The sequence below is a fragment of the Microbacterium festucae genome (assembly GCF_025421715.1).
Classification (GTDB): Bacteria; Actinomycetota; Actinomycetes; order Actinomycetales; family Microbacteriaceae; genus Microbacterium; species Microbacterium festucae.
Window position 1 is genome coordinate 55,943 of the sequence record NZ_JAOEFC010000005.1, and the last position, 110,024, is coordinate 165,966.

General features: G+C 72.1%; 102 protein-coding genes (1 of these 102 cut by a window edge). 35 read left to right on the plus strand and 67 right to left on the minus strand.

All coding sequences use genetic code 11. The features are described from left to right. The 8 genes from N3K63_RS14550 to N3K63_RS14585 form a co-directional block, all read right to left on the minus strand. Nucleotides 1–348, minus strand: the 5' end (the start) of a protein-coding gene (locus N3K63_RS14550) for an FtsK/SpoIIIE family DNA translocase (RefSeq protein ID WP_261580927.1). It extends 2,319 nt beyond the left edge of the window; 348 of the gene's 2,667 nt are visible here — the first part of the coding sequence; the start codon lies at nucleotides 346–348; its stop codon lies beyond the left edge, outside the window. A 68-nt stretch (nucleotides 349–416) separates the two neighbouring features. Further along, entirely contained in the window at nucleotides 417–911 is a 495-nt protein-coding gene (locus tag N3K63_RS14555; RefSeq protein WP_261580928.1) for a GNAT family N-acetyltransferase, read from the minus strand. A 22-nt stretch (nucleotides 912–933) separates the two neighbouring features. Next, nucleotides 934–2,610, minus strand: coding sequence for a ribonuclease J (locus N3K63_RS14560; protein WP_261580929.1), 1,677 nt, complete (start codon nucleotides 2,608–2,610; stop codon nucleotides 934–936). Nucleotides 2,611–2,684: 74 nt separating this feature from the next. Next, complete coding sequence (dapA, locus tag N3K63_RS14565; RefSeq protein WP_261580930.1) at nucleotides 2,685–3,662, minus strand: 4-hydroxy-tetrahydrodipicolinate synthase; 978 nt, start codon at nucleotides 3,660–3,662, stop codon at nucleotides 2,685–2,687. Between the two features lie 80 nt (nucleotides 3,663–3,742). After that, nucleotides 3,743–4,624, minus strand: a complete 882-nt coding sequence (locus N3K63_RS14570) for a type IV toxin-antitoxin system AbiEi family antitoxin domain-containing protein (RefSeq protein ID WP_261580931.1) — start codon at nucleotides 4,622–4,624, stop codon at nucleotides 3,743–3,745. Nucleotides 4,625–5,037: 413 nt separating this feature from the next. Beyond that, the gene (locus N3K63_RS14575) at nucleotides 5,038–5,802 is read right to left on the minus strand and encodes an SDR family NAD(P)-dependent oxidoreductase (protein ID WP_261580932.1); all 765 of its coding nucleotides are present in this window, start codon (nucleotides 5,800–5,802) and stop codon (nucleotides 5,038–5,040) included. A 24-nt stretch (nucleotides 5,803–5,826) separates the two neighbouring features. Continuing rightward, nucleotides 5,827–6,318 (minus strand): dihydrofolate reductase, encoded by a 492-nt coding sequence (locus N3K63_RS14580; RefSeq protein WP_261580933.1) that lies wholly within the window; start codon nucleotides 6,316–6,318, stop codon nucleotides 5,827–5,829. Further along, nucleotides 6,315–7,142 (minus strand): thymidylate synthase, encoded by an 828-nt coding sequence (locus N3K63_RS14585; RefSeq protein WP_390895289.1) that lies wholly within the window; start codon nucleotides 7,140–7,142, stop codon nucleotides 6,315–6,317. Before N3K63_RS14585 ends, N3K63_RS14580 begins: the two co-directional genes overlap by 4 nt. 124 nt (nucleotides 7,143–7,266) lie before the next feature. Here N3K63_RS14585 and N3K63_RS14590 point away from each other — a divergent pair, with 124 nt between their 5' ends. The 4 genes from N3K63_RS14590 (at nucleotide 7,267) to N3K63_RS14605 (ending at nucleotide 9,684) form a co-directional block, all read left to right on the plus strand. Then, nucleotides 7,267–7,695 carry a TlpA family protein disulfide reductase gene (locus N3K63_RS14590; RefSeq protein ID WP_261581027.1) on the plus strand — a complete coding sequence of 143 codons (429 nt, stop codon included), beginning with the start codon at nucleotides 7,267–7,269 and terminating at the stop codon, nucleotides 7,693–7,695. Beyond that, a complete protein-coding gene (locus N3K63_RS14595) occupies nucleotides 7,688–8,269 on the plus strand; it encodes a DUF4395 domain-containing protein (protein WP_261580935.1) in 582 nt (193 codons plus the stop codon). The genes N3K63_RS14590 and N3K63_RS14595 overlap by 8 nt, the downstream gene beginning before the upstream one ends. 79 nt (nucleotides 8,270–8,348) lie before the next feature. Next, nucleotides 8,349–8,774, plus strand: a complete 426-nt coding sequence (locus N3K63_RS14600; RefSeq protein ID WP_261580936.1) for an OsmC family peroxiredoxin — start codon at nucleotides 8,349–8,351, stop codon at nucleotides 8,772–8,774. Further along, nucleotides 8,767–9,684 (plus strand): TIGR01777 family oxidoreductase, encoded by a 918-nt coding sequence (locus N3K63_RS14605; protein WP_261580937.1) that lies wholly within the window; start codon nucleotides 8,767–8,769, stop codon nucleotides 9,682–9,684. The genes N3K63_RS14600 and N3K63_RS14605 overlap by 8 nt, the downstream gene beginning before the upstream one ends. 6 nt (nucleotides 9,685–9,690) lie before the next feature. On the opposite strand, the gene N3K63_RS14610 is transcribed toward N3K63_RS14605, so the two are convergent. Both N3K63_RS14610 and N3K63_RS14615 read right to left on the minus strand, forming a co-directional pair. Continuing rightward, nucleotides 9,691–10,143 carry a tetratricopeptide repeat protein gene (locus N3K63_RS14610; protein ID WP_261580938.1) on the minus strand — a complete coding sequence of 151 codons (453 nt, stop codon included), beginning with the start codon at nucleotides 10,141–10,143 and terminating at the stop codon, nucleotides 9,691–9,693. Next, nucleotides 10,140–10,967, minus strand: coding sequence for a 4-hydroxy-tetrahydrodipicolinate reductase (locus N3K63_RS14615; protein WP_261580939.1), 828 nt, complete (start codon nucleotides 10,965–10,967; stop codon nucleotides 10,140–10,142). The genes N3K63_RS14610 and N3K63_RS14615 overlap by 4 nt, the downstream gene beginning before the upstream one ends. Before the next feature lie 32 nt (nucleotides 10,968–10,999). Between N3K63_RS14615 and N3K63_RS14620 the strand changes: the two genes are divergently transcribed. Both N3K63_RS14620 and N3K63_RS14625 read left to right on the plus strand, forming a co-directional pair. Then, nucleotides 11,000–11,479 carry a GNAT family N-acetyltransferase gene (locus tag N3K63_RS14620; RefSeq protein WP_261580940.1) on the plus strand — a complete coding sequence of 160 codons (480 nt, stop codon included), beginning with the start codon at nucleotides 11,000–11,002 and terminating at the stop codon, nucleotides 11,477–11,479. Further along, nucleotides 11,476–12,123 carry a class I SAM-dependent DNA methyltransferase gene (locus N3K63_RS14625; RefSeq protein WP_261580941.1) on the plus strand — a complete coding sequence of 216 codons (648 nt, stop codon included), beginning with the start codon at nucleotides 11,476–11,478 and terminating at the stop codon, nucleotides 12,121–12,123. Before N3K63_RS14620 ends, N3K63_RS14625 begins: the two co-directional genes overlap by 4 nt. Before the next feature lie 16 nt (nucleotides 12,124–12,139). Here N3K63_RS14625 and N3K63_RS14630 read toward each other — a convergent pair whose 3' ends face one another. From N3K63_RS14630 to N3K63_RS14645, 4 genes are all read right to left on the minus strand, one after another. Continuing rightward, nucleotides 12,140–12,994, minus strand: coding sequence for an aminoglycoside phosphotransferase family protein (locus tag N3K63_RS14630; RefSeq protein ID WP_261580942.1), 855 nt, complete (start codon nucleotides 12,992–12,994; stop codon nucleotides 12,140–12,142). 4 nt (nucleotides 12,995–12,998) lie between these two features. Continuing rightward, nucleotides 12,999–13,595, minus strand: a complete 597-nt coding sequence (locus tag N3K63_RS14635) for a histidine phosphatase family protein (protein ID WP_261580943.1) — start codon at nucleotides 13,593–13,595, stop codon at nucleotides 12,999–13,001. A gap of 88 nt (nucleotides 13,596–13,683) precedes the next feature. Next, nucleotides 13,684–14,799: an aldo/keto reductase gene (locus N3K63_RS14640; RefSeq protein ID WP_261580944.1), complete on the minus strand. Its 1,116-nt coding sequence runs from the start codon at nucleotides 14,797–14,799 to the stop codon at nucleotides 13,684–13,686. A 282-nt stretch (nucleotides 14,800–15,081) separates the two neighbouring features. Beyond that, a complete protein-coding gene (locus tag N3K63_RS14645; protein ID WP_261580945.1) occupies nucleotides 15,082–17,361 on the minus strand; it encodes a polyribonucleotide nucleotidyltransferase in 2,280 nt (759 codons plus the stop codon). 320 nt (nucleotides 17,362–17,681) lie between these two features. On the opposite strand from N3K63_RS14645, the gene N3K63_RS14650 reads away from it, so the two are divergent. After that, entirely contained in the window at nucleotides 17,682–17,858 is a 177-nt protein-coding gene (locus N3K63_RS14650; RefSeq protein WP_261580946.1) for a DUF5302 domain-containing protein, read from the plus strand. A gap of 32 nt (nucleotides 17,859–17,890) precedes the next feature. Here the strand turns inward: N3K63_RS14650 and N3K63_RS14655 are convergent, their stop codons facing one another. Beyond that, complete coding sequence (locus N3K63_RS14655; protein WP_261580947.1) at nucleotides 17,891–19,855, minus strand: GDSL-type esterase/lipase family protein; 1,965 nt, start codon at nucleotides 19,853–19,855, stop codon at nucleotides 17,891–17,893. 150 nt (nucleotides 19,856–20,005) lie between these two features. Between N3K63_RS14655 and N3K63_RS14660 the strand changes: the two genes are divergently transcribed. Both N3K63_RS14660 and N3K63_RS14665 read left to right on the plus strand, forming a co-directional pair. Then, nucleotides 20,006–20,605, plus strand: a complete 600-nt coding sequence (locus tag N3K63_RS14660; RefSeq protein ID WP_261580948.1) for a DedA family protein — start codon at nucleotides 20,006–20,008, stop codon at nucleotides 20,603–20,605. Nucleotides 20,606–20,610: 5 nt separating this feature from the next. Beyond that, nucleotides 20,611–21,339 carry a gamma-glutamyl-gamma-aminobutyrate hydrolase family protein gene (locus N3K63_RS14665; RefSeq protein WP_261580949.1) on the plus strand — a complete coding sequence of 243 codons (729 nt, stop codon included), beginning with the start codon at nucleotides 20,611–20,613 and terminating at the stop codon, nucleotides 21,337–21,339. 351 nt (nucleotides 21,340–21,690) lie between these two features. On the opposite strand, the gene N3K63_RS14670 is transcribed toward N3K63_RS14665, so the two are convergent. Further along, on the minus strand, nucleotides 21,691–23,076 hold the full coding sequence (locus N3K63_RS14670; RefSeq protein WP_261580950.1) for a glucose-6-phosphate dehydrogenase: 1,386 nt from the start codon (nucleotides 23,074–23,076) through the stop codon (nucleotides 21,691–21,693). A gap of 50 nt (nucleotides 23,077–23,126) precedes the next feature. Between N3K63_RS14670 and N3K63_RS14675 the strand changes: the two genes are divergently transcribed. Then, nucleotides 23,127–24,965, plus strand: a complete 1,839-nt coding sequence (locus tag N3K63_RS14675) for a glycoside hydrolase family 15 protein (protein WP_261580951.1) — start codon at nucleotides 23,127–23,129, stop codon at nucleotides 24,963–24,965. Between the two features lie 42 nt (nucleotides 24,966–25,007). Here N3K63_RS14675 and N3K63_RS14680 read toward each other — a convergent pair whose 3' ends face one another. Together N3K63_RS14680 and N3K63_RS14685 are read right to left on the minus strand one after the other, a co-directional pair. Then, nucleotides 25,008–25,652: an FMN reductase gene (locus N3K63_RS14680; protein WP_261580952.1), complete on the minus strand. Its 645-nt coding sequence runs from the start codon at nucleotides 25,650–25,652 to the stop codon at nucleotides 25,008–25,010. Then, entirely contained in the window at nucleotides 25,649–26,845 is a 1,197-nt protein-coding gene (locus N3K63_RS14685; RefSeq protein ID WP_261581028.1) for an LLM class flavin-dependent oxidoreductase, read from the minus strand. Before N3K63_RS14685 ends, N3K63_RS14680 begins: the two co-directional genes overlap by 4 nt. A gap of 319 nt (nucleotides 26,846–27,164) precedes the next feature. Here N3K63_RS14685 and N3K63_RS14690 point away from each other — a divergent pair, with 319 nt between their 5' ends. The 3 genes from N3K63_RS14690 (at nucleotide 27,165) to N3K63_RS14700 (ending at nucleotide 30,731) form a co-directional block, all read left to right on the plus strand. Next, nucleotides 27,165–28,394, plus strand: a complete 1,230-nt coding sequence (locus tag N3K63_RS14690) for an oxygenase MpaB family protein (RefSeq protein ID WP_261580953.1) — start codon at nucleotides 27,165–27,167, stop codon at nucleotides 28,392–28,394. Between the two features lie 99 nt (nucleotides 28,395–28,493). After that, entirely contained in the window at nucleotides 28,494–29,663 is a 1,170-nt protein-coding gene (locus N3K63_RS14695) for an acyltransferase family protein (RefSeq protein ID WP_261580954.1), read from the plus strand. 51 nt (nucleotides 29,664–29,714) lie between these two features. Further along, on the plus strand, nucleotides 29,715–30,731 hold the full coding sequence (locus tag N3K63_RS14700) for an isopenicillin N synthase family dioxygenase (RefSeq protein WP_261580955.1): 1,017 nt from the start codon (nucleotides 29,715–29,717) through the stop codon (nucleotides 30,729–30,731). A 247-nt stretch (nucleotides 30,732–30,978) separates the two neighbouring features. Here N3K63_RS14700 and rpsO read toward each other — a convergent pair whose 3' ends face one another. Further along, nucleotides 30,979–31,248, minus strand: a complete 270-nt coding sequence (gene rpsO, locus N3K63_RS14705) for a 30S ribosomal protein S15 (protein ID WP_005048780.1) — start codon at nucleotides 31,246–31,248, stop codon at nucleotides 30,979–30,981. Between the two features lie 196 nt (nucleotides 31,249–31,444). On the opposite strand from rpsO, the gene N3K63_RS14710 reads away from it, so the two are divergent. Next, nucleotides 31,445–32,752 carry an MFS transporter gene (locus N3K63_RS14710; protein WP_261581029.1) on the plus strand — a complete coding sequence of 436 codons (1,308 nt, stop codon included), beginning with the start codon at nucleotides 31,445–31,447 and terminating at the stop codon, nucleotides 32,750–32,752. Nucleotides 32,753–32,853: 101 nt separating this feature from the next. Here N3K63_RS14710 and N3K63_RS14715 read toward each other — a convergent pair whose 3' ends face one another. The 3 genes from N3K63_RS14715 to N3K63_RS14725 all read right to left on the minus strand — a co-directional run bounded on the left by N3K63_RS14715 (nucleotide 32,854) and on the right by N3K63_RS14725 (nucleotide 35,245). After that, on the minus strand, nucleotides 32,854–33,414 hold the full coding sequence (locus N3K63_RS14715) for a YceI family protein (RefSeq protein ID WP_261580956.1): 561 nt from the start codon (nucleotides 33,412–33,414) through the stop codon (nucleotides 32,854–32,856). A 156-nt stretch (nucleotides 33,415–33,570) separates the two neighbouring features. After that, nucleotides 33,571–33,939 carry an FKBP-type peptidyl-prolyl cis-trans isomerase gene (locus N3K63_RS14720; RefSeq protein WP_261580957.1) on the minus strand — a complete coding sequence of 123 codons (369 nt, stop codon included), beginning with the start codon at nucleotides 33,937–33,939 and terminating at the stop codon, nucleotides 33,571–33,573. A 160-nt stretch (nucleotides 33,940–34,099) separates the two neighbouring features. Then, complete coding sequence (locus tag N3K63_RS14725; RefSeq protein WP_261580958.1) at nucleotides 34,100–35,245, minus strand: PrsW family intramembrane metalloprotease; 1,146 nt, start codon at nucleotides 35,243–35,245, stop codon at nucleotides 34,100–34,102. A gap of 39 nt (nucleotides 35,246–35,284) precedes the next feature. Between N3K63_RS14725 and N3K63_RS14730 the strand changes: the two genes are divergently transcribed. Continuing rightward, a complete protein-coding gene (locus tag N3K63_RS14730) occupies nucleotides 35,285–36,151 on the plus strand; it encodes a fumarylacetoacetate hydrolase family protein (RefSeq protein ID WP_261580959.1) in 867 nt (288 codons plus the stop codon). Nucleotides 36,152–36,256: 105 nt separating this feature from the next. Here the strand turns inward: N3K63_RS14730 and N3K63_RS14735 are convergent, their stop codons facing one another. The 7 genes from N3K63_RS14735 to N3K63_RS14765 all read right to left on the minus strand — a co-directional run bounded on the left by N3K63_RS14735 (nucleotide 36,257) and on the right by N3K63_RS14765 (nucleotide 42,582). Further along, a complete protein-coding gene (locus N3K63_RS14735; RefSeq protein ID WP_261580960.1) occupies nucleotides 36,257–36,844 on the minus strand; it encodes a DUF4190 domain-containing protein in 588 nt (195 codons plus the stop codon). Between the two features lie 91 nt (nucleotides 36,845–36,935). Beyond that, the gene (locus N3K63_RS14740; protein WP_261580961.1) at nucleotides 36,936–38,393 is read right to left on the minus strand and encodes an aspartate ammonia-lyase; all 1,458 of its coding nucleotides are present in this window, start codon (nucleotides 38,391–38,393) and stop codon (nucleotides 36,936–36,938) included. Nucleotides 38,394–38,554: 161 nt separating this feature from the next. Next, entirely contained in the window at nucleotides 38,555–39,550 is a 996-nt protein-coding gene (locus N3K63_RS14745) for an aldo/keto reductase (protein ID WP_261580962.1), read from the minus strand. Then, nucleotides 39,547–39,930 (minus strand): MerR family transcriptional regulator, encoded by a 384-nt coding sequence (locus N3K63_RS14750; protein WP_261580963.1) that lies wholly within the window; start codon nucleotides 39,928–39,930, stop codon nucleotides 39,547–39,549. The genes N3K63_RS14745 and N3K63_RS14750 overlap by 4 nt, the downstream gene beginning before the upstream one ends. 44 nt (nucleotides 39,931–39,974) lie before the next feature. Continuing rightward, nucleotides 39,975–40,958, minus strand: coding sequence for a phosphodiesterase (locus tag N3K63_RS14755; protein ID WP_261580964.1), 984 nt, complete (start codon nucleotides 40,956–40,958; stop codon nucleotides 39,975–39,977). Between the two features lie 50 nt (nucleotides 40,959–41,008). Then, entirely contained in the window at nucleotides 41,009–41,344 is a 336-nt protein-coding gene (locus N3K63_RS14760) for a peptidase (protein WP_261580965.1), read from the minus strand. Further along, the gene (locus N3K63_RS14765; protein ID WP_261580966.1) at nucleotides 41,341–42,582 is read right to left on the minus strand and encodes an inorganic phosphate transporter; all 1,242 of its coding nucleotides are present in this window, start codon (nucleotides 42,580–42,582) and stop codon (nucleotides 41,341–41,343) included. Before N3K63_RS14765 ends, N3K63_RS14760 begins: the two co-directional genes overlap by 4 nt. Nucleotides 42,583–42,788: 206 nt before the next feature. Here N3K63_RS14765 and N3K63_RS14770 point away from each other — a divergent pair, with 206 nt between their 5' ends. Both N3K63_RS14770 and N3K63_RS14775 read left to right on the plus strand, forming a co-directional pair. Then, a complete protein-coding gene (locus tag N3K63_RS14770) occupies nucleotides 42,789–44,900 on the plus strand; it encodes a S9 family peptidase (protein ID WP_261580967.1) in 2,112 nt (703 codons plus the stop codon). A gap of 837 nt (nucleotides 44,901–45,737) precedes the next feature. Beyond that, complete coding sequence (locus tag N3K63_RS14775; RefSeq protein WP_261580968.1) at nucleotides 45,738–46,709, plus strand: endonuclease domain-containing protein; 972 nt, start codon at nucleotides 45,738–45,740, stop codon at nucleotides 46,707–46,709. A 683-nt stretch (nucleotides 46,710–47,392) separates the two neighbouring features. On the opposite strand, the gene N3K63_RS14780 is transcribed toward N3K63_RS14775, so the two are convergent. The 5 genes from N3K63_RS14780 to N3K63_RS14800 all read right to left on the minus strand — a co-directional run bounded on the left by N3K63_RS14780 (nucleotide 47,393) and on the right by N3K63_RS14800 (nucleotide 54,591). Further along, nucleotides 47,393–48,421: a 6-phosphofructokinase gene (locus N3K63_RS14780; protein ID WP_261580969.1), complete on the minus strand. Its 1,029-nt coding sequence runs from the start codon at nucleotides 48,419–48,421 to the stop codon at nucleotides 47,393–47,395. A gap of 135 nt (nucleotides 48,422–48,556) precedes the next feature. After that, nucleotides 48,557–50,713, minus strand: coding sequence for a DEAD/DEAH box helicase (locus N3K63_RS14785; protein WP_261580970.1), 2,157 nt, complete (start codon nucleotides 50,711–50,713; stop codon nucleotides 48,557–48,559). A 169-nt stretch (nucleotides 50,714–50,882) separates the two neighbouring features. Further along, nucleotides 50,883–53,261, minus strand: a complete 2,379-nt coding sequence (locus tag N3K63_RS14790) for a heavy metal translocating P-type ATPase (RefSeq protein WP_261580971.1) — start codon at nucleotides 53,259–53,261, stop codon at nucleotides 50,883–50,885. Next, complete coding sequence (locus N3K63_RS14795) at nucleotides 53,258–53,476, minus strand: heavy-metal-associated domain-containing protein (protein ID WP_261580972.1); 219 nt, start codon at nucleotides 53,474–53,476, stop codon at nucleotides 53,258–53,260. Before N3K63_RS14795 ends, N3K63_RS14790 begins: the two co-directional genes overlap by 4 nt. A gap of 230 nt (nucleotides 53,477–53,706) precedes the next feature. After that, nucleotides 53,707–54,591, minus strand: a complete 885-nt coding sequence (locus tag N3K63_RS14800) for a glycerophosphodiester phosphodiesterase (protein WP_261580973.1) — start codon at nucleotides 54,589–54,591, stop codon at nucleotides 53,707–53,709. Between the two features lie 118 nt (nucleotides 54,592–54,709). Here N3K63_RS14800 and deoC point away from each other — a divergent pair, with 118 nt between their 5' ends. After that, a complete protein-coding gene (deoC, locus tag N3K63_RS14805) occupies nucleotides 54,710–55,426 on the plus strand; it encodes a deoxyribose-phosphate aldolase (RefSeq protein ID WP_261580974.1) in 717 nt (238 codons plus the stop codon). An 85-nt stretch (nucleotides 55,427–55,511) separates the two neighbouring features. On the opposite strand, the gene N3K63_RS14810 is transcribed toward deoC, so the two are convergent. From N3K63_RS14810 to truB, 4 genes are read right to left on the minus strand one after another with little or no spacing between them, the layout of a single operon-like run. Continuing rightward, nucleotides 55,512–56,468 carry a bifunctional riboflavin kinase/FAD synthetase gene (locus tag N3K63_RS14810; RefSeq protein ID WP_261580975.1) on the minus strand — a complete coding sequence of 319 codons (957 nt, stop codon included), beginning with the start codon at nucleotides 56,466–56,468 and terminating at the stop codon, nucleotides 55,512–55,514. Beyond that, the gene (locus N3K63_RS14815) at nucleotides 56,465–56,914 is read right to left on the minus strand and encodes a hypothetical protein (RefSeq protein ID WP_261580976.1); all 450 of its coding nucleotides are present in this window, start codon (nucleotides 56,912–56,914) and stop codon (nucleotides 56,465–56,467) included. The genes N3K63_RS14810 and N3K63_RS14815 overlap by 4 nt, the downstream gene beginning before the upstream one ends. A gap of 33 nt (nucleotides 56,915–56,947) precedes the next feature. After that, nucleotides 56,948–57,316, minus strand: coding sequence for a hypothetical protein (locus tag N3K63_RS14820; protein WP_261580977.1), 369 nt, complete (start codon nucleotides 57,314–57,316; stop codon nucleotides 56,948–56,950). Next, nucleotides 57,313–58,194: a tRNA pseudouridine(55) synthase TruB gene (gene truB / locus N3K63_RS14825; RefSeq protein ID WP_261580978.1), complete on the minus strand. Its 882-nt coding sequence runs from the start codon at nucleotides 58,192–58,194 to the stop codon at nucleotides 57,313–57,315. Before truB ends, N3K63_RS14820 begins: the two co-directional genes overlap by 4 nt. A 67-nt stretch (nucleotides 58,195–58,261) precedes the next feature. On the opposite strand from truB, the gene N3K63_RS14830 reads away from it, so the two are divergent. Continuing rightward, nucleotides 58,262–59,128: an A/G-specific adenine glycosylase gene (locus tag N3K63_RS14830; protein WP_261580979.1), complete on the plus strand. Its 867-nt coding sequence runs from the start codon at nucleotides 58,262–58,264 to the stop codon at nucleotides 59,126–59,128. Nucleotides 59,129–59,227: 99 nt separating this feature from the next. Here N3K63_RS14830 and rbfA read toward each other — a convergent pair whose 3' ends face one another. The 4 genes from rbfA to nusA all read right to left on the minus strand — a co-directional run bounded on the left by rbfA (nucleotide 59,228) and on the right by nusA (nucleotide 63,965). Next, nucleotides 59,228–59,668, minus strand: a complete 441-nt coding sequence (gene rbfA / locus N3K63_RS14835; protein ID WP_261580980.1) for a 30S ribosome-binding factor RbfA — start codon at nucleotides 59,666–59,668, stop codon at nucleotides 59,228–59,230. Between the two features lie 128 nt (nucleotides 59,669–59,796). Beyond that, nucleotides 59,797–62,574 (minus strand): translation initiation factor IF-2, encoded by a 2,778-nt coding sequence (infB, locus tag N3K63_RS14840; protein WP_261580981.1) that lies wholly within the window; start codon nucleotides 62,572–62,574, stop codon nucleotides 59,797–59,799. Nucleotides 62,575–62,667: 93 nt separating this feature from the next. Next, a complete protein-coding gene (locus tag N3K63_RS14845) occupies nucleotides 62,668–62,919 on the minus strand; it encodes a YlxR family protein (RefSeq protein ID WP_261581030.1) in 252 nt (83 codons plus the stop codon). Between the two features lie 59 nt (nucleotides 62,920–62,978). After that, nucleotides 62,979–63,965, minus strand: coding sequence for a transcription termination factor NusA (nusA, locus tag N3K63_RS14850; RefSeq protein ID WP_261580982.1), 987 nt, complete (start codon nucleotides 63,963–63,965; stop codon nucleotides 62,979–62,981). Nucleotides 63,966–64,144: 179 nt separating this feature from the next. On the opposite strand from nusA, the gene N3K63_RS14855 reads away from it, so the two are divergent. Together N3K63_RS14855 and N3K63_RS14860 are read left to right on the plus strand one after the other, a co-directional pair. Then, nucleotides 64,145–64,750 carry an acetate uptake transporter family protein gene (locus tag N3K63_RS14855; protein ID WP_261580983.1) on the plus strand — a complete coding sequence of 202 codons (606 nt, stop codon included), beginning with the start codon at nucleotides 64,145–64,147 and terminating at the stop codon, nucleotides 64,748–64,750. 9 nt (nucleotides 64,751–64,759) lie between these two features. Continuing rightward, entirely contained in the window at nucleotides 64,760–65,560 is an 801-nt protein-coding gene (locus N3K63_RS14860; protein ID WP_261580984.1) for a DUF1206 domain-containing protein, read from the plus strand. A 33-nt stretch (nucleotides 65,561–65,593) separates the two neighbouring features. Here the strand turns inward: N3K63_RS14860 and N3K63_RS14865 are convergent, their stop codons facing one another. Beyond that, entirely contained in the window at nucleotides 65,594–66,637 is a 1,044-nt protein-coding gene (locus tag N3K63_RS14865; RefSeq protein WP_261580985.1) for an LOG family protein, read from the minus strand. Between the two features lie 135 nt (nucleotides 66,638–66,772). Between N3K63_RS14865 and N3K63_RS14870 the strand changes: the two genes are divergently transcribed. Next, nucleotides 66,773–67,282: a pyridoxamine 5'-phosphate oxidase family protein gene (locus tag N3K63_RS14870; protein ID WP_261580986.1), complete on the plus strand. Its 510-nt coding sequence runs from the start codon at nucleotides 66,773–66,775 to the stop codon at nucleotides 67,280–67,282. A 12-nt stretch (nucleotides 67,283–67,294) separates the two neighbouring features. Here the strand turns inward: N3K63_RS14870 and N3K63_RS14875 are convergent, their stop codons facing one another. Continuing rightward, a complete protein-coding gene (locus N3K63_RS14875) occupies nucleotides 67,295–69,052 on the minus strand; it encodes a proline--tRNA ligase (RefSeq protein WP_261580987.1) in 1,758 nt (585 codons plus the stop codon). Between the two features lie 68 nt (nucleotides 69,053–69,120). Continuing rightward, entirely contained in the window at nucleotides 69,121–69,963 is an 843-nt protein-coding gene (locus N3K63_RS14880; RefSeq protein ID WP_261580988.1) for a hypothetical protein, read from the minus strand. Between the two features lie 223 nt (nucleotides 69,964–70,186). Between N3K63_RS14880 and N3K63_RS14885 the strand changes: the two genes are divergently transcribed. The 4 genes from N3K63_RS14885 (at nucleotide 70,187) to N3K63_RS14900 (ending at nucleotide 74,372) form a co-directional block, all read left to right on the plus strand. Beyond that, nucleotides 70,187–71,611: an RNB domain-containing ribonuclease gene (locus tag N3K63_RS14885; protein ID WP_261580989.1), complete on the plus strand. Its 1,425-nt coding sequence runs from the start codon at nucleotides 70,187–70,189 to the stop codon at nucleotides 71,609–71,611. Nucleotides 71,612–71,630: 19 nt separating this feature from the next. Beyond that, complete coding sequence (gene pcp, locus N3K63_RS14890) at nucleotides 71,631–72,263, plus strand: pyroglutamyl-peptidase I (RefSeq protein WP_261580990.1); 633 nt, start codon at nucleotides 71,631–71,633, stop codon at nucleotides 72,261–72,263. A 424-nt stretch (nucleotides 72,264–72,687) separates the two neighbouring features. Next, nucleotides 72,688–73,356 (plus strand): GntR family transcriptional regulator, encoded by a 669-nt coding sequence (locus N3K63_RS14895; protein WP_261580991.1) that lies wholly within the window; start codon nucleotides 72,688–72,690, stop codon nucleotides 73,354–73,356. Continuing rightward, complete coding sequence (locus N3K63_RS14900) at nucleotides 73,353–74,372, plus strand: 1-aminocyclopropane-1-carboxylate deaminase (protein WP_261580992.1); 1,020 nt, start codon at nucleotides 73,353–73,355, stop codon at nucleotides 74,370–74,372. Before N3K63_RS14895 ends, N3K63_RS14900 begins: the two co-directional genes overlap by 4 nt. Before the next feature lie 25 nt (nucleotides 74,373–74,397). Here N3K63_RS14900 and N3K63_RS14905 read toward each other — a convergent pair whose 3' ends face one another. Both N3K63_RS14905 and ispG read right to left on the minus strand, forming a co-directional pair. Then, nucleotides 74,398–75,450 carry a hypothetical protein gene (locus N3K63_RS14905; RefSeq protein WP_261580993.1) on the minus strand — a complete coding sequence of 351 codons (1,053 nt, stop codon included), beginning with the start codon at nucleotides 75,448–75,450 and terminating at the stop codon, nucleotides 74,398–74,400. 219 nt (nucleotides 75,451–75,669) lie between these two features. After that, entirely contained in the window at nucleotides 75,670–76,821 is a 1,152-nt protein-coding gene (gene ispG, locus N3K63_RS14910) for a flavodoxin-dependent (E)-4-hydroxy-3-methylbut-2-enyl-diphosphate synthase (protein WP_261580994.1), read from the minus strand. 202 nt (nucleotides 76,822–77,023) lie between these two features. Here ispG and N3K63_RS14915 point away from each other — a divergent pair, with 202 nt between their 5' ends. After that, entirely contained in the window at nucleotides 77,024–78,964 is a 1,941-nt protein-coding gene (locus tag N3K63_RS14915) for an anthranilate synthase family protein (RefSeq protein ID WP_261580995.1), read from the plus strand. Between the two features lie 51 nt (nucleotides 78,965–79,015). Here the strand turns inward: N3K63_RS14915 and N3K63_RS14920 are convergent, their stop codons facing one another. Next, a complete protein-coding gene (locus N3K63_RS14920; protein ID WP_261580996.1) occupies nucleotides 79,016–80,350 on the minus strand; it encodes a M50 family metallopeptidase in 1,335 nt (444 codons plus the stop codon). Between the two features lie 112 nt (nucleotides 80,351–80,462). On the opposite strand from N3K63_RS14920, the gene N3K63_RS14925 reads away from it, so the two are divergent. The 5 genes from N3K63_RS14925 to pflA all read left to right on the plus strand — a co-directional run bounded on the left by N3K63_RS14925 (nucleotide 80,463) and on the right by pflA (nucleotide 86,841). Further along, nucleotides 80,463–81,047, plus strand: coding sequence for a hypothetical protein (locus N3K63_RS14925; protein WP_261580997.1), 585 nt, complete (start codon nucleotides 80,463–80,465; stop codon nucleotides 81,045–81,047). An 82-nt stretch (nucleotides 81,048–81,129) separates the two neighbouring features. After that, nucleotides 81,130–81,828, plus strand: a complete 699-nt coding sequence (locus tag N3K63_RS14930) for a YcnI family protein (protein ID WP_261580998.1) — start codon at nucleotides 81,130–81,132, stop codon at nucleotides 81,826–81,828. Nucleotides 81,829–81,916: 88 nt separating this feature from the next. Next, nucleotides 81,917–83,500, plus strand: coding sequence for a Mur ligase family protein (locus tag N3K63_RS14935; protein ID WP_261580999.1), 1,584 nt, complete (start codon nucleotides 81,917–81,919; stop codon nucleotides 83,498–83,500). Between the two features lie 122 nt (nucleotides 83,501–83,622). Further along, nucleotides 83,623–85,884, plus strand: a complete 2,262-nt coding sequence (gene pflB / locus N3K63_RS14940; RefSeq protein WP_261581000.1) for a formate C-acetyltransferase — start codon at nucleotides 83,623–83,625, stop codon at nucleotides 85,882–85,884. Nucleotides 85,885–85,914: 30 nt separating this feature from the next. Further along, nucleotides 85,915–86,841 (plus strand): pyruvate formate-lyase-activating protein, encoded by a 927-nt coding sequence (gene pflA, locus N3K63_RS14945; protein ID WP_261581001.1) that lies wholly within the window; start codon nucleotides 85,915–85,917, stop codon nucleotides 86,839–86,841. 111 nt (nucleotides 86,842–86,952) lie between these two features. Here the strand turns inward: pflA and N3K63_RS14950 are convergent, their stop codons facing one another. Together N3K63_RS14950 and N3K63_RS14955 are read right to left on the minus strand one after the other, a co-directional pair. Next, a complete protein-coding gene (locus tag N3K63_RS14950; protein ID WP_261581002.1) occupies nucleotides 86,953–88,032 on the minus strand; it encodes a 1-deoxy-D-xylulose-5-phosphate reductoisomerase in 1,080 nt (359 codons plus the stop codon). Between the two features lie 119 nt (nucleotides 88,033–88,151). Next, the gene (locus N3K63_RS14955) at nucleotides 88,152–89,123 is read right to left on the minus strand and encodes an FKBP-type peptidyl-prolyl cis-trans isomerase (RefSeq protein ID WP_261581003.1); all 972 of its coding nucleotides are present in this window, start codon (nucleotides 89,121–89,123) and stop codon (nucleotides 88,152–88,154) included. 78 nt (nucleotides 89,124–89,201) lie between these two features. Here N3K63_RS14955 and N3K63_RS14960 point away from each other — a divergent pair, with 78 nt between their 5' ends. Beyond that, nucleotides 89,202–90,020 (plus strand): lysophospholipid acyltransferase family protein, encoded by an 819-nt coding sequence (locus N3K63_RS14960; protein ID WP_261581004.1) that lies wholly within the window; start codon nucleotides 89,202–89,204, stop codon nucleotides 90,018–90,020. A gap of 21 nt (nucleotides 90,021–90,041) precedes the next feature. Here N3K63_RS14960 and N3K63_RS14965 read toward each other — a convergent pair whose 3' ends face one another. Continuing rightward, on the minus strand, nucleotides 90,042–90,512 hold the full coding sequence (locus N3K63_RS14965; protein WP_261581005.1) for an OsmC family protein: 471 nt from the start codon (nucleotides 90,510–90,512) through the stop codon (nucleotides 90,042–90,044). A 53-nt stretch (nucleotides 90,513–90,565) separates the two neighbouring features. On the opposite strand from N3K63_RS14965, the gene N3K63_RS14970 reads away from it, so the two are divergent. Further along, the gene (locus N3K63_RS14970; protein ID WP_261581006.1) at nucleotides 90,566–91,555 is read left to right on the plus strand and encodes an asparaginase; all 990 of its coding nucleotides are present in this window, start codon (nucleotides 90,566–90,568) and stop codon (nucleotides 91,553–91,555) included. Between the two features lie 55 nt (nucleotides 91,556–91,610). Here the strand turns inward: N3K63_RS14970 and N3K63_RS14975 are convergent, their stop codons facing one another. The 4 genes from N3K63_RS14975 to N3K63_RS14990 form a co-directional block, all read right to left on the minus strand. After that, complete coding sequence (locus N3K63_RS14975; RefSeq protein ID WP_261581007.1) at nucleotides 91,611–94,418, minus strand: FtsK/SpoIIIE domain-containing protein; 2,808 nt, start codon at nucleotides 94,416–94,418, stop codon at nucleotides 91,611–91,613. 66 nt (nucleotides 94,419–94,484) lie between these two features. Then, complete coding sequence (locus N3K63_RS14980) at nucleotides 94,485–95,273, minus strand: PP2C family protein-serine/threonine phosphatase (protein WP_261581008.1); 789 nt, start codon at nucleotides 95,271–95,273, stop codon at nucleotides 94,485–94,487. 48 nt (nucleotides 95,274–95,321) lie between these two features. After that, nucleotides 95,322–97,295, minus strand: a complete 1,974-nt coding sequence (locus N3K63_RS14985; protein WP_390895290.1) for an ABC transporter ATP-binding protein — start codon at nucleotides 97,293–97,295, stop codon at nucleotides 95,322–95,324. Further along, nucleotides 97,292–99,025 (minus strand): ABC transporter ATP-binding protein, encoded by a 1,734-nt coding sequence (locus N3K63_RS14990; protein WP_261581009.1) that lies wholly within the window; start codon nucleotides 99,023–99,025, stop codon nucleotides 97,292–97,294. The genes N3K63_RS14985 and N3K63_RS14990 overlap by 4 nt, the downstream gene beginning before the upstream one ends. A 166-nt stretch (nucleotides 99,026–99,191) precedes the next feature. Here N3K63_RS14990 and N3K63_RS14995 point away from each other — a divergent pair, with 166 nt between their 5' ends. Then, complete coding sequence (locus tag N3K63_RS14995) at nucleotides 99,192–99,668, plus strand: DUF4282 domain-containing protein (RefSeq protein ID WP_261581010.1); 477 nt, start codon at nucleotides 99,192–99,194, stop codon at nucleotides 99,666–99,668. Between the two features lie 13 nt (nucleotides 99,669–99,681). Here the strand turns inward: N3K63_RS14995 and N3K63_RS15000 are convergent, their stop codons facing one another. The 12 genes from N3K63_RS15000 to N3K63_RS15055 all read right to left on the minus strand — a co-directional run bounded on the left by N3K63_RS15000 (nucleotide 99,682) and on the right by N3K63_RS15055 (nucleotide 109,916). Then, a complete protein-coding gene (locus tag N3K63_RS15000) occupies nucleotides 99,682–100,437 on the minus strand; it encodes a YaaA family protein (RefSeq protein WP_261581011.1) in 756 nt (251 codons plus the stop codon). Between the two features lie 88 nt (nucleotides 100,438–100,525). After that, the gene (locus N3K63_RS15005; protein ID WP_261581012.1) at nucleotides 100,526–100,786 is read right to left on the minus strand and encodes a F0F1 ATP synthase subunit epsilon; all 261 of its coding nucleotides are present in this window, start codon (nucleotides 100,784–100,786) and stop codon (nucleotides 100,526–100,528) included. Nucleotide 100,787: 1 nt separating this feature from the next. After that, entirely contained in the window at nucleotides 100,788–102,233 is a 1,446-nt protein-coding gene (atpD, locus tag N3K63_RS15010) for a F0F1 ATP synthase subunit beta (RefSeq protein WP_261581013.1), read from the minus strand. Nucleotides 102,234–102,257: 24 nt separating this feature from the next. After that, complete coding sequence (locus tag N3K63_RS15015; RefSeq protein ID WP_261581014.1) at nucleotides 102,258–103,163, minus strand: F0F1 ATP synthase subunit gamma; 906 nt, start codon at nucleotides 103,161–103,163, stop codon at nucleotides 102,258–102,260. Between the two features lie 20 nt (nucleotides 103,164–103,183). Further along, entirely contained in the window at nucleotides 103,184–104,824 is a 1,641-nt protein-coding gene (gene atpA, locus N3K63_RS15020; protein ID WP_261581015.1) for a F0F1 ATP synthase subunit alpha, read from the minus strand. 74 nt (nucleotides 104,825–104,898) lie between these two features. After that, nucleotides 104,899–105,690 carry a F0F1 ATP synthase subunit delta gene (locus N3K63_RS15025; RefSeq protein ID WP_261581016.1) on the minus strand — a complete coding sequence of 264 codons (792 nt, stop codon included), beginning with the start codon at nucleotides 105,688–105,690 and terminating at the stop codon, nucleotides 104,899–104,901. Beyond that, on the minus strand, nucleotides 105,690–106,235 hold the full coding sequence (locus N3K63_RS15030; protein WP_261581017.1) for a F0F1 ATP synthase subunit B: 546 nt from the start codon (nucleotides 106,233–106,235) through the stop codon (nucleotides 105,690–105,692). Before N3K63_RS15030 ends, N3K63_RS15025 begins: the two co-directional genes overlap by 1 nt. A 28-nt stretch (nucleotides 106,236–106,263) precedes the next feature. Then, on the minus strand, nucleotides 106,264–106,500 hold the full coding sequence (gene atpE, locus N3K63_RS15035; RefSeq protein WP_261581018.1) for an ATP synthase F0 subunit C: 237 nt from the start codon (nucleotides 106,498–106,500) through the stop codon (nucleotides 106,264–106,266). Between the two features lie 43 nt (nucleotides 106,501–106,543). Beyond that, nucleotides 106,544–107,368 carry a F0F1 ATP synthase subunit A gene (atpB, locus tag N3K63_RS15040; protein WP_261581019.1) on the minus strand — a complete coding sequence of 275 codons (825 nt, stop codon included), beginning with the start codon at nucleotides 107,366–107,368 and terminating at the stop codon, nucleotides 106,544–106,546. 93 nt (nucleotides 107,369–107,461) lie between these two features. After that, nucleotides 107,462–107,971 (minus strand): hypothetical protein, encoded by a 510-nt coding sequence (locus N3K63_RS15045; RefSeq protein ID WP_261581020.1) that lies wholly within the window; start codon nucleotides 107,969–107,971, stop codon nucleotides 107,462–107,464. Then, on the minus strand, nucleotides 107,968–109,125 hold the full coding sequence (locus N3K63_RS15050) for an MraY family glycosyltransferase (protein ID WP_261581021.1): 1,158 nt from the start codon (nucleotides 109,123–109,125) through the stop codon (nucleotides 107,968–107,970). The genes N3K63_RS15045 and N3K63_RS15050 overlap by 4 nt, the downstream gene beginning before the upstream one ends. Continuing rightward, complete coding sequence (locus tag N3K63_RS15055) at nucleotides 109,122–109,916, minus strand: L-threonylcarbamoyladenylate synthase (RefSeq protein ID WP_261581022.1); 795 nt, start codon at nucleotides 109,914–109,916, stop codon at nucleotides 109,122–109,124. Before N3K63_RS15055 ends, N3K63_RS15050 begins: the two co-directional genes overlap by 4 nt. Nucleotides 109,917–110,024: the final 108 nt, after the last annotated feature.

A 110,024-nucleotide genomic window follows, 5' to 3' on the forward strand; every position in this document is an offset into this window, starting at 1 on the left:
CGGCAGGATGAACGCCTCGCGGCCGATGAGCGCGCCCACCGTGTAGGAGCTGATCGTCGTGCCGATGTCGGTGCCGATGAGGAACCACTCGATCACGGCGCCGGCGATCGCCAGCAGCACCAGCAGGAACGGGAAGCCGTCGCGGCGCTGGTCTTTCTCGAGCGTCTCGGGGCCGAACGCGCGGAACATGCCGCCCGTCGCGTGGGCCAGACCCAGCCACATCCGCACGATCACCGGGGGCTTGTCGACGTCGTCGACGTAGCGCTTGGGTGCCGGCTCGGGCTTCTTCGCGCGCGCCGAAGACGACTTCGCGGGCGTGCGAGATCCTGAGGTCGTGCTCCTGGCCATTCCCCCACGGTAGGCGGAAGGGCCGACATTTCCGCGGATTGACGCGGGCCGGGCGGCAGAACCCCCGGTCAGCGCAGCCGCTTCACCATCGTGTCGCGGCCGCTGCCGGGCTGGGTCACCGCGAAACCCTCGCTGCGGTAGAGCGTCTGGGCGAAGTTGCCGCGCTCGACCGACAGGCTGATCCGGGCGAAGCCCTGCGCCCGGGCGTGGTCGCACAGCTCCTGCAGCAGCCGGCGCCCCACCCCGTGGGCGCGCCAGATCGGCCGCACCCCGATGATGAGCTCGGGCACCCCGGTGCCGACGTACCCGAAACCGGGGTCGGTGCGCGGCAGCATCCGGTACCAGGCCGCGCCGATGGGCTCGCCCTGCCCGTCGACGGCCACGAACCCGGCATCCCCCGGACGCAGCCACCCCGAAAGGTAGCGCGCGTGCTCGGGATGGGCGATCACCTCGTGCCGCGGACGCGCCCCGCCCTGCCGCCAGTTGGCGGCCTCGACCACCATGTCGGCCAGGAACGCGCCGTCGGCCTGCGTGGCGGGGCGCAGGGTGAAGGTGGCGGGCATGGCCCGATCGTAGTGGCGGCGCTCAGCCCTCGATGACCAACGGGACGATCATCGGCCGGCGACGCAGCGACTGGTTCACCCAGCGGCCGATCGTGCGGCGCACCACCTGCGACAGCGCGTGGTTGTCGCGCACGCCCTGCTGGGCGGCCTCGGCCAGCGCTGCGGCGATCTTCGGCTTGACCGCGTCGAAGACGTCATCGGACTCGGCGAAGCCGCGGGCGTGGATCTCCGGCCCCGTGATGATGCGGCCTGTCGAGGAGTCGACGACCACGATCACCGAGATGAAGCCCTCCTCGCCGAGGATGCGACGGTCCTTGAGGTCGGCATCCGTGATCTCGCCCACCGTCGACCCGTCGACGTACACGAAGCCGAGGTCGAGCTGGCCGGTGACGCGGGCGACGCCGTCCTTCAGGTCGACGACCGTGCCGTTCTCGGCGATGATCGTGTTCTCGGCGGGGATGCCGGTGTCCTGCGCGAGCTTCGCGTTGGCGATCAGGTGACGGTACTCGCCGTGCACGGGCATCACGTTGCGGGGCTTGAGGATGTTGTAGCAGTACAGCAGCTCCCCCGCCGCGGCGTGGCCCGACACATGCACCTTGGCGTTGCCCTTGTGCACGACGTTGGCGCCCAGCTTGGTGAGCCCGTCGATCACTCGGTAGACCGCGTTCTCGTTGCCGGGGATGAGGCTCGAGGCGAGGATGACGGTGTCACCGGGGCCGGGCTCGATCGCGTGGTCGAGGTTGGCCATGCGCGAGAGCACCGCCATCGGCTCCCCCTGCGAGCCGGTCGACATGTAGACGATCCGGTCTTCGGGGAGGTCCTTGGCCTTCTTGTAGTCGATGAGCACGCCGTCGGGCACCCGCAGGTAGCCGAGGTCCTCGGCGATCGTCATGTTGCGCACCATCGAGCGGCCGAGGAAGGCCAGCCGGCGCCCGTGGGCGTGGGCGGCGTCGATGACCTGCTGCACGCGGTGCACGTGGCTCGAGAAGCTCGCGACGATCACGCGGCGCGGGGCCTTGGCGATGACCTGCTCGAGCACCGGGCCGATGGCCCGCTCCAGCGGCGTGAACCCGGGGACGTCGGCGTTGGTCGAGTCGACGAGGAACAGGTCGACGCCCTCCTCACCCAGCCGGGCGAAGGCGCGCAGGTCGGTGATGCGACCGTCCAGCGGCAGCTGGTCCATCTTGAAGTCGCCGGTGGCCAGCACGCGCCCGGCGGGGGTCGTGATCGACACCGCCAGCGCATCCGGGATCGAGTGGTTCACCGCGATGAACTCGAGGTCGAACGGCCCGACGCGCTCCTGCTGCCCCTCGGTGACCGTCAGGCTGTAGGGGCGGATGCGGTGCTCCTTGAGCTTCGCCTCGACCAGGGCCAGGGTCAGCTGCGAGCCGATGAGCGGGATGTCACCCTTCAGCTTGAGGAGGTAGGGCACTGCGCCGATGTGGTCTTCGTGGCCGTGCGTGAGCATGACCCCGACGATGTCGTCCAGGCGCGACTTCAGCGGCTCGAAGTCGGGGAGGATGAGGTCGACGCCGGGCTGGTGCTCCTCGGGGAACAGCACGCCGCAGTCGACGATCAGGAGCTTCCCGTCGTACTCGAACACGGTCATGTTGCGGCCGATCTCGCCGATCCCGCCGAGCGGGGTGACCCGGAGGGTTCCGGGGGCGAGCTGGGGCGGGTCGTAGACGGTCGTGGGCATGGTCTGCCTCCTGCCGGACGCCGTGGCATCCGTTCGTTGTTCAGCTGTATGCGGATGCCGGCATCCGCGAGGTCTCAGCGGGTCGTGCCGTGCACCTTGGGCAGGGCACCGCCCGCGGCGGCGTTGCGGTCGGGTCGGAAGTTGGAGAAGTCGGCGCCGTCGACGTCGTGGACGAGGGCGAGCTCGTCTTCGATGAGGGCGGCCTCCCACTCCTCCGGGCCGACGAGCGGCAGCCGCACGCGCGGGCTGCCGATGCGGCCGAGGCCGTGGAGGATGTACTTCGCGGCCACCGTGCCGGGCACGTGGGTCATCACGGCGCGCACGAGCGGCTCGAGTCGGCGGTGCGCGGCCGTGGCGGTGGCCAGATCGCCCGCGTTCACGGCATCCACCATCGTGCGGTAGGGCGCTGCGGCGATGTTCGCCGTCACGCCGATGAGGCCCGTCGCGCCGATCGCCAGGTGCGGGAGCACGTTGCTGTCGTCGCCCGAGAAATACATGAGGTCGGTCTGGTTGAGCACGCGGCTCACCTCGCTGAAGTCGCCCTTGGCGTCTTTCACGGCGAGGATGTTGGGGTGCTTCGCGAGGCGCAGGATCGTCTCGTACTTGATCGGCACGCCCGCGCGGCCGGGGATGTCGTAGAGGATCACCGGCAGGTCGGTCGCGTCGGCGACGAGGCGGAAGTGCGTGAGGATGCCGGCCTGCGTGGGCTTGTTGTAGTACGGCGTGACGATCATGATGCCGTCGGCGCCGGCCTTCTCGCTGGCCTTGTAGAGCTCGATGGCGTGCGCGGTCTCGTTGGATCCGCCGCCGGTGATGATCTTGGCGCGGCCGGCCGAGACCGACTTGCCGACCTCGACGAGCTTGAGCTTCTCGGGGTCGGTGAGGGTGCTGGTCTCGCCGGTGGTGCCGGTGACGACGATGCCGTCGGCGCCCGCGGTGATGACGTCGTCGATGTGCTTCTCGACGGCGGGCCAGTCGACCTCGCCGTCGGCCGTCATCGGAGTGACGAGCGCGACGAGAACCTGTCCGAAGGGGTTGCTCGTGTGCGTCATGGTCTCAGGTTATCGGTTCGCGGGGCTCGGATCGGCGGCAGAGCACGACCATCCGTCGGAGCCGTGGTGCGGAAGTCGTCTCACGAGACGTGCAGGGCGACACCTGCCCCGGCTCTCCGACCGATGGTGCGGTGGTGGTCGCGCAGCCGCGCGAGGATCGCCTGCAGCACCGTCGGCCAGTCGTGGATGATGAGCGCGTAGTCGAACCGCAGGGTCTCATACCCGGCCGCCGCGGCCCGGGCATCGCGGACGAGGTCCTTGTGGCGCTCGGCCTCGCGGGCGTGGCCGTCGCGGCCGTCGGCCTCGAGGATCAGCACGCCGTCGATCATGAAGTCGACCCGGCCGACCCCGTCCACGCGCACCTGGCTCACCAGCCGGATGCCGTGCCGGATGAGGCGCAGTCGGAGGATCGACTCCAGTCCGCTGTCGGCGTCGGGGCGGGCGATGTCGACCAGCCACCGCTGCCCGGCCCGCAGGCCCGCGCGCACCTCGGCCCGCGCGGCGCGGTCGAGCAGCCCCAGCCGCCAGGCCGATTCGAACGCGGCGAAGAACGCCTCGTCTCCCCGGCACCCCGCCAGTTGCACGAGCGCCCGCACCACCCCCACGAGACCGAAGGCCGATCGGCCGTCATCGTGGTGGGTGACGCACCGGCATCCGGCGTGCGGGAACCGCCGGCCCCGCGAGCCGATCCAGACGTGCAGATGACGGTCGTCGCCGAGCACCCACACGCCCCGTGCCCGCAGCGCCGACGCGCAGCCGAGCTCGCCGCCGTGGGCGGCCGCCGCGATGATCGGCGCCGGCGTTCCCGGCACGGCGTACACGCCGTCGCGCACCCGCAGCACGGCCCCGGCCCGCACCGCCCGCCGCAGGTCGGCGCGCGAGGCACCCGCCGCCAGCAGCGCGCGCCCGCGCACGATCCCGTCGGCGTGGGAGATGCGGTCGGCCATCGCTGCAGGATCCATGCCGGACAGGGTGCCCCGGCGGCAGCGGGCGCCGGCGGGAGCTCGGGCCGATCTGGGGAGAACGGGCGCGGGAGGCCGCCTGGGGAGGAGGCGACGGTCGAGGGTGGCGGATGCGGGTGCGGCCCCATCCGTCGGATCGGCGGGGCCGGTGTCGACCTGTGGGGCACGCGAGGCGACACCCGCCCCACCGGTCCGACGGGTGGTATCGGGGCCGCGGCGCGGCGGCGGGGGCGCCGGGCGCTCGGCGTCGCCGGGGTGGACCGCCTGCCGGCGCCCATCCGTCGGATCGGTGGGGCTGGTGTCTACCTATGGGGCACGGGAGGCGACACCCGCCCCACCGGTCCGACGGATGGTGACGGATACCCCGGGGGCTCGCGCCCGACCCGGGGCCTCGGCCCGTGCCGAACCGGGGCTCAGCGGCCGGTGGCGGCCAGGCGGGCGACGAGGGAGGCGGGGAGGATGCGGGCCAGGCCGATGAGCACCTTGTAGCGCAGCGACGGGATCGACACCGCGCGGCCGCGGGCGGCGTCGCGCAGGCCCTCGCCCACGACGTCCTGGGCGTCGAGCCACAGCGCTCCGGGGATGCCCTCCCGGCCGGGGGCCAGGCCCATGCGGGCGTGGAAGTCGGTGTGGGTGAACCCCGGGCACACCGCGGTGACGGTGACCCCGCGGGGCGCGTAGGCCGCGTTGGCCCAGCGGCTGAACGAGACGACCCACGCCTTCACGGCGCCGTAGGTGCCTCGCGGGAGGAACGCGGCGACCGAGGCGACGTTGACGATGCGGCCGTGGCCGCGGGCGAGCATGACGCCCAGGGCGGCGTGGGTCAGCCGCATGGTGGCGCCCACGTGCAGCGCGAGGTGGCGCTCCTCGTCGGCGAGCGCGTTCTCGTCGAACGCGAGCGGCAGCCCGAAGCCGGCGTTGTTGACGAGCACGCCCACCGGCCGGGCGGGATCGGCCAGGCGCGCGGCGACGGCGTCGAGGCCGGCCGGGTCGACGAGGTCGGCAACGAGCACCTCCACCTGCGCGCGGTGCTCGGAGCGCAGCCGCGCCGCGATGTCGTGAAGGGCCGCGGCGTCGCGCGCGGTGAGCACCAGGTCGGCACCCCGCGCGGCCAGCTGCCGGGCGAACTCGGCGCCGAGGCCGGAGCTGGCCCCCGTGATCAGTGCGGTCTTCGGCATCTGCTCCCCCTGTCGGGCGCCCGGTCAGGGCCGGTGGTGTGTCGTGAAGCGGTAGCGGATGCCGGTGCGCGAGGTGTGCCAGGGAGTCTCGGAACCGAGGGCCCAGCCCTCCCGTGCGGGCGCCCGGGTGTCGCCGTCGACGTCGAGGTCGAGCTCGGTGACCTCGAGCACGTCGGCCCGGTCGATCGCCTCGGCGTAGAGCGTGCCGCCGCCGATGATCCAGGCCTCGGGGGCGTCCTCGACGCGGGCGAGGGCGTCTTCCAGCGACGACGCGTGCTCGGCGCCGGCTTCGGCCCAGTCGGCGCGGCGGCTGACGACGATGTTGCGCCGCCCGGGAAGCGGGCGGAAGCGGTCGGGGAACGACTCCCAGGTGCGGCGCCCCATGATCACCGGGGCACCCATCGTGATGTCGCGGAAGTGCTGCAGGTCTTCGGGCACGTGCCAGGGCATGGTGCCGTCGGCGCCGATGACGCGATCGCGCGCCTCGGCCCAGATGAGGCCGAGCCGGACGGTCATACCGCGACGGCCCCGCGGATGGCCGGGTGGTGCTGGTACCCCTCGACGACGATGTCGTCGAAGCGGTAGTCGAAGATCGAGTCGGGCGTGCGGGCGAAGCGGAGGGTCGGCGGCGCGTACGCCTCGCGGCTCAGCTGCTCGCGCACCTGCTCGAGGTGGTTGTCGTAGATGTGGCAGTCGCCGCCCGTCCAGACGAACTCGCCGGGCTCGAGGCCGGTCTGCTGCGCGATCATCAGGGTGAGCAGGGCGTAGCTGGCGATGTTGAAGGGCACGCCGAGGAACATGTCGGCGCTGCGCTGGTAGAGCTGGCACGAGAGCTTGCCGTCGGCGACGTAGAACTGGAACAGCGCGTGGCACGGCGCGAGGGCCATGTCGGGGATGTCGGCGGGGTTCCACGCCGAGACGATGAGGCGCCGCGAGTCGGGGGTGGTGCGGATCTGCTCGATCACCTGCGCGATCTGGTCGATCTGGCCGCCGTCGGGAGTGGGCCACGAGCGCCACTGCACGCCGTAGACCGGGCCCAGCTCGCCGTCGGCGTCGGCCCATTCGTCCCAGATCGTCACGCCGTTGCTCTGCAGCCAGCCGACGTTGGACTCGCCGCGCAGGAACCACAGCAGTTCGTACACGATCGACTTCAGGTGGACGCGCTTGGTGGTCACCAGGGGGAAGCCCTCGGCGAGGTCGAAGCGGATCTGGCGGCCGAAGACGCTGGTGGTGCCGGTGCCGGTGCGGTCGTCCTTGTGCACGCCGTCGCGCAGGACCTCGCGCAGCAGATCCTCGTACGGGGTGGGGACGGATGCGGCGGCCTGGGTCACGGGAGACACCCTACCTTCGCTCCCGCCGGCCGGGGCGGTGACGGGCGGGATCGCCGACGTCACGCGGGTTCACACGGCCCGTATCGGGGCCCGCACCGAGGTGGGGTGGTTATGCTCATGGGTTGTGAATCTCATGGAGGCCGTGCTGATCCTCACCGCGCTGCTCGCGGTGACCGTCGGCATCGGGGTGTACGCGCGCTGGCAGCAGCAGCGACCGCGGCGCCACGACCCGGCCGAGATCGTCGAACCGCAGCGTCTGGGCGCCGAGGCGCTGGGCGAGCGGGCGACGCTGCTGCAGTTCTCCACCGAGCTGTGCGCCCGCTGCCCGGGCGTGCACCGCACGCTGAGCGACATCGCCGCCGACAAGGAGGGGGTGCTGCACCTGGACGTGGACCTCACCCACCGCCCCGACATCGCCCGCCACTTCAACGTGCTCTCCACCCCGACCACCCTCATCCTCGACCGTCACGGCGTCGTGCAGACCCGCTTCGGCGGGGCGCCCGGGCGCGGCGTGCTGGAGCTGGAGCTGGACCGGGTGACCGCGGAGCCGGTGCGTGGCTGACCGCGCGCCGCGCGGCATCGATCCGCGCGGGCCCCGGTTCGCCGCGGCGATCACCGCGCTGCTGCTGGCCGTCGACGTCGTGCTGGGCCTCACGGGCCTGTCGACGGCGAAGGCGTCGCCCGAGTGGTTCGCCGCCAACCCGCTCCCGGGGACGGGCGACTTCGCCTTCATCGCGGGTGCGTGGGCGGTGGCGGTCGTGCCGCTGAGCGCGCGGCTGCTCGACCCCGGGTTCCTCCTGCTGCTGGTGATCGCCCTGCTGTTCGTCTGGGGTGTCGTCTCGCCCCGTACCGCGGTGTGGGGCGCGCTGTTCCGCCGCGTCGTGCAGCCGCGCCTGGCGCCTCCCGCAACGCTCGAAGACCCCCGTCCCCCGCGGTTCGCCCAGGGCGTGGGGCTGTTCGTGACCGGCGCGGGCGTCGTGCTGCATCTGCTCGGCGTGCCGTACGCGGTGCCGGTCGCGGCCGGGATCGCCTTCGTCGCCGCGTTCCTCAACGCGGTGTTCGGCCTGTGCCTCGGATGCCAGATGTACATGCTGCTGCAGCGGGTCGGGGTCGTCGGCCGCACCCGCCCCGCCTGACCGGTTCCCCCCGTCGGGGGTCGCGTCTAGGCTGGCCAGCGAGCGCATCCCGCGCCCCGCCAGCCGAAGGAGCATCCCCATGAGCGTGACCAGCGAAGCCACCACCACCTGGAAGGGGAGCCTCGTCGAGGGCTCCGGCGAGGTCGCCCTGGAGAGCTCCAACCAGGGACCGCTGCCGGTGAACTGGAAGGCGCGCAGCGAGGGGTCGACGTCGGTCACGACGCCCGAAGAACTCATCGCGGCCGCCCATTCGTCGTGCTTCAGCATGGCCCTCTCGCACGCGCTGGCCGGCAACGGCACTCCCCCGGAGTCGGTGGAGACGACGGCGTCGGTCACCTTCATCCCGGGCACCGGCATCACCGGCTCCCACCTGAACGTCAACGCGGTGGTCTCGGGCCTGTCGGCCGAGGACTTCGCGCGCATCGCCGACGAGGCCAAGACCGGCTGCCCCGTCTCGGCCGCACTGGCGGGCATCGAGATCACCCTCGAGGCGACGCTTGGCTGACACTGCCGGCCACGCCCCGGGACGCGTCGTCGTCGCCGGGGCGAGCGGACTCATCGGCGGCGCGCTCATCGCGTCGCTCGAGGCCGACGGCGTCCCCGTCACCCGGCTGGTGCGCCGCCCGGCCGAGTCGCCCGACGAGGTCGAGTGGGATCCGACGCGGTCGCGGCTCGATCCCGCCGTGCTCGACGGCGCGCGCGCCGTGGTGGGCCTCAACGGCGCGAGCATCGGCCGCTTCCCCTGGTCGCGGCGGTACAAGCACGCCCTCGTGTGGTCACGCATCGCGCCCACGCAGGCCCTCGCCGCGGCGGTGCGGGCGCTCGGCGCCGACGCGCCCGCGTTCGTCTCGGCATCCGCCGTCGGCTACTACCCCACCCATCCCGGCGAGGCGCTCACCGAGTCGGGCCCGCAGGGCGACGGGTTCCTCGCCGAGCTCACCGGTGAGTGGGAGCACGCCGCCCGCACGGCGGGCGAGAACGTCGCGGTGCTGCGCACGGCGCCGATCGTGCACCCCGAGGGGGTGCTGAAGCCCCTGATGCTGCTGACCCGGGCCGGGCTGTCGGGGCCGATCGGCCGCGGCACGCAGGTGTGGCCGTGGATCTCGCTGCCCGACGAGGTGCGGGCGATCCGGCACGTCATCGACACCGGCATCACCGGGCCGGTGAATCTCTCCGGCCCGACGCGGGCCACCGCCAACGACCTCGGGTTCGCCCTGGCGATGCGCATGAACCGCCCCTACCTGCTGCGCGCACCGGTGTGGGGCATGGAGCTCGTGCTCGGCCGCGAGCCGGTGCAGGCGCTGCTGGCGTGCGACCTCGAGGTGGTGCCGCAGGTGCTCACCTCATCCGGCTTCCGTTTCACCCACCCGACCGTGAAGGATGCCGTCGCCGACGCCGTCCCGGCCGCCGCTTAGGCGCCGTCAGCCGGCGCGGCGTTCGGCCCGCTCGAGTCCGATGGCCGTGCGCACGGCCTGACGAGCGCGCCGACGGTCACCGGCGCCGTCGTAGACGAGGCCCAGGCGGTACCAGGCGCGCCAGTCGTCGGGGTGCTGCTCGACGACCTCGCGGTAAGCGGGGAACAGCGCCGCCGCCTCGTCGCGGATCGGGCGGCCGCTGGCCTTGACGTCGAGCTGCTCGGGCGGGAGGGCGTCCTCCTGCTCGAGGCGTCGCCCCAGCGCCTCGGCGCGCACACCGAACGCGATCTCGCGCCACAGCGCCCATATCGCGATGAGCGGCAGCACGATCAGGGCGACGCCCATGGCGATGCCCACCCCGTCGCCCGAGGTGAGCAGCAGCCACGATCGCTGCCCCACCAGCACGATGTACAGCAGCAGCACCGCCGCGATGACCGCGACGCCGATGCGGGTGCTCATGCGCCGGTCGCGCGGGCGACCTGGCCGGGCACGTCGCCCTCGGCCTCGGCCGGACCTGCGGCGCGGGGGGCTGTCTGCCCGGGCACGCGCACCCCGATGTCGATGAGGCTGTCGAGCCCCACGGTGACGCCGCGGGCGTCGCGGGCGGCGACGAGGGCGACGCGGATGCCGGGGGCGTAGGCCAGGGCCGGGTCGATCGTGTCGTGCACCAGGGTCAGCGACTCCCCCGGGCCGGAGAGGATCGTCTCCTGCCGCGCGACGACTCCGGGCCGGCGCAGCGAGTGGATCGGGATGCTCGCGACCTGCTGGCCGCGGGCGCGCTGGTCGGCGTGGGGCGATTCGACGGGGCCGACCTCGGCGCGGGCGGCGGCGATGAGCTCGGCGGTGCGCACGGCGGTGCCGCTGGGCGAATCGACCTTCGTCTCGCGGTGGGTCTCCACGATCTCGATCGAGGGGAAGAACGACGCCGATGCGGCGGCCAGGGCGCTGCCGATGACCGAGCCGAGCGAGAAGTTCGGGATGAACACGGCGCCCGTGCCGGCGGCATCCACCAGCGGGCGCACCAGCGCGATGCGCTGCGACGACCAGCCCGAGGTGCCCACGAGCACGTTGATCCCGCGTTCGACGGCGGCGCGCACCACGTCGATCGACACGGCGGGGGTCGAGGCGTCGACGACGAGGTCGGCGCTGTCGAGCTCGTCGAGGCTGCTCGACGAGCCGAGCACGCTGACGACCTCGAAGTCGTTGGAGTCGTCGATGACGGCACGGATGATGCCGCCGAGCTTGCCGGTGCCCCCGACGAGGGCCACTCGCGTCGTCGTCATGCGCTCCAGCCTACGGGGCTACGCTCGAAGCCATGGTCGACCCCTCGCTGACCCTGCAGGCGCTGCGCGCCGACGACCCCCGCTCCCGCGCCCTGCTCGAGGAGTACTTCGAGATGCGCGGCACCTCGTTCCCGAAAGGTCAGGCCTACCGCCCGGTGTTCCCCGACGCGGCGGTGTTCGAGCCGCCCGCGGGCGTGTTCCTCGTCGCGGTCGCCGACGGCCGCGACCTCGGCTGCGGCGGCATCCGGCGCATCGACGACGGCCCCGCCGGGCCGCGCTACGAAGTGAAGCACCTGTACCTGCGTCCCGAGACCCGGGGCCGCGGGTGGGGCCGGGCCCTGCTGTCGGCCCTCGAGGAGCGCGCGCGGGCGTGGGGCGCGGCCGACCTCGTGCTCGACACCCACCACACCCTCACCGCCGCGGGCGGCCTGTACGCGTCGGCCGGCTTCACCCCCGTCGCCGCCTACAACGACAACCCGAACGCGACCGTCTGGCTGGCCAAGGCGCTGTGAGCGCCGTCTCGGGCCGCGTCGAGGCGACGCGCGGCTTCTACGACACCGTCGCCGGCGCGTACGCCCGGCTGCTGCCCGACACCCGCGCCGAGGCGCCGCTGGATCTGGGCGTGATCGACCACTTCGTCGCCTGCCTGCCGGCATCCGATCTGCCGGTGCTCGACGCCGGCTGCGGCACGGGGCGGATGCTGAGCGCCCTGGCCGCCCGGGGCGTGTCACGGCGGCACGGGGTCGACCTCTCGCCCGCGATGATCGCCGAAGCGCGCGCACGGCACGCCGAGGTGCCGCTCACTGTCGCCGACCTCGCCGACCTCCCCTTCGCCGACCGCTCGTTCGCCGGGGTGCTGTGCTGGTACGCGATCATCCACAGCACGCCCGCCGAGGTCGCCGCGATCGCGGCCGAGCTGCACCGCGTGCTGATCCCCGGCGGAGTGATCGCGCTCGGATTCCAGGCGGGGACGGGCGAGCGCGTGATCGAGCGCGCCTACGGGCACGACATCACCCTGCACGGCGTGCGGCACGAGACCGACACGGTGGCCGCGCTCCTCTCGGCCGCGGGGTTCGACATCCTCGTCCGCGTCGATCGTGCGCCGCACGGCGGGGAGCACAGTGCGCAGGGTTTCGTGATCGCGGCGCGGCGCTGACCCGGACGCCGCGCGCTCAGCGGGGGTCGCCGAGGAGCTCGCCGACGGCGTGACGGCTCATGGCGCGCAGACCCGGCTCGTCCGCGTCGTGCAGCAGCGTCGCCAGCCCGACCGCCCAGCCGCGGGCCCGTCGCCAGGTGGCCGCATCCGCGCCGACGGCGCCCCGGAAGGCCGCGCGTCCGGCGGCGGTGAACCCGAGCCACCCGATGGCGAGGTCGCTCGCGGGGTCGCCGGCGCAGAGGTCGCCGAAGTCGATCAGGGCGGCGACCGCGCCGTCGGCGCCCAGGAGGATGTTCCCGGGATGCGGGTCGCCGTGCAGCCACACCGCCGGGCCGTCGTGTTCCGGCGCGCCGAGGGCCGCCTCCCACACCGGGCGCAGCGCCGGCACCGCCTGCAGCCGCTCGCGCACGACGGCGTCGCGCCGCTGCAGCGGCACACCGCGCACCGGGTTGCGGGGCGCGTCGGCGGGGGCGGGCACGTGCAGGGAGCGCAGGATGCCGCCCAGCTGCGCCGCGAACCGGTCGCGGTCGCGGGGGGCGAGGCCGAGGGCCGGGGCGCCCGCGAACCAGGGCACCACGCTCCACGCCCAGGGGTATCCCTCCCCCGGCACACCGACGGCGACCGGAACCGGGATCGGCACCGGCACCAGCGGCGCGAGATGCGGCAGCCAGCGCTGCTCGTGGCGCATGAGGGGCGCGGCGGCCTCCCGACGCGGCAGGCGCACCGCCAGGTCGTCGCCGAGACGGAACAGGTCGTTGTCCCACCCGTGCGCCACGTGCCTGACCGGACCGGCCAGGTGCGGATGCTGCGCGGCGAGCAGCCGTCCGACGTCGGCGGCCGTCAGCGCGATCTCGGCCGGAGGCTGCGGCATCCGCTCAGACCGGCGGGAGCTCGGGAAGACCCGTGCGCAGTTCGACGGGCAGGTGCGCCATGTCGTTGTGGGTGACGAGGGTCCACGGCCGGCCGGGACGCTGCGCGAGCAGCGTGAGCCCGCAGTTGGCCTGGTTGACCGTCATCCAGCGCCAGGTGGGCGCGTCGAGCACTTCGCGCACGAACCAGGCGATGACGAAGTTGTGGGTGATCAGCAGCTCGTGGCCCGACTTGCGGGCGAGGAACTCGTCGACGGCGTCGGCCATCTGGGCCGAGCCCGCGTCGAGCTCGGCGTCGGTGTAGCTGCCGAAGAAGGCCTCGTATCCGGGCGGGGTGTCGGGAGTGGGGCCGCTGGGCACGCAGTCGAACAGCAGGGCGCTGGGCACGGGCGTGATCGCGGGCATCCGCTCGGCGACGGCGCGTGCCGTCTCGGCGGCACGCTCGAGCGGAGAGTGCCAGACGGCGTCGAGGGGGACGCCCGACAGGCGGTCGGCGATCGCGGCGGCCTGGCGGCGACCCCGCGCCGACAGCGGACCGTCGGCCATGCCGTGTTCGGCGTCGACGTGCTCACCGTGACGGACCAGATACAGATAGTGGGTCACGACGACTCGCTTCACGATCGGTGTGGAGGGACCTTTCCACCCTACGTCAGCGCACCACAGGCCCCGGCAGCGACCGACTCCGCGTCGTTCAGTCGGCGGCGCGGGCGATCTCGGCCAGCTGCGTGCGGCTGAGCCGCACCCCGACGCCCTGCACGAGCTCTTCGATGTGCGACACCGCGAACGCGTTGACGATCGGGGCGACGATGCCGCGCTGGGCGCGCAGCCATGCGATCGCGACGGCCGCCGGCGGCACCGACAGCTCGGCGCCCACGGCGTCGAGGGCACGCAGGGTGCGGGTGCCGCGACGGTTCATGGCGGCGGCCAGCTGCACGCCGCGCACCGACGTGCCCATCATCGACCGCGAGCGGTGAGCGCCGGCGAGGAAGCCGTGCTCGAGGGCCTGCGACGGTGTGACGGCGATGCCCTGGGCGCCGGCGACGAGGCGCAGGTCGCCGTCGAAGTCTTTGCGGCGCAGCACGTTGTAGGGCACGTCGAGCACGGTGAGCCGCGGGTAGCCGGCCGACGCGAGGATGCGCGACTCGACCAGCTGCGCGGCGGTGTGGCCGAACGCGCCGAGCGCGCGCACCTTGCCCGCGCCCACCAGCCAGTCGGCGGTGGCGAGGGTGTCTTCCAGGGCGGTCTGGGTGTCGGCGGTCGCGTCGAGGTAGAGCACGTCGATGCGGTCGGTGTCGAGCCGGGTCAGCGACGCCTCCACGGCGCGCACGAGGTTGACCGAGCCGAGCCCGGGGTGTTCGGCGCCGCCGCCGACCCGCACGCCGAGGACGATCTCGTCGCGCAGCCCGCGGGCGCGCATCCACTGGCCGATGATGTGCTCGCTGCGCCCCGACGCGTAGGCGTCGCAGGTGTGCAGGGCGTTGCCGCCCCAGCCCGCGTAGGCGTCGAGGATGGCGTGGGCGACCTTGGGGTCGACGTGCCAGCCGAACTCGGCACCGCCGAGCACCAGCGGGAAGACCTCGAGCCCGGTCTCACCGAGCGGGGAGCGCACCGAGGCGCCCAGCGCGGGGCCCTGCACCGGGATGGGTGCGGACGGGTGCGCGGGCGGGACGGTGGCGGTGGCGGCCACGGCATCCGTGACGACGGCAGCATCCGTGCGCACCGCGGCATCCGTGTCGCCGGTGGTCTCGGGACGGCCGGAACCGGGGCGCTCCGATGGGGCCGACGTGCCGACGCCGAAGAAGCCCATGTGGCACCCCCCTCACGGATCTCGAGGAGGTCCGTGTGCTCACGCACCCCCCGGTGCGTACTTCCGAGGGTAGGGCAGACCTCCCCCACTGCCGCGCATTGACGGGAACACGCGGTAAACATTGGATAACGCTTTGGACCAGGGAAGTTCTGCACCCGGTCCGGTGTCCCCCATCCGGAGGACACGGCGGCACGCGCACAGCCGACATCGCGACAGGAGCCGGGAACGGGCACGCCCGCCCCTCCGAGTCGGGAGGGACGGGCGTGCGTGATCCGGTCGGGGTCAGCCTTCGGCCGGGGCCTCCGGGCCGGGGTTGGCCGCGGCGCGACCTTCCTGGTCGGCCGGCTCTTCGAGCACGGGCTCCAGCGAGAGCTTGCCGCGGTCATCGATCTTCGTGATGCGCACGAGCAGCTTCTGGCCCACCGAGAGCACGTCGTCGACGTTCTCCACGCGCTTGCCGCCGGCGAGCTTGCGGACCTCGCTGACGTGCAGCAGGCCGTCCTTGCCGGGCAGGAGCGAGATGAACGCGCCGAACGTCGCGATCTTCACCACGGTGCCGAGGAACTGCTCGCCGACCTCCGGGTTGGTGGGGTTGGCGATCGCGTTCACCTGGGCGCGAGCGGCCTCGGCCGACGGGCCGTCGACGGCACCGATGTAGACGGTGCCGTCCTCCTCGATGGAGATGTCGGCGCCGGTCTCGTCCTGGATCGCGTTGATCGTCTTGCCCTTGGGGCCGATGAGCTCACCGATCTTGTCGACGGGGATCTGCACGCTGATCACGCGCGGCGCGGTGGGCGCCATCTCGTCGGGACCGTCGATGGCGGCGTTCAGCACACCGAGGATGGTGGTGCGCGCCTCCTTCGCCTGCGTCAGCGCGGCCGACAGCACCGACGACGGGATGCCGTCGAGCTTCGTGTCGAGCTGGATCGCGGTGATGAACTCGCTCGTGCCGGCGACCTTGAAGTCCATGTCGCCCAGCGCGTCCTCGGCACCCAGGATGTCGGTGAGCGCCGCGTAGCGGGTCTGACCGTCGATCTCGTCCGAGACCAGGCCCATCGCGATGCCGGCGACAGGGGCGCGCAGCGGCACACCCGCGTTCAGCAGCGAGAGGGTCGACGCGCAGACCGAGCCCATCGAGGTGGAGCCGTTGGAGCTCAGCGCCTCGGAGACCTGGCGGATCGCGTAGGGGAACTCGTCGCGCGCGGGCAGCACCGGCACGAGGGCGCGCTCGGCGAGGAAGCCGTGCCCGATCTCGCGACGCTTGGGGCTGCCGACACGGCCGGTCTCACCGGTCGAGTAGGGCGGGAAGTTGTAGTGGTGCAGGTAGCGCTTGCTCGTCGTGGGCGAGAGCGAGTCGATCTGCTGCTCCATCTTCAGCATGTTCAGCGTGGTGACACCCAGGATCTGGGTCTCGCCGCGCTGGAAGATCGCCGAGCCGTGAACGCGCGGGATGACCTGCACCTCGGCGTCGAGCGGACGGATGTCGGCGAGCCCGCGACCGTCGATGCGCACACCCTCGGTGAGGATGCGACCGCGCACGATCTTCTTGGTGACCGACTTGTAGGCCGCGGAGAACTCGATCGTCGCCACGGCGGGCAGCTCGCCCGCCTCGACGGCGGCGACCAGCTCGGCCTTGACGCGGTCCTTGACGGCGTCGTCGGCGTTCTGACGCTCGACCTTGTCGGCGACCTGGTACACGCCGACGAGGTCGTCGTAGGCGCGGCCGGCGACGAAGTCGTAGGTCTCCTGGCTGTACGGCGCGAACACCGGGTACACGCCCGGCTCCTTCGACGCGGTGGCGGCCATCTGGGCCTGCGCCTCGACGAGCTGCTTGAGGAAGGGCTTGGCGGCCTCGAGACCGCCGGCGACGATCTCCTCGGACGGCTTGACGGCGCCGCCCTTGATGAGGTTCCAGCTGCCTTCGGTGGCCTCGGCCTCGACCATCATGATCGCGACGTCGCCGTCGGGCAGAACGCGACCGGCGACCATCAGGTCGAACACGGCCTCCTCCACGACCTTCTGGTTCGGGAAGGCGACCCACTGGTCGGCGTGCTCGCCGTGTCCGGGGACGAGCGCCAGGCGCACGCCGGCGATCGGGCCCGAGAACGGCAGACCCGAGATCTGCGTCGACGCCGAGGCGGCGTTGATGGCGAGGGCGTCGTAGTACTCGCCGGGCGCGATCGAGAGCACCGTGACGACGATCTGCACCTCGTTGCGCAGGCCGTCGACGAACGACGGGCGCAGCGGGCGGTCGATGAGACGGCAGACGAGGATCGCCTCGGTGGAGGGGCGGCCCTCGCGACGGAAGAACGAGCCGGGGATCTTGCCGGCGGCGTAGGAGCGCTCCTCGACGTCGACGGTAAGCGGGAAGAAGTCGAACCCTTCGCGCGGGTGCTTGCCGGCGCTGGTGGCCGACAGGAGCATGGTGTCCTCGTCGAGGTAGGCGGCGACAGCGCCCTGCGCCTGCTGGGCGAGGCGACCGGTCTCGAACCGGACGGTGCGGGTGCCGAATCGGCCGTTGTCGAGAACGGCTTCGGCGGCGGTGATTTCAGGACCTTCCAAGAGGTCTCTCCTTCTTTGTTTAGACTCGCGCGCGCGTTTCGCGCACGAGATCGTGCGAAGGAGCGGAACAGACAGATATGAGCGGGGGACGGCATCCGAAGACGACGTCGCGGGACCGCTTGCGCTGGCCACCAGTCGAAGATCACCATCCGGCCGCGTGCCGCGGGGATGCGGCTCGTCGATGTTCGGGATGGGAACCCACCACAGGGGACCAGCTTCCTGCCGGTTCGCTCCGTGAGCTCAGTGTTGACATGAGCGGATGCCAGACGGCAACCTTCCCAACCCTATCAGCCGCGCCCCCGCCCGCGTAGGGTGAAGGTATGAGCTCAGACGAGAACACCACGGCATCCGACGAGATGAAGCGCAAGTTCCGCGAGGCGCTCGACAAGAAGAACGCGCAGCACCGCGAGGGCGAGCAGCACCTCGACGGCGACTCGGCCGTCCACGGCACGCACGGCGCGATCACCAAGCGCGAGTTCCGTCGCAAGAGCGGCTGAGTCCGCGACATCCGGAAACGCACCGCGGGCCGTCACCGGCGCGCGGACTGCGGGCGCCCCGCGGGACCGTCGATCGTGACGTACGCGGGGTGCTTCGCCGCGCGCCCGTCGCCCGCGGTGCGGCCGCGCAGCCGCCGCCACGCCCACGGCAGGGCGTGCACGCGCAGCCAGGTGCCGGACTCGACCGGGTCGTCGTCGAGGTGGAACGCCTCGTCGAGCCCGCCAAGCGCCTCGGCGTCGGGCACGCCCAGCGCCTCGGCGGCGCGGTAGGCGATCAGCCGGTGACCGGCCGCCCGCAGATGCACCTTGTCTCCGGCCCACAGGTCGAGGCGGCGCAGGTCGGGCTCGGCCTCGAGGTCGAGCAGGATGGCGCCGGTGGACGCGGCCGTCTGCCGCAGCCGCGCGTTGAAGCGGGCGAAGCGGCCCTCCAGCACGCGGGCGAGTCGGCGCTCGGGCAGGAACGTCGTCGCCAGCAGCACGTCGCAGCCGGCGGCCCGCAGCCGGCGCACGGCCTCGTCGACGTCGTCGGCGAGCGCCGACACGCGCGCCTTCGGCCCCACGAGGTCGTTGGCCCCGATGAGCACCGACACCAGATCGGGGCGGAGGGCCAGGCACTGCGGCAGCTGGTCGCGCACGACGTGGTGCACCTTGCGGCTGCGCACCGCGAGGTTGGCGTAGCGGAAGGCGCCCGGTCCGGGGGCCGACAGCGCCAGCAGCTGCGCCAGCCGGTCCGCCCAGCCGCGGTGACTGCCCGCGGGCATGCGGGATGTGTCGCACAGCCCCTCGGTGATCGAGTCGCCCAGCGCGACGTAACGCGTCCACCGCCGGGCGGGGGCGGTCTGCGGCGGCGCCGGGTCGGGCCGCGGGTGGGCCTTCGCCCGGCGTGACGCGTCGCCGGCCTGCAGTGCGACGGCACGGTCGTAGTGCGCCAGGAGGCCGTCGACCAGGCTCGACCAGGTGCGCGGCGCGACCGCCACCCGGGCGGCGGCACCGAACGCGCGCCGCTTGGCGGCATCCCCCGCCAGATCGGCCACGCGGGCACGCAGCTCGTCGAGGTCGCCGGGCCGGTAGAGCCACCCGTCGATGCTGCTGCGGACGAGATCGACGGGGCCGCCGCGACCGGTGGCGACCACGGGCACGCCCGAGGCCTGCGCCTCTTGGATCGTCTGGCCGAACGTCTCGCTCTCCCCCGGGTGCACGAACACGTCGAGCGAGGCCACCGCCACCGCCAGCGCGTCGCCGGCGAGGTGCCCGAGGAAGACGGCATCCGGCAGCAGCCGCTGGAGCGCGGGCCGGTCGGGACCGTCGCCGATGACGACCAGGCGGGTGCCGGGGATCGCGGCGAGCGCGGCGAGGTCGGCGACCTGCTTCTCGGGGGCCAGCCGCCCGACGTAGCCGATGAGGGTGCGCCCGGGCGCGATCTGCTCGCGCCACGATGCGCTTCGCCGCTCGGGGTGGAAGCGCACGCCGTCGACGCCCCGACCCCACAGCGACACCCGGTCGACCCCGAGGGCGGCCAGCTGGTCGCACGCGGCGCGTGAGGGGGCGAGGGTGAGGGTGGCGCGCCGGTGCAGGCGTGCGAGGTGACGGGCGGCGAGCGCGGCGGCCTGCGGCACCCCGTAGCGCTCGGTGTAGGCCACGACGTCGGTCTGGTAGACGGCGATGGTGGGGATGCCGAGTCGTTCGGCCGCCAGGAGCCCCTGCCAGCCCAGCACGAACGGCGAGGCCAGGTGCACGACGTCGGGCCGGAAGGCCCGCAGCGCCCGGGCGATCGACGCCGCCGGCGGCGCCGCGACCCGCACCGCCGGATACCCCGGCAGCGGCAGCGACGGCATCGACCGGCCCGGCATGTCGAGGTGATCGCCGCGGCCGGCCGACGGGGCGACGACGAACCTCTCGTGGCCGCGCCGGTCGAGCTGATCGAGCACCTGCAGCACCGAGCCGGCCACACCGTTCATGTGCGGCAGGAAGGATTCCGTGACGACCCCGACTCTCACCCCTCCAGGGTGGCGGCGCGCGCCCGGCGCGGAGGGCGCGCGGGGCCCCTGTCGCCGAGTGTTCACGCGATCCTCCCCCGCGCATCACCGGGCGGTCGCCTGTCGGTCGCCGTTCCTCGCCCGTTCACCGTCGGCTGGTACCGATGCGGTGTGACCGCAGAGCTGATCGACGCCGTGGCCGGCGGTGGGTGGACCCTCGCGGTGATGTTCGCCCTGGTGCTGCTGGATGCCGTGATCGTCGTGGTCCCGGGAGAGATCGCCGTCAGCGCGCTGGGGTCGCTGGCGGTGACCACCGGGTCGCCGCCGCTGCCGGCCGTCATCGCCGTCGCCGCCGTCGCCGCCTTCACCGGCGATGCGCTCTGCTACACGATCGGTCGGCGCATCGGACTCGACCGCTGGCGATGGATGCGGGCGCGACGGGTGCGGGCCGCGCTGGCCTGGGCGGCCGGGCGCCTCGACCGCGGCACCGCGACCGTCGTCTTCACCGCCCGGTTCGTGCCGTTCGCGCGCCTGGCCGTGAACCTCACCGCCGGCGCCACGCGGGTGCCGGCGCCGCGCTACCTCACCGTGTGCGCGATCGCCGCCGGCGCCTGGGCGGCCTATCAGGCGGTCGTCGGCGCGGCGGTGGGGGCGCTGCTGCCGGAGGCGCCGCTCGCGGCCGTGGTGGTCTCGGTCGCCGTGGCACTCCTGCTGGGAGTGGGGATCGACCTCGCCGTCGGGCAGTGGGCGCGGCGGCGGACCCCAGAATAGAGACCATGCCCGCACTCCCCCGCATCGCCATGCCCGCCCGCCTGTCCGAGGCCGAGGGCGCCGATGCCCGCGTGGGACTGGCCAACGCGATCTTCGACGACGTCGCCGCGCTGGTGCGCACCGAAGACCTCGACGTCGTCGTGGTGCGCGGCGTCGACCTCACCGGCTTCGACGGCGTCGTGCTCCCCGGCGGCGGCGACATCGACCCCGCCCGCTACGGCGGCGACGCGGCCGCCCCCTGCTACGACGTCAACCCCGCCCAGGACGACCTCGACCTCGGCATCGCCGTGGCCGCGCTCGCCGCCGGCATCCCGGTGCTCGGCGTCTGCCGCGGACTGCAGGTGCTCAACGTCGCCTGCGGCGGCACCCTCGTCGAAGACCTGCCCGCCTCGGCCGTGCGCCACACCCCCGGCTCCGACGGCTGCGGGGGCCTGGAGTGGACCTGGCATCCGGTCGACGTCACCCCCGACTCGCGACTGGCCGCCGAGACCGGCATCCGCCCCGACGTCGCCTCCGGCCACCACCAGGCCATCGGGCGCCTCGGCACGGGGCTGGTGGCCGTGGCCGTCGCCGCCGACGGCGTGATCGAGGCCGTCGAGCACGAGACGCTCCCCGTCGTCGCGGTGCAGTGGCACCCCGAGGCCGAGGGCACCCCCGCCACCCTGGCCGCCGCCCCGTTCGCCGTGTTCGCCGACCTCGTGCACGCCCACCGCCTGGCCCCCGCGCGGGGCTGAGCCCGGGGGGTGGGTGCGGGCGCTCGCTCGCGCGCGCTGTTCGCCGAGTGCACGCCTTGCCGCCGAGCGCACGGCCTCTGCCGGCGACGGATGCCGTGTTCTCGGCGCTACGTCGTGCACTCGGCGCAGGGTGAGGGGTCACAGGCGGCGGGGTGCGGCATCCGCAGCGCCCGTTCTGCGCTGTCGGCTGCCGCTCGCTCGCGCTCGTCGCCGAGTGCACGGTTTGCCGCCGAGCGCACGGGCTCTGACGGCGACGGATGCCGTGTTCTCGGCGCTACGTCGTGCACTCGGCGCAGGGGCCAGCGGCACAGGGGCACCCAGCGCAGGGGCCCACGGGACCCGGGGGGCGGGTCAGCGGGGCGCGGGGCCCCAGCCGTCGGGGCCGGCGGAGCCGGCGGGGTACTCCTCGAGCGGCACGTCGCCACGGGCCCAGGCGTCGCGCACCGGCTGGATGATGCGCCAGCACAGCTCGGCCGCGTCGCCGCGCACCGACAGCGTCGCATCCCCGTCGAGCATCGCCGCCAGCACCTCGACGTACGAGCGCTGCGCGCCCAGTCCGAGGTCGGCGCCGAGGGTCGCACGGTGCAGCGCGAACGGGTCGTCGCCGCCGTTGACGTCGATCTCGACGTCGAGCCGGTCGGGGCCGAGCGAGAAGCGCAGCACCGCACCGGCATCCGCGCCCGCCGTCGCCGCGGTGAAGCCGACCGGCAGATGCCGCACCGGGCGCAGACGCACCTCGATGGCCGTCACCGGGTCGCCGAGGGCCTTGCCCGAGCGCAGCGTGAAGGGCACGCCCGCCCAGCGCGCGGTGCGCACCTCGCAGGTGATCTGCGCGAGGGTCTCGGTCTGCCGCGACGGATCCACCCCGGGCTCGTCGACGTAGGAGGGCAGGTCTTGGCCGCCCGCGGTGCCGGCGGTGTAGCGGGCGCGATGCGAGGAGCGCACCGGGTTGTCGTCCCAGATGCGGGTGGCGCGCAGCACCGCGGCGGTGGCGTCGCGCACGTCGGCGTCGCCGAGGGTGGCGGGCGGCTCCATCGCCACGACGGCCAGCACCTGCAGCAGGTGGCTCTGGATCATGTCGATCATCGCGCCGGCGTGGTCGTAGTAGTCGGCGCGGCCCTCGAGCCCGAGCGTCTCGTCGAAGCGGATGTCGACGGATGCGACGTGCTCGGCCGACCACACCGGCTCGAACAGCCGGTTGGCGAAGCGCACCCCGAGCACGTTCAGCACCGTCGACCGGCCGAGGAAGTGGTCGACGCGGAACACCTGCGACTCGGGCAGCAGAGCGCGCACGACCGCGTTGAGCTCGCGTGCGCTGTCCTCGTCGTCGCCGAACGGCTTCTCGAGGGCGAGGATCGTGCCGTCGGGGAGGTCGGCGGGCCGCAGCGCCGCGCAGGCGGATGCCGCGACGGCGGGCGGCACCGCGAAGTACAGCACGAGGCGCCCCTCGGGCACCTGGTCGATGATGGCCCGCAGGCCCTTCGCGGTGCCCGCATCGCCGACGATGAACGGCGTCGACACGACCGCGCCGAGCGCCTCGTCGGCGTCCGCGGCCCGGAAGGCGGTGCGCACCCGGCCCCGCCACTGCGTGTCGCTGAGCGCGGTGCGCCCCGCCCCCACCACGTGCACGCGGCGATCGGGCTGCCCGCGCAGCAGCTCGCCGAGGGCGGGCAGGAGCAGGCGGGAGGTGAGGTCTCCGCTGGCTCCGATGATGAGCAGCGTCGTGGGTTCGGCCATGGCGGCCACGATAGCCGCCCTCCCCGGCCGCAGCCTGCGACAATCGCCTCGTGGCCCCTGTCGACGATGCCCCCGCCCCCACCGCTGTCGGTGCCGGCGGTCCCGCCGACATCCAGGACTACGCGCTGCTGAGCGACTGCCGCACGGCCGCGCTGGTGTCGCGCAGCGGGTCGATCGACTGGCTGTGCGTGCCGCGCTTCGACTCCCCCTCGGTGTTCGGCGCACTGCTGGGCACCGAGGAGCAGGGCTCGTGGCAGCTGCGACCGACCGACGCCGCCGCCACCGCGACGCGCGCCTACGACCGCGACACCTTCACCCTCGTGACCCGGTGGACCACCGCGACCGGCGTGGCCGAGGTGCACGACCTGCTGCCGGTCACCGAACGGCATCCGGCCGCCGAAGCGCGCGTCGATCTCGTGCGCCGGGTGGTCGGCGTCTCGGGCACCGTGACCTTCACCCACCGGCTGCGGATGCGGTTCGACTACGCCCGTGCCGTGCCGTGGGTGCGCCAGCACCGCGGCGGCGCCGCGCGCGAGCTCATCGCCATCGCCGGCCCTGACGCGCTGGTGCTGCGCGGCGTCGCCCTCGACCCCGTCGACCACGCGCACGCCGGCGAGGTGACCGTGGCCGCGGGCGAGACCTCGGATGCCGTGCTCACCTGGTACCCGTCGCACCACGAGCCGCCGGCGCCGCTCGATGTCGACCACGCCGCCGGGCACACCGCACGGTGGTGGCAGCGGTGGGCCGACCGCATCCAGACCCGCGAGGTGCACCGCGCGGAGGTGGTGCGCTCGCTGCTGGTGCTGCGGGCGCTCACCCACCGCGACACCGGCGGGATCGTCGCGGCGGCGACCACGTCGCTGCCGGAGCAGTTCGGCGGCTCCCGCAACTGGGACTACCGGTTCGTCTGGCTGCGCGACGCCGCCCTCACCCTGCAGGCGCTCGTCGCGCACGGGTTCCTGCACGTGGCCGACCACTGGCGCAGCTGGCTGCTGCGCGCGATCGCCGGCGACCCGTCGCAGATGCAGATCGTCTACGGCGTGGGCGGCGAGCGCGACCTGTTCGAGCGCGAGCTGACGAGCCTGCCCGGCTACCGCGGCGCCGCACCCGTGCGGGTGGGCAACGGCGCGGCCGGGCAGTACCAGGCCGACGTCATCGGCGAGGTGCTGGTGGCCCTGCACGCGGCGCGGGATGCCGGGCTGAAGGAGTCGGACTTCTCGTGGCCGCTCGAGCGCGCGCTGCTGACCCATGCGCTGGAGCGCATCGACGAACCCGACCAGGGCATCTGGGAGATCCGCGGCGAACCGCGCCTGTTCACGCACTCGCGCGTGATGATGTGGGCCGCGTTCGACCGCGGTGTGCGTGCGGTGCGCGAGAGCGGGCTCGGGGGCCCGGTGGAGCTGTGGGAGCAGGTGCGCGAACGCCTGCGCGCCGAGATCGACGCGCAGGGCGTGGGGGCCGGCGGGCATTTCACCCAGTCCTACGGCTCTGACGAGGTGGATGCCGCGCTGCTGCTCATCCCCCGTGTGGGCTTCTGCGCGCCCGACGACCCGCGCATGCTCGCCACGGTGGCCGCCGTCGAGCGCACCCTGATCCGCGACGGTCTCGTGCACCGCTACCGCACGGCATCCGGGGTGGACGGGCTGGAGGGGACGGAGAACCCGTTCCTGGCGTGCTCGCTGTGGCTCGTGGAGCAGTACGCCGCCTCAGGCCGCACCGGCGACGCCCGCGAGCTGCTCGACCGCGTGTGCGCCCTGGCCAACGACGTGGGACTGCTCAGCGAGGAGTACGACACCCAGCACCGACGTCACGCCGGCAACACCCCGCAGGCGCTGTCGCACCTGGCCCTCGTCGGCGCCGCCGACGCCCTGCAGCGCGCCCTCGCCTGACCGCCCCCTGCGGGGGCGCCGAGCGGGGGCGCGCCGCGGGGGTCACTCGCCGGCGAGACCGCCGAGCAGGTGGCCGAACGAGCGGCCCTCGCCGAGATAGTTGGCGGGGTCGAACGGGTCGGTGCTGCCGGCGGGCTCCCGGCGGGCGACCGCCTCGGCGAGCTCGCGCGCGCCGCGCTCGACGCGCGAAGAGAGCGGTGCGACCTCGTCGGCGTGGGCGCCCCAGTCCGCGGATGCCGCGAAGACGCCGGTCGAGACGGCCTCGGCGTGCAGGTAGGCGAACAGCGGGCGGATCGCGTAGTCGATCGCCAGCGAATGCCGGGCGGTGCCGGCGTTCGCGCCGATCAGCACCGGCATCCCGGTGAGCGCGTCGGGGTCGAGCACGTCGATGAACGACTTGAACAGGCCCGAGTAGCTCGTCGAGAAGATCGGCGTCACCGCGATGAGCGCGTCGGCCGAGACCACCGTGTTGATCGCGGTCTCGAGCGCGGGCGGCGCGAACCCGGTCAGCAGGTTGTTGGTGATGTCGTGCGCGAGGTCGCGCAGCTCGATCGTGTCGACGGATGCCGTGATGCCCTGCTCGGCCAGGTGCGCCACCGTCGCCGCGGCGAGGCGGTCGGCCAGCATCCGGGTCGACGACGGGTTGGACAGGCCCGCCGAGATGACGGCGATGCGACGGGCGGTCATCGCGCACCGCCCAGACCGAACGCGGCGCCGGCGGCGACCGGGGCGTCCTGGTAGGGCGAGGGGCCCGACAGGTTGTCGCCGCGGTTGGCGCGCGGAGTGGCTTGGCGGGCGGGTCCGTCGCCGTAAGCGGCGCGCACGAGTCCGGCGTGGGTGGGCGCGTCGGGCACGGTGGCGGGGCGATCCTTCGCGAATTCCTTCCGCAGCACCGGCACCACCTCGCCGCCCAGGAAGTCGAGCTGCTCGAGCACCGTCTTCAGCGGCAGGCCGGCGTGGTCCATGAGGAACAGCTGGCGCTGGTAGTCGCCGAAGAGCTCGCGCATGCCGGCGTAGCGGTCGATGACCTGCTGCGGCGAGCCGACGGTCAGCGGCGTCATCTCGCTGAAGTCCTCGAGCGCGGGGCCGTGACCGTAGACGGGGGCGTTGTCGAAGTAGGGGCGGAACTGCGCGACGGCATCCTGCGAGTTCTTCGCCATGAACGCCTGTCCGCCGAGGCCGACGATCGCCGTCTCGGGCGCGCCGTGGCCGTAGTGCTCCCACCGCTGGCGGTACAGCGCGATGAGGCGCTGGTAGTGCTCGGCGGGCCAGAAGATGTTGTTGGCGAAGAAGCCGTCACCGTAGTAGGCGGCCTGCTCGGCGATCTCGGGGGTGCGGATCGACCCGTGCCACACGAACGGCGCGACGCCGTCGAGGGGACGCGGGGTGGAGGTGAAGCCCTGCAGGGGCGTGCGGAACTTGCCCTCCCAGTCCACGACGTCTTCGCGCCACAGCTTGTGCAGCAGGGCGTAGTTCTCGATCGCCAGCGGCAGCCCCTGGCGGATGTCCTTGCCGAACCACGGGTAGACCGGACCGGTGTTGCCGCGGCCGAGCATGATGTCGGTGCGGCCCTCCGAGACGTGCTGCAGCATCGCGAAGTCCTCGGCGATCTTCACCGGGTCGTTCGTGGTGATGAGGGTCGTCGCCGTCGACAGCACCAGGCGCTCGGTGCGCGCGGCGATGTAGGCGAGGGTGGTCGTCGGCGAGCTCGACCAGAACGGCGGGTTGTGGTGCTCTCCGAGGGCGAAGACGTCGAGTCCGACCTCTTCGGCGTGCACGGCGATCTCCACCGAGGCGCGGATGCGCTCGGCCTCGCTGGGCGTGTGACCCGTCGTGGGGTCCTGCGTGATGTCGCTGACGGTGAAGATGCCGAACTGCATCCCCGGCCAGGTGGTGTTCTCGCTCACGGTCTCTTCCGCTCTCCCGAATCCGTTGTCTATTCAAATGAATGTACTCGATGGAACGTCGGCGCGCTCAGGATATTCCCGCCGCATCCGGATGCCGTGACGCCCAGCCTGCGCCCACGACCGCCCCCGGTGAATCAACGTTAACTACGCAGTTCGACGACAGCCCTTGTGCACGCCTGAAGGTCGCTCTATGTTAACGGGCAATCACACACATCACCGGGCGGACTCCCCCGGACGCGCCTCGAGGATGAGCGCCGCGTCCGTCCGCCCCGCACAGGAAGCAGGTGGCAACGTGGCCGAACTCACCAGACGCGGAGTGCTCACTCTGGGCGCCGCCCTCGGGCTCGCCGGAGCGACGCAGACCAGCACGGCGTGGTCGTGGTCCGGATCCCAGTCCGTGCTCGGGCCGGCTGCCGCCGCCCTCGGCGGCGGCTCGACCGTGGACCCGCAGTGGGTCTGGGACGACCAGATCGACGCGATCATGGCATCCGTGATCCAGAACGGGCAGGTGCCCGCGGTCAACGCCGCCATCCTCCCCTGGGTCGACAACAGCGACCCACTGCCGACGGGACTGCCGCCCGAGCTGGCGAGCTTCCTGCAGGGGGCGGTCGCGCTGCCCGCGTGGGCCGACCGGGCGAAGCTGCGCCGCGCCGCCGACTTCAACCGCCGCAAAGACACCTACCTCTTCATGATCTACGGCATCGGCGGCGGCATCATGAGCACCGTCATCCCCCGCGAGGCGAAGTCGGTGTACTGGTCGAAGGGCGGCGCCGACATGCAGGACCGCGCCGCGAAGACGTTCTCGTTCGGCTACGACCTCAGCGACATCAACGCGTTCGAGCCGAACGGCCAGTTCCTCGTCACCTCGAACAAGACGCGCATGGTGCACTCGGCCGTGCGGCACTTCCTGCCGCAGTCGCCGTACTGGAAGGCGGTGGCCGACGAGACGATCCCGATCTCCAACCACGACATCCTGGTGACCTTCCACTCCACCGGCACCTTCGCGCACAAGAAGCTCAAGGAGTGGGGCGTGCCGATGTCGGCCGCCGACCAGGATGCGTTCCTGCACTCGTGGCAGGTCGCCCTGCACATGCTGGGGGTGCGCGACGAGTACATCCCCGCCACGTGGGACGCCGCCCACGCGCAGTCGGCGCAGATCCTCACCCCGAAGCTCACCTGGACCCCCGAGGGGCAGGAGCTGGCCGAAGTGCTGCTCGGGCTCACCGCGCAGGTCGACCTCGGGGTCACCCGCGGCTTCCTCAACGAGTTCGTGCGCTACCAGCTGGGCGATCAGATCGGCGACTGGCTGGGCCTGCGCCGCGACCCGGTGTCGAAGGCGACCATCCGCAACGGCTGGCCGCTCTACATCAAGTTCCGCGAGGGACTGCTGCCGATCGCACCGGTCAGCTTCTACATCTTCGACCAGCTGCTGCGGGCGATCGCGATGGCCTTCCTCAACCGCGGCCAGTCGGGGCTGACGACGCCCATCACGATCCCCGACATGAACCGTCCGGGCGTCTGACCGGCACACCCACGGGGGCGGATGCCGTCGGCGCGCGCGGCCGTCGGCATCCGCCCCATGGCGTCGCGGTGCGCGCCCGCCGGTAGGGTGGCCTGCAGCATGAGCACGCCCACCCCGCCCCGCACCGGTCCGGTCTCCACGGCCCCCAAGCGGCGTCGGGTGCCGCTGTGGGACAACGCCCGCTTCGCCTGCATCGCGCTGGTGGTGCTCGGGCACGCCGTCCAGCGGCTGACCTACGACTCCGACTTCGCGCTGGGCCTGTACATCCTGGTCTACGCGTTCCACATGCCCGCCTTCGCGCTCATCTCGGGCTACTTCTCGAAGTCGGACTCCCCCACCCGCACCCGGATGGCGCGTGTGATCACCGACATCGTGCTGCCGTACCTCATCTTCGAGGGACTGTGGACGCTGACGAAGTGGCTCGTCGAGGGGCAGGCGACCCCCAACTTCACCCAGCCGTCGTGGACGCTGTGGTTCCTGCTCGCGCTGGCCATCTTCCGGCTGGTGCTGCCCTACCTCGCCCTGCTGCGGTGGCCGGTGGCGTGGACGGTGCTCATCTCGGTGCTCGTGGGGTACTGGGAGAACATCGACTCGACGCTGTCGCTGTCGCGCACCCTGGGACTGCTCCCCTTCTTCACCCTCGGCTGGTGGCTGGCCCACCACAAGGTGCTCGAGCGGCTCGACCTGCTGCGGCGGCGGCGCCTGTCGGTGCGGTTGGGCGCGGTGGCGCTGTTCGCCGTCGCCGGCTGGGCGGCGTGGTTCTTCGTCGACATCTGGCGCGACGTGAACCTGCGGGAGTGGCTGTTCTACGACGCCAGCTACAGCGACCTGGGCGGCCCGTGGTGGTCGGGGGCGGTGCGGCTGGCGCTGATGGCGGTGGCCCTGCTGCTGTCGGCCGCGTTCTTCGCCCTCGTGCCGCGCGGGTCGTACTGGTGGACCCACTTCGGGCAGTACACGATGTACGTCTACCTGCTGCACTCGTTCGTGCTGTACCCGTTCCGGGAGAACGGTCTGCTGCGGCACGCCGAGCCGACCTGGCTGTGGCTGCCGTCGGTGATCGCGGTGTCGGTGCTGATCGCCCTCGCACTGGCCACCTCGCCGGTGCGGCGGGTGTTCCGTCCGCTCGTCGAGCCGAGGCCCCGCTGGCTGTTCGCCGATGCCGGCCTCGCCGGGCGTGAGGGGCGCCGCAGCGACCCCACCGGCTCGAGGCGCAGCACCGAGCCGCCGCGCGCACCGCGGGACCGCGGCCCGGGCCCGGCATCCGAGTAACGCTCGGCAACAATCGCCCACGGCCCGCGCACCGCGCCTACCGTCGGGAGCATGAGCGACCTCACCCTTCCCGTGCTCGACCTGTCTCAGCTCGACCAGGGGCCGGCCGCGGCCGAACGCTTCCGCGCCGACCTGCGGCGGGCCACCCATGAGGTCGGGTTCTTCTACCTGACCGGCACCGGGATCACCCCCGAGCTCGAGGCCCGGCTGCACCGTGCGGCACGCGACTTCTTCGCCCTCCCCGAAGCCGACAAGCTCGCCATCGAGAACGTCAACAGCCCGCAGTTCCGCGGCTACACGCGCGTGGGCGGCGAGCGCACGCAGGGAGAGGTCGACTGGCGCGAGCAGATCGACATCGGCCCCGAGCGACCGGTGGTCACCGACAGCGACGCCCCCGACTATGCGCGCCTCATCGGACCGAACCTGTGGCCGGCCGCCCAGCCCGAGCTGCGCGAGGTCGCCGACGAATGGCAGGACCGCCTCATCGGCGTGGCCCGCCGGCTGCTGCGCGCCTGGGCGCTGGCCCTCGGCGCCGCCGAGTCGTACTTCGACGAGCACTTCGGTGAGCCGTCGACGCTGCTGAAGATCGTGCGCTACCCCGGCACCGACCAGCCCACGCCCCAGCAGGGCGTCGGCGCGCACAAGGACTCGGGCGTGCTGACGCTGCTGTGGGTGGAGCCGGGCAAGGGCGGGCTGCAGGTCGAGCGCGCCGACGGCTGGGTCGACGCCGCGCCCGTGCCGGGCGCCTTCGTCGTGAACATCGGCGAGATGCTCGAGTACGCCACCGGCGGCTACCTGATCGCCACCAACCACCGCGTCGTGTCGCCGCGCCTGCCCGAAGACCGCATCTCGGTGCCCTTCTTCTTCAACCCCGCGCTGGACACGAGCCTGCCGCTGATCGACCTGCCCGCCGAGCTCGCCGCGCAGGCGCGCGGGGTGACCCAGGACCCGGGCAACCCCATCCACGCCCGCTACGGCGAGAACGCGCTGAAGTCACGGCTGCGCGCCCACCCCGACGTCGCCGAGCGCTGGCACGCCGACCTCGTCGCCGCCCGCGCCCCGCGCTGACGGCATCCGCCTGCCCGCCTGGTCGGCCCGTGGGCCCGGACGCGCCGCGCCGGCGCGTCGCCCTCGCGGCGAGAGAACAACGGACGGCCGAGGGAACGGTCGGCGCCCGTTCTCTCGGCGGTGAGGTGTTCTCTCGCGGACGCGGGCGGCGCCGGGGCGCCCGGACCGAAAGCGAGAGCCGCCCCACACCGTGGGGCGGCTCTCCAAGAATGTTCCGCGCGATTGAACGCTGGGAAGCGAGGCTGCGTTATCGACGCAGACCGAGACGCTCGATGAGCGAGCGGTAACGGTTGATGTCGATGTCCTGCAGGTAACCCAGCAGGCGGCGGCGCTGACCGACGAGCAGGAACAGACCACGACGCGAGTGGTGGTCGTGCTTGTGCTCCTTGAGGTGCTCGGTGAGGTCCTTGATGCGCTGCGTCAGCATCGCGACCTGCACCTCGGGGGATCCGGTGTCACCGGGGTGCGTCGCGTACTCTTCGATGATCGCCTTCTTGACGTCTGCTTCCAGTGCCATAGGTGATCCCCTTCCTCTTTGTTGCGCGGCGCCCGACGCCTGATACGTGGGCTCTCTTTATCCGCGGCCGATCCAACGGCAACCTGAAGAGTCTACCAGTCGCGGGATGCCCCGCGCGACGCCGCGGAGTCCGCCCGCCGCTACCCTGGGACGGGTGTCCGCACCCGTCGATCCTCCCCCGTCCGGACGACTGCGGATGCCGCGGCTGCGGCGCGACCATCTGATCGACCTGCGACCGCTCACGGCCAGCCCCGCGTTCGCGCGCATGTGGATCGGATCGACCCTCGCGGGCCTCGGCGGCCAGCTGACGATCGTGGCGATCATGCTCCACATGTTCGAGCTGACCGGCGACACGTTCGCCGTGTCGATGATCGCCGTCGCCGGGCTCGTGCCGATGGTGATCGCGGGGCTGTGGGGCGGCATGCTCGCCGACGCGTTCGACCGGCGCCGTGTGGCCCTGGTCGCGGCGACCGTCACGTTCTGCTCCACCCTGCTGCTGGCCGTGCTCGCCTGGAACGCGTGGGAGACGGTCTGGTGGCTGTACGTGCTCAGCGTGGTGAACTCGTCGGCCAACTCGATCGTCATGGCCGCGCGGCAGTCGATCGTGCCGCGCCTCATCCCCCGCGACCTGCTGCCGGCCGCCTCGGCGCTCAACGGCATCACGGTGGGGATCATGGTGATGGCCGGGCCCGCCCTGGCCGGTGTGCTGGTGGCCTTCACGGGCTACGCCTGGACCTACACGATCGACGTCGCGCTCATGTCGGCGATGTTCCTCGGCCTGCTGACCCTTCCCGCCATCCGCCCGGAGGGTGCGGTGGTGCGGCCGGGACTGGAGTCGCTGCGCGACGGGATGCGGTTCCTGCGGCGCGCGAAGAACATCCGGCTGCAGTTCGTGCTCGACATCATCGCGATGACCTTCGGGCAGCCGCTGAGCCTGTTCCCCGCGATCGGCGCCGTGCTGCTGGGCGGCGGGCCGATCACGACGGGCGTGCTCACCGCCGCCATCGCCGTCGGCGCGTTCGTCTCGAGCGTCTTCTCGGGGCCGGTGGGGCGGGTGCGCCACCAGGGCCTCGGGATCCAGCGCGCCATCCAGGTGTACGGCGCCGCGATGGCCGCCTTCGGCGCCACGCTGCTGGCCGCCGCCTTCGGCCTGTTCGCGCCCGCCACCGTCGACGAGCACACCCCGAACCTCGTCCTCATCGCCGTGGCCGGACTGTTCCTGGCCGTCACCGGCGCCGCCGACAACGTCAGCTCGATCTACCGCAACACCATGGTGCAGGCGGCGGTGCCCGACGCGGTGCGCGGCCGGCTGCAGGGCATCTTCATCGTGGTCGTCGCCGGCGGCCCGCGCGTGGGCGCGCTCTACGCCGGCACGCTGGCGACCTTCACGGCCCTGTGGTTCCCGCCGCTGCTGGGCGGCCTGGTCATCGTGGGGCTCGTCGCGGTGCTGGTGCGCCTGCACCCCCGGTTCCGCACCTACGACGCCCTGCACCCCGAGCCCTGATAACCCCGCCTGGCTGCCGCCGCAGGCGACCCGCCCGCAGGCATGACGAAGGGGGCCGGATGCCATCGGCATCCGGCCCCCTCATCGCACGAGGCGCAGGATCAGGCCTGGAGGGCGCCCTGCAGGTCGAGCGTGATGGTGACGTCCTTGCCGACCAGCACGCCGCCGGTCTCGAGGGCGGCGTTCCAGGTGAGGCCGAAGTCTTCGCGGTTGACGACGGTGGTCGCCGTCGCGCCGGCCTTGTAGTTGCCCCACGGGTCGGTGCCGAAGCCGCCGAACTCGACCTCGAAGGTCACCGGCTTGGTGATGCCGCGGATGGTGAGGTCGCCGTCGACGAGGTAGTCGCCGCCCTCGAAGCGCACGCCGTTGGAGACGAAATCGAGGGTCGGGTGCTGCTCGGCGTCGAAGAAGTCGGCCGAACGCAGGTGGTTGTCGCGGCCCTCGTCCTTGGTGTCGACCGAGGCGACGTCGACCGACGCGGTGACCTTGGCCTCGAGGGGGTTCTCGGGAGCCTCGATGGTGGCGCTCTTGAGCCCGAAGCCGCCGCGCACCTTCGAGATCATCATGTGGCGCACCGAGAAGGTGACCTCGCTGTGCGAGGGGTCGAGCACCCAGGTGCCCGCCTTGTAGCCGGGGACGTCGATGGTGGTGGTGTCGGTCATGCTGTCATTCCTTCGTGAGGGGGAAAGTGTCTGCATCCATCCAACACGTCCCACCTGAATGTATTCCCCAGAATGAAAAAGAATCCCCGATGACCTGCGCGGCAGACGACGAAGGGCGGATGCCGTGCAGCATCCGCCCTTCGCGTGCGCGGTCGGTCAGCCGACCTTCAGCAGGTCGATGATGAAGACGAGGGTCTTGCCCCCGAGGAAGTGGCCGCCGGCGGGGCCGTAGGCCAGGTGCGGCGGGATGACCAGCTCGCGGCGGCCGCCGACCTTCATGCCGGGGATGCCGTCCTGCCAACCCTGGATGAGGCCGCGCAGGGGGAACTGGATGCTCTCGCCACGACCCCACGAGGAGTCGAACTCCTCGCCGGAGTCGTACTCGACACCGGCGTAGTGGACCGTGACGGTGTCGCCGGGCTTGGCCTCGGATCCGTCGCCCACGATGATGTCGCGGATGACGAGGTCGGCGGGCGCCGGGCCGGTGGGGGCGTCGAACTCGGGCTTTGTGCGGTTGTCGCTCATGGTTCCATCCAAGCACGGGAGGGTGCCCGATGGGGCCTTGACAGCACCTGCGGCCGTGGGCACCATGGACTCAGATCAACTCAGCGCCCGGAGGACTCGCAGGCATCGCCGCGGCCCCGGGCGCTGAGCTGTGTCAGGGCCTCGGCCGCCGCCGGGCGGGTCACCCGACCAGCGCCGCTCGCGCGGCCACAGCGCGCTGCAGGTAGACCCGCTCCTCCTCGGCGGCCTCGGGGTCGCGACCCGACACCGCCCGCTGCCGCGCCGCGGCGAGCCCCGTCGCGTCGGCGATGAAGCCCCGCATGGCGGCGGCGCGCTCGGGCGCGGCCGAGCGCGCCCACGCCATGGCGCGCGCCCGGCCGCCGCGGGTGGCGAGCATGTCGACTTCGGCGGGGCTGAACCATCCCGCCGCGGCGTAGGCGTTCAGGTGCGTGCGGGTGAGGCGCATCTCCTCGCGGCGCAGCGCCAGCACCCCCACCGCGAAGACGAGGAAGAGGGGCACCTGCAGGGTCACGTACAGGGCGAAGAAGTCGCCGTAGACCGCCGACGCGTTCCACAGACCGTGAAGCAGCATCGCGCCGGCCAGCCCCCACGCGAACGCGACCGCGATGCTCCCCCGCGCGCCCCGGCGCGCCGCGATGCCCAGCGCGAAACCGGTGACGGCGGTGAACATCACGTGCGCGAACGGCGAGAGCAGCCCGCGCAGGAAGAAGGTCATGGTCGCTTCGGCCGCGCCGCCCTCGATGAGGCTCGTGGCGAAGTAGAGGATGTTCTCGGTGAAGGCGAACCCCGCCCCCACCAGCGCGCCGTAGACGACGCCGTCGACGGGGCCGTCGAACGCCCGGCGCCCCACGACGAAGACGATGAGCACGCCGACGCCCTTGGCGAGCTCCTCCACGATCGGCGCCTGCACCACCGCGGAGGCGGCGCCGATGTCGCCGGCCAGCACCGCGACGGCCGCGTCGATCAGCAGCGACAGCGCCACCGCAGCGACCGCGCCCCACGCCACGGCGAACACGATGAGGCTGCGCGGTTCGGGCTCCCACCGGTCGACCACGCGGATGGCCAGCAGCACCGCTGCAAGCGGGACGAGGGCCAGCACCATGCCGACGGCGGCGGCCTCGGCCCCGAGGAAGGTGAGCAGGTACGCGGCCAGGGCGGCCAGCAGCACGGCCAGCGGGGCGAACAGCCACAGCGGCGCACGGCGGCCGCGGCGCGCCGGCACCGGCACCGCCGGCACGCCCGCCGAGGGCGGAACCGGCGCCCCCGCACCGTGCTCGGGCTGGGCGAGCGGCGACGGGAACGTCATGCCGGTCAGCGTAGCGGGCCGCCCGGGTAGCCTGGAGCCATGCGCTTCGCCCATGTCGTCACCGCCGACGCACCCGACCCGCAGCTGGTGATCGTCGACGGCGACGCGGCCCTCCCCGTAGCCGGGCTGTTCGACGGCGCCCCCCACGAGCTGCAGCCCCTCATCGACGGCGGCGCGGCGCTGCTCGAGCGCGTGCGGGATGCCGCGGCGGATGCGGACGGGTGGATGCCGCTGGCCCCGCTGGGGTTCGCTTCGGCGGTGCGCCGGCCGCCGGTGATCCTCGCGATCGGCCTTAACTACGCCGCCCACTCGAGCGAGCTGGGCCTCAAAGCCGACAAGGCGCCCACCGTGTTCGTGCTGTGGCCCAACTCGCTCACCGCCCACGAGGCCACCACGACGTGGCCGCGCTCACTCAGCGAGTCCGTCGACTACGAGGCCGAGCTGGGCGTCATCATCGGCGAGCCCGCCCGCGACGTGAGCGAGGCCGACGCCCTGTCGCACGTGTGGGGTTACACCGTCATCAACGACATCACCGCGCGCGACATCCAGTTCTCCGAGGCCCAGTGGTCGCGCTGCAAGTCGTTCGACGGCTTCACCCCGACCGGGCCGTTCGTGGTCACCGCCGATGAGATCGACGATCCGCAGGACCTCCACATCTGGGCGGTCGTGGACGGGCAGACCGTGCAGGATGCCTCGACCGGACAGATGATCCGGTCGGTGGCCACCCTCGTCTCGCACCTGTCGCAGTCGGCCACCCTGCTGCCGGGCACCCTGATCTCCACCGGCAGCCCCGGCGGCGCCGGCTACTCCCGTGACCCGCAGATCTTCCTGCGCGACCGCTCGACGGTGACCGTCGGGATCGACGGCATCGGCGAGCTCACCACGCACTGCCGCATCGACGGCTGAGCATCCGCGCCGATCGGTGCGCCGACGACAGGTGCGCCGACACAGGTGCGACGGAACGACGCAGCGCCCGCCGGCGGACCGGTGGGCGCTGCGATCGGATGCGGCTCAGTAGCCGGCGTCGTCGAGGATCTGCTCGCACGACACCTGCTGGCCCCAGATCTCCACGTATCCGGTGCCGCCGTTGGCCAGGCACGCGTCGATCTGCGACGCGAGGTCGCCGGCGGCGCCGGCGAACAGGGCGACGAGCACGATGCCGACGATGACACCGATCACGATGAGCACCGAGCTGACGATGATCGCCCACAGTGCGGGCGCGTTCTTCACGCCGGCCTTGCGGCTCTGCACGAGCGCGACGATGCCGAGGATGAGGCCGACCAGCTGCAGGCCGACCGGCACGATCGCCAGCACGAGTGCGACGATGCCCATCGTCTTGCCGGGGACCGGCGCACCGGGTCCGGCGGCGTAGGCGGGTGCCGGCGGGGCGCTGTAGGCGGGCGCCGAGTAGGCGGGCGCCGACGGCGCGGCGGACTCGGCCGCGGGCGGCGTGTAGGCGGGCGCGCTCTCGGGCGCGGGCGGCGTGTACGCGGGCGGCTCGGTCTCGGCCGCGGGCGGCGTGTAGGCGGGCGCGCTCTCGGGCGGGGTGGGCGACGAGGCGGGCTTGACCGGCTCGGCGGGGTTCTGGGGGTCGCTCATGTGGGCCTCCTGGGGATGACGGCCGGCAGGACGCCGGCAGACTCACGGTAGTGGACGCCTCGGATGACCGCCAAGGGGTTGCGCTCCCCGGTCAGTTCTCCACGAGATTCTCGGCGGGCTGGATGATCGGGATCGCCTTGGTCACCGCCTGCAGCCCCGACAGCCGCGCCGGGGAGAGCTGCTTGTCGACCTCGTCGCGGCTCATGAGGCCCGCCTCCACCACGAGATCGCCGACGTTGCGGTGGGTGAGCAGAGCGGTCTTGGCCAGCGCCGCGGCCGCGGCGTAGCCGATGAAGGGCGTCAGGGCGGTGACCACGCCCACCGACGAGCCCACCATCGCGCCCAGGCGCTCCCTGTTGGCGGTGATGCCGTCGACGCAGTTCACCCGCAGCGTGCGCATGCCCCGTCGCATCCAGGTGATCGACTGGAAGATCGAGTGCGCGATGACCGGCTCGAACGCGTTCAGCTGCAGCTGACCGGCCTCGACGGCCATCGTCACCGTCAGGTCGGCGCCGGCGACGGCGAAGGCGACCTGGTTGACGACCTCGGGGATGACGGGGTTGACCTTGCCGGGCATGATCGACGACCCCGCCTGGCGCGCGGGGAGGTTGATCTCCCCGAGTCCGGCCTGCGGGCCCGACGAGAGCAGACGCAGGTCGTTGCAGATCTTCGAGAGCTTGATGGCGTTGCGCTTGAGCGACGACGAGAACGACATGAACGAGCCGGTGTCGCTGGTGGCCTCGACGAGGTCGTCGGCGGTGACCAGGTCGAGCCCGGTGATCTCGCGCAGGTGCCGCACGACGGCGGGCGCGTAGTCCTGGTGCGTTGTGATGCCAGTGCCGATCGCGGTGGCACCCATGTTGATCTCGTAGAGCAGGTAGGCGTTCTCGTTGAGGCGCTGGTGGTCGTAGCCGAGGGTGGTGGCGAACCCGTGGAACTCCTGCCCGAGCGTCATCGGCACGGCATCCTGCAGCTGGGTGCGCCCGATCTTGAGCACGTCGTGGAACTCGGCGGCCTTGGCCAGGAAGGAGCGGCGCAGCAGGTCGAGTTCGTCGAGCAGGGTCTTGAGGTCGAGACTGAGCCCCACCTTCACCGCCGTCGGGTACACGTCGTTGGTGGACTGGCTGCGGTTGGTGTGGTCGATGGGCGAGAGGTAGGCGTAGTCGCCCTTCTCGCGACCGGCCAGTTCGAGGGCGATGTTGGTGATCACCTCGTTCGCGTTCATGTTGGTCGAGGTGCCGGCACCGCCCTGGATCACCCCCACGACGAACTGATCGTGGAACTCGCCGTCGATGACGCGCTGCGACGCGCGGTCGATGAGGTCGGCGCGCACCGGATCGAGCACGCCGATCTCACGGTTCGCGCGGGCCGAGGCCTGCTTGACCATCGCGAGGCCGTTCACGAGGTCGGCGTAGACCGAGATGGGCCGCTGCGAGACCGGGAAGTTCTCCAGCGCCCGGGCGGTGTGGATGCCCCAGTAGGCGTCGGCGGGGATCTCGAGGGATCCCAGGGAATCGGTCTCGGTGCGCGTACGGGCGTCCAGTGCCATGTGTCTGTCCTCGTGGGTCGTCACATCATCGTGAAGGGGTGAGACCAGCCTAATCGCGATGACGGGGGCGCCGACCGGACGTGGTGTACGGTCGGCGCCCCCGATTCCGCCGTGACGGCGACCACCGCGTGCGGCGGAAGGCCGTCAGCGGCGGGACGGCGTCAGCGGTTGAGCGGCGTCATATCGGCGTAGCGGTCGCCGACGGCCGGGGCGACGGCATCCAGCTGCGCCAGCTGCTGCGGGGTCAGCGTGATCCCGGCGGCGGCGATGTTCTCGTCGAGACGATCGAGGCGGCGCGTGCCGGGGATGGGGACGATGTCCTCCCCCTGCGCGAGCAGCCACGCCAGGGCCACCTGCGCGGGGGTGGCCTCGGCTGCGGCGGCGACCTGCTCGATCACTTCGACGATGCGCAGGTTGGCATCGAGCGCCTCGCCCGCGAACCGCGGGTTGTCGCGCCGGAAGTCGTCGGCGGCGAGCGCGTCGACCGAGCGGATCGCGCCGGTGAGGAACCCGCGGCCGAGCGGCGAGTAGGGCACGAAGCCGATGCCGAGTTCGCGCAGCGCCGGCAGGAGCTCGGCCTCGGGCTCACGCGACCACAGCGAGTACTCGGTCTGCACCGCCGTGACCGGGTGCACGGCGTGGGCGCGGCGGATGGTGTCGACGGCGGCCTCCGACAGCCCGTAGCCGCCGATCTTCCCCTCGGCGACGAGGTCGGCCAGCGCCCCGACGGTCTCTTCGATCGGCACGCCCGGGTCCATCCGGTGCTGGTAGTACAGGTCGACGCGGTCGGTCTGCAGCCGGCGCAGCGACCCTTCGACCGACAGGCGCAGGTTGGCGGGGCTGCCGTCGAGGCCGCGACCGCCGTCGCCGGTGTGGCGGATGGTGCCGAACTTCGTCGCGATGACGACCTCGTCGCGACGTCCGCTCTCGGCGAGCGTGCGGCCGAGCAGCTCCTCGTTGGCGTAGGGGCCGTAGATCTCGGCGGTGTCCAGCAGCGTCACGCCGCGGTCGAGGGCGCCGAGGATCGTGCGGGCCCCGCCCGCGTCGTCTTGGCCGGCGCCGGTGTAGAACGCGCTGATGCCCATGAGGCCGAGGCCGATGCGGCCGACGACGGGGCCAGCGGCGCCCAGGGGGGTGGTGGGGAGGGAGGTGGTCATGAGGATGCGATCTCCTTGTCGTACAGCGTGATCTTGTGGTCGATGGCGGCGAGGCTGGCGGCGACCTCGTCGAGTTGGGCGCGCACCATGTCGCGGTGCGCCGTCAGCAGCTCGCGCCGCTGGGCCACCGTGTGCTCGCCCTGCCGCACGAGCTCGGTGTAGCGCCGAACGACGGCGATGGGCATGCCGGTCGAGCGCAGCCGGGTGAGGAACCGCAGCCACGTGAGGTCGGCGTCGGTGTAGCGGCGGTGCGACGAGGGCGCGCGGTCGACGGGCACCAGCATGAGGCCGGTGCGCTCGTAATAGCGCAGGGTGTGGGCCGAGAGTCCGGTCGCCGCCGCCGCTTCGGCGATGGTGAGGCTCTCCGTGAGGACGGTCATGTCTTCACGGTAAGACTGCGAGTGCGCTCTCAGTCAAGCCCGCCTCAGCGCTTGCGCGAGAAAGCCTCCAGGCGCTCCTCCGGCGACAGTGCCGCCATCTCGGCCACCCAGGCGTCGGAGAAGTAGTCGCCGGTCTCTGCGGCGACCACCGGGACCACGGAGTGGGTGATGGTGTCGTCGTAGACGTGCACGAGGTGGAACGACTGCCCGGCATCCATGCCGTTGACCTCCACCGCGGGGCGCTGCAGGTTCATCGTGTAGCAGGTGGCGGCGGCCACACTCACCGGCACCCCGGCGAAGGTGCCGCTGGTCGAGTAGTGCAGGTGCCCGGCCAGGATGCCGCGCACATCGCTGCCGCGCACGATCGCGGCCAGCTCGTCCTGGTGGCGCAGCTCGAGGATGTCGAACAGCGGGATGTGGCTGGGCAGCGGCGGGTGGTGGAGGGCCAGCAGGGTGCCCAGCGGCGCCGGCTGCGACAGCTCGGCACGCAGCCACTCCCGCTGGGCGGGGTCGATGTCGCCGTGATGCCACCCGGGCACGGTGGAATCCAGCGCGATGAGACGCAGACCGCCGAGGTCCCACACGCCGGTGACGGGCGCCTCGGGATCGGCGGCGGGCTCCGTGGTGTTGGCCTCCGTGGTGGTGGGATCGGCGGCAGGGGGATCGGAGGCGAGCAGGCCCGCCCGCAGCGCCGGCCGCTCGTCGTGGTTGCCGGCCACCCAGACCACCGGAGCGTCCAGGCGCGCCGCGACCGGCTCGACGATCTCGCGCAGGGCCCGGTAGGCGGCCGGTTCGCCGAGGTCGGTGAGGTCTCCGGTGATCACGATCGCGTCGGGGCGGATGCCGGTGCGCACGATCGCCTCGAGGGTGGCCTCGAGGTTCGCCGTCGCGTCGAAGCGCCCGCCCAGCAGCCCCGCGCCGACCAGGTGCGTGTCGCTGAGGTGCACGAGGGTGCGCGCGGCGGGGGCGGAGCGCCCGAATGGGGCGTGCCGCGGCGTGACGGGGGTGCCGGGAAGCTGGTCGACCATGCGCCCAGCCTAAGACGGGGTCCCGTCAGTGGGGTTCCGGCGGTGTGCGGTCAGTGGCCGAAGACGATGAGCAGCAGTCCGCCCAGCACCGCGAGCGCACACAGCGCGAACGACGCGTAGGCGGCCACGAGCGCGAGGCGCTTCTGACCCACCGTGAGCGGGCTCTTGCGGGCGGCCTTGGCGGCGGCCTTCTCGGCGCGGCGTCGCTGCTTCTCGGTGATCACCGCGATCGCATCGGTGAACTCGGCGGGGGCCACCACCGGCACGCGGCCCGCGCGCACCAGCATCCGCAGGCCGATCGCGTAGAAGCCGACCACCAGCACGGCGGCGGTGAGGGCGGCGGCGAACACCTGCAGGAAGGCGAACCAGTCGATCACGACGTTCATCGCTTGCCCTCCCCCGCGTCGTCGGCATCGGTGCCGGTCTTGGCGTCTTCGAGCCGGCGCTGGCGGCGCGTGGGCGGCGGGTTGCGCTTGACCTTGACGGCCAGGCCCGAGTCGGCCACCTCGCTCATGGCGTTGTCGGCGTGCACCGCGTCGCGGCGCGAGCGCAGGAAGAGGCCGACGATGATCGCGACGGCCAGCACCGCGTCGATGGCCACGCCCGCCGGCCCGAACCAGACCACCAGCAGCGCGGCGAAGGCGCCCACCAGGCCCGAGGCGGGGAGGGTGAGGACCCAGCCGACGGCGATGCGTCCGACGGTGCGCCACCGCACGTGCGAGCCGCGGCGGCCGAGGCCCGAGCCGATGACCGAGCCGGAGGCGACCTGGGTCGTCGACAGGGCGAAGCCCAGCGCCGACGAGGCGAGGATGGTGGCGGCCGTGGAGCTCTCGGCCGAGAAACCCTGCGCCGGCTTGACGTCGGTGAGGCCCTTGCCGAGGGTGCGGATGATGCGCCAGCCGCCCATGTAGGTGCCCAGGGCGATCGCGAACGCGCACGAGAAGATGACCCACGTCTGCGGCTCGGTGTGGTCGCCGTCCTGCAGCCCCGCGGTGATGAGGGCGAGGGTGATGACACCCATCGTCTTCTGGGCGTCGTTGGTGCCGTGGGCGAGGGCGACGAGGCTCGAGGTGAAGATCTGCCCCCAGCGGAACCCGTCGCGACCGTCGGGCTTGCTGTCGTAGCGGCGCGTGATCGCATAGGCCAGGCGCGTGACGGCGAAGGCGATGAGCCCCGCCGTGACGGGGGCGATGAGCGCCGGCAGCACGACCTTGCTCAGCACCACGCCGAAGTCGATCGCCGCGGCGCTCGCGCCGACCAGGGTCGCGCCGATCAGGCCGCCGAACAGGGCGTGCGACGAGCTCGAGGGCAGACCGAGCAGCCAGGTGAGCATGTTCCAGGTGATCGCGCCGATCAGGCCCGCGAAGATGATCGGCAGGAAGGTGGCGGCATCGATGCCGTCTTCCTTGATGATCCCGTGCGAGATCGTCTTCGAGACCTCCGTCGACAGGAACGCGCCGACGAGATTCAGACCCGCCGCGAGCAGCACGGCGACCTTCGGCTTGAGCGCACCGGTGGCGATCGGGGTCGCCATCGCGTTGGCGGTGTCGTGGAATCCGTTGGTGAAATCGAAGAACAGCGCGAGGCCGATCACGAGCACGACGAGGAGGACTGCTGTTTCCACCGTTCGCTTTCCTTGAGACGGGTGAGAGAGGATGCCGAGACGATCGGCGGTGCGAACGAAGAGTTCACCGTGGGTTCAGCGTCCGGCAACCGGACCGAAAGAATCCTCGCATATCGCGCGCCCCCGCGTGACCCCGGTCGTCCGGAACTATTGTCCCGGCGGTGGCGGCGGGCCCGGGCGGGGCGGGTGATGCCTAGGCTGGAGCGGTGACCAGCGCACCGACCGCGGCCCCCGTCGCCGCAGCCCGTCCGACCGTCCGCACCCACCACGGTGACGAGGTGAACGACCCGTACGAGTGGCTGCGCGCCAAGGAGGATCCCGAAGTCATCGCGCACCTCGAGGCCGAGAACGCCTACACCGACGCCCGCACCGCCCACCTGTCGGGGCTGCGGGAGCGCATCTTCGAGGAGATCAAGGGCCGCACGCTCGAGACCGACCTGTCGGTGCCCGCCCGTCGCGGCGGCTGGTGGTACTACGGCCGCACCGTGGCCGGCAAGCAGTACGGCATCCACTGTCGTGCGCCGCTGGCGGGCCCCGACGACTGGACGCCGCCCGAGCTCTCCCCCGACACCGAGGTGCCCGGCGAAGAGGTGCTGCTCGACGGCAATGTCGAGGCCGAGGGCCACGAGTTCTTCTCGCTGGGCAGCTTCGACGTCTCCACCGACGGCACACGGCTGCTCTACGGCGTCGACACCGAGGGCGACGAGCGCTACACCCTGCGCATCCGCGACCTCGCCCGCGGCGAGGACCTCACCGACGTCGTCACCGGCACCTCGGCGGGGGCGTCGTTCTCGCCCGACGGCCGGCATGTCGTCTACACGACCGTCGACGACGCCTGGCGCCCCGACACCGTGTGGCTGCACGAGGTGGGCACCGACGCGGATGCCGACGCGAAGCTCTTCCACGAGCCCGACGAGCGCTACTGGGTGGGCGCCGGGTTCACCCGCAGCGACCAGTACCTGGTGATCGAGGTGGGATCGTCGATCACCACCGAGGAGTTCCTCGTGCCCGCCGACGACCTGCGCCGCGAGCCCCGCTCGATCTGGCCGCGCGTCGAAGGCGTGGAGTACTCCGCCACCCACGCCGTCGTCGACGGCGCCGACGTGCTCTACATCCTCCACAACGACGGCGCCCTCGACTTCGAGCTCGTCGCCGTCCCGGCATCCGACCCGCAGGGCGAGCGCCGCGTGGTGCTCCCCCACACCCCCGGCACCCGGCTGCTCGACGTCTCGGCCTTCCGCGACTGGGGCGTCGTCTCGTACCGCCGCGAGGGCCTCGCGCGCATGGGGATGCTGGACTACGCCACCGGCACCGTCGCCGAGCTCGCCTTCGACGAGCCGCTGTACGCGGCCGGACCGGGCGGCAACCCGGAGTGGGCCCCGCCGCTGCTGCGCATCGGCTACGGCTCGTTCATCACCCCCGGAACCGTCTACGACTACGTCGTGGCCACCGGCGAACTGCTGCTGCGCAAGCAGCAGCCGGTGCTCGGCGGCTACTCCGCGCAGGAGTATGGCCAGGAGCGGGTGTGGGCCACGGCATCCGACGGCGTGCAGGTGCCGATCTCGCTGGTGTGGAAGCGCTCGTTCGGCGACCCGGGCGACGGGCCCCGGCCGGTGCACCTGTACGGCTACGGATCGTACGAACACTCGATCGAGCCGGGCTTCTCGGTGGCGCGGCTGTCGATGCTCGACCGTGGCGTCGTGTTCGCGATCGCCCACGTGCGCGGCGGCGGAGAGATGGGCCGCCAGTGGTACGAAGACGGCAAGCTGCGGCACAAGCGCAACACCTTCACCGACTTCGTCGCGTGCGCCGAGCACCTCGTGTCGACCGGGATCACCACCCCCGACCGCATGGTCGCCGAGGGCGGCTCGGCCGGCGGCCTGCTGATGGGCGCCGTCGCCAACCTCGCCCCCGAGCTGTTCGCCGGCGTGCTGGCCGACGTGCCGTTCGTCGACGCGCTCACCACGATCCTCGACCCGTCGCTGCCGCTCACCGTCATCGAATGGGACGAATGGGGCGACCCCCTGCACGACGCCGAGGTCTACGCCTACATGAAGTCGTACAGCCCCTACGAGAACGTGCGCGACGGCGTGCGCTACCCCCGCATCCTCGCCACCACCTCGCTCAACGACACCCGCGTCTACTACGTCGAGCCGGCGAAGTGGGTCGCGCGCCTGCGCGAGGCCGGGGTCGACGCCCTGCTCAAGTGCGAGATGGTCGCCGGCCACGGCGGCGTCTCTGGACGTTACAACTCCTGGCACCAGCGCGCCTACGAGCTCGCCTGGCTGCTCGACGTGCTCGGCCTCGCGGAGGCGTAGGTCGGGGGTGCGGCGGGGGTGCGGGGCGCGGGCGCGCGGGTGCTGAGCGCGTCCTGCAAAATGTGGGTGCCCCGGCCGTGGGCGCAGAATGCGGGACACGGGTGATGCGCACGTCCCGAAGAATGCGGGTGCGCCGGCCGTAGGCCGCATTATCCGGGACACGGGTTAGCGCGCGTCCCGCAGAATGCGGGTGCGCGGGCCGTAGGCCGCACTATCCGGGACACGGGTGCTGCGCACGTCCCGCAAAATGCGGGTGCGCCGGCCGTAGGCCGCGGGTTGCGGGACCCGGGATACGGGTGCGTCCCGGAGAGTGCGAGTGCGGGAGACCTCTGCAGCACTTTTCGGGACATGGATGCTGCGCTCGTCCCGCAACTGGTTGGGGGTGCGGGCGTCCCCGCAGAATGCGGAACACGGATGCCGAGCGCGTCCCGCAATCCGCGGGTGCGCGCGCCCACCCCCGCAGATCAAGGGACGCGGATGCCGCTCAGGTCCCGCGACCTGCGGGTGTAACCGCCCCGCACCCGCAGATCCTGGGACACGGATGCCGCTCAGGTCCCGCGACCTGCGGGTGTAACCGCCCCGCACCCGCAGATCCTGGGACACGACAACTCAGCGGGTCCCGCAACCGGCAGGTCCCGAAAGGTGCGGGTCCCGCAACCGGCGGCATCCGCCCACCCACCCCCACTTAGCGGGACGCAGGCGCCGGGCGCGGCCCACAGGATGCGAGCGCGAAACCACGCCCTCGCAGCTTCCTCCACAGACGCGTCTTCGGCCGCGGCATCCACAGATCAGGGTCGGGGCCGACATCGCGGCGCCGGCACGCGGTGCACTGGGGCGATGACCCGACTGCAGCCCCTGCCCACAGCTCTCGTCGATCGCGCGTTCTCGGTGCGTGAGGCCCAGGCGCTCGGGGTGACGACGTCACGATTGCGGGGCCGCGACCTCGACTCGCCGGCCCACGGCGGCCGGGTCGTGCGCCGGGATCCGCCGCCGGTCCCCGCCGATGAGTCCCCGAGCCAGCGGTCACGACGACAGCGTGACGAGCTCGTCGCTCACGCGCAACAGGTGGCCCCGGTGCTGAAGCCGTCGCAGTTCTTCAGCCACGAGACGGCGCTCGCCCTCCTCGGAGTGCCGCTCCCGTATGGCCTCGAGACGGATGGTCCGCTCCACGTCGCAGCGCACCGCCCATCGGGTCAGCCGCGTCGCGCCGGCATGATCGGTCACCGGCTGAGTGCGCGTGCGCACCCCGGCTGGATGGCCGCCGGCGCCGCCGTCGAGCATCCCGCACGCGCCTGGCGCCAGGTGGGGGCGACCTGGCACCTCGACGACCTCATCGCCGCGGCGGACCATCTGGTGCTGCCGCGCAACGCGCTGACGACACTGGACGAGCTGCGCGCCGAGGTCGCCCTCATGGGCGACGTCGCCGGGGGGACCCTCACCCACGCCCTCGACCAGGTGCGCGTCGGGGCCGAGACCGCGGAGGAGACGCGGCTCCGCCTGCTGCTGGTGCGCGCGGGGCTTCCCGAGCCGCAGCTGAATCAGGTGCTTCACACCCGCGAGGGGCGTTTCGTCGCGCGGATGGACCTCGCCTTCCCGGCCTACCGCGTCGCGGTCGAGCACGATGGACGCACGCACGCCTTCAACGACGCGCAGTTCGCGCGCGATGCCGACCGCTGGGACGAGATCCGCGCGCAAGGCTGGGTGCACGTGCGGATCCTCAGCCACCACCTCCACCCCGATCCGAACATCGCGCTCGACAAGGTGACCACCGCGCTCCTCGGACGCGGCTGGCGTCCGGGCCGCCGCTGACGCCACTCACCCACGCATCGCGGCACGCGCCGCGCTCCCGCACACGCCGTCTGCCGGACGCGCCCCGCCGAGATGTCCCGCGACGGATGCTCGAGAGCCCACGACCCACGGAACGTGGGACGCGTTACGTCTCCGTGTCCCGTGAACGACCACCTCGGGCGCCATCACCATCCTTCTGCGGGACGCAGCCCCGAGTACGTCCCACAAACGGATGCTTCCGCGCCCGGCATCCGCAGTTCAGGGGACCCACCACACGAGCACGTCCCACAAACGGATGCTCAACCGCCCATCATCCGCAGATCACGGGACCCACCCCACAAGCGTGTCCCGCGAACGGATGCTTTGACGCCCGGCATCCGCAGTTCACGGGACCCGCCCCACAAGCACGTCCCACAAACGGATGCTCTTCCGCCCAGCATCCGCAGATCACGGGACCCACCCCACAAGCGTGTCCCACAAACGGATGCTCAACCGCCCAGCATCCGCAGGTCACGGGACCCACCCCACAAGCACGTCCCACAAACGGATCCTCAACCGCCCAGCATCCGCAGATGACGGGCCCCGCCCCACGAGCACGTCCCACAAACGGACGCCCCGCACGCAAAAGCCCCCACACACCCGCCCCCGCAACGACGAAGCGCCCGCGGTCTCCCGCGGGCGCTTCAGGCGTACAGGCAGCCGGTTCAGCCGAAGAGGGCGGCGGCTTCCTCGTAGCGGTAGTGGGGCACGGTGTGCAGCTCGCCGAGGGCCTCCTCGAACGGCACGCGCACGATGTCGGTGCCCTTCATCGAGACCATCTGACCCCAGGCGCCTTCGGCGACGGCGTCGGCTGCGTGGAGGCCGAGGCGGGTGGCGAGCACCCGGTCGAACGCCGACGGCGAGCCGCCGCGCTGGATGTGGCCGAGCACGGTGGCGCGGGTCTCGATGCCGGTGATGCGCTCGATCTCGGGCGCGAGCACCTCGCTGATGCCGCCCAGGCGCGGGCGGTTGAACGCGTCGAGGCCCTTGTCGCTGTAGGCCTCGTCCATGCCCTGCAGGGTGAAGCCCTCCGAGACGACGACCAGCGGCGCGCGGCCGCGGTCGTGAGCCTTCTGCACCTGCGCGGTGATCTCCTCGAGCGACATCGGCACCTCGGGGATGCAGATGACGTGGGCGCCCGCGGCGATGCCGGAGTGCAGGGCGATCCAGCCGACGTGGCGGCCCATGACCTCGGCGACCATGCAGCGCTGGTGCGAGTCGCCGGTGGTGCGCAGGCGGTCCATGGCCTCGGTGGCGATGTTGACCGCGGTGTCGAAGCCGAACGAGTAGTCGGTGGCGCGCAGGTCGTTGTCGATGGTCTTCGGCACGCCCATGACGTTGATGCCGTCGTTGTAGAGGCGGTTGGCCGCGGCCAGGGTGCCCTCGCCGCCGATGGCGATGATGCCGTCGATGTGGTGGCCGTACAGGGTCGCCTTCACGTTCTCGGCGCCGCCGCGGGGACCCTCGTAGGGGTTGGTGCGGCTCGTGCCGAGGATCGTGCCGCCGACCTTCGACAGGCCCTTGACCTCGTGGCGGGTCAGCGGGAAGAAGTCGCCCTCGACCACACCGCGCCAGCCGTCGCGGATGCCGACGAACTCGATGTTGTAGTTGGTGGTGCCCTTGAGCACGACACCGCGGATGACGGCGTTCAGACCGGGGCAGTCGCCGCCGCTGGTGAGGATGCCGATCTTCATGTGGGGATCCTTTGTGATCGTGAGTAGCTTCCGGCGACGTTGCCGAAATCGACACTATCGCCGCTGGCGACGCCCTGCCACCGACGCGGCCGTCACAAACGACGGCGCCGCCCTGGGGCGACGCCGTCGTGGGGGTCAGTGGACCCCGAGTGCTTCGCGCAGAAGATGCAGCAGCGCCGACATCTGCACCGAGTCGCTCGACGACGGGTCGACGGCGATGCCGTCGAGCGCGCGCTGGGCCAGGCCCTGCTTGGCGTCGATCAGCTCGGCGATCTTCGTGTCGAGCGTGTGCGCGGCGATGATCCGCCACGCGGTGACCGGCTCGTCCTGACCGATGCGGTGCACACGGTCGATCGCCTGGGTCTGCTCGGCCGCGGTCCACGACAGCTCGGCGAGCACGACGTTGGAGGCTGCCTGCATGTTGAGGCCCACCCCCGCCGCGGTCAGCGAGCACACCGCGATGGCGACATCCGGATCGTTGTTGAACGCGTCGATGCCCTGCTGGCGCACCGGCGTGGTCTGGTCGCCGCGGATCGAGATCGTGCGCAGCCCCGCCGCGGCGAAGTGCGCCTCGGCGGCGTCCATGACGTCGATGTGCTTGGCGAAGAAGACGACCTTGCCCACCGAGCGCTGCAGCTGCACGGCGTAGTCCGCCGCGAGCAGAGCCTTGGCCTGACCGATCTTGCGGACCATCGTGAAGACGTTGTCGCCACCGGCGCCGGCCGACTTCGCATCCTCGAGCTCGCCGTGGGCGACCAGGCGTGCGATGTCGTCGTCGATCTCGCCCGGCACGACACGGTCGCCGCGGGCCTCGATGATGCGACGGTACTTGGCGGCCAGGCGCTGACCGAGCTCCTGCTCAGCGGCGCGGATCGACCGACCGAAGTCGTCGTCGAGCTCGACGGGGAGGTCGGCGATGAGCTTGTCGGGAAGGTCGGCGGCGACGTCCTTCTTCTTGCGCCGCACGATGCCCATCGAGATGACGGCCTCGCGCGCCTGCGGGTAGAACGCCTTGTCGGCGGGGGTCAGGCCCGTGGCATCCAGCTTCTCCATGAGCTCGGGGCCCGGCTTCTCGCCGTTGGTCCAGCCGAGGAAGCGCCAGATCGCGTCGAAGTCCTCGACGTCGTTGATCAGCGGCGTGCCGGTGAGGGCGAGCATGAGCGGGTCGCGCACCTGCTCGCGGATGCGGCCGGCCAGTGCCAGCACGTTCTGCGAGCGCTGCGAGGTGAGGTTCTTGATGAAGTGCGCCTCGTCGACGACCATGCCCTTGAGCCCGAGCGAGCCCAGCCACGACAGGTGCCGGTCGAGCACCTCGTAGTTGACGATGAAGACGTCGGCGAACGCGTCGACGGCCGCGCCGTCACCGTGGATGACGGTGGCGCGGCGCTGCGGCGTCCACCGCTCGACCTCGCGCGCCCAGTTCATCTTGACGACGTTGGGGACGACCGCCAGCAGCGGGTACGCGTCGGCGAGGGATGCCGCGAGCACCGACTGCGCGGTCTTGCCCAGGCCCGGCTCGTCGGCCAGGAGGAACGACCGGTGCCCGGCGCGCACCGCCTCGAGGAAGCGGGACTGGTGCGGCATGACCTCGAGCCCCTTGGGCGAGAGGCGGTCGAACTCGGGGACCTCGGGAAGCTCCATCGACGCGGATGCGCCGCCGGCGCCGGTCTCGAACGCCTTGTACAGGGGGCCCATCAGCTCCCAGCCGTCCAGCCGACGGCGAGGCGTCGACTCCGGCGCGCGGAAGGACAGGTCGGGCGCGAGGAACGGGTTCGACTCGCGGCGGGCGTCGATCTGCGGCGGCGTCACCTGACGCTCCGCCAGCGCCGCGGGCACCACGGTGGTGCGCACCGGCGCGACGTCGGTGATGATCAGCTCGTCTTCGGGCAGCTCGGCACCCGACTCGAGCAGCCAGTCGCGGCGCATGCGGCGGGCGACCGGCGAGGTGGCCTGGTCGACTTCGAGCAGCTGGATGAGCGACGTGTCGCGAGCGGCGGTCTTGGCGAGGATGGTCGCCACCCCGTCGAGCCGCTTGAGCAGCTCGGCGCGGGCGCCCTCGGCGATCTCGGCGTCGGACTTGACCCGGGCGCGCTCTTCTCGCACCAGGAAGGCGATCACCTGGAACTTGACGCGGTTGGTGGGCCCGAGCTTGCCGCGCTGCGCCTTGGCCTCGACCTCGCGCACCTTGCGCGCGAGGATCGGGATGAGCGGCGCGTCGTCGTCGCGGCGGGCCGAAGAGCCTCGGCGACGGCGGGACGCCGTCTGCGAGGCGGTGGATGCCGTGGTCGGCATGCTCCTCCTGAGCGTGAATGCCGGTACGAGCCGGCGGATGCCGGTCGCAGGACCGGCCGGTCGGAGTCGCGGCGTGCGCCGCGGGGAATGCGCGGGGCTCGATCCGGCGGCTGCGGGTACTCGCTTCGGCGAGCTGCGGCGACGACGGGGAGCAAACCCCGCGTGCAGTCTAGCGCGTCACGGGCTGCACGGCCCGCAGGCGCAGGCTGTTGAGCACCACGAACACGCTCGAGAACGCCATGGCGGCGCCCGCGATCATCGGATTGAGCAGTCCGAAGGCCGCCAGCGGCAGCGCGGCCACGTTGTAGGCGAAGCCCCAGAAGAGGTTCCCGCGGATGACGCGCATGGTGCGGTGGCTGAGGTGCAGCGCGGTCACGACGGGGGCGAGCCCCTGCCCGGCGAGGGTGATGTCGCCGGCGTGCATGGCCGCGTCGGTGCCGCCGCCCATGGCGATGCCGAGGTCGGCGGTGGCCAGCGCCGCGGCGTCGTTGACGCCGTCGCCCACCATCGCCACGGTGCGCCCGGCCGCCTGCATCCGTTCGATCTCGGCGACCTTCTGCTCCGGCAGCACGCCGGAGACGACCTCGTCGATGCCGACCTGGCTTGCGGCGGCGCGGGCCGCGCCCTCGTTGTCGCCGGTGAGCAGCACGACCTGCAGACCGCGTGCCCGCAGCCGCGCCACCGTGGCGGCACTGTCGGCACGGACGGTGTCGGCGACGGCGTAGACCACGCGCACGGCGCCGTCCCACCCGGCCACCACGGCGGTCGCGCCGAGGCCGGCGGCGTCGTCGACGGCGCTGCGGGCAGCCGCGGGCAGCGCGTGACCCAGGTGCTCCTCGGCGAAGGCGGGCCGTCCCGCGAACACCGCGTGCCCGGCGACGGTGCCGGTCACACCGCGGCCGGCGAGACCGGCGAAGTCGGTCACCTCGACGGCGTCGTCCGACAGCGCGGCCAGCGCCCGGGCGATCGGATGCTCGGAGGCCCGCTCCAGGGCCGCGACGAGGCGCGCGGCCCCCCGCGCGTCCGCCGCGGTGCCCACGGCATCCGCGGTGGGCGTCGCTGCCGGCGCCCCGGCATCCGCCCCGGCGATCACCGTCGTCGCGGCCACGCTCATGCGGCCCTCGGTGAGGGTGCCGGTCTTGTCGAGCACGATGGTGTCGATGCGCTCGGCGCCCTCGAGCGCCTCGGGTCCGGTGATGAGCACGCCCAGCTGCGCGCCGCGGCCGGTGCCGACGAGGATCGCGATGGGTGTGGCCAGGCCCAGTGCGCACGGGCAGGCGATGATCAGCACGGCCACCGCGGCGGTGAAGCCGGCCGCGACGGGCTGGCCCGCGACGACCCAGGCGACGAGGGTGAGCACGGCCAGGGCGATCACAACGGGGACGAACACCGCCGAGATGCGGTCGGCGAGGCGCTGCACGCGGCTCTTGCCGGTCTGCGCGTCTTCGACGAGGCGCGCCAGGTGCGCGAGGCGGGTGTCGGAGCCGACAGAGGTGGCGACCACGACTAGGCGACCGTCGACGGCGATGGTGCCGCCGGTGATCTTCGCGCCCTCGCCGGCTTCGACGGGAGCGGATTCGCCGGTCATCATGCTCTCGTCGATCGACGCGCGGCCGCTGCGCACGACGCCGTCGGTGGCGATCTTCTCCCCCGGTCGCACGAGGAACACGTCGCCGACCTGCAGTTCGTCGACGGGGACGCGCCGGCCGTCCTCGAGTTCGACGTCTTTGGCCGCGAGGTCCATCAGTGCCCGCAGCGCAGCGCCCGCGCGCCGCTTGGACCGCTGCTCGATGAACCTGCCCAGCAGCAGGAACACGGTCACCGCGGCCGCCACCTCGAAGTAGATGAGCGACGTCGCGTCATCCGGCGGCGAGAACAGCATCACCTCGTGCGTCATGCCGATCATGCCGGCCGAGCCGAACAACAGCGCCCACACGCTCCACAGGTAGGCCGCCATCGTGCCGAGGGTGATGAGGGTGTCCATCGTCATGGCGCCGTGGCGCGCATTGGCGAGGGTCGCGCGGTGGAACGGCCACCCGCCCCACAGCACCACGGGCGTGGCGAGCACGAGACTGACCCACTGCCAGCCGGGGAACTGCCACGGGGGAACCATGCCGAGCACGACCACCGGCAGCGCCAGCACGGCGCTGACGATCAGCCGGGTGCGCAGCGTCGTGCCGCCGGGGCGGTCGTCGACGTCGTGCACGTGGCCGCCGGCGGCGTGGTCGTCGTGGTGGTCGTCAGTGGAGTGGCCGCCGGCGTGGTCGTCGGTGTGGTGTTCCGGCGCCGTCGCGGTGGTCGCCGCCCGGGCAGAGCCCGCACCGCCCACCGCGCGCACGGTCGCGTCGTAGCCGACGGCCCGCACGGCCGCGACGAGCTGGGCGGGGTCGACCGCACCGGTCACGGCGACGCGCGCCGACTCGGTGGCGAGATTGACGGATGCCGTCGCACCCTCGACTTTGCCGAGCGAGCGCTCGACGCGCGCCACACAGCTGGCGCAGGTCATCCCCGCGATGTCGAGGACGACGTCATCCGTCGGGGTGGTCATCGCGTCTGCCGGCCCGTCAGGGTGTAGCCGGCCTCGTCGACGGCGGCGGCGATCGCCGCGTCGTCGAGGGCGTCGGCGGCGGTCACGGTGACGGTGCCGCTCGCGACGTCGACGGCGACATCGGTGACGCCGCTGACGGCGCGCACCTCGGTGGTCACCGCCGCGGCGCAGTGGCCGCAGGTCATCCCGGTGACGTCATAGCTCTGCGTGGTCATGGGTCCTCCTCGTTGGTCTCCGATCACAACCATAATACCCCCAGGGGGTATTCCCACCAGATCTGGATGCGGCTTGTCCGGGCGCTGTGCGGGCCGGCATCCGGCGGTTCGGCGCTGCCTGCCGCGCACGCCGTTCGGAGATCGGCGCTCACATCGGAGCATCCGGCCCGAATCCTCCGAGTCCGGTGCTGCTCTCCGAACGCGGTGCCGAGAACCCCCGAACCCCGCGGTCAGCCGTCGGCGGAGGCGCGCTGCCAGCGCTCGAGGGTCTGGGGGTCGTCGGTGACGATGCCGTCGACGCCGAGTTCGGTGACGGCGTCCCACTGCCGGTCGCTGTTGAGGGTGTAGACCACCACGCGCAGATCGGCCTCGTGCAGCCGGTCGACGAGCTCGGGTGCGCGCAGGAGCGCCTTGCGGTCGACGACCACGCCCCGCACCCCCGCCTGACGGGCGGCCTCCACGACATCGGGCGGCAGAGCGCGCAGGATCGCGAGGCGCGCGATCACCGTCGACCGGGCGGCGATGTCGGCGAGCGTGCGCGCGTCGAAGCTGGCGACGACCACCTGGTCTTCGAGATCCCGCTGGGCCACCGCCTCGACCAGGCGCCCGGCGGCGGCGGCATCCCACCGTCCCTTCAGATCGAGGATCGCCCGCCCGTGATGGGCGGCGAGCACGTCGAGGAACTCCTCGGCGGTCGGCACCCCGGTGCCGGCGAAGCGGGCGGAGAACGACGACCCCGCGTCGAGCTCGCGCACCTGGGCGAGCGTGAGCTCGGCGAGACGGCCGTGCCCGTCGGTGGTGCGGTCGACCGTGGCGTCGTGATGCAGCACGGCGTGGCCGTCGACGGTGAGCTGCAGGTCGACCTCGACGTAGTCGTAGCCGGCGTCGAGGGCGGCGCGCACGGCGGGCAGGGTGTTCTCGGGCGCCGCATCGGCCCCGCCGCGGTGCCCCGCGATGAAGGCCGACTCCCCCGGTTGCCGCAGGCTGCCCAGCAGCGCCTGCGCGCTCACCTGCGCGGGCGCGACGCCGAGCGTCGCGATCAGCATGGTGGCCGCGGCGAGCGCGCACAGCAGCAGCAGTGCGGGCAGCCCATCGGCGCGCCTCGGGTGGGGCATCGTCGGGTCCTTCGGGTGCGACATCATCGTCGTTGCCCACCATAGAGCACCCGTTACCTTTTCGTTACCTCTTTTGCGGCGACGGCGCGGCATCGGCGTGTCGGCGTACCCTGGGAGCATGGCATCCCTCTCCGAGCGCGAGCTCGCCGCGACCCTCGACCACGCGATCCTCAAGCCCGAGCTGACCCGCTCCGACGTCGACGCCGAACTGGCCGTCGCCGCCGAGTGGCGCCCCTTCAGCGTGTGCGTGCGCCCGAGCGATGTCGCCTACGCCGTGGAGCGTCTGGCCGGCACGGGCGTGGCCGTGGGCACCGTCATCGGCTTCCCGCACGGCACCACCTCCACGGCCGGCAAGGTCGCCGAGGTGCGGCAGGCCCTGGCCGACGGCGCCGTCGAGTTCGACATGGTCATCAACATCGGCTGGCTGCGCTCGGGACTGGACGACCTCGTGACGGACGACATCCGCGCCGTGGTCGATGCCGCCGACGGGCACATCACCAAGGTGATCCTCGAGACCGCCCTGCTCGACGACGAGCAGATCGCCCGCGGCAGCCGGCTCACCGAGGCCGGCGGCGCCGCGTTCGTGAAGACCTCCACCGGGTTCGCCGGCGGCGGCGCCACCGCCCCGCACGTCGCGCTCATGCGCGCCACGGTCGGACCCGACGTGCAGGTGAAGGCCTCCGGCGGCGTGCGCAGCTACGCCGACGCGCTGGCGATGCTCGATGCCGGCGCCACGCGCCTGGGCACCAGCGGCAGCGCCGTCATCCTCGGCGAGGCCCGCCGCATCGACGCCGGCGAGCAGGCCACCGGCGCCGTCGACGACACCTCGTACTGACTCCGGGCCGCCGCCCCACGCGGGCGGCGCCCACTCCCCCGCGACAGCCCGCCCGGCGACCGAGGGCGACTCCCCCGCGCCGACCTCAGGCCAGCGCGGCGCGCACGCGTGCGACGTCGTCGGCCATCTGCACGATGAGCGCGTCGATGCCCTCGAAGGCGACCATCCCGCGGATGCGGTTCACGAACTGCACCTGCACGTTGCGGCCGTAGAGGTCGAGGGTGGTCTCGTCGAGCACGTACGCCTCGACCTGGCGGGTGGCGACGTCGTCGAAGGTCGGGTTGGTGCCCACCGAGATCGCCGCCGGGTAGCGGGTGATGGCGTGGGATGCCGCGTCGACGGCCCCTTCGTCGACCAGCCAGCCGGCGTAGACGCCGTCGGCGGGGATGAAGCCCTCGGCATCCGTGGCGAGGTTGGCCGTCGGGAAGCCCAGCTCGCGGCCGCGCTTGAGCCCGTGGACGACCTCGCCGCGCACCGCGTGCGGGCGGCCCAGCAGGCGCGCCGCGCCCTCGACGTCGCCGGCGGCGAGCAGGTCGCGCACCCACGTCGACGAGACGCGGCGCCCGGCGCCCTCGACGTCGCCGACGACGTCGACGGTGAAGCCGAACTCTGCGCCCAGGGCGGTGAGCGCATCGGGGTCGCCGGTGCCGCCGCGCCCGAAGCGGAAGTCGTCGCCGACCATCACGCGCACGACGGCGAGGGCGTCGACGAGCACGTGCTCGACGAACTCGCGCGGGGTGAGCGCCGCCAGCTGCGCGTCGAAGCGGAGCACGAGGGTGGCGTCGACTCCGGCGGTGGCCAGCAGCTCGAGCTTCTGCTCGAGGCTGCACACCGGCTCGGGGCACAGCTCGGGGCGCAGCAGGCTCAGCGGGTTGCGGTCGAAGGTCACCGCCACCACGCGTGCACCGGCGTCGGTGGCGGCGACCCGGGCGCGGTCGATGACCGCCCGGTGTCCGGAGTGCACACCGTCGAACTTGCCGATGGCGATGATGCTGGGGCCGAAGCCGGCCGGCACCTCGGCGGGGTCGCGGAAAACGATCACCAGCTGGATCCTTCCGTCACGGGCACCGGCGTCGGGGCGGGGGCTCCGGCCCGGTGCGTCCACAGCCACCACAGCCCCACGAACGGCAGTGCCAGCGGGATCCAGAAGTAGCCGTAGCCGAAGCCCGACCAGACGGTCGCGTCGTGGGCGAACAGTTCGGGGTGGGTGAGGCTCAGGATGCCGACGACGAGAACCCCGAGCAGTTCGAAGCCCACCGCCGCCCATGCCGTCACGTACCAGCCGCGGTGGTCGGAGCGGATGAGGGCGACCGTGGCGAGGATGTACACCGCCGCGGCGAGGGCCGACAGCGAGTAGGCCAGCGGTGCCGCATCGAAGTCTTCGACGATCTGCACGAGCGAGCGGCCGGTGGCGGCCAGGGCCATCACCGCGTAGACGACGACCAGAACCCGGCCGATGCCGGTCATGCGGGTGCGGGTCTCAGTCATGGCTGGACCATTTTAGGCGCCTGCGCGAGGGACTCAGCCCGCGGCGCCGGTCCAGATCACCTGCATGCGCCAGACCATCACCGCCACCGACAGCGCCGCGACGCCCATGATGACCGTGCTCCAGCGGCTGCGCTCGATCAGCGCCCAGAACACCGCCGCCGGCGGCAGCAGCACCGCCGAGACCAGGTAGACCCAGAACTCCAGCACGCTCCCCTGCGGCGGGTTGCCCGACAGCGGCGCGATGATCGCGACGACCACCTGCGCCAGCAGCAGCACGAGCACCAGGGCGAGCGCGCCGACCGAGAGGTCGGAGGGGCGCCGACCGACGAGCCCCAGCACGACGCACAGCACGCCGGCGATCACGGCGACGATCACCTGGGCGATCGCGAACCACTCGATCATGCCGAGGCCTCTTCGGGCATGTTCATGGCGCTCTTCACGTCGGCGCCGCGGCGCTCGACGATGCCGATGAGCCGCCCGTCGGGGTCGATCGCCGCCGGAGTGGGCGTGCCGAGCCGCTCGGCGGCGCCGACCAGCCGCTTGCCGTGGCGCAGGTCGCGCGCCTCGTCGGCGGTCACCGGAAAGGCGCCGAGCACCGCGGTGGCGACGGCCGCGGGATCGCGCAGCGGCGCGCCGGGCTCGATCTCCCGCACCGCGTCGGCCACGTCAAAGGGGCCGATGCGGGTGCGGCGCAGGGCGGTGAGGTGTCCGCCCACGCCGAGCGCGTCCCCGAGGTCGCGGGCGAGTGCGCGGATGTAGGTGCCGCTCGTGCAGTCCACGACGACGTCGACGTCGAGCACGTCACCGACCCGGCGGAACGCGCGCACGTCGAAGCGCGAGACCGTCACGCGGCGCGCCTTCAGCTCGACGTGCTCGCCGGCGCGGGCCAGGTCGTAGGCGCGTCGCCCGCCGACCTTGATCGCCGACACCCGGCTGGGCACCTGGTCGAGGGGGCCGGTGAGGGCGAGGATGCCGGTGCGCACGGCATCCTCGGAGACCGTGGAGGCGTCGGTGCGCGCCGTCTCGACACCGTCGGAGTCGTCGGAGTCGGTGGCCACTCCGAGTCGGATGGTGGCCTCGTAGGTCTTGTCGAGCCCGACGAGATAGGTCAGCAGGCGCGTCGCACCGTCGACGCCGAGCACCAGCAGGCCGGTCGCGAGCGGGTCGAGGGTGCCGGCGTGCCCGATCTTGCGCGTGCCGAGGGCACGACGGGCACGGGCGACGACGTCGTGACTGGTCACGGCGCCGGGCTTGTCGACGAGCAGGATCCCGCTGGGCATGCCTTCCAGCCTAGGCGGCGGTGCCGCCGGCATCGGGCCGGCGCCCGGCGCGACGTAGGCTGAGCGGATGCCCGCCCTCGCCGAGCCGCTGATCGCCTGGTACCGGGGCAACGCGCGCGACCTGCCGTGGCGTCGCCCGGGGTTCGGCGCCTGGGGCACGCTGGTGAGCGAGTTCATGCTGCAGCAGACGCCGGTGACGCGAGTGATCCCCCATCTGGAAGCGTGGCTGGAGCGCTGGCACACCCCCGCCGCGCTGGCGGCGGCGGCGCCGGCCGATGCGGTGCGGCAGTGGGCGAACCTCGGCTATCCGCGACGGGCGCTGTGGCTGCACCGCGCGGCGGTGGAGATCCGCGACCGCCACGACGGCGCCGTCCCCCGCGATGTGGACGCGCTCCTGGCCCTCACCGGCATCGGCGACTACACGGCCCGCGCGGTGGCGGTGTTCGCCTACGGCGACCGGCATCCGGTGGTCGACACCAACACCCGCCGGGTGCTCGCACGCGCCGTCGACGGGCGCGCGCAGCCGGGACCGCCGGCCAAGGGCGATCTCGCCGCGATGAGCGCGATCCTGCCGGCGGATGATGCCGAGGCCGCCGTGGTCAACGCCGCCGCGATGGAGCTCGGCGCACTGGTGTGCACGGCCCGCGCGCCGCGGTGCGCGCAGTGCCCGCTCTCGGACCGGTGCGCGTGGCGCGCGGCGGGCTACCCCGACACCGGCGACGAGCGCCGCAAGCAGGCCCGCTACGAAGGCAGCGACCGGCAGGCGCGCGGAGCGGTGCTGAAGGTGCTGCGCGACGCGGCGCACCACGAGGTGCCGCAGGACGACGTCCTGGCGGACTGGCCCGACGCGCGTCAGCGCGACCGGGCGATCGACTCGCTCATCGCCGACGGGCTCGTCGAGGCCGTCGGCGGCATGCTGCGCCTGCCCCGCTGAGCCGCCCCGAGAGACTCGGTGCCGAGAGACCCGGCGCCGACAGACCCAGCGACGACGGACGCGCCCGCCGCCGGCACGGGGCCGGGGCGGGCGGGAGGATCAGGCCTCGTCGTCCTCGTCGTCTTCGCGGGGCTTGAGGTAGGGGTCGGCGTCGCCGGCGAACACCGCGCCGGTGGCCAGTCCCGCCACGGCCGCATCGCGCTCGCGCGCCTCGCGCAGCAGGTCCTCGATGTGCGCGGCCCCCTCGGGGAGGGCGTCGAGGATGAACTCCAGCGTCGGGGTGAGCCGCACGCCGAGCTGGCGGCCGACGTCGCTGCGCAGCAGCCCGGTGGCCGCCTTGAGCGCCTCGGCGGAGTCGGCGCGCTCCTGGTCGGAGCCGTAGACGGTGTAGAACACCGACGCGTGCTGCAGGTCACCGGTGACGCGCACGTCGGTGATCGTCACGAAGCCCAGCCGCGGGTCGCGCAGCCCCTTCTCGAGACGCTCGGCGATCAGCACACGGATGCGGTCCGCCAGTCGCGCCTGTCGTTCGTTGCCCATCGTTCACTACTTCCTGTCTTCGCCTGGGTGAGGCGGATGCCGGAGGATCCGGCCGGCCCGCGAGGCGATCGGGGACAATCCCGTTCGCTCCGCGAGCCGACCGGATCCGGAGGGCTGGGTGATGAGGGTCAGCCGCGCGGCTTCTCCACCATCTCCGTGGTCTCGATCTCGTCGCCGATCTGGATGTCGTTGTACTTGCCCAGACCGATACCGGCCTCGAAGTCGGTGCGGACCTCGGTGACGTCGTCCTTGAAGCGGCGCAGCGACTCGATGGCCAGGCCATCGGCGAGCACGACGCCGTCGCGGATGACCCGCGCCTTGGCGTTGCGCGTGATCGTGCCGCTGCGGACGATGACACCCGCGATGTTGCCGAACTTCGAGGAGCGGAACACCTCGCGGATCTCGGCCACACCCGACTGGACCTCTTCGTACTCCGGCTTGAGCAGGCCCTTCAGCGACTGCTCGACGTCGTCGATCGCGTTGTAGATGACCGAGTAGAACCGGACGTCCACGCCCTCGCGGGCGGCGCGCTCGCGCGCCTTCGTGTCGGGGCGGACGTTGAAGCCGATCACGATCGCGTTGTCGATCGTGGCCAGGTTGATGTCGGACTCGGTGATCGCACCCACACCGCGGTGGATGATGCGCAGCTGCACCGAGTCGTCGACCTCGATCTTGAGGAGCGACTCCTCCAGCGCCTCGACGGCACCGGACACGTCGCCCTTGATGATGAGGTTGAGCGACTCGACCTTGCCCTCTTCCAGGGCACGGGTGAAGTCCTCGAGCGAGATGCGCTTGCGGGCCTTGGCCAGCTGGGCGTTGCGCTCGACGGCCTCGCGCTTCTCGGCGATCTGGCGGGCGGTGCGGTCCTCCTCGGTGACGATGAACACGTCACCGGCGCGGGGCACCGAGTTCAGACCCTGCACCTGCACGGGCCGCGACGGGTAGGCCTCGTCGACCGCATCGCCGTTCTCGTCGATCATGGCGCGAACACGGCCGTAGGCGGTGCCCGCGACGATCGCGTCGCCGATCCGGAGCGTTCCGGACTGGATCAGGACGGTGGCCACCGATCCGCGGCCCCTGTCGAGCTTCGCCTCGATCGCGACACCGCGGGCCGCCTTGTTCGGGTTGGCCGTGAGGTCGAGGCCGGCGTCGGCGGTGAGGAGGACGGCATCCAGCAGCTGCTGGATGTTCGTGCCCTGACGCGCAGAGACGTCGACGAACATGACGTCGCCGCCGTACTCCTCGGCGACCAGGCCGTACTCGGTGAGCTGCTGGCGCACCTTGGCCGGGTTGGCGTCGGGCTTGTCGACCTTGTTCACCGCGACCACGATCGGCACGTTCGCCGCCTGGGCGTGGTTGAGCGCCTCCACCGTCTGGGGCATGATGCCGTCGTCGGCGGCGACCACGAGGATCGCGAGGTCGGTCACCTGCGCACCACGGGCACGCATGGCGGTGAACGCCTCGTGACCCGGGGTGTCGATGAAGGTGATGGCCCGCTCGATGCCCTCGTGCTCGGTCCAGACCTGGTAGGCACCGATGTGCTGGGTGATGCCACCGGCTTCGCCGGCGACGACGTTGGTCTGACGGATCGCATCCAGCAGTCGCGTCTTACCGTGGTCGACGTGGCCCATGACGGTGACCACCGGGGGCCGGATCTCGAGGTCGTCCTCGCTCTCGGCCTCCAACTCGGCCTCGAGGTCGAGTCCGAAGCCCTCGAGGAGCTCTTTGTCCTCGTCCTCGGGCGAGACCATCTGGATCTTGTAGCCGAGCTCCTCGCCGAGGATCTCGAACGTCGCCTCGTCCAGCGACTCGGTCGCGGTGGCCATCTCGCCCAGGTTGAACAGGATGGTCACCAGCGTGCCGGGCTGCACGGTGTAGCCGCGCAGCGCCTCGAGCTTGTCGGCGAAGTCGGCGATCGATGCGCCGCGACGCAGACGGATGATCTCGCCGTTGCCCTTGGAGACGTTGACGCCGCCGACGACCGGCGCCGACCGCATCTCGAATTCCTGCCGCTTCGCACGACGCGACTTGCGCTGCTTCGACTTGCCGCCGCCCTTGCCGAAGGCACCGGCGGTGCCACCGCCGGGACCACGGCCACGGCCACCGCCACCACCGGGACGACCGGCGAAGCCGCCGCCACCCGGAGCACCGGGCGCGCCACCGGGACGCTGGAAGCCACCGGCGCCGCCGGGACGACCGGGACCGCCGGGACGCTGCTGGAAGGGAGCACCGGGACGACCGCCGCCACCGGGGCGACCGGCGCCGCCGGGACGGGGCGCACCCGGACGCGGGGCGCCGGGACGCGGCGCCTGCGGACGCGGGATGTTGCCGGGAGTCGGACGCTGGCCCATGCCCTGCGCCGAGGCGAAGGGGTTGTTGCCCGGGCGGGGACCGGCGGGACGCTGGCCCATGCCCTGCGACGAGGCGAACGGGTTGTTGCCGGGGCGCGGCGCGCCACCGGGACGCGGCGGCTGCGGGGTGCCCGACGACGAGGCCGGCTTGGGCGCACCCGGGGTGGGCGCGTCGGAGGCCGGGGCCGCGGCGGGCGCCGCGGACTCGGCGGGGGCGGCCGGAGCCGCGGCGGCCGGAGCGGCCTCAGCGGGAGCCGCCGGGGCGGGGGCCGGAGCCGGTGCCGGGGCGGCGGGCTTGGCCGGACCCGGACGCGGGCCACCGGCGGCGGGCTTGTTCGCGGCCGGCTTGGCGGCGGGAGCCGCGGGCGCGGCCGAAGCGGCCGGCTTGGCTGCTCCCTCGGCCTCGAGGGCCGCACGGAGCTTGCGAGCCACGGGGGGCTCGATGGTGGATGAGGGGCTCTTGACGAATTCGCCGAGCTCCTTCAGCTTCGCGAGGGCGACTTTACTGTCGACGCCGAGCTCGGAAGCGATCTCGTGCACGCGTGGTTTTGCCACAATTCTCCTGTCTGGGGCCTACCCCAGGACAGGGCAGACCGTTACTTGCGGACGGGTCTCATTTCGAGCCGTTCACTTTGAGTCCATAGCCGTTCAGCCGTTTCGCTGGTGGGTGGTTTGAAAGGTCTGCGTGTCCAGTGGGCCTGTCGCACGCAATGCTCGCCCGAATGCGCGGCGCCGCAGGGCGGCATCCACACACGCGTCCGTGTCATGCACCCACGCGCCCCGACCCGGCAGTGCGGCTCTCTCGTCTGCGACGAGCTCGCCGTTTCGCTGGACGACCCTCAGAAGAGAGGATCGAGGGGCACGCGCGCGGCATCCCACACACGTTCGGACGGGTTCCATCCTACCCCCTCGCCGGAGATCGTGTTTCGTCGCGTCGGGCACGCAGGGCTGCTGCGCGGTCACGACTCCAGAATCGAGTCGGGCTGGATGTCGATCTTGGCGCCGGTCAGCTTCGCGGCGAGGCGGGCGTTCTGGCCCTCCTTGCCGATCGCGAGCGACAGCTGGTAGTCGGGCACGAGCGCGCGCACGGCCTTGGTGTTCGCGTCGAGGATGAAGCTCGAGGTGACCTTCGCCGGCGACAGCGCATTGGCGACGAACTTCGCCAGCTCGTCGTCGAAGTCGACGATGTCGATCTTCTCGCCGCCGAGCTCCTCGGTCACCGCGCGCACGCGCCGGCCGAGCTCACCGATGCAGGCGCCCTTCGCGTTGATCGACGGGTCGTTGGCCTTGACGGCGATCTTGGTGCGGTGGCCGGCCTCGCGGGCGAGCGAGAGGATCTCGACCAGACCCGAGGCGATCTCGGGAACCTCGAGGGCGAACAGCTTGCGCACGAGCCCCGGGTGGGTGCGCGACACGGTGATCGACGGGCCCTTGTTGCCCTTGGAGACCGACGTGACGTAGACGCGGATGCGGGAGCCGTGGGTGTACTCCTCCCCCGGCACCTGCTCTTCGGGCGGCAGGATCGCCTCGACGGTGCCGAGGTCGACGTGCACCATGCGGGGGTTGGGACCCTGCTGGATGACGCCGGCGACGATGTCGCCCTCCTTGCCGCGGAACTCGCCCAGGATGGCGTCGTCGGCGATGTCGCGCAGACGCTGGCCGATGACCTGCTTGGCGGCGAAGGCGGCGATGCGCCCGAAGTCCTCGGGGGTCGACTCCTCCTCGCCGATGACGGCGTCGTCCTCGTCGAGCAGCGGGATGAAGACGGCGACGTGGCCGGTCTTGCGGTCGAGCTCGGCGCGGGCGCCGTCGGGAAGAGTGCCGGTGGGCGAGGTGTGCTTCGCGTACGCGGTGAGGATCGCCTGTTCGATGATGCGGACGAGTTCGTCGAAGGGGATCTCCTTCTCCCGTTCGACCGTGCGCAGCAGTCCGAGATCGATGTCCAAGGTGTCCTCCTATTCAACTGTCGCCGGCATCGTGCCCGGCATCTGCACAACGTTACCCGATGGGGCTGAAGACATCCTCGGGGTCGCATTCCCACGGCGGGTGCTCCTTGCCGTGCCCGCCGACGATCGGGAGACTGGGGCGGTGGGCCCCGCCGGTCCGCACCGCCCGGAGGAGAGAAATGACCGACGCCCCCGCCCGCAACCGCCTCGTCGCGGCCGACCCCGGCCTCATCGGCCTGCTCGGCTTCGTCATCGCGACCCTCACCGCGCAGCTGGCCCACCTCGGCGTGCAGAACGAGAGCCCCGTCTTCTGGGTGGGTGCGGTGTTCGGTGGCATCGTGCAGGTGATCGCGGGGATGCTGTCGTTCGTGCAGGGCGACAACTTCCACTTCATCGTCTACAACGCCTTCGGCTGGTACTGGATCTGCATGCCGGGCTTCCTCCTGGGCGGCGAGCTGGGCTTCTTCGAAGTCGAGGGCTCGGGCCGCGGCTTCTTCGTGCTGATGTTCTCGATCCTCGCGCTCATGTTCACCCCCGCCGGCGCCACCCACAACACGGTGCTCCCCTTGACGCTGCTGGCGGTCTCGGGCGGCCTCGGCCTGCAGGCGGTCGCCGCCTTCGGCGGCCCCGCCGCGTTCGGCACCGCCGGCTCGTACGTGCTGCTGCTGGCCTCGGCGCTGGCCGCCTACCTGCTGGTCGAGAAGTTCTACTGGACGACGATGGGCCGCCGCGTCGTGCCGCTCGGCCCGCCGTGGGTGTCGGGCTCGTCCGACCGCGAATCCTGATCGCCCCTCGTGGCCGGAACACTGCGCAAGGCCGCACGGGAGGCGGAGTCGACCACCGCGCTGCGCGGGCTCGCCCGCGCCGGCTTCGCCGCCAACGGCGTCGTGCACATCCTCATCGGGGTGCTGGTGCTCATCGTCGCGTTCGGTGGTGACGGCGAGACCGACCAGGCGGGCGCCTTCAAGGCCGTCGCCGCCGCTCCGGCCGGCTTCGCCCTGCTGTGGGTGATCGCCATCGCGCTGTGGGGGTTGGCCTTCTGGCACGGCCTCGACGCGTTCCTGGCGTGGGGATCGACCCGGAAGAAGTGGGGGCTGCGCGCCTCGGAGGGCGGTCAGGCGCTCGTCTTCGCGGCGCTGGGGGTGATCGCCGCGGCGGTGGCGCTGGGCGCGAAGCCCGACGCCGACGAGAGCGCCGAGACCGCGAGCCGCGGCATCCTCGCCGTTCCCGGCGGTGTCTTCCTGCTCGGCGCGATCGGCGTGGGCGTGGCCATCGCCGGCATCTCGTTCATCGTGATGGGTGTGCGGCGCTCGTTCCACAACAAGATGGACATCCCGTCGGGGCCGCTCGGCACCGGCGTGAGCGTGCTGGGCACGGTGGGCTTCGTCGCCAAGGGCGTGGCGCTGGGCATCATCGGGGTGCTGCTGATCGTGGCGGCCGTCAAGGTCGACCCGGGCACCGCCGGCGGGCTGGATGCCGCGGTGCAGACGCTCTTCGACCTGCCGATGGGCCCGTGGCTGGCAGGCATCGTGGGATCGGGACTCATCGCGTACGGCGTCTTCTGCGGGTTCCGCGCCCGCTACGCGCGGCTGTAGTCGGCGCCGGGGTTCGACGCCGGGGTTCGGCGGTCAGGCCAGGGGCGCCGAGCCGAGCACGTTGACGGCCCGGATGAGCTGGAACAGGTCGCCCACGCGGCGCTGGTCGAACCGCATCACCAGTCGCGGCAGCCCGAGCCGGTCGCCGGACTCCTGCTCGACGCGCAGTGGGGGCGACTTCTCGATGCGTCCGCCCGTGAGCAGGTCGCCGAACCGGTCGTTGAGGGCGGCCACCTCGTCGTCGGTGGGTTCGGCGCGCAGCCGCAGCACGAGACGCCCGCCCGCCCACCGCAGCGAGTCGTAGTTGCGCCAGAAGCCGGTGATCGCATCGGCGGCACCGGTCACCGAGTCGGTGATGACCACCCGGTCGAGGTCGTCGGGCGAGATCACCCCCGACGGGATGAGGTGCTCGTCGGCGAAGCGGCGCAGCCCCTCCCAGAAGCCGCTCCCCGGCGCATCCAGCAGCACGATCGGCGTGGGCTCGGCCTTGCCGGTCTGCTGCAGGGTGAGCAGCTCGAACATCTCGTCGAGTGTGCCGAAACCGCCGGGGACGCACACGAACCCGCTCGATTCCTTCACGAGCATGAGCTTGCGGGTGAAGAAGTACTTCATCGCGACCACGCGCTCGGCCTCGGCGATGACGGCGTTGGGCTTCTCCTCGAACGGCAGCCGGATCGACACGCCGAGCGAGTGGTCGGGGCCGGCTCCCTCGGCCGCGGCCTGCATGATGCCGGGGCCGGCACCGGTGACCACCATCCACCCGCGAGCGGCCAGCGCGGCGGCGACGTCGGCCGCAGCGCGGTAGAGCACGTCGTCGGGGCGCGTGCGCGCCGATCCGAAGATCGTGACCTTCGGCACGCCGCGGTACGGGGCGAACAGGCGGAACGCGGCCCGCATCTCGGTGAGGGCCGCCGACGTGATCTTCAGGTCGAGGCGGTCGGTGTCGTCGAGGCCGAGACCCACCCCGGTGGCGAGGATGCGCGCGACCAGGTCGGCGCTCTCGTCGATCCCGGCCTCGGCGATGACGCCGCGGATGTGCTCGGTGACCTCGGCGGGGATGGCGCTGGGGTCGGTCATGACTCCAGCGTGGCACGGAAGCCGCCCCCGCGGCGGCGCCCTTCGCGGCAGGGCGCCGCGCCGCCGCGCCATGACCGGCTGCGACGGGGTGTCAACCCCCTCGGCATCCGGGGTCGGCGGTGGCAGGTTCGAGGCATGAGCGACACCAACGAAGTGACCGGACCCGAGGCGATCGCCCGGGTCAAGGAGCTCGTGGAGGACATCGACTTCACGATGCTGACCACGCACGACGATGACGGCAACCTCGTGAGCCGGCCCATGTCGACGCGCGAGATGGACGAGGCCGGCGACATCTGGTTCTTCACCTCCGACGACACCCGCAAGGTCGACGAGGTCGAGGCCGACCACGACGTGGGGCTGTCGTACCTGGATGCCAAGGGGATGCGGTTCGTGTCGGTCGCCGGCACCGCCCGTGTCGTGCACGACCGCGCCAAGATGGAGCAGCTCTACACGTCGTCACTGGACATCTGGTTCGAGGACGGGCTGGACACCCCCGGCATCGCCCTGCTGAAGGTGACCCCGGTCGAGACCGAGTTCTGGGAGCCCGCGCACGGCAAGATCGTCATGGCCGCCGGCATGCTGAAGGCGCTCGTGACGCGCGACACTCCCGACGACACCATGCGGCACGGCCGCGTGAGCCGCTGAGCGAAGTCCGGGTCAGCGCGCGCCGAGCCGGGCGACCGCCTCGGCGACCGTGACGACCTCGCGGTCGCCGGTGCGGCGGTCCCACAGCTCGACCTGACCGTCGGCGGCGCCGCGGCCGGCGATGACCAGCTGCGGCACGCCGACGAGCTCGGCGTCGCCGAACTTCACGCCGGGCGACACCTTCGGGCGGTCGTCGTAGACGACGTCGAGCCCGGCGGCCTCAAGCTGCGCGCTCAGCTGCTCGGCGACCTCGTAGGCGACCGGGTCTTTGCCGGTGGCCACCACGTGCACGTCGAACGGGGCCACCGCTGCGGGCCAGATGAGGCCGCGGGCGTCGTTGTTGAGCTCGGCGATCACCGCGAGGATGCGCGTGACGCCGATGCCGTACGAGCCCATCGTCACGGTGACGAGCTTGCCGTTCTCGTCGAGCACCTTCAGCCCCAGCGCCTCGGCGTACTTGCGGCCGAGCTGGAAGACGTGGCCGATCTCCATGCCGCGCGCCAGGGTGACCGGGCCGGAGCCGTCGGGTGCGGGGTCGCCCTCGCGCACGCCGGCGACCTCGACGAAGCCGTCGGCGTCGAAGTCACGGCCCGCGACGAGCGAGTGCACGTGCTTCTGGTCGATGTTGGCGCCGGTGATCCACGACGTGCCCTCCGCCACACGCGGGTCGAGCAGGTAGCGGATGCCGGTGGCCGACTCCTCGCCGAGCACGGCGCCCTCGGGCGACCAGGGGCCGATGTAGCCCTTGACCAGCAGCGGGTGACGCTCGAAGTCCTCGGGGGTGGCGGCCTCCACGGCCGCGGGGGCGAAAGCGACCTCGGCGCGCTTGTCGTCGACCTCGCGGTCGCCGGGGACGCCGACGATGACGAGCTCGCGGGTGCCGTCGAGGTGGGTGAGGGCCAGCACCACGTTCTTGAGGGTGTCCGCCGCGGTGAACTCCCCGTCCAGCACCGCGTTGGCGTGCGCGACGAGGGTGTCGATGGTGGGCGTGTTCGGCGAGTCGAATACGACGGGGCGCGCGTCGGGATCGAAGGCCACCGGCGCGGGGATCTCGGTCGTGTACGCCTCGACGTTGGCGGCGTATCCGCCGGCGGAGCGGACGAACGTGTCCTCGCCGACCGCGGTGGGGTGCAGGAACTCCTCGGAGCGCGAGCCGCCCATCGCACCGGCGTCGGCCTGCACGATCACGTACTCCAGGCCCAGGCGCTGGAAGATGCGCTCGTAGGCGTCGCGCTGAGCCATGTAGCTCGCGTCCAGCCCGGCATCCGACGCGTCGAACGAGTACGCGTCCTTCATGGTGAACTCGCGCCCGCGCAGAAGACCCGCCCGGGGGCGCGCCTCGTCGCGGTACTTGTCCTGGATCTGGAAGAGCGTCAGCGGCAGGTCCTTGTACGACGAGTACAGGTCCTTCACCAGCAGCGTGAAGGCCTCTTCGTGCGTGGGGGCGAGCAGGTAGTCGGCGCCCTTGCGGTCCTGCAGCCGGAAGATGCCGTCGCCGTACTCCTCCCAGCGGCCGGTGGCCTCATAGGGCTCGCGCGGCATGAGGGCCGGGAAGTGCACCTCCTGGGCGCCGGCGGCGGCCATCTCTTCGCGGATCACCGTCTCGAGCCGCGCCTTGACCCGCAGGCCCAGCGGCAGCCACGCGAAGATGCCCGGCGCCTGGCGGCGGATGTAGCCGGCGCGCACGAGCAGCCGGTGACTGGTGACCTCGGCATCAGCCGGGTCTTCGCGGAGCGTGCGCAGGAACAGGTGCGTGAGACGGGTGACCACGAAGGTCAAGCCTAGTTGCTCGCCGCGCCGGGGTTGCGGGTGGGGGTGGTCGCGTGCGCGGGGGGGGGTCAGCCGAGGTATGCCGAGGCGGCATCGACGACTGCGCCGTCGGGCAGACGCGCGCCGCTCACCCACAGCAGGTTCGTGCCGCCCGACACGAGCACGCTTTGGCGCCCGCCCGCCATCTCGGTCACCCGGGCCGGGTGACCCGCCACCGTCGTCTGCGTCGAGCCGGCGAGAGCCTCCGACTCGCGATCCCATGCCCAGTGCGCGTCGGGGAACACGACCAGTCCGAACTCACGGAAGTCGTCGAGCTCCGACCAGTCGCACCGGCCGCTCGTGCCGAGTGCATCCGCGAGTCGTCGCGCGAGCGGTCCGGGTCCCTCTTCGATGCGACTTTCGTAGATCTCGGCCGAATCCAGGAGCGTGCCGACGTCCAGTCGCGCGGCGATCCCCTCGCAGTCGAGAGGGAGCGCGGCCGTGGTCGCCGAGCTGTCGACACCGGCGGACTCCGCACCGTCGAATCTCACGACCAGGGCGTCCCTGAGCGCGAGCAGTCGCGCCGGCACCGCTGTCGGCGTGTCCGCCGAGACATAGCCGATGGAGCTCATCACCAGAATCCACGCCTCACCCGCGCTCCCCGCTGCGGTGCATTCCACATCGTCGTAGACCTGTGCGCAGACCGGATCGCGGTAGGACTCGGCGATAGCCGCCGCCTCCTCCTCCGGAAGCACGAACACCCTCGCCCACGACTCCGGTGCCGTGAGGGTGCACTCCACGCCGCCGACCGTCTCGAAGCCGACGTGCCACAGCTCGCTCGGCGGGGTGATGTCGAACGCGCCGATCGCCGCGGTGAGGCTCTCATCCCCGAGGAGGGCCTCGCAGCCGCCGGGGAGCACGGCTTCAGGCACAAGCCGCGCAGCCGGGGTGGGGGCAGTCTGGGTGGCAGGGGCGTGACCGGACTGCGACGGTGACGGCGCCGCGGCCGGAACGACCTGACATCCGGCGGTGCCGATGACCACTGCCACGGCTACGAGAACGGCGGACATCACGCCCCGGGAAGACGACATGAGACACATCGTAGAGTTGCTCCCTCGGCGGCCTTGACGCCCGGGTCGCGCCTACACTGGCGCCGTGCCCGCACGCCGACCCCGCATCGCCGCGACCGAGATCGCCGGCGAGCTCGCCGCCTCGCTGCAGGCGTTGCGCGACGACCTCGATGTGCCGGGGGCCTTCCCCGCCGATGTGCTCACCGAGGCAGACGCCGCGGCGGCGGGCGTGTCGGGCGAGGGGCTGCCCGACCTGCGCGACATCGAGTTCCTCACCATCGACCCGGCCGGTTCGACCGACCTCGACCAGGCCGTGCACCTGGAACGCACGGCATCCGGCGGCATTCTGCACTACGCGATCGCCGACGTCCCCGCCTTCGTCGCGCCGGGCGGTGCGCTCGACGCCGAGACCCGCCGCCGCGGGCAGACCCTCTACGCTCCCGACGGTCGCGTGCCGCTGCACCCCGAGGTGCTGAGCGAGGGAGCCGCGTCGCTGCTGCCCGGCGTGGACCGACGCGCGTTCGTCTGGCGTTTCGAGCTGGACGACGGCGCCCGGATCGTGCAGACGAGCCTCGTGCGCGCGGTCGTGCGCTCGCGGACGCAATGGTCCTACATCGACGCGCAACGCGCTATCGACGAGGGCTCGGCCCCGCCCACCCTCGCCGCACTCCCCTGGTTCGGTGCACAGCGCGCCGAGCGCGAGCGCGAGCGCGGGGGCGCGAGCCTCAACGTCGCCGAGACCGAGATCGTCGCCGACGCCGGCGGCTACCGACTCGTGCGCGAGATCGGGGTGCCGCTCGAGGATGCGAACGCGCAGGTGTCGCTGCTGACCGGCATGGAAGCGGCGCGGATCATGCTCGCCGGTCGCGTCGGCATCCTGCGCACGATGCCCCCGGCATCGGAGGACGACGTGGCCGAGTTCCGCGCGCAGACCATCACGCTCGGGCTGCCGTGGCGCACCGGCATCCCCTACGGCGAATACCTGCGCGGTCTGGATCACTCGCCCGCCGCCCAGGCGGTGCGCGAGCACGCGGCGGGACTCTTCCGCGGGGCGACGTATGCGCCCTTCGACGGCGAGGTTCCGGGCGACACCGTGCAGGCGGCCATCGGCGCGCCGTACGCGCACACGACCGCGCCGCTGCGACGCCTCGTCGACCGGTGGGTGCTCGTCATCTGCGAGGCCCTGGTCAACGGCCGCGAGGTTCCGGCGTGGGCGCGGGAGTCGCTGGGCGAGCTGCCGCGCATCATGGCGCGCTCCTCGCAGGTCGCCGGGCGACTCGACGCCGGCGCGCTCGACCGCGTCGAGGCGGCCGTGCTCACCGGACGCGAGGGCGAGAGCTTCGCCGGGGTCGCTCTGGCGTCACGCGGCGACGGGGCGTTGGTGCAGCTCGACGATCCGCCGGTGGAGACGACCGTCGCCGCGCTGACAGCCGCGCCCGGCACCGCCGTGACCGTGCGGCTGGTCGCGACCTCGATCGCCGACGGCACCGTGACCTTCGCGCCCGCCTGAGCCCGCGTAGCGTGGTGGGGTGACCACCGTGCTGCTGACCGGGTTCGAGCCGTTCGCCGGAGACCCCGCCAACCCCTCCGGAGATGCGGTGCGCGCCGTCGCGGCATCCTGGAGCGGCCCCGAGACGCTCGTCACCGAGGTGCTGCCGGTGACGTTCGCCGGCGCCGCCGACCGGATTCGGGAGCTCATCGCGGCCCACGCCCCCGACGTCGTCATCGCGACGGGGCTCGCCGGCGGACGCGGGGCCGTCGGGGTCGAGCGCGTGGCGATCAACCTGCAGGATGCCCGCATCCCCGACAACGCGGGCGCACAGCCGGTCGACGAGCCGTCGGTGCCGGGAGCCCCGGCCGCGATCTTCGCAACGCTGCCCGTCAAGGCGATCGCCGCGGCGGTGCGCGCGGCCGGCATCCCCGCCGAGGTGTCGCACACGGCCGGCACCTTCGTGTGCAACCACGTGATGTACACCGCCCTCGATGCCGTGCCCGACGGCATCCGTGCGGGGTTCATCCACGTGCCGTGGGGCACCGGCCAGGGGCCGGGCGGTCAGCCGGAGCTGCCCCTGGCGGACATCGTGCGCGCCCTCGAGATCGCCGTGTCGGTGGCCTCGACCCCGGGTCCCGATCTCGCACGCCCCGCCGGCGCCCTGCACTGATCCGGCCCGGTCGCCGAACGTGGCGCTCCTGCCGGCCGGGCATCCGCACCATCCGTCGGACCCGTCGGCCGCCGAACGGCACATCCGCCGCACCAGCATCGTCCAGCCCCACCGCTCCTACGGATGGGCCGGCCCGCGCGTCGCCACGCCTCGGGACAGCCCCGGCGGCGCGGTCGAGCGCCGGCGGGCGACGGCACCGTCGAGCGGCGGCCAGAGAGGGCACCGTCGGGCAACGGCACCGATGGCCGAGACTCAGCACCCGCCGCGCATCCCCTCCGGGCCGCCCGTTCTCCGCTCGTACGCGACCATCCGTCGGGCCCACTTCCCTCGAGGCCTCTCACCGACCACACCGGTCTCGTTCAGCCCCACCGCTCCGACGGATGATCACTTGCTTCCCACGATCACGCGCAATATATTGCATATCGTGCCCACACCGACCGAGCGCCTCGCTCCGCGCCCGCTGTTGCGGGATGACGTGTACGCGCGACTGCGCGACGCGATCGTCGACGGCACCTTCGCCCCCGACGAGCAGTTGCGCGACGGCGACCTGGCTGCCTGGCTCGGCGTCAGCCGCACCCCGGTGCGCGAGGCACTGCTCGAGCTCTCGCGCGCGGGCCTCGTGCGGGCCGTGCCCGGCCGGTCGACGGTCGTGGCGCCGATCGAGACGGCGGCCATCCGCGACGCCCAGGCGGTCGTCGCCGCGATGCACGCGCTCGTCGTGCGCACCGCGGTCCCCCGCCTCACCCCCGCCGACCTCGAACGCATGCGCGAGGCGAACGCCGACTTCGCTGCCGCTCACGCAGCCGGAGACACCGATGCCGCGCTGCGCGCAGACGCCGCGTTCCACGCCGTCGCCGTCGCCGCTGCGGGCAACACCGCTGCGGCCGCGGTGATCGCCCAGTACGACCCGGTGCTGCGTCGGGCCGAACGCGTGCGCTTCGGATCGCACGAGGGTGCCGCCTCGGCCGCCCGCCACGACGAGCTCATCGCCCGCTGCACTGCCGGGGACGCCGATGGTGCCGCGCGCATCGCCGAGCACACCTGGCAGAGCCTCACGATTCCCGCCACCGAACCCGAAGGATCCCCGTCATGAAGCTGCACGAGTTTCCCCGACACTCACTCACGTTCGGCCCGAGCCCGCTGCAGCAGCTGAAGCGGTTGACCCAGCACCTCGGCGGCGCGCAGGTGTGGGCCAAGCGCGAGGACGTCAACAGCGGGTTGGCCTTCGGCGGCAACAAGGTGCGCAAGCTCGAGTACATCGTTCCCGACGTCCTGGCATCCGGCGCCGACACCCTCGTGTCGATCGGCGGCTACCAGTCCAACCACACCCGGGCCGTCGCCGCGGTCGCCGCCCACCTCGGGCTGAAGGCGCGCCTGGTGCAGGAGAAGTGGGTGCCGTGGGACGACCCGACCAACGACAAGGTGGGCAACATCCTGCTTTCGCGCATGATGGGCGCCGACTCCCGGCTCGACGACGCCGGGTTCGACATCGGCATCCGCGATTCGTGGAAGCAGGCGCTTGAAGAGGTGCAGGCTTCCGGAGGAACCCCCTATGCGATCCCGGCGGGTGCGAGCGAGCACCGGCTGGGCGGTCTCGGCTTCGCCAACTGGGCGTTCGAGGTGGCTGAGCAGGAGAAGCAGCTCGGTGTGTTCTTCGACACGATCGTCGTGTGCACCGTGACCGGGTCGACCCATGCCGGCATGATCGCCGGGTTCGCGGCGCTCGAGGATCTCACCGGCGTCAAGCGCCGCGTGCTGGGCATCGACGCGTCGGCGACGCTCGCCAAGACGACCGACCAGGTGGCGCGCATCGCGCGCAGCACCGCGGAGCTCATCGAGCTCGGCCGCGACCTGCGCGACGACGAGATCCAGGTGCTCGAGGGCTGGGCGGGCGACCTCTACGGCATCCCCGTCGACTCGACCATGGCCGCGATGGCGCTCGGAGCACAGCTCGAGGCCATGATCACCGACCCGGTGTACGAGGGGAAGTCGCTCGCGGGCCTCATCGACCTCGTGAAGTCGGGTGACATCTCGAAGGACTCGACCGTCCTCTACGCGCACCTGGGCGGCCAGCCGGCGATCAACGCCTACCACTCGCTCTGGAGCTGAGTCCTCGGAGTGCCGTCACGGGGCCTCAGCCCGCGAGCGCGGACATCGCGCGGGCGGCGATATCGGGGGCGATCGCTCCGCCCTCGACGAGGACGTCGACCACGTTGACGCCATCGGTCGCGACCACGCGATCGGTGACAAAGCCCTCTCTGTCCGTCGTGCGGCGGGCTGCGGCACGGGCACCTTCGACCGACATCGGATCACCGCCCTCTGCGGCGGTGCGCTCCCATCGCCATGCTCCGCCGGGCGCGCTCGTGATCGAAACGATGTAGAACGCCTCCGACGATCGACCTTCACCGGAGCCGTACTGGCAGAACTGTCGCACACCGGCGTGCTCGAAGATGTCGTCTTCTCGTTGCCGGCTCCCCTCCCAGTACCCGGACCAGTACCCCGCACCCAGCACGTCGGCGAGACCCATCCGGTCACCGAGCACCCGGCACTCGACGATCGGCCACCACTGATCGGTCTTCGCCTCGGGCACGGGAGCCGGGAACAGCGGGGCATTCTCGGCAGCGGCCGCCAACGCCGCCTGCAGCGTCGCGGTCGGAGACTCAGCGCCTTCGTACGTGCCTCGGGAGGCGACCAACCACGTGTCGCCCGCGATCAGTCCGAGGCGACATACCGTGGTGTCATATGAGGGCTCGCAGACCTCTTCGGCCAGCGCGGACACCATCGCCGGACCGACCGCCTGAGTCGGGAGGGCCAGCAGCGTCAGCCTCTCGCCGCCCCACTCCGACGAGCTGTCTTCGAGCCATGTGCAACTCAATCCGCCCGCCGTCCCCTCGGCGTCGGGTGGTGACGGCACGAGGATCCCCTCGTGATCATCGCGTTGCATCAGCCACGTCGAGTGTTCCATCACGTCCTCCCCGAGGATCGACGCGAGCTGGTCGTCGGTGAGCATGTTGTCGCAAGAACCGCCGAAAGCGATCGTCCACTCCGGTGCCGGAGTCGGAGTCGGCGACGGCGTTGCGGCGGTGGGCGGCGCCTCCGTGGGCGCCGTCAGCGGCGTCGGGGCGCATCCGGTCACCGCCAGTCCCAGGATCACAGCGAACACAGCGAAGCCGCGGCGAGTGGTCATGCCTCCATCGTGGCACCGGGACACGACCCGTTCGATGACGGCCTCATAACATTCCGGGCCAGCATGCCGCCGTCGACATGTTCCGACCAGCGTCGCCGAAGGCACGGCATCCGCGCGAGAACACGGGCTGCGTACCTGACGGATGCCGTGTGCTCGGCGACAACCCGTGCACTCGGCGCAGGCCGGAAGGCCGCAGCCGAGTCAGCGACCCCGCCGGCCTCAGGCGGTGACGACCTGCGCGGTGCCGATCGGGGCGCCGGGGCCCATGGCGTCGGCGAGGCGGTTGGCCTCTTCGATCAGGGTCGCGACGATGTCGGCCTCGGGCACGGTCTTGATGACCTCGCCCTTGACGAAGATCTGTCCCTTGCCGTTGCCGCTGGCAACGCCCAGGTCGGCCTCGCGGGCCTCCCCCGGACCGTTGACGACGCAGCCCATGACGGCCACGCGCAGGGGCACGGTCATGTCCTTGAGTCCCTCGGTCACGTCGTCGGCGAGCGTGTAGACGTCGACCTGCGCACGGCCGCACGAGGGGCACGAGACGATCTCGAGCTTGCGCTCGCGCAGGTTCAGCGACTGCAGGATCTGGTGACCGACCTTGACCTCTTCGGCGGGGGGCGCCGACAGCGAGACGCGGATGGTGTCGCCGATGCCCTCGGAGAGCAGGATGCCGAAGGCGGTGGCCGACTTGATCGTGCCCTGGAAGGCGGGGCCGGCCTCGGTCACGCCGAGGTGGAGCGGCCAGTCGCCCCGCTCGGCGAGCAGGCGGTAGGCCTTGACCATGACGATCGGGTCGTTGTGCTTGACCGAGATCTTGAAGTCGTGGAAGTCGTGCTCCTCGAACAGCGAGGCCTCCCACACGGCGCTCTCCACGAGCGCCTCGGGGGTCGCCTTGCCGTACTTCTCCAGCAGGCGCTTGTCGAGCGAGCCGGCGTTCACGCCGATGCGCAGCGACACACCGGCGGCCTTGGCCGCCGCGGCGATCGCCCCGACCTGGTCGTCGAACTTGCGGATGTTGCCCGGGTTCACGCGCACGGCGCCGCACCCGGCGTCGATGGCCTGGAAGACGTACTTGGGCTGGAAGTGGATGTCGGCGATGACCGGGATCTGGCTCTTCTTGGCGATGATGTGCAGCACATCGGCGTCGTCCTGCGACGGCACCGCGACACGCACGATCTCGCAGCCGGATGCCGTCAACTCGGCGATCTGCTGCAGCGTGGCGTTGATGTCGGTGGTGGGCGTGGTCGTCATCGACTGCACGCTGACGGGGGCGTCGCCGCCGACGAGCACCTTGCCCACCTTGATCTGACGGGTCTTGCGGCGGGGGGCGAGCACTTCCGGCACGCGGGGCATCCCGAGGTTCACAGCTGGCACTCCTTCAGCCTACGCCGCGGGCGCCGGCACGGGCCGGTGCACGCGCCCCAGCGTGACCCTGCTATCGTGACCCCATGCTCGCGACCCGCACCTGGTGGCCCGCCTCCTAGGCGGACGTCACGAGCGCGACGACAGACCGCCCCTCACCCCGGGCGGTCTTGCTGTTTCAGGCGATCGCCCGCCGAATCCGGAAGGCCCACCGATGACCGACGCCGGTGTCCACGCCGACAGCCCCGCCTCCCTTCTGGCCGACCTGGTCGCCTCCGGCGCCCCGTTCGCGCTGCTCGCCCGCGACGAGACGACCGTCGAGGTGCTCACCGGTGACGTCGTCGACGTCGACCTGCTCGCCGACATCCCGCTGACGGATGCCGCCGGCACGGGCCGCGAGGTGCTCGCCCTGGTGCCGTTCCGCCAGGTCGTCGAGCGCGGGTTCGAGTGCCACGACGACGGGGCCCCGCTGCGGTGCCTCGTGGTGGGCGACCACCAGGCGCTCCCCCGCGAGGCTGTGCTCGCGGCGCTGCCCGCCGACGCCGTCGCCCTGACCGATGCCGGGTTCGACATCACCGACGAGGCATACGCCGACATCGTGCGCACCGTGATCGCCGAGGAGATCGGCCGCGGCGAGGGCGCGAACTTCGTGATCCGCCGCGACTTCACGGCATCCGTCGCGGCCGACCCGGTCACCGCGGGCCTCACCTGGTTCCGGGCGCTGCTCGAGCACGAGCGCGGCGCGTACTGGACCTTCCTCGTCTCCACCCCCGGGCACGTCGCCGTCGGCGCGAGCCCCGAGGCGCACGTGAGCGCCCAGGGCGGAGCCCCCGCGGCACCGGGCACGAGCACCGTGACCATGAACCCGATCTCGGGCACCTTCCGCCACCCCGCGGGCGGGGCGAGCGTGGCGACCCTCACCGAGTTCCTCTCTTCGGCGAAGGAGACCGAGGAGCTGTTCATGGTGGTCGACGAGGAACTGAAGATGATGTCTGCGGTGTGCAGCGACGGCGGCCGCATCACCGGGCCGCATCTGAAGGAGATGTCGCGCCTCACCCACACCGAGTACATGCTGCGCGGCACGAGCACGATGGACCCGCGCGACATCCTGCGCGAGACGATGTTCGCCCCGACCGTCACCGGGTCGCCGATGCAGAACGCGTGCACGGTGATCACCCGCCACGAGCGCACCCCCCGCGGCTACTATTCGGGCGTCGCGGCGCTGTTCACCCCGCGGGAGGACGGCGGGCACGACCTCGACGCGCCCATCCTCATCCGCACCGCCTACCTCGTCGACGGGCGCCTGCGCGTGCCGGTCGGCGCGACGCTCGTGCGCCACTCCGACCCGTACGGCGAGGTCGGCGAGACCCACGGCAAAGCCGCCGGAGTGCTGGGGGCCATCGGCGCTGTCGCGCGCGACGTGGTCGCCGAGGCCGCCGACGACGAAGACGCGCCCGCGCCCGCCCCGCGGCGCCTGTCCGACGACCCGGGCGTGATCGAGCTGCTGGCCGCCCGCAACGAGCGTCTGGCCCCGTTCTGGCTGAACCCGCAGGACAGCCCGCAGGATGCCGGTCGGCCGCGCCCGTTCGCCGGGGTGGGCGCGCTGGTCGTCGACGCCGAGGACCGCTTCACCACGATGCTCGCCCACCAGCTGCGTCACCTCGGCTTCGACGTCGAGATCGCCCACTGGTCGCAGGCCACGCCCGAGGCGGTTGCCGCCGCCCCGCTGGTGGTGGCCGGTCCCGGCCCGGGCGACCCCCGCGACGACGGCGCGGCGCGGATCGCGCGCATGCGCGAGATCGTCGGCACGCGCGTGGATGCGGGGACGCCCCTGCTGGCGGTGTGCCTCAGCCACCAGATCCTCGCCGACCGCCTCGGCTTCGACCTCGCCCCGCTGCGCACCCCGCACCAGGGCCTGCAGAAGACCGTCGACGTCTTCGGCCGGCCGGCATCCATCGGCTTCTACAACACGTTCACCGCACGGATGCCGGGCGCCGGCGCTCCGGCCGGTGTCGAGGTGGCCGCCGACGCGGACGGCGACGTCTACGCGCTGCGCGGCGCTTCGTTCGCGTCGGTGCAGGGGCACCTGGAGTCGATCCTGTCGCGCGACGGGCTGGCGACGCTTGAGAGCCTCGTCGCCCACGCGCTGCGCTGAGCACGCGACTCCCGACGCCCCGCCGCGCCGAGCGCCACAGGCTGAGCCGGCTCAGCCGAAGAGCTTCACCGGGTTGACGATGTCGGCCAGGATCAGCACGCCGCCCATGACGATGAGGGCGATGACGACCACGAAGGTGACCGGCACGAGGCGGGTGGCGTCCACCGGCTTCGGCGGCGGCCGGCGGAACAGCTTCGCCCAGGCGCGCCTGATGCCGTCCCACAGCGCCACCACCACGTGGCCGCCGTCCAGCGGCAGCAGCGGGATGAGGTTGAAGACGAACAGTGCGAGGTTGAGCGAGGCGAGCAGTCCCAGCAGGCTCCCGAGGCGGTCGAGCACGGGCGCGTCGATGGCCGCGACCTCGCCGGCGAGGCGTCCGGCCCCCACGACCGACAGCGGACCGTTGGGGTCGCGCTGCTGGCCCGTGAACATGTCGACCGCGGTCTGGTAGACCCGCGCCGGCAGCTGCCAGATGATGCCCATGACGGCGCCGGTCTGCTCGATCGCCGCCTCGGGACCGGCCCACAGGGGCTGGGGCACGCGGGAGACCGTGGCGGTCATGCCGACGAAGCCGACCTCGGCGGTGGTGCGCTGGCCGTCCTCCCCCGTGACCTCGCGCTCGGCGAGCATCGGGGTGACCGTGAGGGTCTGCGTGGCGCCGTCGCGCTCGACGACCACGGGAAGCGGGCGACCGGGCGCGGCCTGGACGATGGCGGAGGCCTCGTCGAAGGTGTCGACCGGTGTGCCGTCGACCGAGACGATCACGTCGCCCGGCTGGAGGCCGGCCGCGGCCGCCGGCGAGGCGGGGTCGCCGGGTTCGCAGTCGGTCTGAGTGGTGCCGGCCGGCAGCACGCATTCGTTGACCGCCGCGATGGTGGTGGTGGCCGTCTGCACCCCGATGCCGCTGACGACGATCGTCATCAGCACGACGGCGAGCAGGAAGTTCATGACCGGGCCGCCGAGCATGATGATGATGCGCTTGTAGACGGGCAGCTCGTAGAACGCGCGGGTGCCGTCCGAGCCGGCGAGCGTCTCGTCGTTGGCGGTGCGCGCGTCTTGCACCATCGTGGCGAAGAACCCGCCTCCGGCGCGCCCGGCGGTGCCCTCCTGCGCGGAGCCCTCCCGCGCGGCCGCGGCCTCGCGGGGTGAGGGCGGGTACATGCCCGCCATCGAGATGTAGCCGCCGAGCGGCAGCGCCTTGAACCCGTACTCGGTCTCGCCGAAGCGGCGCGACCACAGGGTGGGACCGAAGCCGATCATGTACTGGCCGACCCGCACGCCGAAGGCCTTGGCGGGCACGAGGTGCCCGATCTCGTGGAGGGCGATCGACACGGCGAGGCCGACGACCAGCACCACGACACCGATGATGAAGGCGAGGACGGTCACGAGCACTCACCGTACCCCCGACGGCTTTGAATCCGCCGAGCCGTCACCCTGCCGCGCCACGGCCGTGCGAACGCCCCCGCGCCGGTAGGCTCGGTGCGTGATCTTGGGGCGGATGACCACGCGGCAGCGCCGCGCGCTGCGCGGTGGCGCGGCCTCGGCGGTCGCCGTCATCCTCGCCGCCACGTCCCACACCCTCGGCGGAGGCGTGCCGCCGGCGCCCTGGCTGGTGCTGACCGTGGCCCTGCTGGCCTGGCCCGTCGCCGTCGCCCTGATCGGCCGACGCCCGTCGCTCGTGCGCACCGCCGCCGCCGTGACCGCGGCGCAGGTGCTGCTGCACCTGGCATTCGCCGCGGTCGGCGCCGCTGAGGCCCCGCTGCCGTCGGTCATGTCCGCCCCGCACGTGCACACCCTGGTGCCCGAGCTGATGCCGATGGCCGGCGCCCCGATGCATGTCGGGTTCGGCATGATCTTCTCCCACCTCGTCGCCGCTGTGGTCACCACCGCGCTGTTCGCCCGCGGCGAGGCGGTGCTGCGCGCCGTCGTCGCCGGTGTGCGCCGGATGCTGTCGCGTCCCGCGTGCGACCCCCGCCCCGCCGCCGCGCTGGTGCCCTCTCCCGTTCCGGCGCCGCGTGCGAGCGCGACCGCCGTCTTCCTTTCCGTGCTGTCCCGACGGGGTCCCCCGGCGCTCGCGCGCTGATCTCACCTCCCCTTCGTCGCGCTCTCGCGCGACCGTCGACCGCGGCCGTTTCGCCGCACCACAGCACAGAGAAAGAACCACCATGACCTCCACCGTCCCCTCCGCCGCCCGTCGCACCCGCCTCACCGTCGCCGGTGTCGCCGTCGGCGCCGCCCTGGTGCTGGCCGCACCGCTGGCCGCCTCCGCGCACGTGCACGTCACCCCGGAAGCCAGCGACGCCGGCACCTCCAACCGCCTCTCCTTCAGCTTCAGCCACGGCTGCGAAGACGCCCCCACCACCGCGCTCGTCTTCGACATCCCCGCCGGCGTCGACGGGGTCACCCCCGTGCTCGACGGCGCCTGGACGATCAGCCGCGAGCTCGGCGACGACGGCATCCCCACCCAGGTCACCTACACCGCCGTCACCCCGGTCGAGTCGGGGGTGGCCGCCGCCGTCTCGATGGACGTGATCTTCGCGTCGTCGGCCGCCGGCACCGACGTGGCCTTCCCCGTGCTGCAGCAGTGCACCACGGGCGCCACCGACTGGAGCGAGGTCGCCGAGGCCGGTGCCGACGCCGAGTCGCTGGAGGCGCCCGCACCGGTGGTCGCCGTCGGCGAGGTCGTCGAGTCCGACGGCCACGGGCACAGCGATGCCGCCGCGGACGACCACGCCGACGAGGGCGACCACGCCGAGGCCGCAGCCGACTCGTCCGACCCGGTCGCCCGCTGGCTCGCCGGGGGCGCGCTGGTCGCCGCGATCGCCGCGCTCGGCGTCGCCCTGCTGCGCCGCCGCAAGGCCTGATCGGCCCGGAGGTCCTCACCTCACCGGGCCCCCGGGTGCGCCGACGCGCCCCGGGGGCCCGGTAGGCGGGTGCGACAATGGACAGGCCATGACGACCGACGCCCCGCTCATCCCCCCGGTGCTGCGCCCCGCCGACCCGCCGCGCCGACTCCTCGCCGAGTTCGCCGACCGTTTCGCCGAGCGCGTGGTCGGCGACGCCGCCGGCATCGAGCTGCGCGGCATCACCCTGGCCACCGGCGACCTGCGCTCCGGCGAGGTGTTCGTGGCGGTGCCCGGTGCGGTGCGCCACGGCGCCGAATACGCCGCCTCGGCCGTCGCGCGCGGCGCGATCGCCGTGGTCACCGACAGCGCCGGGGCCGACTTGGCCGCCCGTGCCGGGGCGCCCGTGCTCGTGGTCGAAGACCCGCGCTCGCGACTGGGCGAGATGTCGGCGTGGGTCTACGACACCGCCGGTGCCGTCCCCCGCATCTTCGGCATCACCGGCACCAACGGCAAGACCAGCGTGTCGCACCTGGTCGAGGGGATGCTGCGGGCGATGGGCATCGTCACCGGGCTGTCCTCCACGGCGGAGCGCCACATCGCCGGGCAGGTGATCGCCTCGCGCCTGACCACCCCCGAGGCCAGCGAGATGCACGCACTGCTGGCGATCATGCGCGAACGCGGCGTGGGCGCGGCCATGGTCGAGGTCTCGGCGCAGGCGCTCACCCGACACCGTGTCGACGGACTCGTGTTCGACGTCGCCGGGTTCACGAACCTCACCCACGACCACCTCGACGACTACGGCGACATGCAGACCTACCTCGAGGCGAAGCTGCAGCTGTTCCAGCCCGATCGCTCGCGCCGGGCGGTCGTCTGCGTCGACGCGGCCGAAGGTCGCGAGGTCGCGCGGCGCAGCGGCGTGCCGGTGACCACGGTGCTCACCCCCGCCCTGGCCGACGAGCCGCTGCCGGATGCCGACTGGACGGTCGACCTGCTCGAGGAGCGCCCCGACGGCACCCTGTTCCGCCTCACCCATCAGGACGGCCGGGTGCTGACGACGACCGTGCCCGTCATCGGCGCGCACATGGCCGCCAACGCAGGGCTCGCGATCGCGATGCTCGAGGCGGCCGGCTACCCGTGGGAGACGCTGCGGTCGCTGCTCGACGGCGCGGTGCTCCCCGCACACCTCCCCGGGCGCATCCAGCGCGTCTCCGGCGAGCGCGGTCCCGCCGTCTACATCGACTTCGCCCACTCCCCCGACGCGTTCGTGAAGACGCTCGACGCGGTGCGCCGCGTCACCCCCGGCCGGGTGCTCATGCTCACCGCCGCCAACGGCGACCGCGACGTCAGCAAGCGCGCCGACATGGGCCGCACCGCCGCCGAGGGCAGCGACATCCTCGTCGTCACCGACCAGCATCCGCGGTCGGAAGACCCGGCCGGCATCCGCGCGGCGGTGCTGGCGGGCGCGCGCACAGCCCGCCCCGACGGCATCTTCTACGAGGCCACCCCGCCCGAGCACGCCATCACGCTGGCGGTCTCGCTGGTGGGCGAGGGCGACGCGATCGTGTGGGCGGGCCCCGGGCACCAGCACTATCGCGAGATCGGCGGCGCGCGCATCCCGTTCGAGCCGATCGCACTGGCGCGGGCGGCGCTGGCCGATGCCGGCTGGCCCACGGACGCGAGTGTGGACTGACCACAAAAACAACCGCTTCCGAGGGCCTGCCACTGCCGATCCGAATAAACCCGGCCGTGTGGTCCTACCACGAGGAGTAGCCTGACGACGACAGGTTCCCACGAGGATCAAGGAAGCGAATCATGACCACCGTCACCCCCTCCACCCCCGACACTCAGCCCGCCGCCTGGAACGGCTTCACCGCCGGTCCCTGGCAGGACGAGATCGACGTGCGCGACTTCATCCAGCGCAACTACACGCCGTACGAGGGCGACGCGGCATTCCTCGCCGGGCCGACCGAGCGCACCACCCGCATCTGGGACACGCTGGCGGCGATGTTCCCCGAGGAGCGCGAGAAGGGCATCTACGACGTCGACCCGCACACCCCCGCGGGCATCACCGCCCACGCTCCCGGGTACATCGCCCAGGACGACGAGGTCATCGTGGGCCTGCAGACCGACGCCCCCCTCAAGCGCGCCATCATGCCCAACGGCGGCTGGCGCATGGTCGAGGGCGCCCTCGAGACCTACGGGTACGAGGTCGACCAGACGCTCAAGACCGTCTTCACCGAGTACCGCAAGACCCACAACCAGGCCGTCTTCGACGTCTACTCCCCCAACGTGCGCGCCGCCCGCAGCTCGCACATCATCACCGGCCTGCCCGACGCCTACGGCCGCGGTCGCATCATCGGCGACTACCGCCGCGTCGCCCTCTACGGCGTCGACGCGCTCATCGACGCGAAGAAGCTCGACAAGCTGGGCCTGGACACCCAGCCGTTCACCGAGACGCTCGCCCGCGAGCGCGAGGAGCACGCCGAGCAGATCCGTGCGCTGCAGGAACTGAAGCAGATGGCCGCCTCGTACGGCATCGACATCTCGGGTCCCGCCACCACCGCGAAGGAAGCCGTGCAGTGGCTCTACTTCGCCTACCTCGGCGCGGTCAAGGAGCAGAACGGCGCCGCCATGTCGCTCGGACGCACCTCGACGTTCCTCGACGTGTTCATCCAGCGCGACCTGACCGCCGGCACGATCACCGAGTCCGAGGCGCAGGAGATCATCGACGACTTCGTGATCAAGCTGCGCATCGTGCGGTTCCTGCGCACCCCCGAGTACGACGCGCTGTTCTCCGGCGACCCCACCTGGGTCACCGAGACGATCGGCGGCATGGGCGAGGACGGGCGTCCGCTCGTGACCAAGAACTCGTTCCGCTTCCTGCAGACGCTGTACAACCTGGGCCCGGCCCCCGAGCCCAACATGACGGTGTTCTGGAGCCCCCGCCTGCCGCAGGGCTTCAAGGACTACTGCGCGCAGGTGTCGATCGACACCTCGGCCGTGCAGTACGAGTCCGACGAGGTCATCCGTCCCGCCTGGGGCGACGACGCCGCGATCGCCTGCTGCGTGAGCCCCATGCGCGTGGGCAAGCAGATGCAGTTCTTCGGCGCCCGCGTCAACCTCGCCAAGACCCTGCTGTACGCCATCAACGGCGGCCGCGACGAGGTCTCGGGCAAGCAGGTCTCCCCCATCGCCCCCGCCGTCGGCGACGGCCCGCTGTCGTTCGACGATGTGATGGCCAAGTTCGACAAGACCATGGACTGGCTCGCCGAGACCTACGTCGAGGCGCTCAACTGCATCCACTGGTCGCACGACAAGTACGCCTACGAGCGGCTCGAGATGGCGCTGCACGACAAGGACGTGCTGCGCACGATGGCCTGCGGCATCGCCGGCCTGTCGGTGGCCGCCGACTCGCTGTCGGCCATCAAGTACGCCACCGTCACCCCGGTGCGCGACGAGCGCGGTGTGGTCGTGGACTACGAGACCGTGGGCGACTACCCCACCTACGGCAACGACGACGACCGCGCCGACGGCATCGCCGTCGACCTGGTCGAGCGGTTCATGGCCAAGATCCGCCGGCACCCGATGTACCGCGACGCCCTGCCCACCCAGTCGGTGCTGACGATCACCTCGAACGTCGTCTACGGCAAGGCGACGGGCAACACGCCCGACGGCCGCCGCGCCGGTGAGCCGTTCGCCCCGGGCGCCAACCCGATGAACGGACGCGACACCCACGGCATGCTGGCCTCGGCCCTGTCGGTGGCCAAGCTCCCCTACTCGGAGGCGCAGGACGGCATCTCGCTGACCAACACCGTGGTGCCCGCCGGACTCGGCCGCACGAAGGACGAGCAGGTGCGCAACCTGGCGGGTCTGCTCGATGCCTACATCGGCTCCGAGGGCTACCACATGAACGTCAACGTGCTCAACCGCGAGACGCTGCTGGATGCCATGGAGCACCCGGAGCAGTACCCGCAGCTGACGATCCGCGTGTCGGGCTACGCCGTGAACTTCGTGCGGCTGACCCGCGAGCAGCAGCTCGACGTGCTCTCGCGCACCTTCCACGGCGCGCTCTGAGCGACGCCCGAACCCGGAGAGGATGCCCCCATGGCTGCGACGATGCTCCGTCAGCACCCGTGCACGCCGCTGCCTCTCCCCGCCGACGCGGTGCGTCTGGACGTCCCCGTCCAGACGCCCGCCGTCGCGCGGCGGACCGGTGCCGGCGTCGACGGCCTCCAGGTGGAGGAGCTCGACCACCACGACCGGCTCGCCGCGATGCGGGACGGCCGGCTGGGCTCGGTGCACTCGTGGGAGCTGGTGACGGCGGTCGACGGCCCCGGAACCCGGCTGACGGTGTTCCTCAACGGCTGCCCGCTGCGGTGCCTGTACTGCCACAACCCCGACACCTTCGCGATGCGCGACGGGCAGCCGGTCACCAGTGACGAGCTGCTGACCCGGCTGGCCCGCTACCGCGCCGTGTTCGCCGCGACCGGCGGCGGACTCACCCTGTCGGGCGGGGAGGTGCTCATGCAGCCGGCGTTCGCGGCGCGCGTGCTCCGCGGCGCGAAGGAGCTCGGCGTCCACACCGCGATCGACACGTCGGGCTACCTCGGTCAGAACGCCTCGGACGCCCTGCTGGCCGACGTCGACCTCGTGCTGCTCGATGTCAAGAGCGGCGACCCCGACACCTACCGCCGGGTCACCGGGCGCGACCTCGAGCCCACGCTCGCCTTCGGCCGACGACTGGCCGAGCGCGCCGACGGGCCCGAGGTGTGGGTGCGGTTCGTGCTCGTGCCCGGGCTCACCGACGACGTCGACAACGTCGAGCGGGTGGCCGCCTACGCCGCCGAGCTCAACGGCATCCGCCCCGGCACGGTCACCCGCGTCGAGGTGCTGCCCTTCCACCAGATGGGCCGCGACAAGTGGCAGGCGCTCGGGCGCGACTACGCGCTCGATGACACCCAGCCGCCCACCGCAGAGCTCACCGACCGCGTGCGCGCGCAGTTCCGCGCCCACGGTCTCACGACCTATTGATCGGCCCGAACCGATCTCTAGGGACCCGCTGACGGGTCCGGTACCAGCCCGCCCTCCCGCTTCCGGGGCGGGCTGGAGCCGTCTCCGGGGAGGTGCACCGCCTGCCGCGGATCAGGCGGCGATGAGGCGGTCGGCTTCGCCGCGCGCCCACCGCTCCGCCTCGGCGAGGCTCTCGCGGGTCAGCTGCGACGGCGCATCGTGCGCGTCGACGACCCGCTCGATGATCTCGAGGATGCCGGGGAACGACAGGGCGCCGTCGTGGAACGCGTCGACGGCCTGCTCGTTGGCGGCGTTGAACACGGCCGGATAGGTCGCTCCGGCCCGGCCGACGCGCTTGGCGAGGGCCACCGAGGGGAAGGCCTCGTCGTCGAGCGGTTCGAAGGTCCACGCGGCGGGCGTCGACCAGTCGATCGGCACGCCCACCCCGGCCACCCGGTGCGGCCAGTCCAGGCCCAGCGAGATGGGCAGGCGCATGTCGGGCGGCGAGGCCTGGGCGAGGGTGGAGCCGTCGACGAACTCGACCATGGAGTGCACGATCGACTGCGGGTGCACGACGACGTCGATGGCGTCGTACGAGACCCCGAACAGCAGGTGCGCCTCGATCACCTCGAGGCCCTTGTTGACGAGGGTCGCCGAGTTGGTGGTCACCACCCGCCCCATGTCCCACGTCGGGTGGGCGAGGGCCTCGGCCGGGGTCACACCGGCAAGGTCGGCGCGCCGCCGCCCTCGGAAGGGTCCACCGGATGCCGTGAGCACGAGCCGGCGCACTTCGCGGTCGGTGCCCGAGCGCAGCGCCTGGGCGATGGCGGAGTGCTCCGAATCGACGGGGACGATCTGGCCGGGCGCGGCGCGCTCGGTCACCAGGGCGCCGCCGACGATGAGCGACTCCTTGTTGGCCAGGGCGAGCGTTCGGCCGCACTCCAGCGCGGCCAGGGTCGGGCCGAGCCCCACCGAACCGGTGATGCCGTTGAGCACGACATCGGCCTCGACGTCGCGCACGAGCTGCTCCGCCTGCTCCGCCCCCAGCGCGGTGCGGGCGACGCCGAACTCGGCCGCCTGGGCGGCCAGCGCCGCGCTACTGCGGCCGGCGGCGAGCCCCACGACCTCGAAGCGGTCGCGGCGACTGCGGATGACATCCAGCGCCTGCGTGCCGATCGAACCGGTGGAGCCGAGGATGAGGACGCGGCGCATACCGCCCAGCCTAACGGCGGCGGCCGGGCGGACCGGGCCGGGGAGTGCTCTCCCCGGCCGATCCACCCGGCCGGATGCCGTTCATGTTCCGCGTCGGCGATGTCGCCGCGCGGGGGCGATCACTGCTGCGCGGTGACGTGCTGCGCGCCGAGGATGTCGACGACGAACACGAGGGTCTCGCCCTTGAGGTCGGTGGTGTTGATCTCGCCCTCGCCGTAGCCCTCGGCCGGCGGGATGACGACCTCGACCTGCGAGCCGACGGGGAAGCCGACGAGCGCCTTCTGGAAGCCGCTGACGAAGCTGGTGGTCGCGCCCGAGTAGGGGGTGCCGCCGTCCTTCCAGGTCTCGTCGAAGACCTCGCCGTTGGACCAGCGGGCGCCGCTGTACTGGATCAGCACGTAGTCGCCGTCCTGCACGGTGTAGCCGTCGCCCTGCTTGAGGGTGGCCACCTGGGTCTCGGTGGGAGCCGCAGCGTCGGGGATCGTGATGGTGGGGGCGCCGTCGTCGGCGAGCTCGACGGCGGGCATGCCGGCGACCGGCTCCTGCGCGTCGCCCCACGCGGCGGTGGGCACGGTGTCGAGCAGGTCGACGACGTACACCTCGGCGGCGGCGGCCTGGGTGGAGTCGGAGGCCGGGGTGGCGGGGAAGGCGGCGACGACGCGCTCGCCCGGCTTGCCGCAGCCCAGCAGCTGACCGAGCGGGTTGTCGGGGGAGATCTGGGCGGGCAGCAGCTCGCCGGGCTCGTAGCCGACGGTCACGAGCTTCTCGCCCGTCTCGGCGCTGTAGGCCGAGAGGGCGTACGAGATGAAGTCGCCCGCGGCGACGGCATCCCCCGAGCCCTCGTCGACGACGGTGGTCTGCAGCTCCGACACGTCCAGCGGCGAGGTGAACGTCGCCTCGCCGGGGGTGCCGGCGTCACCGCTGACCGAGACCGCCTTCGAGGCGTCTCCCTCGGGGGCCTGGGCCGCGCACAGGTCGGCGGCGGCACCGGTCGACGGGCTGGCGGAGTCACCGGCACTGCCGGAGCAGCCGGCCATCAGCAGCATCGACGCGGCGGCGAGGGAGAGGGCGGTGATCGGGCGCAGGCGCACGGCGGAACCTCACAAGGTCGGGGAAGGGGACGGGTCCATCCTCCCCCATCTTCTTCAGCCCCACCTGTGAACCGGTGCATGACAGGGGAGGCATGGAATCGGGAGTACCCTCTTCAGGTGACCGAAGAGCAGCCGACGCAGCAGGACGGCGAGGCGTCGCAGCCGGACGAGGTCGCCGGAGTCGGAGCGACCTATTACATCGGCCGCTGGGTCATCGCCCCGCTGGCGCGCATGATCTACCGTCCCCGCATCGAGGGCCGCAACAACATGCCTCGCCGTGGCGCCGTCATCCTCGCGAGCAACCACCTGTCGTTCATCGATTCGTTCGTGATCCCGATGTTCGCCCCGCGCCCGGTGTACTTCCTGGCCAAGTCGTCGTATTTCGAGGGCAAGGGCTTCGTCGGGTGGGTCAGCCGCAACTTCTTCACCGCGATCGGCGCCACCCCGGTGCGCCGCGGTGCCGGGCAGGCCGCCCTCGACGCGCTCGACCAGCAGCGCCGCATCCTGCAGTCGGGTCGCGCTGTCGCGCTCTACCCCGAGGGCACGCGGTCGCTCGACGGCCGCCTCTACAAGGGACGCACCGGCGTGGCCTTCCTCGCCCTGGAGACCGGTGCGAAGGTGGTTCCGGTCGGGCTGATCGGCACCAATGAGGCGATGCCGGTGTCGGCGAAGTGGCCCCGGTTCTCGCCGCGGGTGACGATCCGCTACGGCGAGCCGATCGATCTGTCGCACCACGGCCCCGCCTCGTCGGGGCGCGCCCGACGGCAGGCCACCGACGAGATCATGGCCGCCATCCACGCCCTGTCGGGGCAGGAGCTCGCGAACGCCTACAACGAGTCGCCCGCGCAGAACCCGGTCGAGCGCATCAAGCAGGTCCTCCCCCACGAGCGCCGCTGAGGCCCGCGCGGGCCCGCGCGGTCAGGCGACCGTGACCTCGGGCTCGTGGCGCACCGGGAAGTTGACGCTGTTCGCGATGAAGCACCACTCGCGCGCCTGCCGGTGCGCGGCGGTGGCCGCCTCGACCATCGACGCGTCGGCGACGACGACGCGTGGGCGCAGCACGACCTCGCGGAACGCGCCGCCCCCGCGACCGTCCTCGACCATCGTGCCGGTCGCCTCGTCGGCGTAGGAGACGACGACCACGCCCGCCCCCACGCAGGCGTGCAGGTACGACAGCAGGTGGCATTCGCTGAGCGACGCCAGCAGCATGTCTTCGGGATTCCACTTGGCGGGGTCGCCGCGGAACGGCTTGTCGCTGGAGGCGGCGACGTCGGGCTTGCCGGCCACCGAGAGGGTGACCGAGCGGTCGTAGTCCCGGTACCCCGAGGTGCCGGTGCCGCGGTTGCCCGTCCAGTGCGCGCTCAGCGCGTAGTGGTGCTCGCCGTTCATGCCGTCAGTCTCGCACGCCGGGTGGGGCGCCGCCCCGGCGATAGGCTGGGACGGTGACGCAGACCTTCCCCGTGTCCTCCGCGGTCGAACTGGCCGTCGTCGAACGCAGCGGCTTCATCGAGTCGCGCCACGCCGGATCGGCGATCGTGCTCGACGCCGAGGGCGTCGTGATCGACGCGCTGGGCGATGTCGACCAGCCGATCCTGCCGCGCTCGAGCCTCAAGCCGTTGCAGGCGCTGGGTGCGCTGACCGCCGGCGCCCCGCTGGAGGGCCTGCCCCTGGCGCTGGCCACGGCCAGCCACTCCGGCACCGACCGCCACGTCGCCGTCGTGCGGGACGTGCTCGATGCGGCGGGGCTCGACGAGAACGCCCTGCAGTGCCCGCCGGCGTGGCCGGGCGACACCGCCACGCGCGACGAGATGGTGCTCGAGCGGATGCCGCAGTCGCGGCTGCGCATGAACTGCTCGGGCAAGCACGCCGCGATGCTGCTCACCTGCACCGCCAACGGCTGGGACCCGACGACCTACCTCGCCCCCGACCACCCCCTCCAGGCGCACATCCGCGAGGTGATCGAGCGTCTCACCGGCGCCAAGGTCGCCGCCACCGCGGTCGACGGATGCGGGGCGCCGGTGTACGGCATGAGCCTGGCCGGGCTGGGGCGCGCCGCCCACCGCATCGGCACGGCATCCGAGCGGTCCCCGTTCGCCCTCCACCGCCACGCCGGCGTGCTCGTGCGCACCGTGCGCGAGAACCCGTGGACCATCGACGGCCCGGGTCGTCCCGACACCATCGCCATCGAGCGACTGGGCGTGTTCGCCAAGGGCGGCGCCGAGGGCGTCATGATCATGGTCGCCCCCGACGGCACGACCACCGCGCTGAAGGTGCTCGACGGCAGCGGCCGCGCGGCGACGGCGATCGCGCTGGCGCTGCTGGTCAAGCACGGCGCCCTGCCGGCGGGCGAGGTCGCCGCGACTCTCGCGCAGCTCCCCCTCACCGTGCACGGCGGGGGCGCCGAGGTCGGGGCCATCCGCGCCACGGTCTGAGCTCCGCCGACCGCGAGGGCCGCACCGGCCGCCTCAGGTGCGGCGGCCGCCGGGCTCAGGCCGGCAGGACGATGCGTGTCACGTCCCCCTCCCCGCGCACGAGCCAGGCCCTGCCCGGTGCGGCGTAGGGCGGAAGCGCGCGCACCCCGGTGACCGCGCGGAAGTCCGGTCCGCAGGCGGCGGCCACCACGAGGCAGCCGGCGGCGCGCGCCTCCGACAGCAGTCGCCACTGCCCGACCCACTGCTCCGGGGTGCCGTGCACGACCGCGCCGGCGACCAGCGCCGCCGCCGGATCGTCGACGCTCACCCCGGCGCGCCCCCACGCGGCTGTCACGGCGGCCGCCGCCGACGCGGCGGGGGCGACGAGGGCGACCGGGCCGGGTCCGGGATGCCACGGCGAGGGCGTTCGGCGGCGGGTGGGCGCCGGCGGGTCGACGTGCACGAGCTGCACGACCCGGCGGGCGTGCACGCCGCGGCCGGGCACGGCACCGGCCACGAAGTCGGCGGCGTCGCCGCCGGCGGCCACGAGGTCGGCCCGTGACTCGTGGGCGAGCAGCACCCGGTCGGCGAGCAGGTCGACGATGCGCGCGACGCCCGCCGAGGCCCGGGCGGCGGTGACGACCAGGCGCACACCGCGGGAGCGGGCCTCGCGGGCGCACAGCTCGAGCCGGTCGCGGACGGCCGCGGCGTGGTCGGCGGGGAGCCGTGCCAGCAGCAGGTCGAGGTCGTCGACGAGCACGACGGCACCGCGCGGGGCGTGCTCGAGCGCGGCCACCGCGTCCCACCCGGCTTCGGGGTCGGCGGGGACGACGATCGCCTCGGCCGCCTGCGCGGCGACCGCATGGATCAGCGTCGAGCGACCGCTGCCGCCGCGGCCGAGCACCGCCAGGCCCGCCGCCGCGGCGGGCAGCTCGAGCAGCGGCTGCGCCTGACGGGCGGGCTCGTCGACGCGGCCGAGGATGATCCGCCCTGGCCGGTGCACAGCGCCCAACGGCAGGAGTTCGGGCAGGGCGGGAAGCCACGGGGCGCGCACCACCGCGCCGTCGTGGCGCGCGGCGATGCCGGCGATGAGGGCCGGTGAGGCGAGGGCCACCCGCACCGGCTCGGCGGCGCTGTCGGCGGCGCGACGCACGAGCGCGATGCCCCGGTCGGCCGCCCGGCCCGACAGGCGCGCGGCCTCGTCGCCGCCCAGCACGGTGCGGGAATCGCCCGCGTCGGTCACCCGCAGGGCGATGCGCAGCGGGGCGTTGGCCAGCACCGCCTCGCGGAACGCGCCCGCCGCCCGCTGCGAGGCCATGATCGCGTGCACGCCCAGCGCCCGCCCGCGCGCGACGATGTCGGCGAACAGCTCGTGCACGGCGGAGTGGGCGGCCGCCAGCGCGGCGAACTCGTCGACGACGATCACCAGGCGCGGCAGCAGGGTGCCGCACTCGGAGACGTCGCGCGCGCCGGCCGCTGCCAGCACGCGCTCCCGATGCAGCAGTTCGGCGCGGATGCTCTCCACGGCACGCACCGCGCCGGCGACGTCGAGGTCGGTGACCACCCCGGTCACGTGCGGGAGCACCGTCAGCGCGTCGAACGCGCGGCCGCCCTTGAAGTCGACGAGGAGGAAGGTCACCTCGGCGGGAGTGCGGGTGGCCGCCAGGGCGCTCACCCACGTCAGCAGCAGCTCGCTCTTGCCCGAGCCGGTGACCCCGATGACCACCGCGTGCGGACCGTCGTCGACGAGGTCGACCACGGCGGCCGTACCGCCGCACGTGCCCACGACGGCGGGGAGCCCGCGGCCGCCCTCCCCCGCCGTCCCCGCGTCCCGCGCCGTCCCCGCGTCGCGCAGCAGGTCGTGCAGGTCGGCCGTCATGTCGGGCCGCCGGCCGAGCGAGGCCTCGGCGCGGGCGGCGAGCGCTGCGAGCACCCGGGCGGTCTGCGCGGCCGACACCGCCTCGACCCCGATGTCGGTGGCGGTGCCCCCGTGGTCGAGGCGCGCCCGTCCCACCGGGAGGAGGGTCAGCACCGCCGTGCAGCGCGGCGGGGGCGGGGCGCCCTCGGCCACGCGCACCAGGGGGATGTCGGCCTCGCGCGGCACCGCCTGCCCCGGTTCGCCGAGCCACAGCATCCGCCCGCCGACCGCGTCGCGGTGGGGCGCCGCGTCCCAGTCCGTCCCCTCGGGGGCCACCAGCCGCACCTCGCCCGGCGGCAGCATGCACAGCACCTGCAGCGCGAGGGCGCGCACGACCGCCCGCGCGGCGACCTCGGGGCCGATCACGGCGACGCCGGCCGTCAACGGCACCGCCGCGGGCACATCGTCGATGCGGCGGGCGCGGCGCTGCATCTCGAGGGTCGCCGGGTCGCCGTCGCCCCCGCCCACCCGCACGTCGCTGGCGCTCTCCCCCCGTCCCACCACCAGCACGTCGCCGCGCCCGGGCACGCCGCGCCAGATCTCGGCGTGATCGCGCGCGTAGCCGTGCAGATCGGGGTGGCGCGCCCAGCGCGCGGCGCGCTCGTGCGCGTGGCGCCGGGCGAGCTGTGCGCCCACCCGCGTGCGCGCCGCCTCGGCCTCGCGCCGGGCGGCGCGGCGGCCGCGGCGGAGGGTGCGGCGCCCGTCCCACAGGGCGCCGATCGCCATCAGCGGCCCCAGCGCGGCGAACCAGAGCGCGTAGGGCGAGCGGGTGAACAGCCACAGTCCCACCGCGCCGACGACGGGGATCAGGGCGGAGGCCAGCGGCAACGACATCGGTGGGGGCGCGGCGGGCGCCGGCGGCAGGGTCAGCGGTTCGTCATCGCCGGGCGGGGCGGCGGCGCCGGCGGGCGGGGCCGCGGGATCGTCGGCGACGGCGGACGCGGAGCGGCGCGTGCGAGGACTCATCCCCCCATTGAGCACGTCCACGGCGCCCGTGGGACGCCTTCGGGTCGCTGCGGTGGAGAACCCGGCTCAGTCGGCGACGGGTGAGGAACCGGTGCGGGCGACGTTGAGCACGATGATCGAGATGTTGTCGCGACCGCCGTTCTCCAGCGCCGCCTCGAGCATGGCGTCGACGGCCTCGGTCGGGTCGTCGTGCTGCAGCAGGAAGTGCAGGATGCCGTAGTCGGTGAGCTCCTTGGTGAGCCCGTCGCTGCAGACCACGAACCGGTCGCCGTCGACGACCTCGAGGCGCACATAGTCGGGCTCGACCCCGTCGGTCGGGCCGACGGCGCGCGTGATGACGTTGCCGTAGGGGTGGTTCTCGGCCTCTTCGGGGCTCAGGCGCCCAGCGGCGATGAGCTCCTGCACGACCGAGTGGTCGGTGGTGATCTGTGCCAGGGCGCCGTCGCGGAAGAGGTACACGCGCGAGTCGCCGATGTTCAGCGTGACCCAGGTGGGCTCGCCGTCGCCCACGTCGAGGAAGACGCCGGTCACCGTGGTGCCGGTGCCCTCGTCGGTGGTCTCGGGGTGGGCGGCGATGTCGTTGACGGCGCGGGCGAGAGCCTTCTCGATGGACGCCGGGGCCACGTTGCCCTTGTCTGTCACGGCGCGCAGCCGCTCGATCGCGCTCGACGAGGCGATCTCACCGCCGACGTGTCCGCCCATGCCGTCGGCGACCACGAACAGCGGGTAGGCCGCCAGCACGGCATCCTGGTTGATCTCGCGCCGCCGCCCGGTATGGGTGACTTCCGACCACGACAGCTCGAGCGCGCCGTCCTCAAGCGGAACGGTGCGCGTGATCGTCGCGGAGTCGGACACGCGCTCTCTCTCCCTGGTCGGTACTCGCCGTGGTGCGGCGGAGCGTCCTCACACTCTAGTGGACGCCTCTCCGCCTGCCTCCTCATCCTCGCCGATCGCCGCCTCGAACTGCGCGTCGTACAGCCGTCGATATGCGCCGCGCGCCTCGAGCAGCTCGGCGTGGGCGCCCTGTTCGACGATCGTCCCCTCCTCCATGACGAGGATGAGGTCGGCGTCGCGGATGGTCGAGAGCCGGTGGGCGATGACGAACGAGGTGCGCTGCTCGCGCAGCCGGGTCATGGCGCGCTGGATGAGCAGCTCGGTGCGCGTGTCGACCGAGCTGGTGGCCTCGTCGAGGATGAGGATGCGGGGGTCGGCGAGGAACGCGCGGGCGATGGTGACCAGCTGCCGCTCCCCTACCGAGAGGTTGGTGGCCTCGTCGTCGAGGAGCGTGTCGTAGCCGTCGGGCAGGGCGTGCACGAAGCGGTCGACGTAGGCGGCGGTGGCCGCCGCGACGATCTCCTCCTCGGTGGCGCCGGGCCGTCCGTAGGCGATGTTGTCGCGGATGGTGCCGGCGAACAGCCACGTGTCCTGCAGCACCATGCCGGTGCGGGAGCGCAGGTCGGCGCGGGTCATCGCGCGGGTGTCGACCCCGTCGAGGGCGATCTCGCCGGCATCCACGTCGTAGAAGCGCATGATGAGGTTCACCAGCGTGGTCTTGCCCGCCCCCGTGGGCCCCACGATCGCCACCGTGCTGCCGGGCGTCACGTCGAGGTTCAGCCCGTCGATGAGCGGCCGGTCGGCCACGTAGCGGAACGACACGTCACGGAACTGCAGGTCGGATGCCGACGCGTCGACCGTCTCGGCCGGTTCCGGGTCGTCGCTCTGCTCCGGCTCGTCGAGCAGTTCGAACACGCGCTCGGCGCTGGCGACGCCCGACTGCAGCAGGTTGGCCATCGAGCCCAGCTGACTGAGCGGCTGGGTGAACTGCCGGGAGTACTGGATGAAGGCCTGCACGTCGCCGATCGACAGCAGACCGCCCGCCACCTGCAGCCCGCCGACGACGGCGATGGCGACGTAGACGAGGTTCCCGATGAACATCATCGCGGGCATGATGATGCCCGAGAGGAACTGGGCTCCGAAGCTCGCCCGGTACACCTCGTCGTTCTCGGCGCGGAAGTCGGCCTCGACCTCGCGCTGGTGGCCGAAGACCTTCACCACCGAGTGCCCCGAGAAGGTCTCCTCGACGCGGGCGTTGAGCACGCCGGTGGCCTTCCACTGCGCGACGAAGAGCTTCTGCGAGCGCTTGGCGACCATCACGGTGATGACGATCGTCAGCGGGATGGTGACCAGGGCGATGACGGCCAGCAGCGGCGAGATGATGAACATCATCACGAGCACGCCGATCACCGTGAGCAGCGAGATCACCACCTGCGAGAGGGTCTGCTGCATCGACTGACCGATGTTGTCGACGTCGTTGGTGACCCGGCTGAGCAGCTCGCCGCGCTGCACGCGGTCGAAGTACGACAGCGGTAGCCGGTGGATCTTCTCCTCCACCTGCACGCGCAGCCGGTTCATCGCCCGCTGCACGATGCCGTTGAGCACCCGCGCCTGCACCCACCCGAACAGGGCGGCGCCGATGTACACGGCCAGCACGATCACGAGGATGCCGGCCAGCCGCTCGAAGTCGATCCCGGCGCCGGGGACGAAGTCCATGGCGGAGAGCATGTCGGCCTGCTGCTGATTGCCGGCGGCGACGAGCCCATCGATGACCTGCTGCTTGGTCGCCCCGGCGGGCACCTGCATCGACACGAAGCCGGCGAAGACGATGTTCGTCCCCTCGCCGAGGATCTTCGGCCCCACCACCGACAGCGCCACCGACAGCACGCCGAGCACGAGCACGAGGATCAGCAGCGGCGTGTCCACCCGCAGGGTGCCCAGCAGCCGCTTGGCGCTCGGTCCGAAGTTCTGCGCCTTGGCGGCGGGGGCCATGGCCGCCGCCCCGGGCGCGCGCATCGGCCCGCCCGGACGTGCCCCGCTCATGCCGCCTCCTCCGCCGCGAGCTGCGAATCGACGATCTCCCGATAGGTCTCGCACGTCTCCACGAGCCGGTCGTGGGTGCCGAGGCCGACGATGCGGCCGTGCTCGATGACCACGATCTGATCGGCGTGCTGGATGGTCGACACCCGCTGGGCGACCACCAGCCGGGTCGCCCCGGGCAGTTCGGTGTCGAGCGCGTGGCGCAGCGCCGCGTCGGTGCGCAGGTCGAGTGCCGAGAACGAGTCGTCGAACACGTAGATCTCGGGGTCCTTCACCAGTGCGCGGGCGATCGCCAGACGCTGGCGCTGGCCGCCCGAGACGTTCGTGCCGCCCTGCGCGATCGGGGCGTCGAGGCCGCCGGGCAGGGCGGCGACGAAGCCGTCGGCCTGCGCGATGCGCAGGGCCTGCCAGAGCTGATCGTCGGTGGCGTCGGGGGCGCCGTAGCGCAGGTTCGAGGCGACGGTGCCCGAGAACAGGAACGCACGCTGGGGCACCAGCCCGATGCGCGCCCACAGGTCGTCGGGGTCGAGCTCCCGCACATCGACGCCGTCGACGCGCACCGCGCCCGCCGTCACGTCGAACAGGCGGGCCACCAGGCCGACGAGGGTCGTCTTGCCGGCGCCGGTCGAACCGATGACCGCTGTGGTCGTGCCGGGCGCGATGGTGAAGGTGAGATCCTGCAGCACGGCGTCGTCGGCACCGGGGTAGGTGAACGAGGCGCCGTCGAAGTCGATGCGGCCGACCCCGGCCTCCGCGGCGACGGGGGCGTCCGGCGCCTCCACCGACGGGTCGGTCTCGAGCACGTCGCCGATGCGGTTCGCGCACACCGCCGCGCGGGGGATCATCACGAACATGAAGGTCGCCATCATCACGCCCATGAGGATCTGCATGAGGTAGGTGAGGAAGGCGAACAGCGTCCCGATCTCCACGCCGTTGTCCTGCACCTGCTGCGCGCCGAACCAGATCACCGCCACCGACGAGACGTTCATCACCAGCATGACCGCCGGGAACATCAGCGCCATGAGGTTGCCCGCGCGCAGCCCGGTGGCCATCACATCGTCGCTGGCACGGCCGAAGCGCGCGCGCTCGTGGTCTTCGCGCACGAACGCGCGCACGACGCGGATGCCGGTGAGCTGCTCGCGCAGGATCTGGTTGAGCCGGTCGATGCGGGCCTGCATGAGTCGGAAGGCCGGCACCATCCGCACGACGATCAACGACACGATCACCAGCAGCACCGGGATCGCGACGATCATGAGCCACGACAGCCCGGCATCCTGGCGCACCGCCATCACCACGCCGCCGATGGCGAGCATGGGCGCCGAGACCATGATGGTCGCCGACATCTGCACCAGCATCTGCACCTGCTGCACGTCGTTGGTGTTGCGGGTGATGAGCGAGGGGGCTCCGAACCCGCCCACCTCGCGCTGCGAGAACGCGACGACCCGGTGGAACAGCGCACCGCGCAGGTCGCGGCCCATCGCGGTGGCCAGGCGCGAGCCGAAGTAGACGGCGATGATCGAGCACACCACCTGCACGAGGCTGATGCCGAGCATCACCGCGCCGGTGGACCAGATGTAGGGGATGTCGCCGGTGACGACGCCCTTGTCGATGATGTCGGCGTTGAGCGTGGGCAGCATCAGCGATGCGATCGACTGCGCCAGCTGGAACACGACGACGAGGAGCACGAGCGGCCACATCGGTCGCAGGAAGCGTACGAGGAGCCTGCCGAGCACGGGCGACCCTTTCGGTCGGGACGGGACGCGCACTGCGCGCGGATCGACGCTACGCCCGCGCCCACGGCCGCTTCAAGCCGACACGTTGTGCCCACGGCGAACCTGCGCCGGGCGCAGCGGCCGCCGGGTCGCTAGCCTGGGCGCACGACCGCCGAAAGGACCCGCCATGGCCGACGAGACCCCCACCCCTCCCCCGCTGCCCCCGCAGCCGGCCGCGCAGGCGGCGGCGACCCCGGCGGCGGACCCGCCCGCGGGAGGCGTCCCCGGCGTCGACGACACCGGCGTCCCGCGCCTGGTGGGCGACGCCGACGACATCGGCCGCGGCTTCCTGTCGGCGCTGTTCGACGTCTCGTTCACGACGTTCATCACGCGTCGCCTCGCCAGCGTGTTCTACGTCGTGGGGCTCGTCGCGATCGGCATCGCCTTCATCGCGGGCTTCTTCGGCGGGATCATCGGCGGCATCCGCGCGCTGTGGTGGAACCTCGGCGGCGGCATCTCGCTGATCGTGTCGACGATCATCGTCGCCCCGGTGCTCGCCTTCCTCGCCGTGGTCGTGCTGCGCTTCGTCATCGAGGCCGTCGTCGCGCTGGTGGCGGTCGCCGAGAACACCGAGCGCACGGCGCAGAACACCGACCGCGCCTGATCGCCGCGGCGGCTCAGGCGAACAGCTCGAGTTCGCCGGCGACGCCCTCGCGCACGCGCAGCCCCGCCTGCTCGGCCCACCGCGCGAAGCCGGCGGCAGACCGGATGCGCGGGCGCGCGAGCGCGAGCTCCCGCACGAGGGCGCCCTTGGCGTGCTTGTTGAAGTGGTTGAGGGCCCGCACGGCGCCGTCGCCCGCGCCCGAGTCGGCGACGACCCGCACGTAGCGGGACGGAAGCCCCGCCGGCACCGGACCGAGCGCCGCATAGGCCTCGGAGCGCAGGTCGAGCACGAAGGGGGCGTCGGTGGCCGCCAGCGCGGCCGTGACGGCATCCGCCCACGTGCGCCGCAGCGAGGGCAGCCCGGGAAGGGCGGTGCCGGCGGCCAGGCGATAGGCGGGGATGCCGTCGAGCGCGCCGACCGGACCGAACGGCGCCGACTGCACGAGCACGTGGGCGCCGAGCCAGCGCCGCGCCGCGGGGGCCAGCGTGGCGGCGTCGAGCGCGTCGAACAGCACGCCGGTGTAGCGGTCGACGGCGGGCATCGTGGGAGATCGGCGCAGTTGCGCGTTGGCGTCGATGTCGCCGCGCTGGCGCTCGGAGAGCTTCAGCACGCGCGCCGCCGCGTCGGGGTCGGCGCTGAGGGCCACGAGCGCATCGGCGACCGCGTGCCGCTGGGCCGACAGTGCGGGCAGCGCGAGGGTGTCGAGGTCGACGGGGGCGCCCCGGCCGCCGGGGCGCTTGGTCTCGGACGGGGGCAGGAGTATCAGCATGCGAAGGGCGCTTTCGGCCGAGAAACGACGTCCCGCCCGAGACACCGGGGTGTCTGGGGCGGGACGTGGAGTCTCGACGAGGGTGTCGTCAGGAGTCGAGCGTGGCGTGGCCGGCCACGATGGTGAGCTCGTCGCCCTCCATCGACAGGAAGCCGTCCTGAGCCGTGGCGACGACCTTGCTGCCGTCGGCGCCGGTGATGCGCACCTGACCTTCGGCGAGGATCGCCAGCACGGGCTCGTGACCGCTCATGAGGCCGATCTCGCCCTCGACGGTCTTGGCCACGACGAGGTTCGCCTCACCGGACCAGACCTCCTCCTCAGCGGAGACGAGGGTGACGGACAGCGCCATGTCAGTCGTTCTCCTTCTGGATCTTCGCCCACTTCTCCTCGACGTCGCCGATGCCGCCGACGTTGAAGAACGCCTGCTCGGCGACGTGGTCGAAGTCACCCTTGACGATGGCGTCGAACGACTCGATGGTCTCCTTGATCGGGACCGTGGAGCCCTCGACACCGGTGAACTTCTTCGCCATGTAGGTGTTCTGCGAGAGGAACTGCTGGATGCGACGTGCGCGCGACACGACGACCTTGTCCTCTTCGGAGAGCTCGTCGACACCGAGGATCGCGATGATCTCCTGCAGTTCCTTGTTCTTCTGGAGGATCTGCTTGACCGCCGTGGCGACACGGTAGTGGTCGGCGCCGATGTAGCGCGGGTCGAGGATGCGGCTCGTCGAGGTGAGCGGGTCGATGGCCGGGTACAGACCCTTCGAGGCGATCTCACGCGAAAGCTCGGTGGTCGCGTCGAGGTGGGCGAAGGTGGTCGCCGGCGCCGGGTCGGTGTAGTCGTCGGCGGGCACGTAGATCGCCTGCAGCGAGGTGATCGAGTGGCCGCGCGTCGAGGTGATGCGCTCCTGGAGCACACCCATCTCGTCGGCGAGGTTCGGCTGGTAGCCCACGGCCGAGGGCATGCGGCCCAGCAGCGTGGAGACCTCGGAACCGGCCTGCGTGAAGCGGAAGATGTTGTCGATGAACAGCAGCACGTCCTGCTTCTGCACGTCGCGGAAGTACTCCGCCATCGTCAGCGCCGACAGGGCCACACGCAGACGCGTGCCCGGCGGCTCGTCCATCTGACCGAAGACGAGGGCGGTCTTGTCGAAGACGCCCGCCTCCTCCATCTCGCCGATGAGGTCGTTGCCCTCACGGGTGCGCTCACCGACACCGGCGAACACGGACACACCGCCGTGGTCCTGCGCGACGCGCTGGATCATCTCCTGGATGAGGACGGTCTTGCCGACGCCGGCACCGCCGAACAGGCCGATCTTTCCACCCTGCACGTAGGGGGTGAGGAGGTCGATCGACTTGATGCCGGTCTCGAACATCTCGGTCTTCGACTCGAGCTGGTCGAAGTTCGGCGCCTGGCGGTGGATGCCCCAGCGCTCGGTGACCTCGATGGTCTCGCCCGGTGCGGCGTTGAGCACGTCACCGGTGACGTTGAAGACCTTGCCCTTGGTGACGTCGCCGACGGGAACCGTGATGGGGCCGCCGGTGTTGCGCACCTCCTGGCCGCGGACCATGCCGTCGGTCGGCTTCAGGGAGATGGCGCGCACGAGGTCGTCGCCCAGGTGCTGGGCGACCTCGAGGGTGATCTCGGTCGACTCGCCGTCGACCGTGATGGTCGTCTTCAGCGCGTTGTAGATGTCGGGGATCGAGTCGTGCGGGAACTCGATGTCGACGACGGGGCCGGTGACGCGCGCAACGCGGCCGACGACCGTGGCCTGATCGGCAGTGACGGTGGTCATTGTCTGTCTCTTTCGGTTGGGTCTTTACTTGCCCGACGCCAGAGCGTCGGCGCCGCCGACGATCTCGGCGATCTGCTGCGTGATCTCCGCCTGACGCGCGTTGTTGCGCAGACGGGTGTAATCGGTGATGAGCTTGTCGGCGTTGTCGCTGGCCGACTTCATGGCCTTCTGGGTCGCGGCGTGCTTCGCGGCCGACGACTGCAGCAGCGCGTTGAACACGCGGCTCTGCACGTAGGTCGGCAGCAGCGCGTCGAGCACCACCTCGGGGCTCGGCTCGAACTCGTACAGCGGGTAGACCGCGTGCGAGTTCGCCGATTCGTCCTCGTCGGCCTCGACGACCTCGAGCGGGAGCAGGCGGACCGACTCGGGGCTCTGGGTCATCATGCTGACGAACTTGTTGAAGACGAGGTGGATCTCGTCGACGCCGCCGTCGTCACCGCCGCGGTCGTAAGCGTCCAGCAGGGCGCCCGCGATCTGCTCCGCGGTGTTGAAGTGCGGGGTGTCGGTGTCGCCGATCCACTCCCCTGCCGCGGTCATGCGGCGGAACTGGAAGAACCCGACGGCCTTGCGGCCCACCAGGTAGTAGTCCACGCCCTTGCCCTGCGACTTCAGCAGCTCGCCCAGCTGCAGACCCTCGCGGAGGATCTGCGAGTTGAACGCGCCGGCCAGGCCGCGGTCGGAGGCGAAGATCACGACCGCCGAACGGCGGATGACCTCGCGCTCCGTCGTCAGCGGATGCTGCACGTTCGAGTGCGTCGCCACGGCGGAGACGGCCCGCGTCACGGCCCGCGCGAACGGAGCCGAGGCGCGCACGCGCGCCATCGCCTTCTGAATGCGCGAAGCCGCGATGAGTTCCATCGCCTTCGTGATCTTCTTGGTCGTCTGAGCAGAAGAGATCTTCTGCTTGTAGACCCGGAGTTGTGCGCCCATGGATTCTTCGTCTCAGACGCTCAGGAGCGACGGCCCTTGACGATCTTCTCCTGGTTCACGTCGTCGGCGTCGGCAGCGGCGACCTCTTCGTGGCCGGGCTGGTTGATGGTCTGGCCCTTGCCGCCCTGGAACTCGAGGATGAAGGCGTCGGTGACCTTGTCGAGCTCGGCGACGGTGTCGTCGTCGAGGACGTTGGTGTCACGCAGCGTGTCGAGGATCGTCGTGTTGCGCTTCAGGTAGTCCAGCAGGTCGCGCTCGAAGCGGAGGACGTCCCCCACCTCGATCGTGTCGAGCTTGCCGTTGGTGCCGGCCCAGATCGAGACGACCTGCTCCTCGACGGGGTACGGCGAGTACTGCGGCTGCTTGAGCAGCTCGGTCAGACGCGCACCACGGGCGAGCTGGCGACGCGAGGCGGCATCCAGGTCGGAGGCGAACATCGCGAACGCCTCGAGCGAGCGGTACTGCGCGAGCTCGAGCTTCAGCGTTCCGGAGACCTTCTTGATCGACTTCACCTGGGCGTCACCACCGACGCGCGACACCGAGATACCCACGTCGACGGCGGGACGCTGGTTGGCGTTGAACAGGTCGGACTGCAGGAAGATCTGGCCGTCGGTGATCGAGATCACGTTGGTCGGGATGTAGGCCGACACGTCGTTTGCCTTCGTCTCGATGATCGGCAGACCGGTCATCGAGCCTGCGCCCAGCTCGTCGGAGAGCTTCGCGCAGCGCTCGAGCAGACGCGAGTGCAGGTAGAAGACGTCACCGGGGTAGGCCTCGCGGCCCGGCGGGCGACGCAGCAGCAGCGACACGGCGCGGTAGGCCTCGGCCTGCTTTGACAGGTCGTCGAAGATGATCAGGACGTGCTTGCCCTGGTACATCCAGTGCTGGCCGATGGCCGAACCGGTGTACGGCGCGAGGTACTTGAAGCCGGCGGGGTCGGAGGCGGGGGCCGCGACGATCGTCGTGTACTCCATGGCTCCGGCGTCTTCGAGCGCACCCTTGACGGAGGCGATCGTCGAGCCCTTCTGGCCGATGGCGACGTAGATGCAGCGCACCTGCCTGGTGGTGTCGCCCGACTCCCAGTTGGCCTTCTGGTTGATGATCGTGTCGATCGCGATGGCCGTCTTGCCGGTCTGGCGGTCGCCGATGATGAGCTGACGCTGGCCGCGGCCGACGGGGATCATGGCGTCGATGGCCTTGATGCCGGTCTGCATGGGCTCGTGCACGCTCTTGCGCTGCATGACGCCGGGCGCCTGCAGCTCGAGGGCGCGACGGCCCTCGGAGGCGATCTCGCCGAGACCGTCGATCGGGTTGCCCAGCGGGTCGACGACGCGGCCGAGGTAGCCGTCGCCGACGGCGACCGAGAGCACCTCGCCGGTGCGGGTGACCTTCTGGCCGGCCTCGATACCGGAGAATTCGCCGAGGACGACGACGCCGACCTCGTGCTCGTCGAGGTTCTGAGCGAGGCCCTCGACGCCGTTATCGAAGCGGATGAGCTCGTTCGCCATCACGCCGGGCAGACCCTCGACGTGGGCGATGCCGTCGGCGGCGTCGATGACGGTGCCGACCTCGGTCGCCGCGGCGCCCGAGGGCTCGTAGGCCGCGACGAAGTCTTTCAGCGCGTCACGGATGACGTCGGGGCTGATGGACAGTTCTGCCATGGTCTTCCTTCTTGGTGATGTCTGGTGGGAAGTCGGTGCTTCCCGTGTCCGCTCCGGTGGTGGAGCGGGAAGATCTAGCCCGCCAGGCGCTGACGGAGGTCGTTGAGACGGGACGAGACGGTGGCGTCGATGACGTCGTCGCCGATCTCGACACGCACGCCGCCGACCACCTGGGGGTCGACGACGACGTTGAGCGCGACCTCGGTGCCGTAGCGCTGGGCGAGGGAGGCCTGCAGACGGGTGATCTGCGCGTCGCTGAGCGGCGCCGCGGAGACGACCGTGGCGACCGCGCGGCCACGCTGGTCGGACACGAGGCGCTGCGCCCGCGTGAGCAGGGCGCGCACCCGGCGGCCGCGCGTCTGCTGCACGAGCGAGGACACGATGAGCGTCGTCGCCGCGCTGGCGCGGCCGTCGAGCAGGCGCTCGATGAGCGTGCCCTTGGCCGACGCGTCACCGAGGTGACGACCCAGCGCGAGCTCGAGCTCGGGGTTGGCAGCGACGGTGCGCGCAACCCCGAACAGCTCGGCGTCCAGGTCGACCTGCGGGGCGGCGATGGCCGTCGCGCGGATCGCGACCTCTTCGATGCCCGACACGAGGTCGGAGGAAGACGACCACCGCTGCCGGGCGGCGGCGGTGAGCACGGCGACGCTGGCGGGGCGGAAGGCGGCACCGAACACGTCGGTGACCACCTTCTCGCGCGCCTCGGTCGATGCCGCGGCATCCGACAGCGCACCGCTCAGCTGCGACGACTCGCCGAGCACCCGCGCGGCTGCGAACAGCTCGCGGGCGACGTCGAGGTCGACACCGGTGGCGGCGTCCAGCGCCGTCGTCGTCGCCGCGAGGGCCTGAGTGGTGGCGCTGCCCATTACTTCGCCTGCTCCGACTCGAGCTCGGCGAGGAAGCGGTCGACCACGGCCTGGGCCTTCTGGTCGTCCGAGAGGGTCTCGCCGATGACGCCGCCGGCGAGGTCGAGGGCGAGCGTGCCCACCTCGCTGCGCAGCGACACGAGCGCCGACTGGCGCTCCGCCTCGATCTGGGTGTGCGCGGCGGCGGTCACGCGGGCGGCCTCGGCCGTCGCGTTGTCCTTCGCCTCGGCGACGATCTTCTTGCCGTCCTCACGGGCGGCGTCGCGGATCTCACCGGCTTCCTTGCGGGCGGAAGCGAGCTGGGCCGTGTACTCCTCGAGCGCGGCCTCGGCCTTGCGCTGAGCCTCGTCGGCCTTGGCGATGTTTCCTTCGATCGCGGCGGCACGCTGGTCGAGCAGCGTCCGCATCTTCGGAAGGGCGACCTTCCAGAAGACGAACAGGATGACGACGAAGCAGACGCCGGACCAGATGATGTCGTACCACGCGGGGATGAGCGGGTTGTGCTCCGCTTCCTCCGCGGCATACACGACAAGAGCGTTCAGCATCCTGTCTCCTTAGGTCTGGTGAGGCTGATCAGTAACCGAAGATGAAGGCGGTCGCGATGCCGATGAAGGCGAGCGCCTCGGTGAAGGCGATACCGATCCACATGAGGACCTGCAGGCGACCGGCGAGCTCGGGCTGGCGAGCGGTGCCCTCGATCGTCTTGCCGACGACGATGCCCACACCGATGGCGGGGCCGATGGCGGCAAGGCCGTAGCCGACGGTCGCGATCGAGCCGGAGACCTGGGCGAGAACCGTAGTTGCGTCCACGGGGGTGTTTCCTTTCGTTGTGGGTGGCGGGCGCCGACCCGATTCAGTGCTCTTCTGCCACCGCGAGCTGGATGTAGACCGCGGTGAGGATGGTGAAGACGTAAGCCTGGAGGACGGCCACCAGGATCTCGAAGAGGGTGAAGGCGAAGCCGAAGGCGAGCGTGCCCGCAGCCAGCGCCGACCACCAGCCGCCGAGGTCGATCAGGAAGAACTGCGTCGCCGCGAAGAAGAGGACGAGCATGAGGTGCCCGACCATCATGTTCATCAGCAGTCGCAGCGTCAGCGTGACGGGACGGATGATGAAGGTCGAGATGAACTCGAGCGGCGTGACGATGATGTACAGGAACGGCGGCACTCCCGAGGGGAACAGCGCGTTCTTGAAGAAGTTCTTGGGGCTCTTCTTGATGCCGGCGTAGATGAAGGTCACGTAGCTGACGACGGCCAGCAGCAGCGGGACGGCGATGATCGACGTGCCCGCGATGTTCATGAACGGGATGATTCCCGTGAGGTTCATGAACAGCACCATGAAGAAGATGGTGGTGAGGATCGGCAGGAACCGGCGGCCGTCCTTCTTGCCCAGCAGGTCTTCGGCGACGTTGACGCGGACGAAGTCCAGGCCCATCTCCACGACGCTCTGGAAGCGACCCGGGATGACGCGCATGCGACGGGTGCCGAGCACGAAGATCACGACGAGGGCGATCGTCGCGATGAGCTGGATCAGGTGGATGCGCGTGACGGGGACGCCAGCGATGCTGAACAGCACCGCGGGGAAGAACTCATCGATCGAGGGACCGTGGAATTCCGGAGCGTCTCCGGCGGAGGTAGCGATCAGGGTCGCAGCTTGAGTGAACAGCGCTGGCTCCAGCATTGGGGCACCGGTCGGGACCGGAGCGACGATGGTCGGTGAGCGGACTCCGCAGGCGCGTCCCGGGGGACACAGGCGGGCTCGAAGGTAAGCCTATCAGTCCCTCGACGTGGTCTCGTCCGCCGGGTCTCCTCCCCTGCCGGGACCATCGGAGACCTCGTCGAGCGTGGGGAGGGTGACGTCGCTGACGTTCGGGATGCGCATGCGCAGCATGACGACGACGTCGATGGCGAGGGAGACGAGCACGCTGGCCACCAGCGCGAGGAAGAAGACGGTGCCGTCGAGCCAAGGCTGACCGCGCAGCACGAGAAGCACGACGATGAACACGACGAACTTGAGGATCCAGCCGCCCATCACCATGCCGAAGAAGATCGGCACGTAGAGCGGATCGCCGTACCAGCGGTTGGCGATGAGGATCGTGGCGGCGGTGAAACCGAGGAACAGGGCTGCCAGCACCACCGCGGCCAGGGCGCTCCACAGCCCGCCGATGCCGGCGGCGAGGTAGCCGGCGACGGCTCCGACCACGGCGAGGACCACCGTGGCGATGGCCGACCAGATGAGGGTGGCGCGAAGCAGCGGCGTGCTGGAGACGACGGGGCGAGTCATGCGGTGACCTTCGGTGGGGCGGCGGGGCGCCGCGACGGGAGGAGGGTGACGGTGGCGCAGGCGATCACGCCCACGAGCAGGAAGACGGCGCCCGGGATGTACAGGCCCGGCCAGTTCTCAGTCGTGCCGATGTACATCAGCAGCACCGCGAGGCTGACCACGGCCGTCCACGAGTAGAAGATCAGCACCGCGTCGCGGTCGCTGTGCCCCATGTCGAGCATGCGGTGGTGGAGGTGCTTGCGGTCGGGTGAGAACGGCGACCGTCCCTGGCCGACGCGGCGGATGACCGCCATCGCGAAATCGAGCAGCGGCAGCAGCACGATGACGATCGGCAGGATGATCGGGATGAACGCGCCCAGCAGCTGCGACCGGCCGAACACGTCGTTGTCGGCGAGCAGCTGCGGCGGCAGGTAGCCCGAGCTGGTGACGAGGATCGCCGCGGAGGCCATGAGCAGACCGAGCATCAACGCCCCGGCATCCCCCATGAACATCTTCGCGGGACTCCAGTTGAACGGCAGGAAGCCGGCGCACGCGGCCATCAGCACAACAGCGATGAAGGCGGCCAGGCTCGAGTAGCTACTGAAGGCGAAGTCGCGCGCCACCAGGTAGGTGTAGGCGAAGAACACCGCGTTGGCGATGAGGCAGACCCCCGCCACGAGCCCGTCGAGACCGTCGATGAAGTTGACGGCGTTCATCACCACGACAATCGACAGGATCGACACCGTCAGACTGATCCAGCTCGAGACGACCGTGATGCCGCCGATGGGCAGATAGAGGATCTGGATGCCGCCGGGGCCGACCACCAGCCACGCGGCGAGGAACTGCGCGCCGAGCTTGAGGAACCAGTCGAGGTCCCACAGGTCGTCGACCACGCCGACCACGACGATGAGGAAGGTGGCCCCCAGCAGCGCCCAGTTGCGCGCGGGGTTGTCCCAGAAGATCGCGAAGTACGGCACCACCGACGACAGCCCGAAGGCGGCGAGCACGCCGAAGAACATCGCGACGCCGCCCAGACGCGGGGTGGGCGTGCGGTGCACGTCGCGCTCGCGGATCTCGGGATAGAGCTTGTAGCGCAACGCGAATCGCCACACCAGCCACGCGAGCACGAAAGTGACGGCGGCGGTCAGGATGGCGACGAAGACGTAGAACTTCACGCGTCTGGATCGGCCTCGGGGGCGGCGCGGTCGGCGGCGGCCGGCGCCGCGGCATCCGGCCGGTCTGCGGGCGGAGCATCGGTCCCGGCGGAGTCGGCTGCGTCGGTGTCGTCGGTGTCGTCTGCGGGGTCGGGCTCGAGCAGATCGCCGAGCAGGCGGCGCAGCTCGGCGCGCGGGATCGCGCCCTCACGGAGCACCCGCACCGGTCCCGTGCCGCCGCCCACCAGCCCCGTCGCGTCGACGATCGTCGACGAGACGCCGTGGGTCGACAGCCCGCCGTCGAGGTAGACGGCCACGGTGTCGCCGAGCATCGTGATGGCCTCGTCGATGCCGATCGCCGCAGGCTTTCCGGTCTTGTTGGCGCTGGAGACGGCCAGCGGGCCGACCTCTTCGAGGAGCTCGAGGGTGAAGCTGTCGGCGGGCATGCGCACCGCCACGGTGCCGTTGGTGTCGCCGAGGTCCCACGACAGCGACGGCTGCGAGGGCAGCACGATGGTGAGTCCCCCGGGCCAGAACTCCGCGACGAGGCGCTCGACCGGCTCGGGAACCTCGGCCACGAGAGCGCGCATGGTGGTCGCGCCGGCGACCAGCACCGGCGGCGGCGACTGGCGTCCGCGGCCCTTGGCGGCCAGCAGCGCCGCGACGGCGGCGGCGTTGAACGCGTCGGCGCCGACGCCGTACACGGTGTCGGTGGGCAGCACGATGAGCTCGCCGCGGCTGACGGCCTGTCGGGTGGCGCGCATGGCGGGAAGCAGCTGCTGCGGATCGCGGCAGTCGAAGACGTTCGTCATAGCGCCCTCAGTCTACGGTGGCGCACCCTCACCCCCGCGGGGGGGGGGGGGGGGGGGGGGGGGGGGGGGGGGGGGGGGGGGGGGGGGGGGGGGGGGGGGGGGGGGGGG

Coding starts and splice junctions, on each gene's coding strand:
- N3K63_RS14775 (WP_261580968.1), top strand. CDS start 45,738: ATGACCCGACTGCAGCCCCTGCCCACAGCTCTCGTCGATCGCGCGTTC.
- N3K63_RS14865 (WP_261580985.1), bottom strand. CDS start 66,637: ATGACCGACCCCAGCGCCATCCCCGCCGAGGTCACCGAGCACATCCGC.
- atpB (WP_261581019.1), bottom strand. CDS start 107,368: ATGCTGGAGCCAGCGCTGTTCACTCAAGCTGCGACCCTGATCGCTACC.
- N3K63_RS14710 (WP_261581029.1), top strand. CDS start 31,445: ATGCCGCGGCTGCGGCGCGACCATCTGATCGACCTGCGACCGCTCACG.
- N3K63_RS14795 (WP_261580972.1), bottom strand. CDS start 53,476: ATGACCACGCAGAGCTATGACGTCACCGGGATGACCTGCGGCCACTGC.
- N3K63_RS14700 (WP_261580955.1), top strand. CDS start 29,715: ATGAGCGACCTCACCCTTCCCGTGCTCGACCTGTCTCAGCTCGACCAG.
- N3K63_RS14715 (WP_261580956.1), bottom strand. CDS start 33,414: ATGACCGACACCACCACCATCGACGTCCCCGGCTACAAGGCGGGCACC.
- N3K63_RS14905 (WP_261580993.1), bottom strand. CDS start 75,450: ATGACCACTCGCCGCGGCTTCGCTGTGTTCGCTGTGATCCTGGGACTG.
- N3K63_RS14965 (WP_261581005.1), bottom strand. CDS start 90,512: ATGAACGGCGAGCACCACTACGCGCTGAGCGCGCACTGGACGGGCAAC.
- N3K63_RS14615 (WP_261580939.1), bottom strand. CDS start 10,967: ATGACGACGACGCGAGTGGCCCTCGTCGGGGGCACCGGCAAGCTCGGC.
- pflA (WP_261581001.1), top strand. CDS start 85,915: ATGGCTGCGACGATGCTCCGTCAGCACCCGTGCACGCCGCTGCCTCTC.
- N3K63_RS14750 (WP_261580963.1), bottom strand. CDS start 39,930: ATGACCGTCCTCACGGAGAGCCTCACCATCGCCGAAGCGGCGGCGGCG.
- N3K63_RS14760 (WP_261580965.1), bottom strand. CDS start 41,344: ATGAACGTCGTGATCGACTGGTTCGCCTTCCTGCAGGTGTTCGCCGCC.
- N3K63_RS14960 (WP_261581004.1), top strand. CDS start 89,202: ATGACAGGGGAGGCATGGAATCGGGAGTACCCTCTTCAGGTGACCGAA.
- N3K63_RS14900 (WP_261580992.1), top strand. CDS start 73,353: ATGAAGCTGCACGAGTTTCCCCGACACTCACTCACGTTCGGCCCGAGC.
- N3K63_RS14630 (WP_261580942.1), bottom strand. CDS start 12,994: ATGCCGCAGCCTCCGGCCGAGATCGCGCTGACGGCCGCCGACGTCGGA.
- truB (WP_261580978.1), bottom strand. CDS start 58,194: ATGCCCAGCGGGATCCTGCTCGTCGACAAGCCCGGCGCCGTGACCAGT.
- N3K63_RS14740 (WP_261580961.1), bottom strand. CDS start 38,393: ATGGCACTGGACGCCCGTACGCGCACCGAGACCGATTCCCTGGGATCC.
- N3K63_RS14745 (WP_261580962.1), bottom strand. CDS start 39,550: ATGACCACCTCCCTCCCCACCACCCCCCTGGGCGCCGCTGGCCCCGTC.
- N3K63_RS14915 (WP_261580995.1), top strand. CDS start 77,024: ATGACCGACGCCGGTGTCCACGCCGACAGCCCCGCCTCCCTTCTGGCC.
- N3K63_RS14680 (WP_261580952.1), bottom strand. CDS start 25,652: ATGACCGCCCGTCGCATCGCCGTCATCTCGGCGGGCCTGTCCAACCCG.
- pflB (WP_261581000.1), top strand. CDS start 83,623: ATGACCACCGTCACCCCCTCCACCCCCGACACTCAGCCCGCCGCCTGG.
- N3K63_RS14725 (WP_261580958.1), bottom strand. CDS start 35,245: ATGACGTTCCCGTCGCCGCTCGCCCAGCCCGAGCACGGTGCGGGGGCG.
- N3K63_RS14755 (WP_261580964.1), bottom strand. CDS start 40,958: ATGGTCGACCAGCTTCCCGGCACCCCCGTCACGCCGCGGCACGCCCCA.
- N3K63_RS14780 (WP_261580969.1), bottom strand. CDS start 48,421: ATGAAGATCGGCATCCTCACCAGCGGCGGCGACTGCCCCGGTCTGAAC.
- N3K63_RS14685 (WP_261581028.1), bottom strand. CDS start 26,845: ATGCAGTTCGGCATCTTCACCGTCAGCGACATCACGCAGGACCCCACG.
- N3K63_RS14815 (WP_261580976.1), bottom strand. CDS start 56,914: ATGACTGAGACCCGCACCCGCATGACCGGCATCGGCCGGGTTCTGGTC.
- N3K63_RS15055 (WP_261581022.1), bottom strand. CDS start 109,916: ATGACGAACGTCTTCGACTGCCGCGATCCGCAGCAGCTGCTTCCCGCC.
- deoC (WP_261580974.1), top strand. CDS start 54,710: ATGGCATCCCTCTCCGAGCGCGAGCTCGCCGCGACCCTCGACCACGCG.
- N3K63_RS14820 (WP_261580977.1), bottom strand. CDS start 57,316: ATGATCGAGTGGTTCGCGATCGCCCAGGTGATCGTCGCCGTGATCGCC.
- N3K63_RS14720 (WP_261580957.1), bottom strand. CDS start 33,939: ATGAGCGACAACCGCACAAAGCCCGAGTTCGACGCCCCCACCGGCCCG.
- N3K63_RS14600 (WP_261580936.1), top strand. CDS start 8,349: ATGAGCGTGACCAGCGAAGCCACCACCACCTGGAAGGGGAGCCTCGTC.
- N3K63_RS14610 (WP_261580938.1), bottom strand. CDS start 10,143: ATGAGCACCCGCATCGGCGTCGCGGTCATCGCGGCGGTGCTGCTGCTG.
- N3K63_RS14845 (WP_261581030.1), bottom strand. CDS start 62,919: ATGGAACCCGTCCGAACGTGTGTGGGATGCCGCGCGCGTGCCCCTCGA.
- N3K63_RS14620 (WP_261580940.1), top strand. CDS start 11,000: ATGGTCGACCCCTCGCTGACCCTGCAGGCGCTGCGCGCCGACGACCCC.
- N3K63_RS14790 (WP_261580971.1), bottom strand. CDS start 53,261: ATGACCACCCCGACGGATGACGTCGTCCTCGACATCGCGGGGATGACC.
- N3K63_RS15015 (WP_261581014.1), bottom strand. CDS start 103,163: ATGGGCGCACAACTCCGGGTCTACAAGCAGAAGATCTCTTCTGCTCAG.
- N3K63_RS14670 (WP_261580950.1), bottom strand. CDS start 23,076: ATGGCCGAACCCACGACGCTGCTCATCATCGGAGCCAGCGGAGACCTC.
- N3K63_RS14580 (WP_261580933.1), bottom strand. CDS start 6,318: ATGACCGTCCGGCTCGGCCTCATCTGGGCCGAGGCGCGCGATCGCGTC.
- atpD (WP_261581013.1), bottom strand. CDS start 102,233: ATGACCACCGTCACTGCCGATCAGGCCACGGTCGTCGGCCGCGTTGCG.
- N3K63_RS14975 (WP_261581007.1), bottom strand. CDS start 94,418: ATGAGTCCTCGCACGCGCCGCTCCGCGTCCGCCGTCGCCGACGATCCC.
- N3K63_RS14830 (WP_261580979.1), top strand. CDS start 58,262: ATGCCCGCCCTCGCCGAGCCGCTGATCGCCTGGTACCGGGGCAACGCG.
- N3K63_RS15045 (WP_261581020.1), bottom strand. CDS start 107,971: ATGACTCGCCCCGTCGTCTCCAGCACGCCGCTGCTTCGCGCCACCCTC.
- N3K63_RS15005 (WP_261581012.1), bottom strand. CDS start 100,786: ATGGCGCTGTCCGTCACCCTCGTCTCCGCTGAGGAGGAGGTCTGGTCC.
- N3K63_RS14800 (WP_261580973.1), bottom strand. CDS start 54,591: ATGCCCCACCCGAGGCGCGCCGATGGGCTGCCCGCACTGCTGCTGCTG.
- N3K63_RS14570 (WP_261580931.1), bottom strand. CDS start 4,624: ATGGATCCTGCAGCGATGGCCGACCGCATCTCCCACGCCGACGGGATC.
- dapA (WP_261580930.1), bottom strand. CDS start 3,662: ATGACGCACACGAGCAACCCCTTCGGACAGGTTCTCGTCGCGCTCGTC.
- N3K63_RS14985 (WP_390895290.1), bottom strand. CDS start 97,295: ATGAGCGGGGCACGTCCGGGCGGGCCGATGCGCGCGCCCGGGGCGGCG.
- N3K63_RS14665 (WP_261580949.1), top strand. CDS start 20,611: ATGCCCGCACTCCCCCGCATCGCCATGCCCGCCCGCCTGTCCGAGGCC.
- rpsO (WP_005048780.1), bottom strand. CDS start 31,248: ATGGCACTGGAAGCAGACGTCAAGAAGGCGATCATCGAAGAGTACGCG.
- N3K63_RS15025 (WP_261581016.1), bottom strand. CDS start 105,690: ATGGGCAGCGCCACCACTCAGGCCCTCGCGGCGACGACGACGGCGCTG.
- N3K63_RS14555 (WP_261580928.1), bottom strand. CDS start 911: ATGCCCGCCACCTTCACCCTGCGCCCCGCCACGCAGGCCGACGGCGCG.
- N3K63_RS14650 (WP_261580946.1), top strand. CDS start 17,682: ATGAGCTCAGACGAGAACACCACGGCATCCGACGAGATGAAGCGCAAG.
- N3K63_RS14730 (WP_261580959.1), top strand. CDS start 35,285: ATGCGCTTCGCCCATGTCGTCACCGCCGACGCACCCGACCCGCAGCTG.
- N3K63_RS14870 (WP_261580986.1), top strand. CDS start 66,773: ATGAGCGACACCAACGAAGTGACCGGACCCGAGGCGATCGCCCGGGTC.
- N3K63_RS14695 (WP_261580954.1), top strand. CDS start 28,494: ATGAGCACGCCCACCCCGCCCCGCACCGGTCCGGTCTCCACGGCCCCC.
- N3K63_RS14950 (WP_261581002.1), bottom strand. CDS start 88,032: ATGCGCCGCGTCCTCATCCTCGGCTCCACCGGTTCGATCGGCACGCAG.
- N3K63_RS14935 (WP_261580999.1), top strand. CDS start 81,917: ATGACGACCGACGCCCCGCTCATCCCCCCGGTGCTGCGCCCCGCCGAC.
- N3K63_RS14925 (WP_261580997.1), top strand. CDS start 80,463: ATGACCACGCGGCAGCGCCGCGCGCTGCGCGGTGGCGCGGCCTCGGCG.
- N3K63_RS14560 (WP_261580929.1), bottom strand. CDS start 2,610: ATGCCCACGACCGTCTACGACCCGCCCCAGCTCGCCCCCGGAACCCTC.
- N3K63_RS15030 (WP_261581017.1), bottom strand. CDS start 106,235: ATGCTGAACGCTCTTGTCGTGTATGCCGCGGAGGAAGCGGAGCACAAC.
- N3K63_RS14930 (WP_261580998.1), top strand. CDS start 81,130: ATGACCTCCACCGTCCCCTCCGCCGCCCGTCGCACCCGCCTCACCGTC.
- N3K63_RS14640 (WP_261580944.1), bottom strand. CDS start 14,799: ATGGGCTTCTTCGGCGTCGGCACGTCGGCCCCATCGGAGCGCCCCGGT.
- N3K63_RS15000 (WP_261581011.1), bottom strand. CDS start 100,437: ATGCTGATACTCCTGCCCCCGTCCGAGACCAAGCGCCCCGGCGGCCGG.
- N3K63_RS14735 (WP_261580960.1), bottom strand. CDS start 36,844: ATGAGCGACCCCCAGAACCCCGCCGAGCCGGTCAAGCCCGCCTCGTCG.
- N3K63_RS14785 (WP_261580970.1), bottom strand. CDS start 50,713: ATGCCGACCACGGCATCCACCGCCTCGCAGACGGCGTCCCGCCGTCGC.
- rbfA (WP_261580980.1), bottom strand. CDS start 59,668: ATGGGCAACGAACGACAGGCGCGACTGGCGGACCGCATCCGTGTGCTG.
- N3K63_RS14590 (WP_261581027.1), top strand. CDS start 7,267: ATGGAGGCCGTGCTGATCCTCACCGCGCTGCTCGCGGTGACCGTCGGC.
- N3K63_RS14575 (WP_261580932.1), bottom strand. CDS start 5,802: ATGCCGAAGACCGCACTGATCACGGGGGCCAGCTCCGGCCTCGGCGCC.
- N3K63_RS14855 (WP_261580983.1), top strand. CDS start 64,145: ATGACCGACGCCCCCGCCCGCAACCGCCTCGTCGCGGCCGACCCCGGC.
- N3K63_RS14995 (WP_261581010.1), top strand. CDS start 99,192: ATGGCCGACGAGACCCCCACCCCTCCCCCGCTGCCCCCGCAGCCGGCC.
- atpA (WP_261581015.1), bottom strand. CDS start 104,824: ATGGCAGAACTGTCCATCAGCCCCGACGTCATCCGTGACGCGCTGAAA.